General features: G+C 70.0%; 99 protein-coding genes and 5 pseudogenes (1 of these 104 running past the window's edge). 43 read left to right on the top strand and 61 right to left on the bottom strand.

Annotation, left to right across the window (positions count from 1 at the left end):
- Together cobT and BM362_RS36670 are read right to left on the bottom strand one after the other, a co-directional pair.
- Positions 1-55: the beginning of a nicotinate-nucleotide--dimethylbenzimidazole phosphoribosyltransferase gene (cobT, locus tag BM362_RS36675; protein ID WP_067582701.1), read on the bottom strand. 959 nt of this gene lie to the left of the window's left edge; only the first 55 of its 1014 coding nucleotides appear in the window; it begins with the start codon at positions 53-55; its stop codon lies off the left edge, out of view.
- 10 nt (positions 56-65) lie between these two features.
- A complete protein-coding gene (locus tag BM362_RS36670; RefSeq protein ID WP_067582703.1) occupies positions 66-671 on the bottom strand; it encodes a bifunctional adenosylcobinamide kinase/adenosylcobinamide-phosphate guanylyltransferase in 606 nt (201 codons plus the stop codon).
- Between the two features lie 36 nt (positions 672-707).
- Between BM362_RS36670 and BM362_RS36665 the strand changes: the two genes are divergently transcribed.
- Together BM362_RS36665 and BM362_RS36660 are read left to right on the top strand one after the other, a co-directional pair.
- Positions 708-1712, top strand: a complete 1005-nt coding sequence (locus BM362_RS36665; protein WP_067582706.1) for a cobalamin biosynthesis protein — start codon at positions 708-710, stop codon at positions 1710-1712.
- Positions 1709-3187: a cobyric acid synthase gene (locus BM362_RS36660; protein WP_093576257.1), complete on the top strand. Its 1479-nt coding sequence runs from the start codon at positions 1709-1711 to the stop codon at positions 3185-3187. The genes BM362_RS36665 and BM362_RS36660 overlap by 4 nt, the downstream gene beginning before the upstream one ends.
- 171 nt (positions 3188-3358) lie before the next feature.
- On the opposite strand, the gene BM362_RS36655 is transcribed toward BM362_RS36660, so the two are convergent.
- Both BM362_RS36655 and BM362_RS36650 read right to left on the bottom strand, forming a co-directional pair.
- On the bottom strand, positions 3359-3991 hold the full coding sequence (locus BM362_RS36655) for a response regulator (protein ID WP_425285756.1): 633 nt from the start codon (positions 3989-3991) through the stop codon (positions 3359-3361).
- Between the two features lie 2 nt (positions 3992-3993).
- Entirely contained in the window at positions 3994-5088 is a 1095-nt protein-coding gene (locus BM362_RS36650; RefSeq protein WP_093576256.1) for a sensor histidine kinase, read from the bottom strand.
- Between the two features lie 153 nt (positions 5089-5241).
- On the opposite strand from BM362_RS36650, the gene BM362_RS36645 reads away from it, so the two are divergent.
- The gene (locus tag BM362_RS36645; protein ID WP_067583016.1) at positions 5242-5706 is read left to right on the top strand and encodes a phage tail protein; all 465 of its coding nucleotides are present in this window, start codon (positions 5242-5244) and stop codon (positions 5704-5706) included.
- Here BM362_RS36645 and BM362_RS36640 read toward each other — a convergent pair.
- Entirely contained in the window at positions 5690-6928 is a 1239-nt protein-coding gene (locus tag BM362_RS36640; RefSeq protein WP_067582715.1) for a hypothetical protein, read from the bottom strand. The two genes, BM362_RS36645 and BM362_RS36640, sit on opposite strands and share 17 nt — an antisense overlap.
- Before the next feature lie 135 nt (positions 6929-7063).
- Positions 7064-7939, bottom strand: coding sequence for a LysR family transcriptional regulator (locus BM362_RS36635; RefSeq protein WP_093576255.1), 876 nt, complete (start codon positions 7937-7939; stop codon positions 7064-7066).
- Positions 7940-8037: 98 nt separating this feature from the next.
- On the opposite strand from BM362_RS36635, the gene BM362_RS36630 reads away from it, so the two are divergent.
- Together BM362_RS36630 and BM362_RS36625 are read left to right on the top strand one after the other, a co-directional pair.
- Positions 8038-9342, top strand: a complete 1305-nt coding sequence (locus tag BM362_RS36630; RefSeq protein WP_093576254.1) for an MFS transporter — start codon at positions 8038-8040, stop codon at positions 9340-9342.
- 5 nt (positions 9343-9347) lie between these two features.
- Positions 9348-10994, top strand: a complete 1647-nt coding sequence (locus tag BM362_RS36625; protein WP_167545569.1) for an amidohydrolase — start codon at positions 9348-9350, stop codon at positions 10992-10994.
- 126 nt (positions 10995-11120) lie between these two features.
- Here the strand turns inward: BM362_RS36625 and BM362_RS36620 are convergent, their stop codons facing one another.
- Together BM362_RS36620 and gltB are read right to left on the bottom strand one after the other, a co-directional pair.
- Positions 11121-12572: a glutamate synthase subunit beta gene (locus BM362_RS36620; protein WP_093576253.1), complete on the bottom strand. Its 1452-nt coding sequence runs from the start codon at positions 12570-12572 to the stop codon at positions 11121-11123.
- A 65-nt stretch (positions 12573-12637) separates the two neighbouring features.
- A complete protein-coding gene (gene gltB / locus BM362_RS36615) occupies positions 12638-17170 on the bottom strand; it encodes a glutamate synthase large subunit (protein WP_093576252.1) in 4533 nt (1510 codons plus the stop codon).
- A gap of 551 nt (positions 17171-17721) precedes the next feature.
- Between gltB and BM362_RS36610 the strand changes: the two genes are divergently transcribed.
- The gene (locus BM362_RS36610) at positions 17722-18348 is read left to right on the top strand and encodes a YigZ family protein (RefSeq protein WP_067582734.1); all 627 of its coding nucleotides are present in this window, start codon (positions 17722-17724) and stop codon (positions 18346-18348) included.
- Between the two features lie 27 nt (positions 18349-18375).
- On the opposite strand, the gene BM362_RS36605 is transcribed toward BM362_RS36610, so the two are convergent.
- The 5 genes from BM362_RS36605 to BM362_RS36585 all read right to left on the bottom strand — a co-directional run bounded on the left by BM362_RS36605 (position 18376) and on the right by BM362_RS36585 (position 24109).
- On the bottom strand, positions 18376-18630 hold the full coding sequence (locus BM362_RS36605; protein WP_067582737.1) for a hypothetical protein: 255 nt from the start codon (positions 18628-18630) through the stop codon (positions 18376-18378).
- 620 nt (positions 18631-19250) lie between these two features.
- A complete protein-coding gene (locus BM362_RS36600) occupies positions 19251-19817 on the bottom strand; it encodes a TetR family transcriptional regulator (RefSeq protein ID WP_067582740.1) in 567 nt (188 codons plus the stop codon).
- A 100-nt stretch (positions 19818-19917) separates the two neighbouring features.
- Positions 19918-21126, bottom strand: coding sequence for a cytochrome P450 (locus BM362_RS36595; RefSeq protein WP_093576251.1), 1209 nt, complete (start codon positions 21124-21126; stop codon positions 19918-19920).
- A gap of 127 nt (positions 21127-21253) precedes the next feature.
- The gene (locus BM362_RS36590) at positions 21254-22672 is read right to left on the bottom strand and encodes an MFS transporter (RefSeq protein WP_067582745.1); all 1419 of its coding nucleotides are present in this window, start codon (positions 22670-22672) and stop codon (positions 21254-21256) included.
- A complete protein-coding gene (locus tag BM362_RS36585; protein WP_208865439.1) occupies positions 22673-24109 on the bottom strand; it encodes an FAD-dependent monooxygenase in 1437 nt (478 codons plus the stop codon).
- 91 nt (positions 24110-24200) lie between these two features.
- Between BM362_RS36585 and BM362_RS36580 the strand changes: the two genes are divergently transcribed.
- Together BM362_RS36580 and BM362_RS36575 are read left to right on the top strand one after the other, a co-directional pair.
- Positions 24201-24713 (top strand): MarR family winged helix-turn-helix transcriptional regulator, encoded by a 513-nt coding sequence (locus BM362_RS36580; protein ID WP_198545365.1) that lies wholly within the window; start codon positions 24201-24203, stop codon positions 24711-24713.
- On the top strand, positions 24710-25105 hold the full coding sequence (locus BM362_RS36575) for a hypothetical protein (protein WP_067582754.1): 396 nt from the start codon (positions 24710-24712) through the stop codon (positions 25103-25105). Before BM362_RS36580 ends, BM362_RS36575 begins: the two co-directional genes overlap by 4 nt.
- On the opposite strand, the gene BM362_RS36570 is transcribed toward BM362_RS36575, so the two are convergent.
- The 4 genes and pseudogenes from BM362_RS36570 to BM362_RS36560 all read right to left on the bottom strand — a co-directional run bounded on the left by BM362_RS36570 (position 25102) and on the right by BM362_RS36560 (position 26547).
- Complete coding sequence (locus BM362_RS36570; protein ID WP_208865454.1) at positions 25102-25434, bottom strand: hypothetical protein; 333 nt, start codon at positions 25432-25434, stop codon at positions 25102-25104. The two genes, BM362_RS36575 and BM362_RS36570, sit on opposite strands and share 4 nt — an antisense overlap.
- 38 nt (positions 25435-25472) lie before the next feature.
- A pseudogene (locus BM362_RS49560) lies at positions 25473-25697 on the bottom strand (hypothetical protein); the annotation flags it as partial.
- Positions 25688-25741: pseudogene (locus BM362_RS50400) on the bottom strand (hypothetical protein); the annotation flags it as partial. The pseudogenes BM362_RS50400 and BM362_RS49560, both read right to left, overlap by 10 nt.
- 89 nt (positions 25742-25830) lie before the next feature.
- Positions 25831-26547, bottom strand: coding sequence for a class I SAM-dependent methyltransferase (locus tag BM362_RS36560; protein ID WP_244287402.1), 717 nt, complete (start codon positions 26545-26547; stop codon positions 25831-25833).
- Positions 26548-26670: 123 nt separating this feature from the next.
- On the opposite strand from BM362_RS36560, the gene BM362_RS36555 reads away from it, so the two are divergent.
- Together BM362_RS36555 and BM362_RS36550 are read left to right on the top strand one after the other, a co-directional pair.
- The gene (locus BM362_RS36555) at positions 26671-27861 is read left to right on the top strand and encodes a cytochrome P450 (RefSeq protein ID WP_067582760.1); all 1191 of its coding nucleotides are present in this window, start codon (positions 26671-26673) and stop codon (positions 27859-27861) included.
- A gap of 2 nt (positions 27862-27863) precedes the next feature.
- Positions 27864-28079: a ferredoxin gene (locus BM362_RS36550; protein ID WP_198545366.1), complete on the top strand. Its 216-nt coding sequence runs from the start codon at positions 27864-27866 to the stop codon at positions 28077-28079.
- Between the two features lie 49 nt (positions 28080-28128).
- On the opposite strand, the gene mtnA is transcribed toward BM362_RS36550, so the two are convergent.
- The 7 genes from mtnA to BM362_RS36510 form a co-directional block, all read right to left on the bottom strand.
- The gene (gene mtnA / locus BM362_RS36545) at positions 28129-29094 is read right to left on the bottom strand and encodes an S-methyl-5-thioribose-1-phosphate isomerase (RefSeq protein ID WP_067582765.1); all 966 of its coding nucleotides are present in this window, start codon (positions 29092-29094) and stop codon (positions 28129-28131) included.
- Positions 29095-29470: 376 nt separating this feature from the next.
- Complete coding sequence (locus BM362_RS36535) at positions 29471-30451, bottom strand: CobW family GTP-binding protein (protein WP_093576247.1); 981 nt, start codon at positions 30449-30451, stop codon at positions 29471-29473.
- Positions 30452-30464: 13 nt separating this feature from the next.
- The gene (locus tag BM362_RS36530) at positions 30465-31820 is read right to left on the bottom strand and encodes a UbiD family decarboxylase (protein WP_208865438.1); all 1356 of its coding nucleotides are present in this window, start codon (positions 31818-31820) and stop codon (positions 30465-30467) included.
- The gene (locus tag BM362_RS36525; RefSeq protein ID WP_093576245.1) at positions 31817-32422 is read right to left on the bottom strand and encodes a UbiX family flavin prenyltransferase; all 606 of its coding nucleotides are present in this window, start codon (positions 32420-32422) and stop codon (positions 31817-31819) included. Before BM362_RS36525 ends, BM362_RS36530 begins: the two co-directional genes overlap by 4 nt.
- Positions 32423-32431: 9 nt before the next feature.
- Positions 32432-33793 carry a nucleobase:cation symporter-2 family protein gene (locus BM362_RS36520; RefSeq protein ID WP_067582777.1) on the bottom strand — a complete coding sequence of 454 codons (1362 nt, stop codon included), beginning with the start codon at positions 33791-33793 and terminating at the stop codon, positions 32432-32434.
- A gap of 211 nt (positions 33794-34004) precedes the next feature.
- Positions 34005-35366: a nucleobase:cation symporter-2 family protein gene (locus BM362_RS36515; RefSeq protein WP_198545368.1), complete on the bottom strand. Its 1362-nt coding sequence runs from the start codon at positions 35364-35366 to the stop codon at positions 34005-34007.
- Positions 35367-35401: 35 nt separating this feature from the next.
- Positions 35402-36808 carry an amidohydrolase family protein gene (locus tag BM362_RS36510; protein WP_093576242.1) on the bottom strand — a complete coding sequence of 469 codons (1407 nt, stop codon included), beginning with the start codon at positions 36806-36808 and terminating at the stop codon, positions 35402-35404.
- A gap of 340 nt (positions 36809-37148) precedes the next feature.
- Between BM362_RS36510 and BM362_RS36505 the strand changes: the two genes are divergently transcribed.
- Entirely contained in the window at positions 37149-38132 is a 984-nt protein-coding gene (locus tag BM362_RS36505; protein WP_067582783.1) for an amidohydrolase family protein, read from the top strand.
- Between the two features lie 25 nt (positions 38133-38157).
- Here the strand turns inward: BM362_RS36505 and BM362_RS36500 are convergent, their stop codons facing one another.
- A complete protein-coding gene (locus tag BM362_RS36500) occupies positions 38158-39153 on the bottom strand; it encodes a LacI family DNA-binding transcriptional regulator (RefSeq protein ID WP_093576241.1) in 996 nt (331 codons plus the stop codon).
- A 91-nt stretch (positions 39154-39244) separates the two neighbouring features.
- Here BM362_RS36500 and pucD point away from each other — a divergent pair, with 91 nt between their 5' ends.
- From pucD to BM362_RS36485, 3 genes are all read left to right on the top strand, one after another.
- Positions 39245-41560 carry a xanthine dehydrogenase subunit D gene (gene pucD, locus BM362_RS36495; protein ID WP_483073387.1) on the top strand — a complete coding sequence of 772 codons (2316 nt, stop codon included), beginning with the start codon at positions 39245-39247 and terminating at the stop codon, positions 41558-41560.
- Between the two features lie 250 nt (positions 41561-41810).
- Complete coding sequence (locus tag BM362_RS36490) at positions 41811-42689, top strand: FAD binding domain-containing protein (RefSeq protein ID WP_093576239.1); 879 nt, start codon at positions 41811-41813, stop codon at positions 42687-42689.
- Positions 42680-43162 (top strand): (2Fe-2S)-binding protein, encoded by a 483-nt coding sequence (locus BM362_RS36485; RefSeq protein WP_067582795.1) that lies wholly within the window; start codon positions 42680-42682, stop codon positions 43160-43162. Before BM362_RS36490 ends, BM362_RS36485 begins: the two co-directional genes overlap by 10 nt.
- Before the next feature lie 695 nt (positions 43163-43857).
- Here BM362_RS36485 and BM362_RS36480 read toward each other — a convergent pair.
- On the bottom strand, positions 43858-44637 hold the full coding sequence (locus tag BM362_RS36480) for a PIG-L family deacetylase (RefSeq protein ID WP_093576238.1): 780 nt from the start codon (positions 44635-44637) through the stop codon (positions 43858-43860).
- Between the two features lie 269 nt (positions 44638-44906).
- On the opposite strand from BM362_RS36480, the pseudogene BM362_RS36475 reads away from it, so the two are divergent.
- Positions 44907-46188 (top strand): annotated as a pseudogene (locus BM362_RS36475) (TrpB-like pyridoxal phosphate-dependent enzyme); the annotation flags it as partial.
- A 45-nt stretch (positions 46189-46233) separates the two neighbouring features.
- Here BM362_RS36475 and BM362_RS46585 read toward each other — a convergent pair.
- From BM362_RS46585 to BM362_RS36460, 4 genes are all read right to left on the bottom strand, one after another.
- The gene (locus BM362_RS46585) at positions 46234-46500 is read right to left on the bottom strand and encodes a YciI family protein (RefSeq protein ID WP_232791692.1); all 267 of its coding nucleotides are present in this window, start codon (positions 46498-46500) and stop codon (positions 46234-46236) included.
- Positions 46501-46631: 131 nt separating this feature from the next.
- On the bottom strand, positions 46632-48218 hold the full coding sequence (locus tag BM362_RS36470) for a hypothetical protein (protein WP_093576237.1): 1587 nt from the start codon (positions 48216-48218) through the stop codon (positions 46632-46634).
- Positions 48194-48964 carry an ABC transporter ATP-binding protein gene (locus BM362_RS36465; protein ID WP_067582806.1) on the bottom strand — a complete coding sequence of 257 codons (771 nt, stop codon included), beginning with the start codon at positions 48962-48964 and terminating at the stop codon, positions 48194-48196. The genes BM362_RS36470 and BM362_RS36465 overlap by 25 nt, the downstream gene beginning before the upstream one ends.
- A 42-nt stretch (positions 48965-49006) precedes the next feature.
- Positions 49007-49564 (bottom strand): ester cyclase, encoded by a 558-nt coding sequence (locus tag BM362_RS36460; protein ID WP_067582809.1) that lies wholly within the window; start codon positions 49562-49564, stop codon positions 49007-49009.
- Between the two features lie 79 nt (positions 49565-49643).
- Here BM362_RS36460 and BM362_RS36455 point away from each other — a divergent pair, with 79 nt between their 5' ends.
- Positions 49644-50321 (top strand): TetR/AcrR family transcriptional regulator C-terminal domain-containing protein, encoded by a 678-nt coding sequence (locus BM362_RS36455; protein ID WP_067582812.1) that lies wholly within the window; start codon positions 49644-49646, stop codon positions 50319-50321.
- Here the strand turns inward: BM362_RS36455 and BM362_RS36450 are convergent.
- Positions 50305-52080 carry a VanW family protein gene (locus BM362_RS36450; protein ID WP_093576236.1) on the bottom strand — a complete coding sequence of 592 codons (1776 nt, stop codon included), beginning with the start codon at positions 52078-52080 and terminating at the stop codon, positions 50305-50307. The two genes, BM362_RS36455 and BM362_RS36450, sit on opposite strands and share 17 nt — an antisense overlap.
- Before the next feature lie 148 nt (positions 52081-52228).
- Positions 52229-53947 (bottom strand): L-arabinonate dehydratase, encoded by a 1719-nt coding sequence (gene araD, locus BM362_RS36445; protein WP_093576235.1) that lies wholly within the window; start codon positions 53945-53947, stop codon positions 52229-52231.
- Between the two features lie 117 nt (positions 53948-54064).
- Between araD and BM362_RS36440 the strand changes: the two genes are divergently transcribed.
- From BM362_RS36440 to BM362_RS36430, 3 genes are read left to right on the top strand one after another with little or no spacing between them, the layout of a single operon-like run.
- Positions 54065-54718 carry a GntR family transcriptional regulator gene (locus BM362_RS36440; protein ID WP_093576234.1) on the top strand — a complete coding sequence of 218 codons (654 nt, stop codon included), beginning with the start codon at positions 54065-54067 and terminating at the stop codon, positions 54716-54718.
- A gap of 4 nt (positions 54719-54722) precedes the next feature.
- Positions 54723-55226, top strand: coding sequence for a metallophosphoesterase family protein (locus BM362_RS36435; RefSeq protein WP_067582821.1), 504 nt, complete (start codon positions 54723-54725; stop codon positions 55224-55226).
- Between the two features lie 18 nt (positions 55227-55244).
- A complete protein-coding gene (locus BM362_RS36430; protein WP_067582825.1) occupies positions 55245-56228 on the top strand; it encodes a PHP domain-containing protein in 984 nt (327 codons plus the stop codon).
- Here BM362_RS36430 and BM362_RS36425 read toward each other — a convergent pair.
- Positions 56194-56757: a L,D-transpeptidase family protein gene (locus BM362_RS36425; protein ID WP_093576333.1), complete on the bottom strand. Its 564-nt coding sequence runs from the start codon at positions 56755-56757 to the stop codon at positions 56194-56196. The two genes, BM362_RS36430 and BM362_RS36425, sit on opposite strands and share 35 nt — an antisense overlap.
- Positions 56758-57110: 353 nt before the next feature.
- On the opposite strand from BM362_RS36425, the gene BM362_RS36420 reads away from it, so the two are divergent.
- The 3 genes from BM362_RS36420 (at position 57111) to hrpA (ending at position 62615) form a co-directional block, all read left to right on the top strand.
- A complete protein-coding gene (locus BM362_RS36420; protein WP_093576233.1) occupies positions 57111-57428 on the top strand; it encodes a hypothetical protein in 318 nt (105 codons plus the stop codon).
- 41 nt (positions 57429-57469) lie between these two features.
- Positions 57470-58663 carry a cation:proton antiporter gene (locus BM362_RS36415; RefSeq protein ID WP_067582831.1) on the top strand — a complete coding sequence of 398 codons (1194 nt, stop codon included), beginning with the start codon at positions 57470-57472 and terminating at the stop codon, positions 58661-58663.
- 76 nt (positions 58664-58739) lie between these two features.
- Positions 58740-62615 (top strand): ATP-dependent RNA helicase HrpA, encoded by a 3876-nt coding sequence (gene hrpA, locus BM362_RS36410; RefSeq protein WP_093576232.1) that lies wholly within the window; start codon positions 58740-58742, stop codon positions 62613-62615.
- Positions 62616-62618: 3 nt separating this feature from the next.
- Here hrpA and BM362_RS36405 read toward each other — a convergent pair whose 3' ends face one another.
- The gene (locus BM362_RS36405) at positions 62619-63017 is read right to left on the bottom strand and encodes a hypothetical protein (RefSeq protein WP_093576231.1); all 399 of its coding nucleotides are present in this window, start codon (positions 63015-63017) and stop codon (positions 62619-62621) included.
- 152 nt (positions 63018-63169) lie between these two features.
- On the bottom strand, positions 63170-64864 hold the full coding sequence (locus BM362_RS36400; protein ID WP_067583025.1) for a bifunctional 3'-5' exonuclease/DNA polymerase: 1695 nt from the start codon (positions 64862-64864) through the stop codon (positions 63170-63172).
- A gap of 253 nt (positions 64865-65117) precedes the next feature.
- On the opposite strand from BM362_RS36400, the gene BM362_RS36395 reads away from it, so the two are divergent.
- On the top strand, positions 65118-66752 hold the full coding sequence (locus BM362_RS36395) for an acyl-CoA synthetase (protein ID WP_093576230.1): 1635 nt from the start codon (positions 65118-65120) through the stop codon (positions 66750-66752).
- A 6-nt stretch (positions 66753-66758) separates the two neighbouring features.
- Here the strand turns inward: BM362_RS36395 and BM362_RS36390 are convergent, their stop codons facing one another.
- On the bottom strand, positions 66759-67448 hold the full coding sequence (locus tag BM362_RS36390) for an ATP-binding cassette domain-containing protein (RefSeq protein WP_244287401.1): 690 nt from the start codon (positions 67446-67448) through the stop codon (positions 66759-66761).
- Positions 67445-68383, bottom strand: a complete 939-nt coding sequence (locus BM362_RS36385) for a hypothetical protein (protein ID WP_067582844.1) — start codon at positions 68381-68383, stop codon at positions 67445-67447. The genes BM362_RS36390 and BM362_RS36385 overlap by 4 nt, the downstream gene beginning before the upstream one ends.
- A gap of 429 nt (positions 68384-68812) precedes the next feature.
- Between BM362_RS36385 and BM362_RS36380 the strand changes: the two genes are divergently transcribed.
- The 3 genes from BM362_RS36380 to BM362_RS36370 are packed head-to-tail and all read left to right on the top strand — an operon-like array spanning position 68813 to position 71168.
- Complete coding sequence (locus BM362_RS36380; RefSeq protein ID WP_093576229.1) at positions 68813-69568, top strand: SDR family oxidoreductase; 756 nt, start codon at positions 68813-68815, stop codon at positions 69566-69568.
- Between the two features lie 13 nt (positions 69569-69581).
- Positions 69582-70238, top strand: a complete 657-nt coding sequence (locus BM362_RS36375) for a histidine phosphatase family protein (protein WP_067582850.1) — start codon at positions 69582-69584, stop codon at positions 70236-70238.
- Positions 70239-70247: 9 nt separating this feature from the next.
- Positions 70248-71168, top strand: a complete 921-nt coding sequence (locus tag BM362_RS36370) for an SMP-30/gluconolactonase/LRE family protein (protein ID WP_093576228.1) — start codon at positions 70248-70250, stop codon at positions 71166-71168.
- A 33-nt stretch (positions 71169-71201) separates the two neighbouring features.
- On the opposite strand, the gene BM362_RS47870 is transcribed toward BM362_RS36370, so the two are convergent.
- The 3 genes from BM362_RS47870 to BM362_RS36360 form a co-directional block, all read right to left on the bottom strand.
- Positions 71202-71372 (bottom strand): hypothetical protein, encoded by a 171-nt coding sequence (locus BM362_RS47870; protein WP_157904946.1) that lies wholly within the window; start codon positions 71370-71372, stop codon positions 71202-71204.
- A gap of 119 nt (positions 71373-71491) precedes the next feature.
- Positions 71492-72319, bottom strand: coding sequence for an enoyl-CoA hydratase family protein (locus BM362_RS36365; protein WP_067582853.1), 828 nt, complete (start codon positions 72317-72319; stop codon positions 71492-71494).
- Positions 72316-73020 (bottom strand): SDR family NAD(P)-dependent oxidoreductase, encoded by a 705-nt coding sequence (locus BM362_RS36360; RefSeq protein WP_093576227.1) that lies wholly within the window; start codon positions 73018-73020, stop codon positions 72316-72318. Before BM362_RS36360 ends, BM362_RS36365 begins: the two co-directional genes overlap by 4 nt.
- An 88-nt stretch (positions 73021-73108) precedes the next feature.
- Here BM362_RS36360 and BM362_RS36355 point away from each other — a divergent pair, with 88 nt between their 5' ends.
- From BM362_RS36355 to BM362_RS36340, 4 genes and pseudogenes are all read left to right on the top strand, one after another.
- Positions 73109-73882, top strand: a complete 774-nt coding sequence (locus BM362_RS36355; protein WP_067582858.1) for a PaaX family transcriptional regulator — start codon at positions 73109-73111, stop codon at positions 73880-73882.
- Between the two features lie 8 nt (positions 73883-73890).
- Entirely contained in the window at positions 73891-74682 is a 792-nt protein-coding gene (locus BM362_RS36350) for a tryptophan 2,3-dioxygenase (RefSeq protein ID WP_067582861.1), read from the top strand.
- Complete coding sequence (locus BM362_RS36345) at positions 74679-75878, top strand: kynureninase (protein ID WP_093576331.1); 1200 nt, start codon at positions 74679-74681, stop codon at positions 75876-75878. Before BM362_RS36350 ends, BM362_RS36345 begins: the two co-directional genes overlap by 4 nt.
- Positions 75879-76025: 147 nt before the next feature.
- Positions 76026-77100: pseudogene (locus BM362_RS36340) on the top strand (Glu/Leu/Phe/Val family dehydrogenase).
- 128 nt (positions 77101-77228) lie between these two features.
- On the opposite strand, the gene BM362_RS36335 reads toward BM362_RS36340, so the two are convergent.
- The 3 genes from BM362_RS36335 to BM362_RS36325 all read right to left on the bottom strand — a co-directional run bounded on the left by BM362_RS36335 (position 77229) and on the right by BM362_RS36325 (position 78861).
- Positions 77229-77414 carry a DUF5302 domain-containing protein gene (locus tag BM362_RS36335; RefSeq protein ID WP_093576226.1) on the bottom strand — a complete coding sequence of 62 codons (186 nt, stop codon included), beginning with the start codon at positions 77412-77414 and terminating at the stop codon, positions 77229-77231.
- A gap of 71 nt (positions 77415-77485) precedes the next feature.
- The gene (locus tag BM362_RS36330) at positions 77486-77902 is read right to left on the bottom strand and encodes a hypothetical protein (RefSeq protein WP_093576225.1); all 417 of its coding nucleotides are present in this window, start codon (positions 77900-77902) and stop codon (positions 77486-77488) included.
- Between the two features lie 92 nt (positions 77903-77994).
- A complete protein-coding gene (locus BM362_RS36325) occupies positions 77995-78861 on the bottom strand; it encodes an alpha/beta fold hydrolase (RefSeq protein ID WP_093576224.1) in 867 nt (288 codons plus the stop codon).
- 69 nt (positions 78862-78930) lie between these two features.
- Here BM362_RS36325 and BM362_RS36320 point away from each other — a divergent pair, with 69 nt between their 5' ends.
- Positions 78931-79641, top strand: a complete 711-nt coding sequence (locus tag BM362_RS36320; RefSeq protein ID WP_067582873.1) for a TetR/AcrR family transcriptional regulator — start codon at positions 78931-78933, stop codon at positions 79639-79641.
- A gap of 204 nt (positions 79642-79845) precedes the next feature.
- Here BM362_RS36320 and BM362_RS36315 read toward each other — a convergent pair whose 3' ends face one another.
- From BM362_RS36315 to BM362_RS36290, 6 genes are all read right to left on the bottom strand, one after another.
- Positions 79846-80475 carry a TetR/AcrR family transcriptional regulator gene (locus BM362_RS36315; RefSeq protein WP_067582875.1) on the bottom strand — a complete coding sequence of 210 codons (630 nt, stop codon included), beginning with the start codon at positions 80473-80475 and terminating at the stop codon, positions 79846-79848.
- Positions 80476-80582: 107 nt separating this feature from the next.
- Positions 80583-82277, bottom strand: a complete 1695-nt coding sequence (locus BM362_RS36310) for a flavin monoamine oxidase family protein (RefSeq protein ID WP_093576223.1) — start codon at positions 82275-82277, stop codon at positions 80583-80585.
- Entirely contained in the window at positions 82274-83050 is a 777-nt protein-coding gene (locus BM362_RS36305) for a carbon-nitrogen hydrolase family protein (protein ID WP_093576222.1), read from the bottom strand. The genes BM362_RS36310 and BM362_RS36305 overlap by 4 nt, the downstream gene beginning before the upstream one ends.
- A complete protein-coding gene (locus BM362_RS36300; protein WP_244287400.1) occupies positions 83047-84477 on the bottom strand; it encodes an amino acid permease in 1431 nt (476 codons plus the stop codon). The genes BM362_RS36305 and BM362_RS36300 overlap by 4 nt, the downstream gene beginning before the upstream one ends.
- Positions 84478-85375: 898 nt before the next feature.
- The gene (locus BM362_RS36295) at positions 85376-86641 is read right to left on the bottom strand and encodes a sensor histidine kinase (protein WP_093576221.1); all 1266 of its coding nucleotides are present in this window, start codon (positions 86639-86641) and stop codon (positions 85376-85378) included.
- Positions 86642-86646: 5 nt separating this feature from the next.
- Positions 86647-87330, bottom strand: a complete 684-nt coding sequence (locus BM362_RS36290) for a response regulator transcription factor (RefSeq protein ID WP_093576220.1) — start codon at positions 87328-87330, stop codon at positions 86647-86649.
- A gap of 91 nt (positions 87331-87421) precedes the next feature.
- Between BM362_RS36290 and pip the strand changes: the two are divergent.
- From pip to lpdA, 4 genes and pseudogenes are all read left to right on the top strand, one after another.
- A pseudogene (pip, locus tag BM362_RS36285) lies at positions 87422-88360 on the top strand (prolyl aminopeptidase); the annotation flags it as partial.
- A 75-nt stretch (positions 88361-88435) separates the two neighbouring features.
- Positions 88436-88840 carry a nitroreductase family deazaflavin-dependent oxidoreductase gene (locus BM362_RS50820; RefSeq protein WP_425285755.1) on the top strand — a complete coding sequence of 135 codons (405 nt, stop codon included), beginning with the start codon at positions 88436-88438 and terminating at the stop codon, positions 88838-88840.
- Positions 88841-88895: 55 nt separating this feature from the next.
- Positions 88896-89675: a lysophospholipid acyltransferase family protein gene (locus tag BM362_RS36280; RefSeq protein WP_093576219.1), complete on the top strand. Its 780-nt coding sequence runs from the start codon at positions 88896-88898 to the stop codon at positions 89673-89675.
- 227 nt (positions 89676-89902) lie between these two features.
- Positions 89903-91288, top strand: a complete 1386-nt coding sequence (lpdA, locus tag BM362_RS36275) for a dihydrolipoyl dehydrogenase (protein ID WP_067582894.1) — start codon at positions 89903-89905, stop codon at positions 91286-91288.
- Here lpdA and BM362_RS36270 read toward each other — a convergent pair.
- Both BM362_RS36270 and BM362_RS36265 read right to left on the bottom strand, forming a co-directional pair.
- The gene (locus BM362_RS36270; RefSeq protein WP_093576329.1) at positions 91278-91778 is read right to left on the bottom strand and encodes a GNAT family N-acetyltransferase; all 501 of its coding nucleotides are present in this window, start codon (positions 91776-91778) and stop codon (positions 91278-91280) included. The genes lpdA and BM362_RS36270 overlap by 11 nt on opposite strands.
- A 37-nt stretch (positions 91779-91815) precedes the next feature.
- The gene (locus BM362_RS36265) at positions 91816-93009 is read right to left on the bottom strand and encodes an MFS transporter (RefSeq protein ID WP_244287399.1); all 1194 of its coding nucleotides are present in this window, start codon (positions 93007-93009) and stop codon (positions 91816-91818) included.
- A gap of 163 nt (positions 93010-93172) precedes the next feature.
- Here BM362_RS36265 and BM362_RS36260 point away from each other — a divergent pair, with 163 nt between their 5' ends.
- Complete coding sequence (locus BM362_RS36260; protein ID WP_067582900.1) at positions 93173-95074, top strand: S8 family peptidase; 1902 nt, start codon at positions 93173-93175, stop codon at positions 95072-95074.
- A gap of 45 nt (positions 95075-95119) precedes the next feature.
- On the opposite strand, the gene BM362_RS36255 is transcribed toward BM362_RS36260, so the two are convergent.
- Entirely contained in the window at positions 95120-95752 is a 633-nt protein-coding gene (locus tag BM362_RS36255) for a class I SAM-dependent methyltransferase (RefSeq protein ID WP_067582903.1), read from the bottom strand.
- Positions 95753-95811: 59 nt separating this feature from the next.
- Between BM362_RS36255 and BM362_RS36250 the strand changes: the two genes are divergently transcribed.
- A complete protein-coding gene (locus tag BM362_RS36250) occupies positions 95812-96564 on the top strand; it encodes an SDR family oxidoreductase (protein ID WP_093576217.1) in 753 nt (250 codons plus the stop codon).
- On the opposite strand, the gene BM362_RS36245 is transcribed toward BM362_RS36250, so the two are convergent.
- Positions 96548-97579 carry an SDR family oxidoreductase gene (locus tag BM362_RS36245; RefSeq protein ID WP_093576216.1) on the bottom strand — a complete coding sequence of 344 codons (1032 nt, stop codon included), beginning with the start codon at positions 97577-97579 and terminating at the stop codon, positions 96548-96550. The genes BM362_RS36250 and BM362_RS36245 overlap by 17 nt on opposite strands.
- Positions 97580-97650: 71 nt before the next feature.
- On the opposite strand from BM362_RS36245, the gene BM362_RS36240 reads away from it, so the two are divergent.
- Positions 97651-98529, top strand: a complete 879-nt coding sequence (locus BM362_RS36240; protein ID WP_093576215.1) for a LysR family transcriptional regulator — start codon at positions 97651-97653, stop codon at positions 98527-98529.
- On the opposite strand, the gene BM362_RS36235 is transcribed toward BM362_RS36240, so the two are convergent.
- Positions 98526-99992, bottom strand: coding sequence for a peptide ABC transporter substrate-binding protein (locus BM362_RS36235; protein WP_093576214.1), 1467 nt, complete (start codon positions 99990-99992; stop codon positions 98526-98528). The two genes, BM362_RS36240 and BM362_RS36235, sit on opposite strands and share 4 nt — an antisense overlap.
- A 100-nt stretch (positions 99993-100092) precedes the next feature.
- On the opposite strand from BM362_RS36235, the gene BM362_RS36230 reads away from it, so the two are divergent.
- A complete protein-coding gene (locus tag BM362_RS36230; RefSeq protein ID WP_067582916.1) occupies positions 100093-101424 on the top strand; it encodes an LVIVD repeat-containing protein in 1332 nt (443 codons plus the stop codon).
- Here BM362_RS36230 and BM362_RS36225 read toward each other — a convergent pair.
- Positions 101414-102397 (bottom strand): TetR/AcrR family transcriptional regulator C-terminal domain-containing protein, encoded by a 984-nt coding sequence (locus tag BM362_RS36225; RefSeq protein ID WP_244287398.1) that lies wholly within the window; start codon positions 102395-102397, stop codon positions 101414-101416. The genes BM362_RS36230 and BM362_RS36225 overlap by 11 nt on opposite strands.
- Before the next feature lie 117 nt (positions 102398-102514).
- On the opposite strand from BM362_RS36225, the gene BM362_RS36220 reads away from it, so the two are divergent.
- The 3 genes from BM362_RS36220 (at position 102515) to BM362_RS36210 (ending at position 105626) form a co-directional block, all read left to right on the top strand.
- On the top strand, positions 102515-103576 hold the full coding sequence (locus tag BM362_RS36220) for an FAD-dependent oxidoreductase (RefSeq protein WP_067582918.1): 1062 nt from the start codon (positions 102515-102517) through the stop codon (positions 103574-103576).
- A gap of 98 nt (positions 103577-103674) precedes the next feature.
- Positions 103675-104637, top strand: coding sequence for an alpha/beta hydrolase fold domain-containing protein (locus BM362_RS36215; protein WP_093576213.1), 963 nt, complete (start codon positions 103675-103677; stop codon positions 104635-104637).
- A 23-nt stretch (positions 104638-104660) separates the two neighbouring features.
- A complete protein-coding gene (locus BM362_RS36210) occupies positions 104661-105626 on the top strand; it encodes a helix-turn-helix domain-containing protein (RefSeq protein WP_067582924.1) in 966 nt (321 codons plus the stop codon).
- Here the strand turns inward: BM362_RS36210 and BM362_RS36205 are convergent, their stop codons facing one another.
- Positions 105627-108224 carry a bifunctional FO biosynthesis protein CofGH gene (locus BM362_RS36205; protein WP_167545566.1) on the bottom strand — a complete coding sequence of 866 codons (2598 nt, stop codon included), beginning with the start codon at positions 108222-108224 and terminating at the stop codon, positions 105627-105629. It lies immediately after the preceding gene.
- Between the two features lie 135 nt (positions 108225-108359).
- Between BM362_RS36205 and BM362_RS36200 the strand changes: the two genes are divergently transcribed.
- Complete coding sequence (locus tag BM362_RS36200) at positions 108360-109958, top strand: IS1634 family transposase (protein WP_208865437.1); 1599 nt, start codon at positions 108360-108362, stop codon at positions 109956-109958.
- Between the two features lie 264 nt (positions 109959-110222).
- On the opposite strand, the gene BM362_RS36195 is transcribed toward BM362_RS36200, so the two are convergent.
- The 5 genes from BM362_RS36195 to BM362_RS36175 all read right to left on the bottom strand — a co-directional run bounded on the left by BM362_RS36195 (position 110223) and on the right by BM362_RS36175 (position 114640).
- Positions 110223-110975, bottom strand: a complete 753-nt coding sequence (locus BM362_RS36195) for an SDR family oxidoreductase (protein WP_067582934.1) — start codon at positions 110973-110975, stop codon at positions 110223-110225.
- Between the two features lie 8 nt (positions 110976-110983).
- Entirely contained in the window at positions 110984-111799 is an 816-nt protein-coding gene (locus tag BM362_RS36190; RefSeq protein ID WP_067582937.1) for an alpha/beta fold hydrolase, read from the bottom strand.
- Positions 111800-111866: 67 nt separating this feature from the next.
- The gene (locus BM362_RS36185) at positions 111867-112985 is read right to left on the bottom strand and encodes an epoxide hydrolase family protein (RefSeq protein WP_093576210.1); all 1119 of its coding nucleotides are present in this window, start codon (positions 112983-112985) and stop codon (positions 111867-111869) included.
- Positions 112978-114195, bottom strand: a complete 1218-nt coding sequence (locus tag BM362_RS36180) for an RNA polymerase sigma factor (RefSeq protein WP_093576209.1) — start codon at positions 114193-114195, stop codon at positions 112978-112980. Before BM362_RS36180 ends, BM362_RS36185 begins: the two co-directional genes overlap by 8 nt.
- A gap of 52 nt (positions 114196-114247) precedes the next feature.
- Positions 114248-114640: a YciI family protein gene (locus tag BM362_RS36175; protein ID WP_093576208.1), complete on the bottom strand. Its 393-nt coding sequence runs from the start codon at positions 114638-114640 to the stop codon at positions 114248-114250.
- Positions 114641-115343: the final 703 nt, after the last annotated feature.

The following is a 115343-nucleotide window of genomic DNA, read 5'->3' as shown; positions in this document are numbered from 1 at the left end:
CCAAGGCGGCGGCGCGGGCGGCGGCGTCCGGGACGGGGATGGCGTAACTCGGCACGGCTGGCTCCTCACGGAAGGTCGAGCGCCCGCCCGGCGACGATGAGCGAAACCCGGTCGCTGTCGGCGGACACCCGGTTGTTGAGTGCGCCCAGCACATCACGGAACAGCCGCCCGGACACCGTTGCGGGCACCACACCGCTGCCGACTTCGTTGCTGACCGCGACGATCGGCACTCGGGCCTGGCTCCACGCGGCGAGGAAATCCTCCAGCCGGTCGTCCAGTCTGCGCTCCCAGCCGGTTTTGCCCGACCACGCGCCGACCTCGTCGAGGACCCGCGACAGCCAGGTCCCGAGACAGTCGATCAGCAGCGGGCTCGTCGCGTTGCGCAGCACGGTCGCCAGGTCGGTGGTCTCGACCGTCGTCCAGTGGTGCGGGCGGCGGGCCCGGTGCGCCTCGACGCGGGCGGCCCATTCCGGGTCGTCGGCCGAGGGGGGCAGCCCGGGAGCGACGTACACGAGGTGGGGGTGGTGCGCGACGAGCCGCTCCGCGTGCCTCGACTTGCCCGAGCGAACCCCGCCGAGAACGAGCACCTTGCCGTCGTCGCGTCCGTACCGGCGGAGGGCCTGCGCCAGGGTTTCGAGAGACCCGGCGAGCCGGTGCGTCAGCTTGGTCATACCCGGCATTCTCTCCCTAGCGCTACGGTTCGCCACGTGCCACTCCGACAAGCCGTCACCGCGGCCGGGCTGATCGCCGGATACGCCGCCGACGCCTGGTTCGGCGATCCGCGCCGGGGACATCCGGTCGCGGCCTTCGGCACCGCCGCTGGCCAGCTGGAACGCTGGTGGTGGGCCGATTCCAAGCCGCGCGGGGCGGCGTACGCGGCGGTCTGCGCGGGGTCGGCGGCCGGGCTCGGAATCCTCGCTGAGAGAGCGGCCCGGAACCGGCCAGGTGTCCAGTTTGTCCTGACTGCCGCGGCGACGTGGGCCGTCCTGGGCGGTCGCGGGCTCGCCGCGGAGGGGCGCGAAATGGCGCGATTACTCGAATCGGGTGAATTGCCCGCCGCCCGGAAGCGGCTCAGCCACCTCTGCGCACGCGACGCCACCGGCCTCGACGCGGCCGAGCTGACCCGCGCGGCCACCGAATCGATCGCCGAGAACACCTCCGACGCGGTCGTCGCGCCGCTCCTGTGGGGCGCGGTCGCGGGCGTGCCGGGGCTGCTCGGATACCGCGCGGTGAACACCCTCGACGCGATGGTCGGCTACCGCTCGGCACGGCACCGCGACTTCGGCTGGTTCGCCGCGCGCACCGACGACTGGGCCAATCTGGTGCCGGCGCGCGTCGGCGCGGTGCTGACGACGGTGACCGCGCCGCTCGCCGGCGGACACGCCCGGTCGGCCTGGCGGGCTTGGCGACGCGACGGGAGTGCGCATCCGAGCCCGAACGCGGGACAGGTCGAGGCTGCTTTCGCCGGGGCGCTGGACATCCGGCTCGGCGGCACGAATACGTATCACGGCGAGGCCGAGCGGCGGAGCACGCTGGGTGACGGACGTCCGCCGGGGGCGAGCGATCTGCGCCGGGCGGTGCGGTTGTCGCGGCTGGTCGGGGCGGCGGCGCTGGCGGTCGCGGCGGGGATCGCGGTGGCCCGGTCCGGCGGGCCGCGGAGCGCGGGGCGGCCCGCCGGACCGGCCGCCGCGGGCATTACGGTGGCGGGATGAGCGGGCTGCTGATCGCCGGGACCACCTCCGACGCCGGGAAAAGCCTGGTCACCGCCGGAATCTGCCGCTGGTTCGCGCGGCGCGGAGTGCGGGTCGCCCCGTTCAAGGCGCAGAACATGTCGAACAACTCGATGGTCTGCGCGGACGGTGCGGAGATCGGCCGCGCGCAGTGGCTGCAGGCGCGGGCCGCGCGGGTGGAGCCGGAAGCGGCGATGAATCCGGTGCTGCTCAAGCCGGGCAGCGACCGGCGCAGTCACGTCGTCGCGCTCGGCAAGCCGTACGGCACCCTCGAAGCCGGGGAGTACGCCACCGGACGGGCTGGGCTCGCCGAGATCGCCTTCAGCGCGTTTGCCGAACTGCGGCAACGGTGCGACCTGGTCGTCTGCGAGGGCGCGGGCAGTCCGGCGGAGATCAACCTGCGTTCCGGCGACTACGTCAACATGGGTCTGGCCCGGCGGTTTTCGCTGCCGGTGCTGGTCGTCGGCGACATCGACCGCGGCGGGGTGCTGGCGGCGATGTTCGGCACGCTCGCGTTGCTGTCGGCCGAGGACCAGGCGCTGGTCGCGGGCTGGCTGGTGAACAAATTCCGCGGCGACGCCGGGTTGCTGCGGCCTGGTCTGAACAGTCTGGAGAAGGTCACCGGACGGCCGGTGCTCGGCGTGCTGCCGTGGCTGGACCGCGTGTGGATCGACTCCGAGGACGCCCTCGCCGCGGCCGGATGGCGGCACGAGGCCGCTCAACGCGGGTTGCGCGTCGCGGTCGTGCGGTTCCCGCGGGTGTCCAACGCCACCGACGTGGACGCACTCGCGGCGGAGCCCGGTGTGACGGTGAGCCTGACTGCCGATCCGGATACCGTCGCCGCGGCGGATCTGGTCGTGCTGCCGGGTTCGAGGGCCACTGTGGACGATCTGAAGTGGTTGCGCGGCAGGGGTTTGGCGGACGCGGTGACGGCGCGGGCCGCGGCCGGGCGTCCGGTGCTGGGGATTTGCGGCGGGTACCAGATGCTCGCGGAGTCCATTGAGGACGATGTCGAATCCGGGGCTGGTCTGGTAGAAGGACTTGGGCTCTTGCCGACGCGCGTGACGTTCTCGGCGGAGAAGGTGCTCGGCCGTCCGGCCGGCGAATGGCGCGGGCATCGCGTGGACGCGTACGAGATCCACCACGGCAGCGCAGGCCCGGCGGACGCGGAGTCGTTTTTGGACGGTTACCGCGTCGGTCCGGTCTGGGGCACGACGTGGCACGGCGCCATGGAAAACGACGGGTTCCGGCGTGCTTGGCTTGCCGAAGCGGCGGCGCAGGCGGGCATCGAATGGCAGGCGGCCGAGGGTGCGCCGGGGTTCGCGGACCTGCGCGAGGACATGCTGGACCGGCTGGCCGACGCGATCCAGTCCGAAGTGGACACCGGGATGCTGATGGCGCTCGCGGAGGCGGGTGCGCCGGGAGGATTGCCGTTCGTGCCGCCGGGCGCGCCCTGACCGGTCAGTGCACGACCCGGCCGGTGGCGGGAAAGCCGGTGCACACCGCGTGCTGCCCGGGCGAGCAGCTCGGGCCGGCCGGTTTCGGCGGCGGCATGGGGTTCCCTCCGGAAGTGGCCCTCGATCCGGCGTCGAGCACAGAACCCGGGGCACCCGGCGCGGGACGACGATTCAGGCGAGCCCGGCGTCGTGCACCAGAATCGCGACCTGTGTGCGGTTCGCGGCCTCGGTCTTGGCCATGATCCGTCCCAAGTGGACCTTCACGGTCGCCTCGCTGAGGCCGAGCCCGCGGGCGATCTCGGCGTTGCTCGAACCCTGTGCGACGGCCACCGCGACCTCGCGTTCGCGCGGCGTCAGCGGTTCGAGCCGGGCGCGGGCGGGCGTCGGCGTGGCGGCGGTGGCGAAGTGCGTCAGCAGCCGCCGGGTGATGGACGGCGACAGCATCGCCTCGCCGCTGCCCACCACGTGCATCGCTGTGACCAGCTCGCGCGGCGGGGTGTCTTTCAGCAGGAAACCCGTGGCACCGCGGCGAAGCGCCTCGTGCACGTACTCGTCCAGGTCGAACGTCGTCAGCACGACGACTGCGGGCGCGTCCGGTTCGGCGGTCACCAGCCGGGTCACCTCCAGGCCGTCGACCTCGGGCATCTGCACGTCGGTGAGCACCAGGTCGGGACGGTGCTCGCGGACGAGCGCGAGCGCTTCGCGGCCGTCGCCCGCTTCCGCGACCACCTCGATCCCCGGATCGGACTCCAGGATCATCCGGATGCCGCTGCGCACGAGCACCTCGTCGTCGATCAGCAGGATTTTCAGCACGATTCCTCCGCTCGCAACGGGAACGCGGCCCGCACCCGGTAACTGCCCGCGCCGCCCGGACCGGCGCGGAGCGTTCCGCCGGTCAGCGTGACGCGCTCGCGCATGCCGATCACGCCGTAGCCCGCGCCGGGCAGCCCGGACGAATCGGCGAGCGGGTTGGCCACCTCGACCACCAGGTCGTCGTCGGAAGCGGACAGGCGCACCTCGATTGCCGTCCCCGGCGCGTGTTTCGCCGCGTTCGTGAGCGCTTCCTGCACGATCCGGTACGCCGCGCGCCCGATCGGATCGGGCACGTCCGGCATCGGTTCCGGCAGGCTGGCGCGCACCCGCGCACCGGCGGCGGCGAGGTCGTCGGCGAGCTGGCGGACCCCGCCCAGCGTCGGATCCGGCAGCGAACGCGGCTCCGGGCCGTCGTCGCGGAGCACCTTCAGGATGCCGCGCAATTCGTCGAGCGCGGCGGAACCCGATTCGCGGATCACCTCGGCGAGCTGCGCGGTCTCGTCGTCCTTGGCCCGCACGGAAAGCGCGCCCGCCTGCAGCGCGACGATGCTGACCCGGTGCGCGACCACGTCGTGCATCTCGCGCGCGATCCGCCGCCGCTCGGCCGTCACGGCCCGCTCGCCGAGCAGGTCGCGCTCGCGTTCGGCCTGCTCCGCGCGCTCGCGCAGGGCCGCGAGCAAGGCCGCGCGCTGGTGCATCCAGAGCCCGGCCAGCACCGGGACGACGACCTCCATGACCAGGGCGAGCCCGAACGTCTTCCAGTCCGGCAGGCGCGACGGCCGGGAGAACGACACCACCAGCCCGGTTTCCGCGAGCACGGCGACCGCGGTCGGCCAGCGGAGCCCGCGCAGCGAAGCGACCGTGTAAAGAGTGACGGAGGTGCCCCACAGCGGCGGCGTGGCCAGCGCGACGCCGACCGAGACCAGCATCGCGGGCAGCGGGAACCGGCGGCGCAGCAACACCGCCAGGAACATCACCGCGACGGCGGCCGGCCAGAACCACGGGTGGTCCGCGTCCGGCAGGTCGCCGGCCAGCGTCAGGCCGAGCACGGCGAGCGCCACGGCCAGGTCGATCAGGTGGGTGCGCACCCCGTCACCGTAAGCCCTGCGCGAAATTCCCCCACTGGGCGTCTTCGAGGGAAATCGGGGTTCGGCGGACGGTGCCGCGCTCCGGTTGCCGAAGGGCTTTCCCCGGGTATTCTGCCGAGCGTCGCGATCAAACCCAGCCCGGGAGTGCGGAACATGTCCTATGCCGTCGATTTCGCCGCCGTGTCGACAGCCGGCCTGGAGTCCTCCCCGGTCGCGGACGCGCTCGCCGGACTGCGGGCGAACGAGGCGCGCTACTTCAAGAACAAGTACGGCCACGTGTTCACCGTCGAGCCCGCGGCCGAGGTCCCGGAGATCGTCGGCTGGGTGCACCGGATTCTCCGGGAAGAACGCGATCTCGTCATTTCCTCGCGGCCGCTTGAGGCGACCGAGTTCGAGGTCGAGGGCATCCGGATCGCCTACGTGTTCTACGAGAGCGGCCTGTCGGTCAACGTCATGTACACCCTTGCGGAGGGCGGCAAGCGGGCCGTCGGGTTCAAGCTTTCCGACGGGATGGACGTCCCGGGGGAACTCGACGGGAAGTTCAAGTTCGCGCGCCAGAAGTCGAAGCTCGCCGGGACGATCCGCGGGTCCTACTTCGTCATCAAGAACGCGTACTGAACCGCAGCGCCGCGCTGCGCAGGCACAGCAGCAGCGGCAGGGAACTGTCGTCGCGCAGCCGGGACGGCAGTGCGTTCGCTTCGGCCACCGGTACGCCGTCGGTCAGTTCCTGGCCTAGCGCGGCCAGATCGATCTCCAGGAAGGTGACTCCGGAGCTGTAAAGCCGTTCCGCGCCCTTCGTGCGGCGGCTGGTCAGTTCGGTGCTGTCGACCGACAGCCGGGTCACGCCGAAGAACTCCGGTTTCGCGCCGCGTTCGAGCCAGCGGGCGAAGCCGGTCAGCCGCGTCCCGGAAATCTCGTCGGGCCGGACGGCCGCCTCTTCGCACAGTTCGCGTTCCATTCCGGCGCACACCGCGGTGTGCAGGGTCCGGCGGGTTCCTCCCTGCGGGGTAAGAAGATCCCGCGGTTCCAGGCTGCCGCTTCCGGACGGCGCGAGCAGCAGCCCGCTGGCCGAGTTGCGGGCCGACTGGCGGACCACGACGAGCAGGCCGTCCGAGGTGAACGCGATCGTGGAGACGCCGACGAGATCGGCGAGCGTGCTCGCGGCGAGGGTTCTCAGCGCACCGGAGGAGTCGGTCAGCTCCTCGTTGCGCAGGTCGTACTCGTGGCCGTCGGCGGAGTTCGTGATGCGCAGGGACGCCAGTTCGTTGCTGCACATCGCGTCGAAGAACCGGGCGCGATGCAGGACGATCGGCGCCGGACGCGCTCCGGCGACCGGCAGCGGTTCGCCGCGCATGCCGACGATCGGGCCGTTGAACAGCAACCGGCCGCGAGCCCGCAACGGCAGCACGTGCGGCGCGGTGGCCTTCAGCTTCGCGGGCAGCCGGTAGGGATCCTCGGCGACGGTGACGCTGAAGGCGGTTTCGGTGAGCGACGCGTCGATGGCGTCGCTGACCAATGCGGTGCCACGGGAGGGAACCGCCAGGTACTGCGCGTCGGGATAGGCATGCGGCGGCGGGGTGTCGGCGATCGGGAACGGCGCGACGATCGCGGTGAACTCGTAGCCGGCCCACCGTTTCCGCAGCAAGCGGATGTCGCGTACGAGGGTCAGCAGGCCGAGCAGGAGCGCGATAACCGACACGGCGACGCCGAACGCGCTCGGCAGGATCGTGACCGCGCCGAGCACGACCCCGAGCGCGGACACGGCGACCGGCCATTCCCCGGCTCCGACGAAGAAGAGATAGTCGGCCGTGGCCCGGGCCCGGCGGGTCAGTTTTCCCATCGCCGCACTGTTTAGCACGGATCGGGGCGCCGGGTCACCGAGTCGGGTGAAGAAGTGGAGCGCACGGGGGTGCGGTGCTGGTGGCGGCGGTCGCCCGCGTCGCCGCCGCGCCAGCCGGGCAGACCCCGTTGCCCCTCAGGTGCCCGACGCGCCACGAAACTCCCGTAACCCTTCGATCAACGCCAGAATCGACGGCCGGGCGTAGTGATCCCGCCGCCACCCGGCGTACAGCGGCACTGTCAGCCTCCCGCCGGGGGTTTCGATCGGGACGGAGCGCAGGCCGAACCGGACCAGGTCGGTCACCAGGCACACCTCGCCGCGGCCGGCGGCGCGGGCTTGGGCGATGCTCGGGGAGCCGGTCTCGTTCAGTTCGGACGGGACGAGCCCGGCGCGGTGGAACGCCTCGTCCACGACCAGGCGCGCGGCGTTGCTGCGGTTCATCACCAGCAACGGCTCGGTGGCCAGCTCGGGCAGCGGGATCGACTCCGCGGCGTACCAGCGGTGGCCGGGCCGGACCTGCGCGCTGACCAGGACCCGGCCCAGCGCGGCGGTTTCCAGCTGCGCGGGCGGCGGGGACGTCGAGATGCCGAGGTCGGCGCTGCTGTGCAGGAGCCGGTCGAAAACCTGGTCCGGCGGGACCGGGAAGGCGTCCCGCAGCACCGGTCCGGCTTTGCCGGTGGCCATGAACGGCGCCAGCAGACTGTCCACTGTGCTCGGCGGCGCGACGAGCGTCAGCGGGGTGTCCTCGGTGCGGCCGATCGCGGCCATCACCGCGCCCGCCTCCTCCGCCCGGCGCACCAGGTCCTGGGCGATCGGCACGAACCGGGTGCCTGCCGCGCTGAGGGTCAGCGAGCCCGGCGATCGCGAGAACAACGCCACTCCGAGTTCGGTTTCCAGCGCGCGAAGCTGCCGCGACAGCGACGGTTGCGCGACCCGCACCGCGCGCGCCGCGGCGGTGACCGAGCCTTCCCGCGCGACGGCGAGGAAATAACGCACTACGCGCAGTTCCACTTATGCCTCCGAGGTATCGGAATGGGTCCGGACAGGTATTGGACAGCATAGGTCCCGGGACGAAGACTCTGAGGAACACCGCCGCCAGGGAGTTGCCCGTGAACCACCAGACCGCCATCGGCCGCCGGGCCGCGCTCGCCTCCTTCGCCGGGACGGCGATCGAGTGGTACGACTTCTACCTGTACGGGACCGCGTCCGCGCTGGTCTTCGGGAAGCTGTTCTTTCCCGGGCTGAACCCGGCGACCGGCGTGCTCGCCGCGTTCGGCACGTTCTGGGTCGGCTTTCTCGCCCGGCCGCTGGGCGGGATCGTGTTCGGGCACCTCGGCGACCGGGTCGGGCGCAAGAACACGCTGGTCGGCACGCTGCTGCTGATGGGTTTCGCGACCTTCGCGGTCGGGCTGCTGCCGACGTACGCCAAGATCGGCATCGCCGCGCCGTTGCTGCTCGTCGCACTGCGCGCGGTGCAAGGCGTCGCGGTCGGCGGGGAATGGGGCGGCGCGGTCGTGCTCGCCGCCGAGAACGCGCCCGCCGGACGCGGGTCGTACTTCGCCATGTTCGCCCAGCAAGGCTCGCCCGCCGGGTCGATTCTGTCCACAGTGGTCTTTCTCGCCGTGAGCGCGTTGCCGGACGAGCAGTTCCTGACCTGGGGCTGGCGAGTGCCGTTCCTGCTGTCCGGGGTGCTGGTCGCGCTGGGCTTGCTGATCCGGCTGAAGGTCGAGGAACCGGCGGAGTTCGTGCGGGCCAAGGCGAAAGCTGCCGTCGCGAAGGTGCCGTTGGCCGAGGTCTTGCGGACGGCATGGCGAACCGTGCTGCTCGGCATCGGCGCGAGCATCATGGGCATCGCGGCCGCGTACTTCAGCAACACGTTCGTCCTCGCCTGGTCCACGAACGAACTCGGCATCGGCCGCCAGACCATGCTGTACGTGCTGCTTGGCGCGTCCGTGGTGCAGTTCTGCTGGCAGCCGGTCGCGGCGCGGCTCGCCGAACGCGTCGGCGAAACCCGGTTCATGGCGGTCTCGCTGGGCTGCAACATCGTGGTGACCGTGCCGATGTACCTGCTGATCGCGTCCGGCAACCCGGGGCTGGCCTTCGCCGGCATCGCGGTCGCGACCGTATGCGGCTCCGGCTACTACGCGGTGCTCGCCGGATTCCTCACCCGCGGCTTCCCGATTCACCTGCGCTACACCGGAATTTCGCTGTCCTACCAGCTGTGCAGCACCATCTTCGGCGGCACCACGCCGTTCATCGCGCAGGCGCTGCTCAACGCGACGCACGGCGCGATCTGGCCGGTCGTCATCTACCACGTCGTGCTGCTCACGCTCACGCTGACCTGCGTCCTGGCGCTCGCCCGCCGAACCGCGGCCGTCGCCGACTCCGAGAAAACCCTGACCCGACAAGGATGAGCCCAGTGCGTCTCGATGCGTTGTTCCACAATGGACGATTTACCACGCTGGACCGGGACCGTCCGCAAGCGACCGCGCTGGGCGTGCTCGGCGGCCGGATCGCCGGATTCGACGACGAGGTCCGCGGTCTCGCCGCGGACGTGGTGGTCGACCTCGGCGGCGCGCCGGTCGTCCCCGGCCTCAACGACGCGCATCACCACTTGAGCATGCGCGGCAAGCTGATCCGGGAACTGGACGTCTCCGCCGAGGCCGCGCCGACCCTCGACGCGCTTTACCGCGCGGTGGCGGAACGAGCCGCGACCTTGCCCGCCGGCGCCTGGGTCACCGGCGCGGGCTACGACCAGAACAAGATCGGCGCGCACCCCACCGCCGAAGCCTTGCACCGCGCCGCCGGAGGGCGGCCGGTCTGGCTCGCGCACACGTCGCGGCACATGGCCGTAGCGAGCACCGAAGCCTTCGCCCTGGCCGGATATCCGGACCGGCTGGGCGTACCGGATGTCCCGGGCGGCACCGTGGTGCGCGACGACGACGGCCGCGCCACCGGATTGCTGCAGGAACGCGCGACCGTCCTCGTCGATCGCCTGCTGCGCCCCGAGCCGACTGAAGAGGTCATCGCCAACATCGCCGCGGGCGCGCACGCCGCCCTCGCTGACGGCCTGACCAGCGTCACCGAACCCGGCATCGGCACCGTCGAGGGCATCGGCCATGGCCGCGCCGACCTCGATTCCTTCCAGCGCACCAGGGAACGCGGCCAGCTGGGCGTGCGGATGACAGTGATGCCCTACATCACCGCACTGCGCGACTGCGGCCCGTTTGAACCGGGCGGTGAATGGTTCGGGCTCGACCTCGGCGTGCGCACCGGCGTCGGCGACGACCGGCTGCGCATCGGCCCGGTCAAAATCCTCTCCGACGGTTCGCTGATCGGCCGGTCCGCCGCGATGTGCTGCGAGTACGAGGACACCCCCGGCAACCAGGGGCTGATGCTGTTCGAACCGGACGAACTGCGCCGCTACATCCTCGAAGCCCACCGGTGCCACTGGCAGATCGCTACGCACGCGATCGGCGACGCGGCCCTCGGAGCCGTGCTCGACGCGTACGAGGAAGCTCAGCAGAAGTACCCGCGCGAGGACGTCCGGCACCGCATCGAACACTGCGCGGTCGCCGATGACGCCGCTGTCGCTCGGATCGCTCGGCTTGGGGTGATTCCCGTGCCCCAGGGCCGTTTCCTGTCCGAGATCGGCGATGGGCTCCTCGCCGCGCTTGGCCCGGAACGCAGTCGCCTGGCGTATCGGATGCGGAGCTTCCTCGACGCCGGGGTGGTGCTGCCGGGCAGTACGGACGCTCCGGTGGTCGCGGCGTCGCCGTTGCTGAGCATCCACGACATGGTCAACCGCCGGACCGCGTCGGGGCAGCCGATCGCGCCGGAGGAAGCGGTGACTGCGTTGGAGGCGTTGCGCGCGTACACGGTCGGTTCGGCGTACGCGGTGCATGAGGAGGCCGTCAAGGGCACGCTGAGCCGGGGGAAGCTCGCCGACTTCACGGTGTTGAGCGACGATCTGCTGGCGGTCGACTCGGCGAAGATCGGTGAGATCGGCGTCGGCGCGACTGTGGTGGGCGGCGAGGTCGTCTACAACGACGGGGCCGCGAAATAAGAAAGGCGGGTGCGACGTCGTTGTCGCACCCGCCCGGCAGCCGGGGCCAGCGCGGCGGCAGTGCCGCGCTGATCCCGAAACTGAACGGAGCAGGCGCGGCGACGTTGACGCGCCCGCTCCGAGTCCTCAGGAGATCGGCCGGTCCGTCGGCGCGATCGGGGCCGGGAGCACGCCCCGGCCGGTCAGGAGGGCGTCCACGCCTGCCGCGCACGAGCGGCCCTCCGCGATCGCCCACACGATCAGCGACTGCCCGCGGCCCATGTCGCCCGCCACGAACACATTGTCCACAGTGGTCTGGAAGTTCTTGTCCCGCACGACGTTGCCGCGCTGGTCCAGCTCCACGCCCAGTTCGGTCAGCAGGCCCTCGCGCTGCGGGCCGAGGAAACCCATCGCCAGCAGCACCAGCTGCGCGGGCAGCTCGGTTTCGGTGCCCTCGACCGGCACGAACTTGCCGCCCTCGTTGCGCACCTCGACCAGCTTCAGCGCACGCACCCGTCCGTCCTCGTCGGACAGGAACTCCTGGGTGTTGACCGAGTACAGCCGCTCGCCGCCCTCCTCGTGGGCGGAGGTGACCCGGTAGATCATCGGATACGTCGGCCACGGGTGCGCGTCCGAACGCGACTCCGGCGGCTTCGGCATGATCTCCAGCTGGGTCACCGACTTCGCGCCCTGCCGGTGCGCCGTGCCGACGCAGTCCGCGCCGGTGTCGCCGCCGCCGATGACCACGACGTCGAGGCCCTTGGCCGAGTACGGCGACTCCTCAAGCTCTCCCGCCGCGACCCGGTTGGCCGGCGGCAGGAACTCCATCGCCTGGTAGACGCCCTCGGCCGAACGGCCCTCGATCGGCAGGTCGCGCCACGCCGTCGCGCCGCCCGCCAGCACCACCGCGTCGTGGCCGGACTTCAGCTGCTCGACGGTGACGTCCACGCCGACGTTCACCGACGTCCGGAATTCCGTGCCCTCGGCCCGCATCTGGTCGAGGCGGCGGTCGAGGCGGAACTTCTCCATCTTGAACTCGGGAATGCCGTACCGCAGCAGCCCGCCGATCTTGTCCGCGCGCTCGTAGACCACGACAGTGTGGCCCGCGCGGGTCAGCTGCTGCGCCGCGGCCAGCCCGGACGGACCGGACCCGACGACGGCGACCTTCTTGCCCGTCTTCGCGACCGGAACCTGCGGCGTGACCCAGCCTTCCTCGAAGGCCCGGTCGATGATCGAGATCTCGACCCGCTTGATCGACACCGGGTCGTCGTTGATGCCGAGCACGCACGCGGTTTCGCACGGCGCCGGGCACAGCGTGCCGGTGAACTCCGGGAAGTTGTTCGTGGCGTGCAGCCGGTCCGCGGCCTGCTGCCAGTCTTCACGCCACACCAGCGTGTTCCACTCCGGGATCAGGTTCCCGAGCGGACAGCCCTGGTGACAGAACGGGATTCCGCAGTCCATGCAGCGCCCGGCCTGCTTTTCCAGCTTGGTCGTCGCGAAGTCCTCGTAGACCTCTCGCCAGTCCATCAGCCGCAGGTCCACCGGACGCCGCTTGGGTTCCTCGCGCGTGGTGGTCAGAAAGCCCTTGGGGTCAGCCATGTGCGGCCTCCGTGTTCTGCGGGATACCCGCACCCAGTCGGCACTCATAACTGGCTTCGCGATTGTCAGCCATGAGCTGCCTCCATGATCGCCTCGTTCACGTCCCGGCCATCGCGCTCCGCGGCCACCTGGGCGGCGAGGACGCGCTTGTAGTCCTTCGGCATGACCTTGCCGAACCGGTCGACCGCACTGTCCCAGTCCGCCAGCAAGGCCCGCGCGACGGCGGATTCGGTTTCGTTGTAATGCTTTTCGATGGTTTCGCGGAGGAAGTCCACGTCCGCGGTGTCCAGCGGGTCGATGTCGACCATCTCCGGGTTGACCCGGTGCGCCGGCAGATCCAGCACGTACGCGAGACCGCCGGACATGCCCGCCGCGAAGTTGCGGCCGATCTTGCCCAGCACGACCATCCGGCCGCCGGTCATGTACTCGCCGCCGTGGTCGCCCACGCCCTCGACGACCGCCAGCGCGCCCGAGTTGCGCACGCAGAACCGTTCGCCCACCTGGCCGCGGAGGAAGATCTCGCCGCTCGTGGCCCCGTAGGCGATCACGTTGCCCGCGATGATGTGGTCCTCGGCCACGATCGGCGATTCCTTCGGCGGCCGCACGATGATCCGCCCGCCGGACAGGCCCTTGCCGACGTAGTCGTTGCCGTCGCCGTAGAGCCGCAGCGTGATGCCCTTCGGCACGAAGGCGCCGAACGACTGGCCCGCGGTGCCGGTGAAGGTGACGTCGATGGTGTCGTCGGGAAGCCCTTCGCCGCCCCACTTCTTGGTCAGCTCCGAGCCGAGCATGGTGCCGACGGTCCGGTTCACGTTGCGCACCGGCAGTTCCAGCCGCACCTTGTCGCCCGCCGCCAGCGCGCCCTCGGCGAGCTGGATCAGCGTGTTGTCCAGTGCCTTGTCCAGCCCGTGGTCCTGCTTGACGCTCTGGTGGCGCACCGCGCGCGGCGGCAGTTCGGGCACGTGGAAGATCGGCGACAGGTCGAGCCCGGCGGCCTTCCAGTGCTCGACTGCCTTGCGCTTGTCGAGCAGCTCGGCGTGGCCGATGGCCTCCTCGACGGACCGGAAACCCAGCTCCGCCAGGTACTCCCGGACCTCCTGGGCGATGAACTCGAAGAAGTTCACCACGTACTCCGCCTTGCCGCTGAACTTCTCGCGCAGCTTCGGGTTCTGCGTCGCGACGCCGACCGGACAGGTGTCGAGGTGGCACACGCGCATCATGACGCAGCCCGACACCACCAGCGGCGCGGTCGCGAACCCGAACTCCTCGGCGCCGAGCAGCATCGCGATCACGACGTCGCGGCCGGTCTTGAGCTGGCCGTCGGTCTGCACCACGATCCGGTCGCGCAGCCGGTTGGCCAGCAGCGTCTGCTGCGTTTCGGCCAGGCCCAGCTCCCACGGTCCGCCCGCGTGCTTGATCGAGGACAGCGGCGAGGCGCCGGTCCCGCCGTCGTGGCCGGAGATCAGCACGACGTCCGCGTGCGCCTTGGACACGCCCGCCGCGACCGTGCCGACGCCGACCTCGGACACGAGCTTCACGTGGATGCGCGCGTCCGGGTTGGCGTTCTTGAGGTCGTGGATCAGCTGCGCCAGGTCCTCGATGGAATAGATGTCGTGGTGCGGCGGCGGGGAGATCAGCCCGACGCCCGGCGTGGAATGCCGCGTCTTCGCGATCCACGGGTACACCTTGCCGCCGGGCAGCTGCCCGCCCTCGCCGGGCTTCGCGCCCTGCGCCATCTTGATCTGGATGTCGTCGGAGTTCACCAGGTATTCGCTGGTGACGCCGAACCGGCCGCTGGCGACCTGCTTGACCGCGCTGCGCCGCTCCGGGTCGTACAGCCGCTCCGGGTCCTCGCCGCCCTCCCCGGTGTTCGACTTTCCGCCGAGGCGGTTCATCGCGATCGCCAGCGTCTGGTGCATTTCCATCGAGATCGAGCCGTACGAGATGGCCCCGGTGGCGAACCGCTTCACGATCTCCGAAACCGGCTCGACCTCCTCGATCGGCACCGGCGTGCGGTCGCCGAACTTGAAGTCGAACAGCCCGCGCAGCGTCAGCAGCTTCTCGGCCTGGTCGTTGACTGCCTTCGTGTACTCCTTGAAGACGTCGTACTTCCCGGCGCGCGTGGAGTGCTGCAGCTTGAACACCGTCTGCGGGTTGAACAGGTGCGGTTCGCCTTCGCGCCGCCACTGGTAGTCCGCGCCGGTTTCCAGCTCGCGGTGGCTCGCCCGGACGCCGTCGACCGGGAAGGCCCGCACGTGCCGCTGCGAAACCTCCTCGGCGAGCGTGTCGAAGCCGACGCCGCCGAGCCGCGAAGTGGTTCCGGTGAAACAGGTGTCGATCACCTCGGCGCCGAGGCCGACCGCCTCGAAGATCTGCGCGCCGGTGTACGAGGCCACAGTGGACACGCCCATCTTGGACATGGTCTTGCGGACACCCTTGCCGAGCGCCTTGATGAGGTTCGTGGTGGCCTGCTTGGGAGTCACGCCCGGGATGAGGCCGCCGTGCGCCATCTCCTCGACCGTCGCCATCGCCAGGTACGGGTTCACCGCGGCCACGCCGTAGCCGACCAGCAGCGCGATGTGGTGCACCTCGCGCGCGTCGCCCGCCTCGACGATGAGGCCGACCTGCGTGCGCGTCTTCTCCCGCACCAGGTGGTGGTGCACCGCGCCGGTGAGCAGCAGCGACGGGATCGGCGCGTGGTCGGCGTCGACCCCGCGGTCGGACAGCACGATCAGCCGCGCGCCGTCCTCGATCGCCTCGGACACCTCGGAGCGGATCTCGTCGAGCCGCTGCACCAGCGCCTCGCCGCCGCCGTGCACCTTGTACCGGCCCATGACGGTGACCGCCTGGAACTCCGGCAGGTCGCCGTCGTCGTTGACGTGCACCAGTTTCGCGAGCTGGTCGTTGTCCAGCACCGGGAACGGCAGCACGATCCGGCGGCAGGAGGAAGCGTCCGCGGCCAGCAGGTTCGGCTCCGCGCCGATCTGCGTGCCCAGCGCGGTCACCAGCTCCTCGCGGATCGCGTCCAGCGGCGGGTTGGTCACCTGGGCGAAGAGCTGGATGAAGTAGTCGAACAACGGACGCGAACGCGACGAAAGGGACGCGAGCGGCGAATCGTTGCCCATCGAGCCGATCGGCTCCGCGCCGGTGCGGGCCATCGGCTCCAGGATGGTTTCCAGCTCTTCCTCGGTGTAGCCGAACGCCTGCTGCCGGCGCACGAGCGCGGCGTGCAGCGGGACCTCGCGGTCGCGCTCGGGCAGTTCCTCCAGGCGGAGCAGGCCGGCGTCGACCCATTCGTCGTACGGGTGCTCGGAAGCCAGCTGGCCCTTGATCTCCTCGTCCTCGACGATCCGGCCCGCGACGGTGTCCACGAGGAACATCCGGCCCGGCTCCAGCCGTCCCTTGCGGACGATCTTGGCCTGGTCCAGCTCCAGCACGCCGACCTCGCTGGCGAGCACCACGAGCCCGTCGTCGGTGACCCAGTAGCGGCCGGGGCGCAGGCCGTTGCGGTCCAGCACCGCGCCGATCTGCGCGCCGTCGGTGAACGCCACCAGCGCCGGTCCGTCCCACGGCTCCATCAGCGTGGAGTGGAATTCGTAGAAGGCGCGGCGCGCGGGGTCCATTTCCTGATGGTTCTCCCACGCCTCCGGGATCATCATCAGCACCGAATGCGGCAGCGACCGGCCGCCGAGATGGAGCAGTTCCAGCACCTCGTCGAAGGACGCCGAGTCGCTCGCGCCGCGCGTGATGACCGGGTAGATCCGCTTGAGGTCGCCCGGGACCAGGTCGGTCTCCAGCAGCGCCTCGCGGGCGTCCATCCAGTTGCGGTTGCCCTTGAGCGTGTTGATCTCGCCGTTGTGCGCCACGTAGCGGTACGGGTGCGCGAGCGGCCACGACGGGAAAGTGTTGGTGGAGAAGCGCGAGTGCACCAGGCCGATGGCGCTCGTCACGCGCTCGTCGGCGAGGTCGAGGAAGAACTTCTCGACCTGCGGCTCGGTCAGCATTCCCTTGTAGACGATCGTCCGCGAGGACAGCGACGGGAAGTACACGTCATCCTCGACCAGCTCGTGCTCGGCGCGCTTGCGCACGCAGAAAGCGGCGCGCTCAAGGGCGAGGCCGTCGAGGTTGTTCTTCCGCCCGGCCAGGAACAGCTGGGTGAAGTGCGGCATGGTCTGCGCGGCGGTCGGGCCGCAGTGCGCGGTGTCGACCGGCAGCTCGCGCCAGCCCACCACGCGCATGTCCTCCTCGGCGGCGATCCGCTCGATGGTGGTCATGGCGCGGCCGCGGCGCTTTTCGTCCTGCGGCAGGAACGCGGTGCCGACGGCGTAGCTGCCAGCCGGTGGCAGCTCGAACCCGGCGACCTCGCGGTAGAACGCGTCGGGCACCTGGATGAGCAGGCCCGCGCCGTCCCCGGTGTCCGGTTCCGCCCCGCGTGCCCCGCGATGTTCCAGATTTTTCAGCGCGACAAGGGCTTTCGCCACGATCTGATGGTCTCGGCGACCGGTCAGGTCCGCGACGAACGCCACCCCGCAGGCATCGTGCTCGTAAGCGGGGTCGTAGAGGCCGTCAGTGGCCGGGGTGCTCGAACGGTGGGTCACGGCTGGCCGCCTCCCAAGGGCGTTGGCACGGTTTCTTTCACTCCGAATGGGGTTCATCACTGAACCGGTTAACGAAGTGGTCCGAAACCGCGATGGTCAGTCGAGAAGGGAAACCATCCGGTGTCTTCGCTCTCGCGGGGCGCGGCACTGCGTCGCGATGCGCGGCCGGTCGACGACCGGGCCGGGTGCCGGATGGTTTGTCACCGCACGGCGATGGGCGGCGGAAAAAGTTCTGCACGTCGCTGTACAGGCACACGCGCCGGGGTCGGTCAGCCTGTGTGGTGGGGGCCAGCCGGGGCGCGTGGTGGTGACTCCCGGGTTCGCCGGGTCTTATGACGATAGTGTGAATTCGCTGTGATCGACATACGTCATCGCGCTCTCGTGGGAAAGGCCACGCATACGTTGACGCTCTCCGGGGTACTCCCATATGTCGGGCCGTCTCTCCCGCCACTCGGTCAGCGAAGCCGCTGACCTGCGTAAACCTGCCTGCATGCCCGGTGTCAACCCCGCGTTCGCTGCTGGTTGACTGGGGGGCGTGAGGGGGACCGCCGATGACTGATCGTTATCTGTCCGTGGCAGTGGCCGGGCTGCACGAGATCGAAATAAGGCGTTCACGGTTCCTGTGCGCGCTCGCTCCGGTCGACGGCGAAGCGGCCGCGCGGGAGGTCATTTCGGCCCGCCGGCGCGCGGAGCCCGCGGCGCGGCACCACTGTCACGCGTTCGTCCTCGGCCCGGACGGCCGTACCCAGCGTTCGAGCGACGACGGCGAGCCCGCCGGGACGGCCGGGGTGCCGATGCTGGAGGTGTTGCGCCGCCGCGAAGTCACCGGCACGGTCGCGGTGGTGTCGCGGCATTTCGGCGGGGTGCTGCTCGGTGCGGGCGGGTTGATCCGCGCGTACGGGCAAGCGGTGTCGGACGCGCTCGACGCGATAGGCCTGGTCGAGTACCGGCGATTGCGGCTGTTCGAGGTAACGATGGACTACACCCGGGCGGGCCGCTTCGAAAACGATCTCCGCGCCTCGCCGTACGTGCTGCACGAGACGCGATTCGAGGCGGCGGCGCACTTCGAGGTCGGGCTGGCTCCCGGCGAGGAAGACCGATTCAGCAGCTGGCTGGCCGACCTCACCGGCGGCGAGGCGGTGGCGGCCGAGCTGGGGGAGGAGTGGGTGCGCCGATAGCCCGCACCCCGGCTCAGGCTCGGAAGATCAAGCCGCGACGGGCTTTCCGCCCAACGCCCGCACCCCGGCCTCGGTGAGCACCGCGCGCACTCGCGCGCCGTACGCTCCGCACTCGGCGGGTTCGATCAGGCCCTTGCGGACGAGATCGCGGACCGTCCCTTGGTCGCAGCAGCTCAGCCCGTCGACGAACAGATCCGGTTCGCAGCTGCAGCTGATTTCCGCGTGCCCTTCGGCGACAGCACGCAGGGTTGCCCGCTCCCGATGGTTCAACTCGGCAGTCACGGCGGTTCCTCCTTCTGTCCCGGCCCCTGGTGTACCCCGGGAACGGTTCCAGTGTCCGTCGCGAGTGGCGGATTGTCGCGTATTTCACTCCTTTTTACGGGGGTATGTCGCGGGTATTCTCGGGGGTGCCCCTCATGCGCCCCGCCATGCGTTCGCGAGGGATACGAAAGTAGGTTCCTGCGGAGCGGGTACCCGTGCGGAAGCGGGGGCGCGAGGCAACGGCGGGAGGGCAACCGCGAGCGAGCGGAAGACTCCGCGGAAATGCCGATTCGCCGCTCGAAACGAACGAGCCGACCGCGGCGAACTCGTATTCCGGCGCGCCGCGCGCTTCGCAGGTGACCGTCAGATAGTCGCGCACAGAGTGCACTGTGGACAGGGGGTCCGCCAACCGGCCGGCGGAAACGGTCAGATGGGCATCAAGCGGGCATCCAGCTGAGGTTGACGTCCTTTATGGACAGTCCGCGGCCGCCAGGCTTGGGACTGGTCTTCGATTCCCCAAAGCGCCCCTCGCGGACTTCGGTGCCAACGCCAGGAACTCAAGCTGCGTCAAGACCGACGGCATTCCGCGACAGCCGGGAGGGGTCCCTTCACGGACTTCTCCGGTCAGCGCGGGCGGCGAGCTACTTGCTGCGTTCGAGCAGGGTGCGCACAGCCGGGCCGATGAGCCGCTCGATCTCGTCGGCGGGCGCGGTGGCGAGCGGGTCCTTGCGGGTGATCGAGCGGACCAGCCCGATGCCGAGCAGCCAGGCCATCGCGAGGTCGGCGCGGAGTTCGGCGTCCGGCGCGTCGGTGAGCCCGGACAGCGCGCGGGTGTACTCGGCGTCGAGTTGCGCGCGCAGCGCCTCGTCGGCGCGGTCGGTGCCCGAGGACCGCAGGTAGGTCTCGATCGAGCGGGACGCCGGGTCGTCGCGTTCGAGGAGGCTCCGCAGCGCCGCGGAGAACAGCCGTTCCGGCGGGGTCGTCTCGACCTGGGCCAGGCCGCCGCGTGCCATCACGTGCTCGAACAACGCGTCTTTGCTGCCGAAGTACCGGAACAGCAGCGCCTGGTTGACACCCGCGCGGTTCGCGATGTCGCGCACCGTCGTGCGGTCGAAGCCGCGGTCGGCGAACAGTTCGGCCGCGGCGTCCAGCAGCGCGGCCTTGGTCGCCGTCGCGTCGCGTTTGCGCGAAGGCTGGTCCGCGTCCATCGGTTCCCCCTGGTGTGCGCTGGTGTGCGCTGGTGTGCGCTGGTGTGCGCTGGTGTGCGCGACGAGGTTAACCCGAGGGGTCGCGGATCGGCCGGACGAACTACGCGGACCAGGCGACCGGCAGCTCCTCGGGGCCGTAGACGAGCGTGTTGTGCTTGTACGCCAAAGATTCCTTCGGCACTGCCAGGCACAGGCCGGGCACGCGGCGGAACAACGCGGTGAACGCTTCCTGCATTTCGACCCGTGCGAGCTGCTGGCCGACGCACTGGTGCGCGCCGAACCCGAAGGCGACGTGCGTGCGCGGCGATTCGCGGGTGAAGTCCAGCTGGCCGGCCTGCGGATAACGATCCTCGTCGCGGTTGGCCGAGTTCAGCGCGGCGATCAGCCAGTCACCCGCGGCGATCGTCTGGTCGCCGACCTTGACCTCCTCGGTGGCGTACCGCAGCACACCGAACTGCACGACCGACAGGTACCGGAGCAGCTCCTCGACCGCGCGCGGCGGATCGGCGAGGGCTTGCGCGCGCTGGTCCGGGTGTTCCAGCAGCAAGAGCGCGCTGAGCGCGATCATGTTAGCGGTGGTTTCGTGCCCGGCCACCAGCAGGCTGAGGCCGAGCATGACCAGCTCGTCCAGGTCGAGCGGCTCGCCGGACGCCTCGGCACGGACGATGAGCTTGCTGAACAGGTCGTCCCGCGGGTCCCGTTGTTTGCCGCCGAACAGGGCGCCCAGGTAACCGGCCAGTTCGCGGAACGCCTGATCCGTGGTGCCCGCGTCCTGGCCGGTGCTGACCAGCAGGCTGCTCTGGCGCTGGAACAGCTCGCGGTCGGCGTACGGGACGCCGAGCAGCTCGCAGATCGCCAGCGACGGGATCGGCAGCGCGAAGTCCTGGACCAGGTCGGCACGGCCGGGTTTGGCGAGCATGGCGTCGAGGTGCCGTTCGACCTGCTCGCGGACGTACTCGCGCAGCCGCTCCACCCGCCGCACGGTGAACTCGGCGACGACCATCTTGCGCAGCCGGGAATGCTCCGCGCCGTCGAGCTGGATGATCGACCCCGGGCCGACCTCGTCGTAGGGGTCCAGATCGGCTTTGACGTGCGCGGAGGAGGCTCCGCGCGAACTGAACGCCGGATCGGCGAGCACGGCGCGGACGTCGTCGTAACGGGTGACCAGCCAGGTGTCGAACCCGGCCGGGCAGCGGACCCGCGACACCGGCGAGGTCTCCCGCAGCGCGGCGTACTCGGCGGGCGGATCGAACGGGCAGCCGGCCGGGCGGGTGGTCGGAAGGGCCGGGGTCTCGGGCGGGGTGGACATGCGGATGGCGCCTTTCCTCCGACGGTGCGGGCATCTTCCACTCTGGAGACGCCCGCACCGTCATGGGGCCGTTGATCGGGACAGGCGACGGAAGGACCACGGCTCTGCCCGATTCACCCCGCCCCGGTTAGACCGGTTCGGTGAGCGGCTCGTCGGCGAAACGGCGGGCTACCCGTTCGGCTCCCGCTCGCGCCCGAGCCGTGGTGGCGAGGATGGCGAGCGCGATGATCACCGTGGTCCCGCCCGCGACGGCCCACCAGGCGGTGGCGTATCCGGTGAGCGGGGTGGCTGCGGCGGCGAGAATGCTGCCCGCGACCGCGACGCCGAGTGTCTGCCCGACCTGCCGGGAGGTGGACGCGACCGCGGCGGCGACTCCGGCCTGGGAGCGGGGCATGCCGCTGACCGCGGCGTTGGTGACAGGCGGATTCAGCAGCCCGAAGCCCAGGCCGAACACCCCGTACGCGATCGCGAGCATCCACAGCGGCGTGGCACCGGAGGCGGTGGTGAGCAAGACGGCGACGACCGTCATCGAGATCCCCGCGGCCAGCAGCGGAATCCGCGCGCCGCGCGTGGCGACGAGACGGCCGGACAGCGGTGCGGCGATCGTCACGGCCACGGCGGCCGGCAGCAGCATCAGACCGGATTGCAACGCCGACAGCCCGCGCTCGTCCTGGAGGTACAGGGGCGACAAGAACAGGAACGTGCCGAACGCGGCGAGCCCGCATACCGCGCTGATCGTGGCCGACGAGAACGGCGCACTCCGGAAGAAGCGCAGCTCCACCAGCGGTTCCCGGCGGCGGAGTTCCCAGCGGATCAGCGCGAGCAAGGCAAGCCCGCCGAGCCCGGCCAGTCCGAGGATCGCCGGCGAACCCCAGCCCAGCCGCTGGCCTTCGATCGCCGCGGTCACCGCCGACCCGAGCAGCACCACGACCAGCACCTGTCCCACCGGATCCGGGCGACGGGGGTGCGGCGCCCGCGATTCCGGCACGTAGCGCGCGGTCAGCGCGAGCGCCGCGACGACCACCGGCACGTTGACCCAGAAAATCGCCCGCCAGCCGATGCTCTCGGTCAGCACGCCGCCGAGCACCGGGCCGACGCCCAGCGAGATCCCGACGATCGACCCCCACACCCCGATCGCCCGCGCCCGCTCGCCGGGGTCGGCGAAGACGTTCGTGATGATCGACATCGCGACCGGGTTCAGCATCGCGCCGCCGAGCGCCTGCACGATCCGCGCGGCGACCAGCCAGCCGATCGACGGGGCCACACTGCACAGCAGCGAGCCGAGTCCGAAAAGGACCAGTCCGGCCAGGAAGGTTCGCTTGCGCCCCAGGCGGTCTCCGGTGGCCCCGCCGAGCATGAGGAAACAGGCGATCACGAGCGTGTAGGAGTCGATCGTCCATTGCAGGCCGTTGATCGACGCGTCGAGATCGGTGCGGATGACCGGGAGCGCGACGTTGACGATCGTGTTGTCCATCGCGACCACGAGGATGCTGGAGCAGAGGATCGCGAGAATGCCGAAACGGCCGCGTGCGGTGCCGGCTCCCATTCAGTGCTCCGTCCAGCCGGTGGTGATCTCTTCGCCCGCGGTCCAGACTTCGGCGGCGTATCCGTCCGGGCGGACGAGGACGGCGGCCAAGCCGTGCCAGTCTCGGGTCGAGCGCACGACATGCTCGCCGGCTGCGGCGGTGGCGCCGAAAGCCACGAGAGTGAACCGGTCCGGCCGCAGCGCACGATGGAGGGTGCGACCGTCGGCGAGCGGGAGGTTGGGTACTCGACGGCCGGCGAGGCTGCCGTCTTCGGCGTAGGAAACGTCCAGCCCGGACAGCCAGCCGCGCAGCTCGTCCGCGGTGTCGCCGTTGCGCCCGATGAGGTCGGACATCAAGTCCCGCAACGCTTTTCCGCCCGGCGTGAAGGTGCCCATGAGCGCGGCCTGGGCGAGGGTGTTCGCCGCGAGCCGGGCCGCGATGGGGCGGCGTTCGGCGTCGTAGGACTGCGGGCCGTCGACGATCCGCCGCGGCGCGCGTCCCCGCACCTCCGCGGCGAGCTTCCACGCGAGGTTCGCCGCGTCCTGCACGCCGACGTTGAGCCCCTGGCCGCCTGCCGGAAGGTGGACGTGCGCGGCGTCTCCGGCGAGGAACACCCGGCCGGTACGGTACTGCTCGACATGGCGCGTGGTGTCGCCGGTCCGAGACGACCACAGCACCTCGGTGATGCCGAAATCGTCGTCAGTGAGCCGTTTGAGCGTCGCACGCAGTTCGGCCTCGTCGGGGATCTGGGCCTGGCGGCGCGCGGCTTCCTCCGGCGTGAGGCCGACGTCGCCGGGTTCGTGGCCGAAGATGCGGTGAATGCCGCCGGGCAGCGGCAGAACGCTGTACGAGCCGCGTTCGTGATCCCAGTTGTGCGGCTGGGCCGGCGGGCGTTCCAGCTTGACGTCGGCGAGGAATCCCATGGTGGATGCGGGAGTTCCGGGGAAGCCGAGGCCGAGTGCGTGCCGGGTCGCGCTGTGTGCGCCGTCCGCGCCGACGACGTAACCGGCCCGCCGGGTGTCACCGGTTTCCGAGACGATGGTGACGCCTTGCCCGTCCTGCGTCAGGTCGGCGAGTTTCCACCCGGGCTCGACCACGACGCCCTGCCCGGCGAGATGCTCGGCGAGCAGCCGCTCGGTTTCCGGCTGCGGCAGCAGGAGCACGAACGGGAACGAGGTGTCGAGCCCGCTGTAGTCCAACCGGTTCGGCAGGGTCGCGAAATGCGCGGCAGGCACCGGATTCCCGGCAGCGACCAGGCGTGCGGCCAGCGACCCCCGCTCGTGCGGGATCGAGTCGAAAACCTCGAGGGTGCGCGGGTGGATCGTCGTCGCCCTCGACTGCGCCGCGCGGTCCGGATCCGCCTCGAAGACCCGGACCGCGACCCCGGCTTGACACAGGAACGCGGCCGCCGTCATGCCCACCGGTCCGGCGCCGATCACCGCGACCTCGATGTCCATATTTCCCCCTTTGTCGATGTTCCGCTGGCGAACTCTCTTGATGTCAAGGTATTCTCTCACTGTCTTGATGTCGAGAGAAAGGGCTGCGCCGGTGAACACTGCGCCCCGGGACGCGGTCGACGACCTGGTGGACGCCGTCCGGCGCGGCGGCGGCGGCGAGGACGTGCTCGGCGCGAAGTCGCTGTCCTACCGGCTGCGGCGGGTCGCGCACCAGCTGGAACTGGCCATGCGCCGCGAACTGTCCGCGCACGGGATCGAGCTGTGGGAGCTGGAGATGCTCGCCGCGCTCAAGCGCGCGCCCGGGCACCGGCTGACGCCGGGGCAGGTGATGACGGCGGTCGAGCTGACCTCGGGTTCGGTCACGCACCGGATCACCCGGCTGGAGGCGCGCGGCTGGGTCCGCCGCGACAAGGACCCGGACGACCGGCGTTCGGTGCTCGTCTCCCTCACCGCGGAAGGCAAGCGGCAGGCGCTCGCGTCGTTCGAGCTCAAGACGGAGATCGAACGCGAAATCGCGAAGGCTCTCGACCCGGAAACCATCGACGTGGTGAACGACGCGCTGCGGCGGGTCTCGCACCACCTCAAAGGAAAGGACGAGCAATGAAGCGGGAAACCCTTGGTGCGGCGGCCATCGTCGCGGGCCTGGCCGCCGCCGCGCCCTCGGTGTGGCAGACGGTCACGCACATCACCGATCCGAGCTACCGCGCACCGGAGGTCCGCCACGGCGAAGGTCACGTGCAGTACCACATGGCCCGCGAAGCCCTGATCACCGCGGGCGCTTTCGGTGCGGTGGGCGCCGGTTTGGCGGCCGGACGGGATCGCTCGCCCGCGCTGTGGCGGGCAATGGCTTGTGCCGCAGGCGGTTTCGTGGCGGCGATGTGGTCTGGTGGCCCGACGACGGGGGTGTGGGCGCCGAATCGGAAGGCGCTGGCGATTCACGTCGCGTCGACAAGTGCGTTGTCGGCGGGGGTCGCGTTGCTGCGGCCGAGGCATTAGAGGAACACTCGGGCGTTCTCCAGCCACGCCTTCGCGTCCTCGCCGATCGCGGCCAGCCCGGTTTCGGCCAAGCCGCGGTGCTGGGTGAGGCGAAGGCAGAAATCCCTTGCGCTGCCCCGGATCCGCTGTGCGGCGTCGTCCGGGCCCCCACCCCAGACGACCCACTCGGGGCTGGTCAGTTCGACCCGGATCGGCGCGGTCGGCAGCGGCAGCCGGGCGGCGTGGAACGACAGCCCGCGCCCGGCCACGCCCAGCGCGGCGATGTGCTTGAACCGGTCGGACGGCGCTCGACGCGCACGGTGTCGAAGATGTCCTGCCCGTGCGCCCACGTTTCCATCAGCCGAAGCGCCACCGCGAGCGAGCGGTACCACGGAAACGCCTGGTCCAGCGGGACCTCGCCGAGCACCGCCGCCGCTTCGGCACGGCCGGCGCGCCAATGGTCCAGCAACTCCGCACGCGGTCGCGCGGCTCCCTCGGCCGCGCGTCGGCGTCTTCGTCCAGCACCGCGGCGAACTTCTCCGGCTGGCGGCCAGCGAGGACGACGTTCGCGTCGGCTGCCGCAAGATGCGCGATCTGATGGGCGATCGTCCATCCCCCCGCCGGGGTCGGTCTCGACCAGTCGGGTTCGGCGGACACCACCGCGTCGAGGTCGTCGCCTTCCGCGAGCAAATCCGGCAGGGCGGCTTCGCGGCAACCCGGTCGCGGCCGGTTCGTTCGGGAAGCGGCTATGGGCTGAGCGGGCAGGCGGTTTCGGCCGAAACGAGCAAGAAGTTCGGCATGCGCAGGTAACTTTCGATCCCGTCCGCCACCGCGGGATCCAGCCCCGGCTCGACGACCTCCCGCAGCCGGCATCCGGGTGCGGCCACTTCGGTGAGGTAGGCGGAAATCGGCCGGTGGAAGCCGGACGCGTCCCGCCCGGCGATCTCGTATTCCGCCAGATGCTCCTTCTGGCGGTACTCGCCGTACTTCCGCCAGATGCCGGACAACTCCTCGAACGCCGGGTGCGTGATGGCGAACACGAACAGCCCGCCCGGGCGCACCGCCTCGACGCAGGCGCGCATCGCGGGCTTCCACCCGGGAATCGCCGTCAGCACCATGCTGTACACGACAGCGTCGAACGGTTCGAGTTCCGGCAACCGGGCGAGCTCCGCCCGCACGTAGGAAACATCCGTGGATTTCTCCCGCGCGAACGAAATCAGGCTCTCCGCCGGTTCGACCCCGGTGACCTCGGCCCCGCGCCCGGCGAGCATCCGGCTGAAGTATCCGTTGCCGCAGCCCGCGTCCAGCACCCGCCGGCCGCGCACGTCGCCGAGCAGCCGCAGGAGGACCGGGTTGAGCAGATGCTGGTTGGCGAAGTCCCCGCGCTCGGCGGTCGCTTCCATCGATGCCCGGGCGCTCCCGGAGTTCCACTGCTGGACGGCGGCATCGTTCGTCCACGTCACCGGATCGAGCCTAGGGCGGCTGTCTCGGGATTTTCCGGAAGCTCCTGGCGGATTGACGCGCGGCCGACCTCAGGTGTAGGCATGTAAGCACCTGCTTACAAAGGGATCCGGGGAGTCGTTGGCATGACCACCACGCACACCGAACCGCTCGCCTACCCGTTCAACGAGGAGGCGGGCCTCGCGCTCAACGAGGCCTACACCGCCGCCCGCGAGAACGCCGGGATGATCCGCGTCCAGATGCCGCACGGCGAGGCCGCCTGGCTCGCCACCCGCTACGCCGACGCGCGTCTCGTGCTCGGGGACCGGCGGTTTTCCCGCGCGCTGGCGCAGGAAAGCGACGAACCGCGGATGTCGGAGTACCGGCGTCCGGGCGGCATCCTCTCGATGGACCCGCCGGATCACACCCGGCTGCGCACCCTCGTCGCGAAGGCCTTCACCGCGCGGCGGGTCGAAGAACTGCGCCCGCGGGTCGCGCGGCTGGCTGACGACCTGATCAAGGAACTGCGGGAGCACGGGCAACCGGCTGACCTGGTCGATCTGTACGCACTGCCGATCCCGGTCGCGGTGATCTGCGAGCTGCTCGGCGTGCCGGTGGCGGACCGGCCGCAGTTCCGCGAGTGGAGCGACGCGGCATTGTCGACGACGCGGCTCACGCCGGAGGAGTCGGAGCGCAGCCGCGAGGAGCTGCGGGCGTACATGGCTGGGTTGATTGCCGAGCACCGTGCGCAGCCGCAGGACGATCTGATGACCGCGCTCATCGAGGCCCGGGACGTGCGGGACCGGCTCACGGAGCTGGAGCTGGTGGACCTGTGCGTCGGGATTCTGGTCGCCGGCCACGAAACGACTGCCAGCCAGATTCCCAACTTCGTGTATGCGCTGCTGGACCAGCACGAGCACTGGGACCGGTTGTGCGCGGACCCGTCGCTCATCCCGGCTGCGGTGGAGGAACTGCTTCGCTTCGTGCCGCTCGGCGCCGGTGCTGGGTTCGCCCGGTACGCGACCGAGGACGTCGAGGTCGGCGATGTCCTGGTGCGCCAGGGGGAACCGGTGCTGGTGGCGATCGGTGCGGCCAACCGCGACCGGCTGCGGTTCGCCACCGCGGACCAGCTCGTTCTGGACCGCGGGGACAACCACCATCTCGGATTCGGGCACGGGGTGCACCACTGTCTGGGTGCTCCGCTCGCACGGCTGGAACTGCAGGAGGCGTTGCGGGCGTTGACCCGGGAGTTGCCGGGACTGCGGCTCGCCGGGGATATTGAGTGGAAGACGCAGATGCTGGTTCGCGGGCCGCGGTCGATGCCGATAGGGTGGTGACGATGACCTGGAAGATCGAGGTCGACGGGGGGACGTGCATCGGCAGCGGGATGTGCGCGGCGTTGCTGCCGGAGACGTTCGTGCTGGACGGCGCGACCGCGCGGGCTGTCGCTGAGACGGTGGAACCGGACGAAACCGTGCTGGACGCGGCGGATTCCTGCCCCGCGATGGCGATCACCGTGCGGGACGGGGCCGAGGTCGTCGGCCCACGCCCGTAGCTCTCGCGGGCGGTTCGCGAGGGCCCCCACGGCTTCTCCGGCGTCAGGCTCACGAACGGAACACGCCGTCCTCGGTGACCACCGCGGTGATGAGCGCTGCCGGCGTGACGTCGAAGGCCGGGTTGAACACCGCCGCCCCCTTCGGCGCGACCCGCGCCCCGCCGAACTCCGTCAGCTCGGACGGCGCACGTTCCTCGATGTCGATGTCCGTCCCGGCGGCGATGCTTTTGTCCACTGTGGACGTCGGTGCGACCACCACGAACGGAACACCGTGGTGCGCGGCCGAAATGGCCAACCCGTAGGTGCCGATTTTGTTGGCCACGTCGCCGTTCGCCGCGATCCGGTCCGCGCCGGCCAGCACACAGTCGACCAGTCCGCGCGCCATCGCCGCGGCCGCCGCGCCGTCCGGCTGCACGCGGTAGGGCACTCCGGCCTGCTCGAGTTCCCAAGCGGTCAGCCGGGACCCCTGCAGCAATGGCCGTGTCTCGTCCACCAGCACCGATTCCACCAGTCCGCGTGCGTGCAGGTGCCAGACGACCCCGAGCGCGGTGCCCCACGCGACGGTCGCCAAGTGCCCGGCGTTGCAGTGGCTGAGCAGCCGCAACGGCCTGCGCGGGCACGCACCCAGCACGACCTCCGCCGCGTTCGCCGACGCCGCGCGGTTGCGCTGCTCGTCCTCGTCGAGCATCGCTTGTGCCTCCGCGAGCACCGCGTCGGCGCCGTCGGGCAACCGGTCCAGTGCCCGGGAAACGCCCCAAGCCAGGTTGACCGCCGTCGGCCGGGCGTGCGCGATCCGGTCCGCCTCCGCCCGCACATCCCCGCCCTGACGGGCCGCCAGCGCGACCCCCAAAGCGCCCGCCGCTCCCAACGCCGGTGCTCCGCGGACGGCCAGTCGCTGGATCGCGTCGACCAGCTCGGTCACCGTGCGCAGCGTGAGCGTGCGGTACTCGCCCGGAAGCGCGACCTGGTCCACGATCACGATCGCCCCGTCGGCCCAGTCGATGGTCCTGCGCATACGTCCTCCCGTCGTGGAAATCCCGTGGCGGAACGCCGCTGCGGCGAGCGACGATCCGCCTCGTGACCATTCAACGGCAGAACCCGCCCTCCCCGCATCCACCCCACGCGAGCACCGCGTGCACCTCGCCGGCCAGTGTCCGCTGACCTTCGACGGCAAGGTGGTCCCCAGCGCAGGTGGACCAGGTCGTCGCCAACATCGGGGTCGCGCTCGCTCAGGCAGGCGCGACCCCGGAGGACGTTGTGCGCACGGTGATCTGCGTGGCCGCCTCCGGCGAGCCGGCCCTCGCGGCGGCGTTCACCACCGGGTGCACGCTGGTCAGCGTGACCTGCCTGGGCTTTCCGGGCCAGCTCGTCGACCGCGGCACTCGCCTGAATCACTGCCCGGCCGCGGCCAAACTGCAATGGGACACGGTGCCGGTCAGCTCCGTGCGGTCGAGGTTCCGGCCGATGAGGACGAGCTTGCTGACCGGGGGCGTGGCGCCCCATTCACCGGCATCGGTCAGTTCGTAGATCCGATGCACGCCCTGCAGCACCGTCTTGCGGTCGAAGGCGAGGATTCCCTTGAACCGGTACAGGTCGTCGCCGCGTTCGGCCAGCAAAGCGGTGAGCCACTGCTCGAACGCGGTGCGGTCCAGGGGATAGTCGAGTTCGATGGACACCGATTCCAGCGTCGGGTCGTGGTGGTGCGATTCGTCTTCGAGCCAGTCCGGGTCGGCCGCGACGGTGCGGTTCAGGTCGAAGGCGTTGATGCCGAGGATGTCGTCCAGGTCAACGCTGCCGTAGGTGGAGGTGAGGATGTCCGCGGTCGCGTTGACCGAGCGAAGCCGCGTGCGCAGTTCCTCGATTTCCGGCGCGGTGACCAGGTCGATCTTGTTGAGCACGATCCGGTCGGCGAACGCGATCTGGTTGCTCACCTGGCCGCCGACCCCGTCGTGTTCGCCCTCCTGGAGATGGCTGCCGACGTGCCGCGCGTCGACCAGCGTCACGATCGCGTCCAGCGCGAAGGCCGAAGACACCTCGTCGTCCACGAAGAACGTCTGCGCGACCGGGTTCGGATCGGCCATGCCGCTGGTCTCGATGAGAATCCGGTCGAACTGTTCGCGGCGGCGCAGCAGCGACTGCAGGATTTCGATCAGATCGGTGCGCGCGGTGCAGCACAGGCAGCAGCCATTGCTCATTTCGATGATCTTCTCGTCGCCGCCGAGCACGAGCGCGTTGTCGATCGGGATCTCGCCGAACTCGTTCTCGATCACCGCGATCCGGTGCCCGTGGTTCGCGGTGAGGATGTGGTTGACGAGCGTGGTCTTGCCGGAGCCGAGAAAGCCGGTCAGTACGGTCACCGGGATTGTGGCCATGATGATTCCCTCCTTAAACGTTCCCGCCGAGAATCCGGCGAGCGTGCTGGCGTGCTTCCGCGGAGACGACAATGCGGTTGCCGTCGAAGTGCGGGCCGCGGGTCGCGTCCAGGCCCATCCGGGACGTCGTGCCGTCGGAGCCCGAGGACGGGTCGAGCGGCGAGCCGGGCAGACCGTCCACAGTGAACAAGTCCTGGTGCGGCTGGAAATGCGTGGCGAGTGCCCAGAGGACGGCGCTGTCACTGGTGACGTCGACGTCTTCGTCCACCGCGATCACGGTCTTCACATACGGGTCCCAGCCGAGCAGGCCGAGCATTACCTGCCGGGCTTGACCCGGTCGTCGCTGGCGTAGCGCGACGTAGCAATGGAAGTGCGTGCCGGACGTCGGATAGTGCACGGCGGTGACGTCCGGGAAGCGCGCTCTGAGTTTCTCCGCCATCTCCGATTCTCGTGGCACCCGCGCGAGGTTCAGATGCTCGTCAGTATTGCCGCCGACGACGTCGATGAGCATGGCGTCGGAGCGGCGCAGGACGGTCTGGACGCGGAGCAGGTTGTTGGTCGAGCGATTCGAGGAATAGCCGGAGAACTCGCCGAACGGGCCTTCGTCCGCGTGCTCGGAGGCGTCGATCGTGCCTTCCAGCACGAAGTCCGACCAAGCCGGGACGCCGATGCCGTGCCGCGGGGTACGCACGAGTTCCAGCGGTTCGCCGAACAGCCCGCCGGCCACCGCGCGCTCGTCCACGTCGTAGCCGACTCGCGCGGACGCGGCCAGCATGAACAACGGATGTCCGCCGAGCACCATCGCGACCGGCATCGGCTCGCCGCGTTCGGCGTACTTTTGCAGCATCCGCCACAGATCCCCGCGAGAATGGAGACTGGTCGCCAGTTCGGTGCGGGAATGCGGCATCGCCCGGTGATAGCTCAGGTTGCCGACGCCGGTGTCCGGATCCTCCGCGACGATGATTCCGCTGGTGACGTAGCGGGAGCGGTCGCTGGCGAAGTGCCGGAGCATCGGGATGGCCGCCACGTCGACATCCGTTGTCACGTCGTCCAGCACCGGCCCGCTGTCGACCGCTCGCGGCGGCACCGCCCGGAGTGCTCGCTGCTGGTAGGCACTGTGCAAACCGGACGGTCCGGTTTCGAGCATGCGCGCGATGCGTTGCCGCGAAGCGAACATGTTGCTGACCACCGGCACGTCAAGTCCGGTCACCTTCCGGCACAGCACCATCTCGTGCCGTCCGGCCGCGGCGAGTTCGTAAATCACCCCGGTGACGCCCTCGTCGGCCGGGACGGGATCGTCGAGGACGAGCACGTCTTCGGGAAAATCGCGGCGATACTGGGCGAGGAAAGCGTGCGGATCCTGGTTCACCGCGAAACTCCTTGCGAGACGGGCGGCCCCTGCCAGCGCGCGAACAGTTCGTTCTCGATGCCGAACTGGTCGAGCACCTTGCCGCTCAGGTGGGCGAGGATGTCCTCAATGGACTCGGGCTGGTGGTAGAAGGCGGGTACCGGCGGCAGCACGGTCGCGCCCGCCTCGGTCACCGCCACCAGATTGCGCAGGTGCACGAGGCTCAACGGGGTCTCCCTGGCCACCAGCACGAGCGGACGGCGTTCTTTCAGCGTGACGTCGGCGGCGCGCACGAGCAGCTCGTCGCTGTAGCCGTGGGCGATCCCGGCGACGGTTTTCATCGAGCACGGCACGACGACCATGCCCATGGTGCGAAAGGAACCGGACGCGATCGACGCGGCGATGTCCCCGCGCGCATGGCGGACGTCGGCCAGTTCGGCGACCTCGGCGGGCGGCATGCCGGTTTCCAGTTCGATGGTGCGGTGCGCGGCTCGCGACATGACCAGATGCGTTTCCACCGTGCCGAGCTCGCGCAGCGCGGTCAGCAGGTGGACAGCCAGGTGCGGTCCGCTGGCCCCGGTGATGCCGACGATCAGCCGGGGCCGCTGCGGTTCGGTGCCCATGACGCCCTTTCAGGACTGGGAAAGCTTTGCGGCGGGTTCTCGGTGCACGAGCGGTTCTTCCGGCCGTCGTTTCCGGACAGCGAAGAAAAGCAGATTCAGCAGGACCGCCAGTACGGTTCCGGTAGCCACGCCGCTCTTGAGGAAAACTTGAGCGGCAAAGGGAAACTGCTGGTAGAAGTCCGGGGCGCCAGCCGGGATCAGGCCGACGCCGAGCGACAGCATGACGATCACCAGATTGCCGGTCTGGTTGAAGTCCACTCGGGACAGCAGCTGAATGCCGGACACGGTCAGCGCCGCGAACGTGGCGACCGCGGCCGCGCCGATCACTGGTTGCGGGATCGCCGCGATCACCCGGCCGACCGGTTGCACCACCCCGAAAACGATGAGAATCACCCCGCCGACCGCGACCGGATACCGGCTGCGCACCTTCGTCAGCGCGACGAGTCCGATGTTCTGGCCGAAGGTGGTGTAGGCGAAACCGTTGAACACGCCGCTGAGTGCGGTGAGCAGTCCGTCCACCCGGAGCAGATTGGCGATGTCGCGCGGTCCGACCTTCTTGCCGACCACCTGCCCGACGGCGAGGCCCTGTCCGGACGCCTCGACCATCAGCACGAAAACGATCACCAGGAACAGCAGAATTGACGGAATGTCGAAATGCAACGCTCCGTAGTGCAGTGGTTTCAGCAATCCGAAAACGGGGCCGTTGGCGACTCCGGCGAGAGAGCCCAGCCCGGTCAGCCAGCCGACGATCGCCCCGACGGTCAGCGCGATCAGCATCGCGAGCTGGCCGAGCAGACCGCGAAACACCCGGTAGAACACCGCGATCAGCGCGAGCGTGAACCCGGCGAGCGCGAGATTCGCTGGCGCACCGTAGTTGTGCGCGGACGGATCGGAACCGGCGATGAGCTTCAGCCCGACCGGAATCAGGGTCAGCCCGATCAAGGTGATGACGGTTCCGGTGACGACTTCCGGGAACAGCTTGAGCAGTTTGCTGAACAACGGCGCGATCAGCACCCAGACCACGCCGACCACGAGCAGCGAGCCATACACTGTGGACAGCCCCTGCGTGCTGCCGATCAGCACCATCGGGACGATTCCGTTGGACGCGGCACCGACCACGAGCGGCATCCGGATGCCGAATTTCCAGACGCCGAACGCCTGCAGCATGGTGCCGATCCCGGCGAGCACCAGGTCGACGCTGACCAGGTCGGCGATCTGCGACTGCGGCAGCCCGAGTCCGGCGCCGACCACGATCGGCACCACGACGACACCGGCGTACATCACGAGCACGTGCTGCAAACCCAGCAGCACCAGCGGGCCGAATCGGGGACGTTCGTCCACCGGGGACGGGGGAGACGGGTGACTGGCCATGATTCCCTCACCTCGTTGGGCCGGCGGGGCCGGGCAAACGGCCGGGCCGGGCGGATCGCGGGGCGTCGCCGGAGCCGGACGGGCTGCCGGCGGCGATGACCCCCGGCCGCGCGCGAATCCTGCCGCCGCACCTACGGGGTTAGGGGATGTCCGAAGATTTTTCCTTCCCTGCAAGGAGTTTCGACTATGGTGCATCGGAAGCCGCCGAGGGTCAATACCCGGGCGCGGCTTCCGGCCCGGTGCGCGGAGCCCGCTCGCGGCGGTTGAGCACGAGGTTCAGCAGGAACGCCGCGATGCCGCCGGCGGCGATGCCGCTCGTCAGCACGGTCTGCACGACAACCGGCAGATGCTGGTAGAACTCCGGCGCGCCGACCGGCAGCAGCCCGAAGCCGAACGAGATGGCGACGATCAGGATATTGCGGCCGTTGCTCAGATCCGCCTGGCTCATGATGCGCAGGCCGACCGCTCCGACAGTGCCGAACATGACCACGCCGACGCCGCCGAGCACCGGCCCGGGCAGCGACGCGACGGCCGCGCCGAGTTTCGGCACCAGGCTCATGAGCACCAGCACCGCGCCCGCGGTGGCCACCACGAACCGGCTCATCACACGGGTGATGCTGACCAGCCCGACGTTCTCGCCGAAGGTGACGACGGTGAACGAGCCGAAAACGCCCGCGAACGCGGTGCCGATCCCGTCCGCGCGCAGCGCCCGGGAAATCTCGCGCGGTCCGACGGCGCGGCCGGCGATCTGCCCGATGGCGAGCGTGTCGCCGGTCGATTCCACCATGTTCACCAGCTGCACGATGATCATCGGCAGCAACGCGGACAACGCGAACGTCGGCAGGCCGAACTCGAAGGGCTTGACGAGGCCGACCCAGTCCGCCTGCCCGACCGAGCTGAAGTCGGCCATGCCGAGCGGAATCGCCACGAGAGTGCCGGCGGCCAGCGCGATCAGGATCGCGAAACGGCGCACTGCGGGCGGGGCGAACCGTTCCAAACAGACCGTCGCCGCGATGGTGCCCAGCCCGAGAATCAGCCGTCCGGCCGAACCGTGGTCGGACGCACTGGGGTTGGACCCGGCGATCAGCGTCGCGGTGGAGGGCAGCAGCGAAAATCCGATGATCGCGATGATCGTCCCGGTCACGATCGGCGGGAAGAACCGGATCAGCTTGCTGAACCACGGCGCGACCAGCCAGGTCAGCAGTCCGGCGACGATCGTCGCGCCGAAGACCGCGGGCAGCCCGGCCTCCTTGCCGACGATGATGGCCGGGGTGATGCCGGTGAAGGTCGAGCCCATCACGATCGGCAGCCGGACGCCGACGTTGCCGATCCCGAGCGTCTGCAATAGCGTCGCGATGCCGCTGACCAGCACGTTCGCCGTGACAAGCGTGGCGATCTGCGCGGTGGACAGGCCGACGCCGAGCCCGATCAGCAGCGGGACGGTGACCATTCCGGAATAGGCGACCAGCAGGTGCTGGATGCCGAGCGGGAGCATCTGCCGGAACCGGGGGACGGTGTCGACCGCGTCGCGGGTGGTGGCTTCGGCTCGGGTGGTGCGCGGACGGAATCGCATGGTTTCCTCCACAGCGGGGAAAGGGGGAGCGCGGATCACCGCGCCCAGGGAGTGAGCAGTCCGCCCATGCCGCTGCGTTCCAGCAGCCGGGCCGCGTGCCGTTCCGCTTCGTCGGCGGCGGCCGCTTCGTCGACGCGGACGCACTGTCCGGCGCGGTAGACGATCTCCCCGCCCACGATCGTCAGCTCCACATCGGACCCGCGGGCGGAGTAGACGAGCGCGGCGACCGCCCGGTGCACCGGGCGCACGTGCGGACGGTCGAGCGCGGTCACGATGACGTCGGCGAGTTTGCCCTCGCTCAGCACGCCCGCGTCGATTCCGGCGTAACGGGCCCCATCGCGGGTGGCCATTTCCAGCGCGTCCTCGGCCCGCAGCGCCGTCGGGTCCAAAGTGGCCGTTCGCTGGCCGAAGACGCTGAGTTTCATGGCCTCGAAAAGATCTTGCCGATGGCCGCAGCTGGGACCGTCGGTGCCCAGCGCGACCGGGACGTGCTGCTTGCGCATGCTCGCGATCCGCGCGGTACCGGACGCGAGGTAGCCGTTGGACGCCGGGTTGTGCGAAACTCCCGCGCCGGTTGCCGCGACCTGCTCGATTTCGGCTTCGTCGAGCCAAATCGCGTGCGCGAGCGTGGCCCGTTCGTCGAGCAGGCCTTCTTTCGCGAGCCATTCGACCGGCCGCACCCCGTGGGTTTCGAGGTAGCTGACCGGATCGGTTTCGCTCTCGCAGCAATGGGTGTGCCAGCGAGTGCCGAATTCCCGGGCCAGTTCGACCGTCCGGCGGACGAGTTTTTGCTCCACGTAACAGAGGTTGAGCGCGGCGGGCCACACCGCGACCTTGGCGGCCGGCGGCCGGTGCTCCATCGCCTCGCGGGTGATCGCGAATTCGTCCTCGCTGGAATAGCGGAACAGCTCGATCGGCTGTCCTCGGCGATCGGCGATTTCGGTGCGTTCGCCCAGCATGCCGCGCGCGACCGCACCGCGCAGCCCGGCCTCCTCGATGACGTCGGCGACGGCGAGCGTCGTTTCAAGATCGCTTGGCGCGTAATGGTTGTCGATCACCGTCGTGATGCCGGCCCGCAACGCTTCGACCGCGCCGAGCCGTGCCCCGGCCACTGCTTCGGGCCCGGTGATCGCGATCGAATACGGCCACATGAACTCGCACAGCCACGGCACGATCGACATGCCTTCGCCGAGCCCGCGAGCGAGCGCCTGGTAGAGGTGGTTGTGCCCGTCGACCAGACCGGGCAGCACGGCTTTCCCGCGACAGTCGATGACCTCGGCGGCGTGCCAGCGCTCGGTGCCAGGTCCTTCGCCGACCCCGGCGATCCGGCCGCCGATGATCGCGACGTGGCCGTTGTCGTGGACAGTGCGCTGGTCGTCGACGGTCACCACGGTGCCGCCGGTCAGCAGGAGATCGCAGGGTTCCGGTTCCGCAGCCGACATCGGGCCGCCCTTCCCCGGGCGGGGTCGGACCCGGCCCGGCGGTCGTCTCCAGCGCGCGGCTGGAGGCACTTGGCCGAACGGTTGGCCCGAAACGGGAGGTCACCGGCGCCCGGCAGCACCGCCGGGTCGTTCAATGCAAAGCCCTCGCGGCACCGGTGTCAAGAGCATCGTCTGGAAAAGTCTTGCCGCGCAACGCATCCGGCGATCATGTGTTGACACCGGGCGGCGAAGATGTTGCACTCGGTTGCGCCGGAGCGCGGATCGCGCTTCCGGGTCCCGTAGGTGCGGTGAAGCGCGGCCGGGGAGTCCTTTACTCAAGTCTTGCGTAAGGAGACATCCGGTGATTATCGATACCCATGTCCATCCGACGAATCTCGTCGACGAAGCCTGGCGGCACACCGGAACCCCGTTCACCGGCGAGCGCACGCTGGAAATGATGGACGGTCCATTCTGGATCAACGGCAAGCCGCGGCGCGTGGACGTCAGCTGCATCATGCCGCCGCCGGGCAACACGACCTGGCGCGAGGGCAACAAAACCGGCCGTGAAGGCATCCGCGAATACCAGGCGTACGTGACCTCGCTGGTGCAGCGGTATCCGGACCGGTTCGTCGGCAACTTCATGTACAACCCGCGGTTCGGGCCGGAAAACGGCGCGGCGGAGCTGGCCTTCCACGTGAAGGAATACGGCTACAAGATGCTGAAGCTGCACGCCAACATGCACTCCTACCGCCCGGACCGGGCGCTGGACTGGCTGCGGCCGGTGCTGCGGGTGTGCGACGAACTCGGCGTGATCGTGCTGATCCACACCGGGGACGGGCCGTACTCGATCCCGACCCAGTTCTACCCGATCATCCGCGAGTTCCCGAACGTCACGTTCATTCTCGGCCATTTCGGCATCCAGACCGGCGGCGTCTACTGTTTCGAGGCGTTCTGGATGATCCAGGACTCGCCGAACGTGATCGGCGAATCGGGCTGGCTGCTGCAGTCGCGGATCGTCGAATTCGCCAAGGAGATGAAGAAGAGCGACCTGGTCTTCGGCACCGATTCGCCGCCGAACGAGCCCGGCATGTGGGCGCGGGAGCTGGAAGTGCTGTGCCACCAGCCGCCGCAGGGCCTGAACCTGTCCGAGGACGACCTGGAGGGCTACCTCGGCAACAACATGGCCAAGCTGCTCGGCCTCGCGCCGACGCCGCCGCCGAAGGACAAGGCGGAAGCCGAGGCGTACTTGCGCGGCGACCTTCCGCAGGCTTCCGCGGCGAATACGCACGCGTCGCATTATCTCGGCTATACGCCTTCAGCGTGGGCAGAGGCCGCTAACTCCTGATTCCGTCGGCGCGTCAGTTGCGAGTTCAGTCGCACCCGCAGCTGGCGCGCGCGGTCAGGCGGACGTCGAGGATGCGGTCTTCCGGCTGGGTGTTGTCGCGGAGCTGGTCCAGAGTGGACACCGCGGCGTCGGCGAAATCGTCGAAGGAATGTCCGGCAGTGGACAGCGCGGGCCAGCTGTGCGCGGCGGCGTCGGTGCCGCCGAAGCCGATCACCGCAAGGTCTTTCGGCACGCTCAAGCCGAGTTCCGCCGCGACCGTCAGCGTGTCGAGCGCCAGCCCGTCCGCCGTCGCCATGATCGCGCGCGGCCGCTCCGGCGACTGCAACCAACGCCGGATGTCGGCCCGTGCGGCATGCCGATCGAGACCGGTGCGGACGACGTTGCCCGCGCTCCGCTTCGCCGCCCGCATCGCCTCGGTCCAGCCTCGGGCCCGCTCGGCCACCGGCCCGGACCGCGCGGTTCCGGTGAGGCAGCCGATCTCCCGGTAGCCGTGCCCGAGCAGGTGTTCGGTGGTCAACCGTCCGCCCGTTTTGTTGTCCAGCACCACCGACGGCGCGGCAGTGCCGGCCGGGGCGTGGTGATGCAGGTAGACGACCGGAACGTCCAAAGCGGAGTGGGTGGCCGCCGCTCCGGCGACCTCGGCGCGGACCAGCAGCAGACCGTCCACGCGCATGTTCGCCAGCGATTCGGCGTACCGCAGCTCCTGATCCCGGGAGAACGCCGAATTCCCGAGCAGCACCAGGGATCCGCGAGCGAACGCGGCCCGCTCGACCGCATGGGTGAGCTGGGTGAAGTAGCCCTCGCTGCTGTCCGGCACGACCAGCCCGAGCACGTTGCTGCGGGTGGAGCGTAACGCCCGCGCGACGAGATTCGGCCGGTAGCCGAGCTCGGCGATCGCTTGTTCGACCCGCGCTCGCGTGGCGGGCGCGACCGGACGCGGGCCGTTGTTGAGCACGTAACTGACCACGGCCGGCGAGGTGCCCGCCAGCCGTGCGACATCGTCCCGGGTGACCCGCTGCATGCGCCGGACGATACCCGAAGAGCCGTTGACAGTCCCGATCTACACGTGTTGAATCCGTGCGGTCGGCAACGCAGGAAAGCTGGTGGTCACTGTGGACTCGCTGGTACGCGCCGCGGAAACCGGGAAAGCCGCCGGGGTGGGCGAAAGCGCCCTCCGTCCGGACGGCACCGCCAAGGTGACCGGCAGGTTCGCCTATTCGTCGGATTTGTGGATCGAGGGCATGGTCTGGGCGACCACGCTGCGCAGCCCGTACGCGGCAGCGCGGATCCGGTCCGTCGACACGAGCAAGGCCCTCGCCCAGCCAGGCGTGCACGCCGTGCTCACCCACGAGGACGTGCCCGGTGCGAAAACGTATGGCATGAAATCCGCCGATCAGCCGGTCCTCGCCGTCGACGAGGTCCGCTACCACGGCGAACCGGTGGCGCTGGTCGCCGCCGACGACCCGGAAACCGCCCGTCAGGCGGCGAAACTGATCATCGTCGACTACGAACCGCTTGACCCGGTCACCGATCCGACGACGGTCCTGGACAAGGGCGTCCGCCCGATTCATCCGGACGGCAACCTGGTGCGGCACGTGAAAATCCGGCACGGCGATCCGGCACGAGCCCGCGCCGAAGCGGATGTCGTCGTCACCGGCGAGTACGAAGTCGGCATGCAGGACCAGGCTTTCCTGGGCCCGGAATCCGGCCTGGCGATTCCTTCCGAGGACGGTGGCGTCGAACTCTACGTTTCCTCGCAATGGCTGCACAAAGACCTCGAACAACTGGCCCCGTGTCTGGGCTTGCCAACAGAAAAAGTGCGACTGACCCTGGCAGGTGTCGGCGGCGCTTTCGGCGGCCGAGAGGACCTCTCGGTCCACGTGCACGCCTGCATGCTCGCCCTGCGGCTCGGCCGTCCGGTCAAGATGTCCTACAACCGCTACGAATCCTTCTTCGGCCACGTACACCGCCATCCGGCCAAGATGCGTTACGAACACGGTGCCACCAAGGACGGCCGTCTGGTCTATGTCAAAGCCCGCCTGATTTTGGACGGTGGCGCATACACCTCGACTTCGCCGGTAGTCATCGCCAACGCCTGCTATTTCGTCACCGGCGCGTACGAAGTCCCGAATGCCGAAATCGACGGCCTGGCGGTCTTCACGAACAACCCGCCCTGCGGCGCAATGCGCGGTTTCGGCGCAGTCCAATCGGCATACGGCTGCGAGTCCAATATGGACAAACTGGCGCGCGAACTAGGCATGGACCCGATGGAATTGCGCCTCCGCAACTCCATGACCACGGGTACCGTCCTGCCCACCGGCCAAGCCGTCGACGGCCCAGCCCCGGTCGCGGAACTGCTGCAAGCCCTTCGCGACCGTCCGCTGCCGCCGGCCGGTGCTGCGGATTTGCTTTCCCTGCCCGGCGGAGCCGCCAACACGACGCACGGCGAGGGGGTGCGTCGCGGAGTCGGCTACGCGGTCGGGGTGAAAGCGATCGGCTACTCCGGAGGCGTCGACGACATTTCGACGGCCCGAGTCGCCTTGACCGTGGTGAACGGTGCCCCGGTGGTCTCGGTGCACACCGCGGCCGCGGAATGCGGACAAGGCGTCACCACGGTGCAGTCACAGGTAGCGAGCACGGAACTGGGCGTTTCCCGGGTAGTCGTCCTCCCCGCCGACACCCACATCGGCGACGCTGGTTCCGCGTCCGCTTCCCGCATGACGTGGATGTCGACCGGCGCCGTGCAAGGCGCCTGCCGCCACATCGCCCGGGAACTCCTGCGCCGCGCCGCTGACGCCTGCAGCCTGCCAGCTTCAGCCCTGTCGCTCGGCAATGACCACGTCCTGGACAGCGGCGGAGATCCGGTGTGCCCTATCGCCGACCTCGTAGGTTCGGACACCGTCTCGCACACCTTCGAATACCACCACCGCCCCACCCAAGGCATCGACCCGGAAACCGGTCAGGGCAACGCGCACATCGCTTTCGCCTTCGCCGCCCACCGAGCCGTGGTGGACGTGGATGTCGAACTGGGTTTGGTGAAGGTAGTCGAGCTGGCGACCGCGCAGGACGTCGGCAAGGCGATGAACCCGCTGGCCGTCGAAGGCCAAATCGAAGGCGGCAGCGTACAGGGACTTGGGTTGGCTTTGATGGAGGAAATCCTGGTCGATCGCGAGGGCCGGGTGCGCAACCCGTCCTTCACGGACTACCTGATCCCGACCGTGCTGGACGTCCCGCCGATGCCGATCAGCCTGTTCGAATTCCCGCACCCGGACTCGCCGTACGGCCTGAACGGCGTGGGCGAGCCGCCGACCCTGTCGTCGACCCCCGCGATCCTGAACGCCCTCCGCTCCGCGACCGGCCTGCCCTTGCCGAACGCCCCCATCCGCCCGGACGACATCGCGCTAGCCGAGGGCCGTGCCGCTTCGTGAGCGCGGTGGCCCCTCGCGTGCTGGCCGACCACCTCGTGCGCAGCGGTCCGGCGGGGCCTTTTCTCCGCTCCGCTTTGGCCTGGCCTCTCTCCCCGCTCCGCTTTGGCCTGGCCTCTCTCCCCGCTCCGCTTTGGCCTGGCCTCTCTCCCCGCTCCGCTTTGGCCTGGCCTCCCCCCCCGCTCCTCGCCAGGCCCACGATCCCGCCCCTCTTTTCCGTCCCTGACCGGCAGCCGCCTCCTGGAGGTGCCCCGTGGATTTCCTGACCCCCGCGACCTGGGCCGAAGCCCTGGCCGCCAAGTCCGACCGCCCGGACGCCGTCCCCCTTGCCGGCGGCACCGACGTCCTGGTCGAACTCAACTTCGACCACCGCCGCCCGACCGCGCTGCTGGACCTCACCCGGATCGAGGACCTGGCCGGGTGGACCGAGAAAGACGGCCGGATCCGCCTGGGCGCGGGCGTGTCGTACACGCGAATCATCACCGAGCTAGGCACTCGCCTCCCCGGCCTGGCGATGGCGAGCCGCACCGTCGGCTCCCCGCAGATCCGCAACCGGGGCACCGTCGGCGGAAACCTGGGCGCGGCCTCTCCCGCCGGCGACACCCACCCGATGCTCCTGGCCTGCGACGCAACGATCGAGATCGCGTCCGTCCGCGGCACCCGGCTGATCCCGGCGACAGAGTTCTACCAAGGCGTCAAGCGCAACGCACTGGCCCCCGACGAGCTGATCGCCGCTGTCCACCTCCCGGTGGCGACCGGCCCACAGCAGTTCGCGAAAGTCGGCACCCGCAACGCGATGGTCATCGCAGTGTGCTCATTCGCCCTGGACCTGGCCCCGGAAACCGGCTGGATAGGCGCCGCCGTCGGTTCCGCCGCCCCGACCCCGCGGCGAGCGACCGCCGCAGAAGACTTCCTCCGCGACGCCCTGTCTGATGCGTGGACCTCCCGCACTCCGCTGCCGGACACGGTTGTCCGCCGCTTCGGCGAACTGGCCGCGAGCGCCGCGTCCCCGATCGACGACGTCCGGGGCAGCGCCGACTACCGCATCCACGCGATTGCCGTACTGGCCCGCCGGACGTTGAGCTGGGCCTGGGAAGACTATCGGAAAGGCGGGCAGCCGAAATGCGCCTGAACCTCACTGTCAATGACGAGCCGCGCACCGTCGACGAGGTGTGGGAGGGACAGAGCCTGCTCTTCGTGCTGCGCGACCAACTGGGTTTGCCGGGCTCGAAAAACGCCTGCGAACAAGGCGAATGCGGTTCCTGCACAGTGTATTTGGACGGTACCCCAGTGTGTTCGTGCCTGGTCGCGGCAGGCCAAGCCGAGGGCAGGAACGTCCGCACCGTAGAAGGCCTCGCGGACGGCGACCAGCTGGACGCGGTACAGCAAGCCTTCGTCGACGCCGGTGCTGTGCAGTGCGGCTTCTGCACGCCGGGGTTGATCGTCGCCGCGCACGAACTGGTGCACCGGGCGGGTGCCCCTTCGGATCCGGAGATCCGCGAGGCGTTGGCGGGGAACCTGTGTCGCTGCACGGGATACGAGAAGATCCTGGACGCAGTCCGCCTGGCCTCGGCCCGAGTAGGGGAGACTGCGGGGCCCGCATGATGCTTGCGGGCAGCTCACGCCCGCGAGTCTGCGGCGAACGGTGGAACACGTCCGCGACTCAAGCCTCCGCGACATCGGTGCATGTGGTCTTGTGTGGGAGGGCGTAGTTCGGGGTGCTCGTGGATCGCTGTCGAGGTTGGGTGGGTCGCTTCTGTCGAGTCGACTTGAGCTGGGGTCCGCGGCGTCGGTGCATGTGGTCTTGTGCGGGGAGGGCGCAGTTCGAGGGTGCTCGTGGATCGCCGCCCACGCTAGGCGGTCGCTTCCGCCCAGCCAGCGGACGGCTCGCCGCATACCGGGTACCGGCTACGATGGCCGGCTCCGGACCTCCGATCCGTGCCGGAATGCCACCGCCCGACATCTCGCCCGAGCCCGCCTCAGTTCCGCGGTCCATGAAAATGGCTCGGTTCGAGAGCACACCCGTGCCGATGTCTGGCTCGCGACGGCAACCTGCACTCGCGGGCTTGGCCCCGGGCTTGTCCCGGGCCTGCGGCTCGCGATGGCAATCCGGGCGCGCGGGCTTGGCCCGGGCCTTGTCCCGGGTGTGCGGCTCGTGACGGCAACCCGCGTCCGATGGTTCGCCGAGCTGGTCGCGGGGTCGCCGTCCGGGCGGCAGCTCACGCCCGGCGGTTGCTCGAACGGATCCCGGACCCAGCAACCCGCCCGGAGCCCCTCGCCCTACGGCTGGCCAGTCCCGGTCACCGGCCGTTCATCAGATCCGTCTCCGTCACCCCCGGCCCCTGTCCTTCCCGGATGAACCATTCCGTCCCGAATGCCTCGCCGAACTTGTCGTCCGGCAGCGCCAGGAAGAACGACTCCTCGCTGATCTGGCTCCGATGCGCCCGCATCGCCGCCCGCTTCACCTTCAGGTACGCCGTGACGTCCACTTCGGCCGTCAGCTCGGCTTCCGGTTTCCCGATGATCATGTCCTCGTCCGGGCCGCCTTCCTCGCCCGCCGCGCGCGCGGCTTCGGCGGCTCGGCGCATCTGGTCGCGGTTCGCCGAGCCCTGGTAGACCCGCGGCGTGCCCGCGAGTTCGGCCGCGCGCATGCCGACTCGGTGCACCTGGATGTGGTCCGGGTGGCCGTAGACGCCGAAATCGTCGTACACCGTGAGCACGTCGGCCGACTCCGCGCGCAAGATCGCCGCCAGCCGCTCCGCTGCTTCCTCGACCGGCGCGCTCCAGAACGTGTCCGGGCCGTCGTTGGAAGGGTCGCCCATCATCCCGGAGTCCTGGTATCCCAGGAACTCCACTCGCGAGACGCCCAGCACCTCGGCCGCTGCCCGCGTCTCCTGCACCCGGCGGTCCGCGAGCTGCTCGCCGTCGCCGAGCAGGCCCTCGGGGATCTCGCCCTTTTCTCCGCGCGTGGCCACCACGAGCACCACCCGGTGCCCCTCGTCGGCCGCTTTGCGCATCACGCCGCCGGTCATGATCGCCTCGTCGTCCGGGTGGGCGTGGAACGTCACCAATGTCGCCATGCCAGCGAACCTACCGGCACCCACCGACAAAAACCGGCGCCCACCCGAAACGGCTTCCGGGGAATCAGCCACACCCTCCATTGTGGACAGGCCGGCTACCCGGGCGGACCTGCCGCTTTATCGGTGCGAGGGGTCCCCTCGCGCGCTCCGGCGGTTGGCTTCTCCCGCCGCCCGGCTTACGCTGGGATCCGCCGGTCCGAGAAGGCGTCATGGCAGAACGCACGAAATGCCTCCTGGACGAGGCCGATCTCCCGGCGTAGTGGTACAACGTGGTGCCGGACCTGCCCGAGCCGCCGCCCTCCGCCGCTGCACCCGGGAACCCGCGAGCCCGCGGACCTGGCTCCGCTGTTCCCGCAGGCGCTCATCGAGCAGGAAGTCACCACCGAGCGCTACCTCGACATTCCCGAGGAAGTCCGGGACGTCTACCGGCTCTGGCGTCCGTCCCCGCTCTACCGCGCCCGCAGGCTGGAGAAGGCGCTCGGAACCCGGCCCGGATCTTCTACCAGTACGAGGGCGTCAGCCCGGTCGGCTCGCACAAGCTGAACACCGCTGCGCCGCAGGCGTTCTGCAACGCGGCCGAGGGCGTCACCCGGCTCACCACCGAGACCGGGGCCGGGCAGTGGGGAAGCGCGCCGACGTTCGCGTGCGCCACGTTCGGGTTGTCCTGCGAGGTCTGGCGGGTGCGCGCGTCGTACGACCAGAAGCCGTACCGCAAGCTGATGATGGAGACCTTCGGCGCGCAGGTGTACCCGAGTCCATCGGACCGTACCACCGCGGGCCGGGCAATCCTGGCGGAGAACCCGCGGTCGACGGGCAGCCTCGGGATCGCGATCAGCGAAGCCGTCGAACAGGCCGCGGTGGATCCGGGTGCGTGGTACGCGCTGGGCAGCGTGCTCAACCACGTGCTGCTGCACCAGACGGTGATCGGCGAGGAACCGCTTCGGCAGTTCGAACTGGCCGGCGACACCCCGGACGTGCTCGTCGGCTGCACCGGCGGCGGCTCCGACTTCGGCGGGCTCGCTTTCCCGTTCCTGCGGGAAAAACTGGCCGGGCCGGATGAACCCGGTGATCCGCGCGGTCGAACCGGCCGCCTGCCCCTCCCTCACCCGCGGCCGCTACGCCTACGACTTCGGCGACACCGCCGGCCTCACGCCCCTGCTGAATATGCACACGCTCGGCCACGGCTTCATCCCGGACCCGATCCACGCCGGCGGCCTGCGCTACCACGGCATGTCGCCGCTGATCTCGCACATCTACGAGCTGGGTCTCGTCGAGGCGCTCGCGATCGGCCAGCAGGAATGCTTCGCCGCGGGTGTGCAGTTCGCCCGCACGGAAGGCATCATTCCCGTGCCCGAGCCGACGCACGCGTTGGCCGCGTGCATCCAAGAAGCGTTGCGCTGCAAGGAGTCCGGCGAAGAGAAGGTGATCCTGACAGCGCTCTGCGGACACGCGCACCTCGACCTGCCCGCGTATGGCGCGTATCTGGCGGGCGACATGGTCGACAACGAACTTCCGGACACGGCACTGGAGGAATCGTTGGCGGCGCTGCCCCGAAGGAGAGCGGCCGACGGGCCGCGGGAAGCGGCCGTGCTCGGCTCAGCAGACCGCGTCCAGCGGCACGCAACGTCCTCGGGGCCGTTGGCGAACGGGCGTACTCGATGGGGCGGTCCACCACTGGATCACCCCAAAGCCGTCCAGCTGCTCCTTCGTTTCGGCGAACGGGCCGTCGGTCATCGTGCTGGTGCCGTTGGCGGGGCGGACGACGGTGATGGCGTGCGCGGGGCGCAAGCCGCCGACGAATACCCAGGCACCGGCGGCTTCCTGTCGTCGGTGCCCTTGGTGGTGCGGCGGCCAGCCCGGCACCGGCCTCCAGCGTGGTTTCGTCTCCCTGGACGGCCAGCAGCTACTGCTTCCTGGCGAACTCCTCAAACAGCGGGACCGCTCGTGGCCACGAACGCGTGCGACACCATCCGACACCTCGGCAAGAAAATCCGTCACCGTTCCTTGGAGACGGTCGCCAGCAGCTCCGGGCCCCGCGTCACCAGCCGTTGCTGGGCGAGCGAACCCCACCACCACGCCAGCGCGACGCCGGTCGCGATCCCGGCGGGGATGCCGAGCCACTGCAGCACCGGCAGGTCCGCCAGCTTCCCGGCCACGCACAGCGCCACCACCGGCATCGCACCGAGCACGATGAGCAGCGTGGTCGCCAGCATCAGGGCGGCTCGGGCGCACCCGGGGCGTCCGCCGGACGACCACGGGCTGCCGCTGCGGCGTTGATCCGGCAGGGGGAAGGCCAGGAAGACCGATTGCAGCATCAGGACCCCGGCGCCGGCGCCCAGTGTGGCCGGGACCAGGCCGAGGACCCATGGGTACGCGCCTGGTACGCCGGTGACGCCGGGCAGGACCAGGGCCAGCACCACGGCCACGGGTGCGACGATCAGGGCCCACGCCAGCTGGCGGCCGCGGATGTCGGCGCGTTCGGCTCCGGGGACGACCAGCGTGTGCCACAGGGCGCTGCCGTCCATTCCGTACAGGTTGCCGGACTGCATCGAGGCGAAAAGCACTACTGCGACACCGAAATACGGCAGCATCACCGACCGGCCACCGCCGCCGGACAGGGCTGGCACGACGGTGATGACGAAGCCGATCAGCAGCGTCGACAGCAGGGCGACGCGTCGGCGGGCGTCTCGCCACCAGGTGTGCAGCTCCTTGCGGGCCACGGCGCCGACCGGAGTCGCGGGCAGCAGGCTGCGTCGCGTGCGGGTGCTCTTCGCGCGGGTGCGGGAGGCACCGCGGAACGACGGGGTGGTGACCTGGCGGGCCAGCAGAGCGCCCCAGAGCACGACCAGAACCGCCACGACGGCGAGCAACGCGGCGAAGAGACCGCCGACAGTGCCCCATTCGCCGGCTCCGGCCGCGTGCACCGCGAGAGTGCCCCAGCCCGAGGGAAGGGCGTGCATGACGCTGACGAAGCCGGGCATCCGGCCGCTGACGATGGCCGGGCCGACGCTGTTCATCACGTAGTTCACCGCGACGCCGGACAATCCGGTGAGCGCCACCAGGATGATGCCCAGTTCCTTGCCCTTGCGCGAGGTCAGCAGCGCACCGAGCGCGGCCATCACCACGCGGTACAGCAGCACTACGAACGCCAGCTGCAGCACGGTGAACACGAGACCGACGAGCGCGGCGCCGGCTCCGAACCGCAGCCCGTAGAACACCAAGCCGAGGAACGCCAGCAGGCTCACCAACGCGGTGATGCCCACGAAGCTCGCCGCGAGCAGGCCGACCGCCAGCTTGCGGCGGCCGATCGGCAGCAGCGCGAAGTGTTCCGGCCGCAGGGTGTCGTCGCCGCCGCCGGTCGCGATCGGCGCGAGCACCCAGCCCGCCATCCACACCGCGTAGACCGAGGTGAGCAGGTCTACGGTGATCCGCGCTTCCGGAGCCGGGAACACCGCGACGCCGATCGTGAACGCGGCCGCCAGCAGCCCGAAGACGCCGCCGACGATTATTCCGGCGATCTGCCGCCCGCGCAGCGAATTGCGCAGGACCCGCATCTTCAGTCGGACGAGGACGCCAACCACGCCAGCCCCTCCGCTCCACCGGTCCGCCCGCCGACAATGTGCACGAACGCGTCTTCCAGCGTGCCTTCGCCCCGCACGTCAGCCACCGCGCCCGCGGCGACGACGCGTCCGCGCGTGATCACCGCGACGTGGCTGCACAGCTGTTCCACCAACGCCATCACGTGGCTCGACAGCACGACCGCGCCGCCGGATGCGACGAACCGCTGCAGGATCGTGCGGATCGTCGACGCCGAAACCGGGTCCACTGCCTCGAACGGCTCGTCCAGCACGAGCAGCCGGGGACCGTGCAGCAACGCGGTCGCGAGGCCGATCTTCTTGCGCATGCCCGCGGAATAGTCGATGACGAGGGTGCGCTCGGCGTCGGTCAGCTCCAGCACGCCGAGCAGTTCCTGGGCGCGTTCGGCGACCGTGTCCGGCGCGAGCCCGCGCAGCAGGCCCATGTACGTCAGCAGTTCGCGTCCGGTGAGCCGCTCCGGAATGGACAAACCGTCCGGGAGGACGCCGATCAGGCTTTTCGCCCGTTCCGGTTCCCGCCAGACGTCCACGCCGAACACGCGCGCTTCGCCGGCGTCGGGCCGAAGCAGGCCGACCGCCATCGACAGCGACGTCGTTTTCCCGGCTCCGTTGGGGCCGACGAGGCCGAAGAACGACCCCCGCGGCACTTCCAGCCGCACATCGTCTACCGCCAGCGTGGTCCCGAACCGTTTGGTGAGTCCGTAAAGCCCCATGGCCGCGTCGTCGGACACCGGTTCCCCCTTCCCGTGGTGTGCGCCTGACTGTACGCGGGGTCACCGACAAAACGCGGGCGGAGTGGTGTCGGAAAGCCGCGGGTCCGGGGTCCCGGACATCGCCAGCAGCCCGCGCACCGTGCGAACCAGTTTGGGCCAGGACGCGGGTTTCCGGACGTCGTACGCGCGCAGCAGCTGGCGGAGCATGGTGAGCGTGTCGAAGTAGATGCGTTCGCACACCAGTTGTTCGTCAGCGTCGAAGAGGAAGTACGCGGTCATCCGGACCCGGAACCGCTGCCCGGTCGGCGGAATTTTCCCGAGCGGCCCGCGATGCGTGCCCAGAAGCCAGAACTCGACGATGACCGCATCGGCGCTGTGCCGCAGCGCGATGATTTCGTGGTCTTGATCGGGAAAAGCGCGGCGCGTTTCGTCGTAGTAGCCGCGCACCGCGGAATCGCCGTCGTGCACGGTCATCGTCGGCACGATTTCGTAGTGCGGGTGCGGGAACGTCGCCAGCACCTCGTCCCAGTCCTGGCGCACCTCGTCCTGGAAGTGGTCGAGGACGAGCTTGTGCCGGGCGCGCAGCACTTCGGGCGCGGGGATGGCCAACGGGTCCACGGGTTCCTCCAAGCCGGGAGAGCGAAGCCGCAATTTAATCCACGCTGTGGGTTTAACGCAAGTGCGCCATGATGGAGCCGTGAACACGACGACGCGCCGGGGACGCCCGCGCAAGGGAGACGCCAGGCTGTCGCGGGAGGCGATCCTGACGGCCGCGCTGGAAGCAGTCGACGCCGACGGAGCGGCAGCGGTGAGCATGCGGACTGTCGCGCAGCGTCTTGGCGTGGACGCGAAGAGCCTCTACCACCACATCGACGGCAAAGAAGCTTTGCTCGACGCCATCGCGGGTCACGTCCTGGGCGGGATCGACCTCCCCGCGCTGACCGGACAGCCCGAGGAAGACCTCGGCGCGATCGCCCAGTCGTTCCGGAAAGCAACCCGTGCGCACCCGCAGGCCGCCGCGCTGGTCCTAACCAGGCAGTTGCCGTCGATCGCCGCGCTCGCTCCGGTCGAGGCGGTGCTTTCAGTGCTGCGCAAGGCAGGTGCGTCGCCCGAAGAGGCGGTGCACCTGCTGCGCTCGCTCCTGGCCGTCGTCGTCGGCTCGCTCCTGCGCGAGGCGGGCGCGGGGCCGGCGTTCGGTGTCACTGACGAAGCCGGAATCGCCCGCCGCCGCGCCGAATTGGAGCAGACCGGGCTTCCCGCCGTGGTCGGATCCGCGCCGCAGCTGGCGCGATGCGATCACGAAGCGGAGTTCGCCTTCGCCGTCGACCTCGCGGTAGCCGCCACGATGCAGCGACTCGCTACTCCCCGCAGGTGATCTTCGGCTGCGGGTTGTAGCGGACCGACCGCGTGTGCCGCGAAACCTCCCGGCCCGACGAGGCGTCGCGCAGGATCCGGGTGTCGCTCGCGGTGAAACCGGGCGCGCCGCTGGACGCGTGGCAGTTCTCCGCCGGACCCGGTTTCGTCGTCGGCGGCGTCGGATTCGTGCGCTCGCCGGGGACCGACTCGACGGTGTACCGCTTGGTGCCCCACAGCTTCACGGTGATCGACGACGACGTCCAGACGGTCTGGATCGCCACGCCGGTGTCCGAGTCGTTGGTGAACTTCAGGTCGATCACGCTGGCGCCGTTGGGGTTCTGGAACACCGTTGCCTCGCGCGCGGCCGGGTAGCGGCTGATGTAGTAGCTGTGTTCCTTGTGCCCGGCGTCCTTCATCCCGGAGAAGTACGCCGCGTTGTACAGCGTGGTGGCGAACTGCGAAATGCCGCCGCCGACCTCGCGGGCGGGCGCGCCGTTCTCGATCACGCCCGCCTCGACGTAGCCCTGCGGACGTCCGCGCGGACCGGTGAATCCGTTGAGGCTGAACGTTTCTCCCGGCTTCACGATCGCGCCGTTCACCTTCTCGGCGACCACCCGGATGTTCGTGCCGGAGTCGGCGGCGAACCCGCCGGTGCTGAATTCGCCGATGACTTCCTTGACGCCCAGCTTGTCCGCCTGCTCGGTGGTCACCTTCGCGGGCGTCTTCTTGTAGATCGCCTTCAGTTCGCGGCTGTCGGCCTGCTTCAGCGTGGTGGGCAGCGGCTTGAGGCTCTGCTCCCAGTCGACCGTGTTGCCGTCCGCGGACGGCTCGACGACCGGTTTTCCGCCGGAGAACGCGATGGCCGCGTCCTTGCCCTCCTGCTCGGTGGACTTCAGCTGCGGCGCGAGCGCGTCGGTGACCTTCTTCGGGTCGATCCGCGGGGCGAGGCCGCCGCCGTCGGCGGGCACGAACGTGAGCGCACCGGCGATCTGCTCCGGCGTCAGCGTCGCGTCCGCGCCTTCGCCCTTGACGATGATCGGCGCGGACACCGCGGGCTTGGCGAACTCGGCGAGCGCACGCTGAACGCCCTCGGCAGTGGTGCGCACCGGCGCCGGCGCGACCGGGAGCGTCAGTTCGCTGCCCGAAGCCCAGCCGCTCAGCACCTTCGCCCGCGCCGCCGCGACGTCCAGCTTCTGCCCGGACTGCGGCGGGACCGCGACTGGCGTGGTGCCGTCGAACCGGATCGTGCCCTCGGCCGGTGCCCGGTCGACGCGGCCGCGCAGGTCCTCGAGCGCCGGGTCGAGCTTCGCGGCCTCGACGTGCGACACGACGCCCAGTTCGCGCGTGCTGAAGAACGACGTGAGCCGGGTGAAGGGGTTGACCGGCTGGTCGCCCGCCTGGTCGAGGGTGCCGCTCCAGTCGAGGCCCAGCCCGGCCTCGGTCGGCGACAGCTTGGTGCGCGCGTTGCCCGCGGTGACGGTGAGCGGCTGGGTGAGCCGGGGCTCGATCTTCCCGCGCAGTTCGCGTTCGGCGACCGGCCGCTCCAGCCCGCCGACGTCCACGCCGGCCACGACGACGCCGCGCGGCACCCGGCCCTGGCTGGTCAGCAGGTCGATGAGGTACGCGACGACCAGGACGCCGAGCACGCCGCCGCTGATCCAGCCCGCTTTGCGCAGGCCGCGCCTTCGCGGCGGCGACGGAGGTTCCTCCGGTGGTACGACCGGCAGGACCTCGGTCTGGTCGCTGTCGGTTTCCGGCCAGCGCGGTTCGTACTGCACCTCACGACCCCTTCGATTCGCTGCGGTCAGGTGCACAGCGTACGGGCCGAGCCGGACATGCCGGACTACTGCCCCCAGCGGAACAAACCGGTCACCCTTCGTCGTGAGTGCTGGCACCGGTTCTCACCGGCGCCAGCACTCACGACGCTCACCCTGCGTCCGGTTCCGGATTGGAGCCGGCGCGGGCGAGGAAGTCGAAGTCGCAGCCCTCGTCGGCCTGCGTGATGTGCTCCGCGTACAGCGCACCGTAACCCCGCTCGAACCGCGGCGCAGGGGCGGCCCACGAAGCGAGACGACGCTCCAGCTCGGCGTCGTCCACCTGCAACTGCAACGTCCGGGCGGGCACGTCCAGGGTGATCAGGTCGCCGTCGCGGACCAGCGCGAGCGGCCCGCCGACGTGCGATTCCGGTGCCACGTGCAGCACGCACGCGCCGTAACTGGTGCCGCTCATCCGGGCGTCGGAGATCCGCACCATGTCCCGCACGCCTTGTTCCAGCAGATGTGCCGGGATCGGCAGCATGCCGTACTCGGGCATCCCGGGACCGCCGAGCGGACCGGATCCTCGCAGCACCAATACGGAATCAGCGGTGATGCCCAGCGCCGGGTCGTCGATGCGCTCCTTCAAGTCCTTGTAGTTGTCGAAAACCACTGCCGGACCTGTGTGGGTGAGCAGAGCGGGATCGGCGGCGATGTGCTTGATCACCGCGCCGCCGGGAGCGAGGTTGCCGCGCAGCACGGCCACGCCGCCCTCGCTGGCGACCGGGTTGCCGCGCGGGCGGATCACGTCGTCGTCGTGCACGCGGGCGTCGGCGAGAGAATCGGCGAGCCGACGTCCGGTGACGGTGATCCGGTCGAGGTGCAGCAGGTCGGTCAAGCGGGACAGCAGCCCGGGCAGACCGCCCGCGTAATAGAAGTCCTCCATCAGACCGTCGCCGCCCGGCCGGATGTTCGCCAGCACCGGCACCCGGCGCGCGATCGCGTCGAAATCCCGCAGCGACAGCGAAATCCCGCTGCGCCCGGCCATCGCGATCAGGTGGATCACCGCGTTGGTCGACCCGCCGAGCGCCAGCACGGTCGTGATCGCGTCGGCGTACGCGCGCTCGTCGAGGATCTTCGCGATCGTGAGGTCTTCCCACACCATGCCCACGATTCGCGCACCGCTCGCCGCGGCCATCCGGTGGTGCGCGGAATCGACCGCCGGGATCGAGGCCGCGCCGGGCAGGGTCAGCCCCAGCACTTCGGCGGCGGACGTCATGGTCGACGCGGTGCCCATCGTCATGCAGTGTCCGGGGGAGCGGGCGAGGCCGTGTTCCAGTTCGGCCAGTTCGCGGTCGCCGATCGTGCCCGCGCGCCGTTCGTCCCAGTATTTCCACATGTCGGTGCCGCTGCCGAGTACCTCGCCGCGCCAGTTTCCGCGCAGCATCGGGCCCGCGGGCACGAAAATCGAGGGCAGCCCGGCGCTCGCCGCACCCATCAGCAGTGCCGGGGTGGTCTTGTCGCAGCCGCCCATCAGCACCGCGCCGTCGACCGGATACGAGCGCAGCAGTTCCTCGGTCTCCATCGCCAGCAGATTCCGGTACAGCATCGGCGTCGGCTTCTGATACGTCTCCGACAGCGTCGCCACCGGGAACTCCAGCGGGAATCCGCCCGCCTGCCACACGCCGCGTTTGACCTGCTCCGCGCGTTCGCGCAGATGCTGGTGGCACGGGTTGATGTCGCTCCAGGTGTTGAGGATGCCGATCACCGGCTTGCCGAGGTGCTCCTCCGGTGCGTAGCCCAGCTGCCGGGCGCGGGTGCGGTGGCTGAAGTTGCGCAGGTCGTCGCCGCCGAACCAGCGGTGGCTGCGCAGGTCCTCGGGTGCCTTCATGCTGCGCGTCCTCTCGGTCGACGGATGGCATCTGATATATGATCGTACGTGTCGACGCTCGGAGACGCCCGCCTGGTTGAATGTGCGGGGACGAGCGCGAAAGCCAGGAGGGTCGGCATGCCGTCCACGTTCAGCCTCCCCGCCTCCCGCACCGAGGTGGTGCTGGAGGAGATCCGGCGCGGCATTCTCGCCCGCGAGCTGGTGCCCGGCCAGCAGCTGGTGGAGGCGGAGCTGGCCGCGCGGCTCGGGGTGTCGAAGACACCGGTGCGCGAGGCGCTCAAGGTGCTGTCCAACACCGGGCTGGTCACGTTCAGCCCGTACAAGGGAGCGTCGGTGTGCGTGGTCGACGCGGAGCTGGCGCGATCGGTCTACGACGTGCGGATGGTGCTGGAACCGGAAGCGCTGCGCCGCGCCGTGCGAGCGGCGGACCGCGCGTCGTTCGACGAGGCCGCGCGAATCCTCAAGGAAGCGTCGGCCGCGGATGCCGGCCAGACCACGTTGAGCCTGCTGAACCGGCGGTTCCACCGCGCGTTGTACGCGGGCTGCGGCAACCCGCTGATGGTGTCGATGCTGGACGACTTGCGCGACCGCGCCGCGCTGATCACCGTGGTCGGCTGGGACGCGAATCCCAGCTGGCGCAAGGAATGGAACGAGCACAAGGCGGTGCTCGCCGCCGCGAGGAAGGGCGACGGGGACGGCGCGGCCGAGCTGCTGCGCGCGCACATCGCGGCGTTCCTCGACCACGTGCTTGAGGCGATCGGGGAGGAGTGACGGCGTGCGGTTGCTGCTTGTCGCGGACACCCACCTGCCGAAGCGGGCGAAGGAGCTGCCTGCGCAGGTCTGGGACGAAGTCGCGAAGGCCGACGTCGTGGTGCACGCGGGCGACTGGGTCGACGTCGAGACTCTCGACGCGCTTGAAGCCCGCAGCGCCCGGCTGATCGGCGTTTACGGCAACAACGACGGCCCCGAGCTGCGGAAACGCCTGCCGGAGGTGGCCAGGGAGACGCTGGAGGGCGTCCGGCTGGCGGTCGTCCACGAAACCGGCGACGCGAAAGGTCGTGCGGCCCGCTGCGACGCGTTGTATCCGGACGTCGACGTGCTGATCTTCGGGCACAGCCACATTCCGTGGGACACGGTGACGCCTGGCGGGCTGCGGCTGCTCAACCCCGGTTCGCCCACTGACCGGCGGCGGCAGCCGTTCTGCACCTACCAGACCGCCGAGATCCGCGACGGGCGTCTCGACAGCGTCGAGCTGCACGAGCTGCCTCGGCGCGGCTGAGCGGGTAAAACAGGAGTCATGGACCCGGCCCGCGCGCTGCGCGACATCGCCTTCCAGCTTGAGCGCGCCGGTGAACCGACTTACCGGGTGCGCGCGTTCCGTCAGGCGGCCGCGGTGGTCGATCGGCTCTCCGAAGACGAGCTGTCGTCGCGCGTCGGTGCGAAGACGCTTCAGGCGTTGAAGGGGATCGGCAAAGCCACTGCTGGGGTCATCGAGGACGCGTGGCACGACCGTACGCCCGCGTACGCGGCGAAGCTGCCCGAAAGCAAGCTGCCATCCGGCGGTGCGCTGCGTACCGCGCTTCGCGGCGACTGTCACACGCACTCCGACTGGTCCGACGGCGGCAGTCCAATCGCCGAGATGGCTGAGACGGCACGCGAGCTGGGGCACGAGTGGATCGTGCTCACCGACCATTCGCCGCGGCTGACCGTCGCGCGCGGCCTGTCTCCAGAGCGGCTGCGGGCGCAGATGGACGAGGTCGCGCGGGTGAACGAGCAGCTGGCGCCGTTTCGCCTGCTGCACGGCATCGAGGTCGACATCCTCGACGACGGCGCGCTCGACCAGACCGGAAAGCTGCTGGACCGGCTCGACTTCGTGGTGGCGAGCGTGCACTCGAAACTGCGGATGCCCGCGCGGGAGATGACGCCGCGGATGCTGGCCGCCGTCGAGAATCCGCACGTCCGCGTGCTGGGCCACTGCACCGGACGGCTGGTCGGCGGACGCAGCAGGCCGGAGTCGCAGTTCAACTCGGAAAAGGTGTTCACCGCTTGCCGCGAGAACGGCGTGGCGGTGGAGATCAACTCGCGGCCGGACCGGCTCGACCCGCCGATGCGGTTGCTGCGCCAGGCGGTCGAGCTGGGCTGTGAGTTCGCGATCGACAGCGACGCGCACGCGCCCGGCCAGCTGGACTGGCAGGCTTACGGCTGTGCGCGCGCGGAAAAGGCGGGCATCGGGCCGGACCGGGTCATCAACACGCGGACGGCCGATCAGTTATCGCGATGACGGGATTCCGTGCGGGATCGAGCCAGCGAAGGACGGCGACGAGGTCCTCGGGGGCCAGAGCGACACAGCCCGCGGTCGGTCCGCCGGTGGCCACGTGCAGGAAGAACGCCGAACCGGCACCGGGCACGACCGGCGAGCGGTTGTAGTCGATCACCACGGCGTGCGCGTACGCCGGACCCGCCGCGCCGAGGTTCTCTCCGGCGGTTTCGTCGAACGGGCCTGCGACGCCTCGGTAATGCGTGTTGTAGAGCGGGGAGTGCGCATCGGACACCCACCAGTCCGAAGTGGTCACTTGCCGGTAGGGGAGCCGGGTGCCGGGGTTCGGGGCGATGCCGAAGGCTTCGGTAAGCGGCCAGGTTCCGGCCGGGGTACGGGAAAGTCCTTCGCGTGCAACGCCGATTCCTTGCGCGCCGACTTCGGCTGGGTACGGGCCGAGTGCCCGTGCCCGGCCGAAGTCGGCGTGGTCCCACGCGGACGCGGTGTGTGTGGTGACGGTGAGGAGCTGCTGGGGGGCATCGAGAGGTGGCATGGGGCGGAGGGCCGGAAGCTCGGTGGAGGCAGCCGTGAGACCGGCGACCAGAGTGGGCCGCATCGTCTTGCGCATGAGGGGAGTCCCTTTCCTCGGTGCGTAGGCAAGGCGGCCGGACCGGTTCCGGGTCCTGCTGTGGCGTAGCGCGACGATAACCGAGCGTGAAGCGGCGAGACAAGGGATGTGCCGAGGTTTCCCGGACATGGACCTTGATGGTCCACTATGGACAACAAAGATTGCCTGGAGAAGGCCGAAAAGCGGACCGGATCACGGGATCCGGCAGCAAACGGTCCACTATGGACTCAAAGTGGAGTGCCCGGCACACGTTAAAGACATGGTAAACTCGCCCCGAGATGACGATTGCCGCCGCCGCTTCCGCGCCGCGGCACCGGTCCATCCTCGTCGTGGCACTCGCCGCGCTGCTCCTGCTCGGGGTGGCCGTCCCCGGCCCGGGGCCGGCCGGCCCGCGTCCGCACGACCCCGAACCCGCCCTGGTCCAGGAACAGGGCCCGCATCTCGTCGCCGCGCATCCGCTGCCGCTCGCCGACGCCCCCGGCGAGATCCGCCTCGCCCGGCCCGGCTGGTGCACTGTCCCGTTTTCCGCCGCGCCGCCGGTCGAACTGGACCGCGCGCCCGCGCCCGCCGCGGCGCGGGCTCCTCCTGATCGCTGAGTACTCGTTCGCCACCTGTACCCGGCTCTTAAGAGGATTTCATGAGCAACGGTCATGCTTTGCTGGCCGTCGGCGGCGCGTTTCTCGCCGCCGGCGCCCTCGCCCGCGTCGGCGCCCGGATCGGGCTGCCCACGATTCCCCTGTTCATGCTGGCCGGTTTCGTCTTCGGCCCGCACACCCCCGGACTGTCCCTTGTGGACGATCCGGCCGAGTTCGGCGTGCTCGCCGGGCTGGGCCTCGTGTTCCTGCTTTTCTATCTCGGCTTGGAGTTCTCGCTCGACGACCTCGCTCGCGGCGGCGCCAGACTCGCCTGGGCGGGGCTGGCCTACCTCGTGCTGAACATCGGCGGCGGGCTCGCGTTCGGCTTCGCGCTCGGCTGGGGCACGCGCGAGGCGCTGGTGATCGCCGGCGCGATCGGCATCTCCTCCTCGGCCATCGTCACCAAACTGCTGCTGGAAACCCGGCGGATGAACAACCGGGAATCCCGCCTCATCATGGGCATCATCGTGCTGGAAGACCTCTTCCTCGCGTTGTACCTGGCGTTGCTGCAGCCGGTGCTCAGCGGCGCGGACGGCTTCGGCGCGGCGCTAGCCGACTTCGGCAAGGCGTTCGGCTTCCTGCTCGTACTCGCCGCACTGGCGCGCTGGGGCGGACGGCTGGTGTCGCGGCTCTTCGGTTCGGCGGACGACGAACTGCTCACCGTCTGCTTCGTCGGCGTGGCCGTGCTCGGTGCCGCGGCGGCCGAGGAGGTGGGCGTGTCCGACGCGATCGGCGCGTTCATGGTCGGCATGATGCTCGGCAATTCCAAGGTCGCGCCGCGGGTGCACAAGCTGGTGCTGCCGCTGCGGGACGCGTTCGGCGCGTTGTTCTTCTTCATCTTCGGGCTGTCGATCGACCCGGGCGCGGTCGGCACGGTCGTCCTCCCGGTGCTCGCCGCAGTCGCGCTGACGCTGGTGCTGAACCTCGGCGCTGGCGCGTTCGCCGCCCGGTTGCACGGCTTCGACCGGCAGGAAGGCGTGAACATCGGGCTGACCGTGCTCACCCGGGGCGAGTTCTCGCTGGTCCTGGCGGCGATGGCGACCACTGCCGGGCTCGACTCGCGGGTGGCCCCGTTCGTTGCCGGATACGTGCTGCTGCTGGCCGTGATCGGACCGCTCGCCGTGCTCCGTTCGGACCGGCTGACCTGGCTGCTTCCGGCCAAGCTCGTGCGGCCGCGCCCGGTGCCGGTGCCGTGAGCCGGGGACACCGGGCTGTCGCTCGCGGCATATTCGGAAGCCACGGCGGTCACGCACGGCTATCCTTGGTCCAAGTATGTCCACTCCAGCCCCCTTCGCAGAGCTGCGCGCCCAGCTGCCCGAATTGATGCTGCGCGACGAGCACCGGCTCCGCCGTCGTCTCGACGGCGCGCGCCGGTCTCGCGACAAGCAGCAGACAGCCGAGCGCATCGCCGCCGACGTGGAAACGGCGCTGCTGCGCGTGCAGCAGCGCCGCGAAAGCGTGCCGAAGATCGAGTACCCCGCCGAGTTGCCGGTCAGCAGGCTCAAGGATGAGATCGGCGACGCGATCCGTGATCACCAGGTGGTGATCGTCGCGGGGGAGACCGGGTCGGGCAAGACCACCCAGCTGCCGAAGATCTGCCTGGAGCTGGGCCGCGGCGTGCGCGGGCAGATCGGGCACACCCAGCCGCGCCGGCTGGCCGCGCGCACGGTCGCCGACCGGATCGCCAGCGAGCTGAAGACCGAACTGGGCGACACGGTCGGCTACAAGGTCCGGTTCACCGACCAGTCCGGCCAGGACACCCTGGTCAAGCTGATGACCGACGGCATTCTGCTGGCCGAGATCCAGACTGACCGGATGCTGCGCCAGTACGACACGCTGATCATCGACGAGGCGCACGAGCGCAGTCTCAACATCGACTTCATCCTCGGCTACCTCAAGCAGCTGCTGCCGCGCCGTCCCGACCTGAAGGTGATCATCACCTCGGCGACCATCGACCCGGAGCGGTTCTCGCGGCATTTCGCCGACGCGCCGATCGTCGAGGTCTCCGGCCGGACTTACCCGGTCGAGGTGCGCTACCGCCCGCTGGCGGACCCGGACGAGCCCGAGGGCGACCCGGACCGCGACCAGACGCAGGCGATCGCCGAGGCGGTGCGGGAGCTGTCCGGCGAGGGCCCCGGCGACATCCTCGTGTTCCTCTCCGGCGAACGCGAAATCCGCGACACCGCGGACGTGCTGAACCGGCTGGAGCTGCCGAACACCGAGGTGCTGCCGCTGTACGCGCGGCTGTCCGCGGCTGATCAGCACCGCGTGTTCCAGCGGCACACCGGACGGCGGGTCGTGCTGGCCACGAACGTCGCCGAGACGTCGCTGACCGTGCCCGGGATCAAGTACGTGATCGACCCGGGCACCGCGCGCATCTCGCGCTACAGCCATCGCACGAAGGTGCAGCGGCTGCCGATCGAGGCGGTTTCGCAGGCGTCGGCGAACCAGCGCAAGGGCCGGTGCGGGCGTACCTCGGACGGCATCTGCATCCGGCTGTACTCCGAGGAAGACTTCGAATCGCGGCCGGAGTTCACCGATCCGGAGATCCTGCGGACGAACCTGGCGTCGGTCATCCTGCAGATGACTTCGCTCGGCCTCGGCGACATGAACGCGTTCCCGTTCGTCGAGCCGCCGGACCGCCGCCAGGTCACTGACGGCGTGCAGCTGCTCCAGGAACTCGGCGCGTTCGAGACCGGCGATTCCTCGAAGCTCACCGAAGTCGGCCGGAAGCTCGCGCTGCTGCCGGTGGACCCGCGGATGGGCCGGATGGTGCTGGAGGCCGCGCAGAACGGCTGCGTGCGCGAGGTGATGATCATCGCCGCCGCACTGTCCATTCAGGACCCGCGCGAACGGCCCGCGGAGAAACAGCAGGCCGCCGACGCGCAGCACGCCCGGTTCGCCGATCCGACGTCGGACTTCCTCTCCTATCTCAAGCTGTGGGAGTACGTCAGCGAACAGCAGAAGACGCTGACCGGCAACCAGTTCCGCCGGATGTGCCGCACCGAGTACCTGAACTACCTGCGGATCCGCGAGTGGCAGGACATCTTCGGCCAGCTGCGCCAGCTCGCCAAACCGCTCGGCATCACGCTCGCCACCACGCCCGCCGAACCGCAGCACGTGCACACGGCGCTGATTTCCGGGCTGCTGTCGCACATCGGGCTCAAGGACCCGGCGAAGGGCGACTACCTCGGCGCGCGCGGGGCCCGGTTCTCGGTGTTCCCCGGTTCGGCGCTGTTCAAGAAGCAGCCGCGCTGGGTGATGTCGGCGGAGCTGGTGGAGACGTCGCGGCTGTGGGGCCGGGTCAACGCGCGGATCGAGCCGGAGTGGGTCGAACCGCTCGCGCAGCACGTCGTGAAGCGCTCGTATTCGGAGCCGCACTGGGAGCGCAAACAGGGCGCGGTGATGGCGACCGAGAAGGTGACGCTGTACGGCGTGCCGCTGGTCGCCGACCGGCGGGTGAACTACGGCCGGATCGACCCGGAGATCTCGCGCGCGATGTTCATCCGGCACGCGCTGGTCGAGGGCGACTGGCACACGAACCACCGGTTCTTCGCCGAGAACCGCGCGCTGCTGGACGAGGTCGAGGACCTGGAGAACCGCGCCCGCCGGCGCGACATCCTGGTGGACGACCAGACGCTGTACGAGTTCTACGACGCGCGCGTGCCCGAGGACATCGTGTCCGTGCGGCACTTCGACAGCTGGTGGAAGAAGACGCGGCGAACCGAGCCGGACCTGCTGTCGTTCGAGAAGTCCATGCTCATCAACGAGATCGCGGGCGCGGTCCGTGAATCGGACTACCCGGACTCGTGGACGCAGGGCACGCACGTTTTCAAGCTGACCTACCAGTTCGAACCCGGCGCGGACGCGGACGGCGTGACCGTGCACATCCCGCTGCCGGTGCTGAACCAGGTGACGCCGGACGGTTTCGACTGGCAGGTGCCCGGACTGCGCGGCGAACTGGCGACGCAGCTGATCAAGTCGCTGCCGAAAGCGTTGCGGCGCAACTTCGTCCCGGCTCCGGACACGGCTGCCGACGCGTTGACGCGAATGTCCCCTTCGGACGGTCCGCTGCCCGACATCCTCGGCGACGAGCTGCACGCCATGCGCGGCATCGACATCCCGCATTCGGCGTGGGACCTCTCGGCGGTGCCGGACCACCTCCGGATCACCTTCCGCGTGGTGGACGAGCGCGGCAAGCGGGTGGCCGAGGGCAAGGACCTCGACGAGCTGAAGCGCCGTCTCGCGCCGCGGGTGCGGGAGACGATTTCCAAGGCTGCCAACAGCATTGAGAAGGCCGGGCTGGTGCAGCCGTCGTTCGGCGAGCTGCCGAAGGTGTTCGCGTCGACCCGGCGCGGCCACGATGTGAAGGCGTATCCGGCGCTGGTCGACGAGGGCGCGTCGGTGGCCGTTCGGCTGCTCGACACGCCTGCCGAACAGCACCACGCGATGTGGTCCGGCACGAGGCGGATGCTGCGGCTGAACTTGAACTCGCCGATGAAGTTCATTACGCGGTCGCTGTCGAACTCCTCGAAGCTCGTGCTGAACCGCAACCCGCACGGCAGTGTCGCGGGCTTGCTGGAGGATTGCGTCGACTGCGCGGTCGACGCGCTGATGGCCGCAGCGGGAGGCCCGGTCTGGGACGAGGCGGGTTTCGCCGCCCTGCTGGAGAAGGTGCGGGCGGGGTTGAACCCGAAGGTGCTGGAGGTGCTGACGGAGGTCGAGCGGATCCTGCGGGCGGCCATCGACGTCGAAACGCGCCTGGCTGACACCCGCGGCCCGGCCGAGTCGCTGGCGGACATCCGCCGTCAGCTGGACGGTTTGGTGCACAAGGGCTTCGTGACGGAGACCGGAGCCGATCGGTTGCCGAACGTGGTCCGGTACTTGCGCGGCATCGAGCGCCGGCTGGAGAAGCTGCCGCTGGAGCAGACGCGGGACCTGCAGCGGATGGCTGACGTCGCGTGGATCACGAAGGAGTACGAGGACGCGGTGGCCACGTTGCCGCCGGGGACTTCGTCGCCCGCGCTGGCAGAGGTGCGGTGGATGATCGAGGAGCTCCGGGTGAGCTTCTTCGCGCAGACACTGGGGACGGCGCGTCCGGTGTCGTTGAAGAGGATCACTAAGGCGTTGGACGAGGCGCTCGCCTGAGGATCATTTCACCAGGAGCGTGACGGTGGCGGCGCTGGCTGAAACCGTGCCCGCGACGGCGGACAGCGAAGCCGCCACTCCGTTCACGTTGCCGAGCATTCTCCGGAGCGCTTTCGCCGGTGCTTGCTGCTTGAACGCCATCGTGAGCTTCTGCCATTTGTGCTGCCGGATATGGCACCCGAGGAGGATTCCGTTGGCGTTGTTGCGGCAGAACTCGTTTGCCCGGGTAGGCGCGCAACACCAGGTCGGTGCCTGAAAGAGGCCGTACAGCACTACGAAAGCCGACAGGATCGCGATGGCGCCCGGCCCGATCGCCGGGACCGCCCACAGAGCGATGACCGCGATGAAAGCCAGAAAGCTCCAGAGGCTGCCGATTTTCTTCTTCCTTTTTCTCCCCGCCATGGAGCACGAAGGTACTGATCATCGGCTCCTGATGGATAGCGCCTTTGCGGTGGAATGCGCCGCGGTGCGCACCACCGACGGCAACACCGCGCTCCGCCAAACGGATTTACCGGCGTCACCCAGGTGGTTGAGGGGAAAGCTGAGTCAGCTGATCACTTCGCCTCCGCATAATTGTCCACCGATTTCGCGGCCATGGGAAATCGCACCGGACACGCCTCCCCGAAGACCAGCCGGGCCGCCTCCTGGATCGCCGACTCCACGATGGCCGCGACCTCGTCCGCCAGCTCCGCGGGCGCGTGCACGATCACCTCGTCGTGCAGGAAGAACACCAGATGCGCCGGTTCGGGCAGCCGGCCGCGCAAAGTGGCCAGCAGGACCGCCGTCAGGTCGGCCGCGCTCGCCTGCACCACGAAGTTCCGTGTGAACCGTCCCCAGCTGCGCGATGCCCGCCGCGCGCGAGTTTCCGTCGCCTCGTCCTCGGTGAGTCCGCCGGTCAAGGCACGCCAAGCGGCAGACGGAGCCGGAGAAGTACGGCCCAGCCGCGACCGGACCCGTTCGCCCCGTTCGCCCGCCGCGGCGGCGTGTTCCACATAGGACACTGCGTCCGGGAAACGCTGGCGCAGCAACGCAAGCAGCGGACCGGCCTCGCCGGAGGTGCCGCCGTACATCGCGGACAGCATGGCGATCTTCGCGCGGGAACGGTCGTCTCGCGTGTCTCCGGGGCGGAGCGGTACGTAGCGGGTGCCGGAGAACAGCGCTTCGGCCAGCCGGGCGTACAGATCGGTGGCCGCGGCGACTTCGGCCAGCCGGCGGTCGCCGGACAGGGCGGTGAGGACGCGCGGCTCCAGTTGCGCCCCGTCGGCGACGACGAGTTTCCAGCCTGGATCCGCGGACGCGCACGAGCGCAGCGCGCGCGGGATCTGCAGCGCCCCGCCGCCCCTGGTGGCCCAGCGGCCGGACACCACGCCGCCGACCACGTAGTGCGGCCGGAAACGTCCCTCGGAGACCCATTCGTCCAGCCACGCCCAGCCGTTGGCCGAGTGCAGCCGCGACAGTTCCTTGTACTCCAGCAGCGGCGCGACCGCGGGATGGTCGATGTCCTGCAGCAGGTACTTCCGCGCCGCCGGGACTTCGATGCCCTCCCTGGCCAGTGCGCGGACGACGCTGGCCGAAGAGTCGGGATTGACGGGCCGTCCGCCGAGTGCCGCGGAGATTTTCGCGGCGAGCTCGACGAGAGCTTTCGGGCGTTGACCAGCGGGTACGCGCGGTCCCAGGCGTTCTTCCAGCAACTGCAGGTGCCGGTCGGCGCGCCAGGGCAGCCCGGCGGCGGAGATTTCCGCGGCGGCCAGCGCGCTGGCCGATTCGGCCGCGAGCAGCAGCCGCATCCGCGCGGGGGCCTCGGTGGCGGCGATGCGTTTCTCTTGGGCGGCCAGCACCCGCCGGGCCGCGGCGACGACGGTGACTCCCGGCGGCAGGCCAGGGCCGCGCGGGGAGAACAGGGTCGGCTGCGCGTCTTCGCCGAAGGCCGGGCCGTCGTCGGGCGGTTCTTCCCCGTTCGCCCGCGCCCACGCTGCCCGCAAACTGCGCGATTCGCCCTCCCTGCCCTCGTAGGCGAGCAGCAGTCCTTCGGCGAGCGAGAGGTCGTAGCACCGGCCCAGCCGCACGCCGGCCTCGATCAGCGTGGGATAGCTCTCCTCGGCCGAGGGCAGCACCCAGCGCGGGCTTTCGGCCGCCTCGAGCCGGCGCACCTCGTCGGCCCAGTCGGCGCGCGAAAGCCCGCGGAGGGTCCCCGAGGGGCCCTCGATCGTGTAGCCGGAGTCCTCCTCCCGGCCGGTGATCACCTGCACCGTCACATTGTGCGGACCGGCACCGACAATTTCCGCGCACCGGGTGCCGGGACGGTCCGTGAAGGGCTCCTTGACGGACTCGGATTCCCTCAAGGGGTCCGTCACGGACGGTCCGTGACCGGTGCCGGAGATTTCCTCCCCGGCCGGGCACTGGTGCGCGGACGGGCCTTGCTTTACTGTCGAGTAACTCCCATACCGGCGGTACGGAGGCCGTCGGCGTGGGCGCTCCCGCCGCAGCAATGGAGGTGCCCGGATGAGTGTGGCCGAGCTGGCCGGCCAGGTGGCAGGCAAGCTGACCGAGACCGTGCGCAGCGTCGAGGTGATGCGCCGCGCCGGGCTGGTGCCGTTTCCCCGGCTCGACGAGGGCCTGCGGTCCCTCGTCGCGATCCGCAAGTACGGCCCGTTCGCCGGCGCGAACCACATCGCGGCCCGGCGCGACGCGACGGCCGTCGGGATCGTCGACGACCTCGGCCCGCTCACCTTCAAGCAGCTCGACGACCAGTCCAACGCGCTGGCCCGCGCCTGGTCGCAGCGCGGACTCGGGCCCGGTTCGGTGATCGCCGCGCTGTGCCGCGACCACCGCGGGCTCGTGCTCACGATGGCCGCCTCGGGCAAGCTCGGCGCGCGGCTGTTGCTGATGAACACCGGGTTCGCCACACCGCAGTTCGCCGACGTCGCCAAGCGCGAGGGCGTCACCGCGCTCGTCTACGACCAGGAGTTCACCGGCCTGCTCGACGCGATCGACGACAGCGCCGGCAAAGTCGACCGCTATCTGGCCTGGGTGGACGAACCGGGCGGGCACGAGATCCCGGTGCTCGCCGAGGTCATCGCCAGCACCGACGACCGCCCGCTGCCCGCGCCCGTCAAGCCCGGCGGCTTCGTGCTGCTCACCAGCGGCACCACCGGCACCCCCAAGGGCGCGCCGCGCCCGCACACGTCCCCGCTGGCGTCGGCGCAGTTCCTGGACCGCATCCCGCTGCGCGCCGGCGAGGCGACTTACCTGGGCGCGCCGCTGTTCCACGGCACCGGGCTGTCGCAGTTCATCCTCAGCTTCGCGCTCGGCTGCACGGTGGTGATGCGCCGGAAGTTCGACCCGGAGGCCACGCTGAAAGGCGTCGCCGCGCACCGCTGCACCGCGCTCGTGCTGGTGCCGACGATGCTGCAGCGGATCGTCGACCTGCCGAAGGAAGTCCGCGACCGTTACGACACCTCGTGCCTGCGGATCGTCTTCGTCGCCGGGGCCGCCCTTTCGCCGGATCTCGGCAACCGGGCGAACGAGGAATTCGGCGACGTGGTGCACAACCTGTACGGCTCCACGGAAGTCGCAGTGGCGACGGTCGCGACGCCGGAGGACTGGAAACGCGCGCCGGGCACGGTCGGCCGTGCGCCGGTCGGCTGTCGCGTCGCGCTGTACGACGAACGCGGCGCCAAGATCACCGAGCCGCACGTGACCGGGCGAGTGTTCGTCGGCAGCGGGCTCAGCTTCGGCGGCTACACCGACGGCCGCAACAAGGAGATCATCGACGGCCTGCTCTCCAGCGGCGACGTCGGCCACTTCGACGAGGACGGCCTGCTGTTCATCGACGGCCGCGACGACGAAATGATCGTCTCCGGCGGCGAGAACGTGTTCCCGATCGAGGTGGAGAACCTCTTGGTGGAGCGTGATGACGTCCTTGAGGCGGCGGTGGTCGGAGTCGAGGACCAGGACTTCGGCGCGCGGCTCAAGGCGTTCGTGGTGCGGACCGAGGGCTCGACGCTCGACGAGGACGGCGTGCGCGAGTACGTGAAGGCGAATCTGGCGCGCTACAAGGTGCCGCGGGATGTGGAGTTCCTGGACGAGTTGCCGCGCAACGCGACCGGGAAGGTGTTGCGGACCAAGCTGGGCTGAGCGCGGTCAGGGGAAGAAGCCCCGCACGTAGGGATCTGCGAGGGCGTGGATTTCGGCGGGGGACCCGGCGGCGATGGTACGGCCGTCGCGCAGGAACACCATCGCGTCGGCGACCCCGGTCTCCGTCAGCAGGGCGCCGTCGTGGGTAATGGCCAGCACGCCGGCACCGGTGCCGGCGTAAGCGCGCAGGCTGGCCCACACCTCGTAGGCGGTGCCTCGGTCGAGGGAGGCGCTGGGTTCGTCCACCACGAGCAAGTCCGGTTCGGACAGCAAGGCCGCCGCGAGCGCGGCCCGCTGGATCTGCCCGCCGGAATGCTGATGCGGCAAGAGATCCAGCGTCTCCACGGGATAGATCGCTGCCTTGCAGGCGTCCTCGACGCTGCGGCCTCGAAAGAGCTGCTGACGCTCGTCCAGCTGCGCGCCGACGGTTCGCTCCGCGGCGAACGCCGTGGCCCCGGCCTGCGGCACCAGGCCGACGGTGCCGTGAACGCGCACCTCCCCGGTGCTGCGCGCAACCGAAGGAAGCGAGCCCGTCAACGCCGCCGCGACCATGGATTTGCCGCACCCGGATTCGCCGAGCAACGCGGTGACCCGCCCCGCTGGCACCGCGAGGCACACCGAGTCCAGCACCGTCTCGCGCCACCGCTGCGTGTCGACCAGAACGGTCAGCTCCCGCGCCTCGGCTGCCAGGCTCACGGACCCCAGCCGATGCCGAAGATCCCCGGCCCGAAGTCCAGTGCGATCGCGTGCACGCCGTTGCCGCTGTCGAGCCGGAGCCGGCGCCGTGCGGGTGCTTCGTCGGTGGCGTTCGCGTACTGCCAGCACCGGGCGGGCACCGCGATCGGGTCGAAGCGGATCTCCAGCAGGTACTCGCGGACCGGGCGGCGGAATTCCCGATAGTGCGTGGCCCGGCATTGCGGATACGGCGGCCCCGAGTTGCGCAGGGTGTATTCGATGAGGTGCGTCTCGCCGCGTTCCAGCGCGCGGTCGAAGAGCAGTTCGGCCACCAGGATGCCGTGGTCGTCGTCCACTTCGGCGCGGCCGACGCGGCAGTTGCGCACTGGCCGCAAGTCGGGCACCGCCGTCGCGTCACCCTGTGCGTACACCAGCAGCCAGCGGTCCTGACCGTCCGCACCGGACTGGAACACCGCGCGCGAGGTGACCGCGAGCTGGCCGCCGTCGGCCGCGATGTCACAGCGGTCGTGCAGGCCGATCAGCTTCAGCTGGTGCTGCTGGTCCAGCGCGTCGGGCGCGCCGACGCGTTCCAGCAGCGGCTGCAGGATCTCGCGGGTGAAGGTGACCGGTTCCTCGCCCGCCCGGTCGCGTCTGCTCGCGCCGCGCGGACGGGGCGGCGGCAGCAAACCGAGCAGCGCGCCGTCGGGGACGCCGAGGATTTCCTCCAGCACCCGCACCGCCGAGAGCGATCCGGCTCGTTCCGGCTGGCGTTTGCCCGATTGCCAGTAGCTGAGTGCGGTGACGCTGACCGTCGCGCCTCGCGCGCGCAGCCGTGCCTGGATCCGGTCCAGGGAAAGCCCGCTCGCTCCGATCGCGGCGCGCAGCGCGCTCGCGAACGCGGTCCGGGCACCTCCGTCGGTGTCCGGACCGGCGTGGTCCGCATGCCGCTGCGTCATGTCCCGCCGCCCGCCCCCGCTGGTAACCGACCGTGCCGAGCCCGACACAGGCACGGTAGCAGCCGCCCGGCCAGGTTGTACCGCCGTGCCATTCGGACGAACGGGCTAGTACTGGCAACTGGGAACCATTGCCGTGACCTGCGCGGTCGCGCTTCCATGGCCAGGATGGAACGCGCCGCCCCCGGCGCGTCCGGAGCCTCGGCCCCGGCAGCGCGGACCGCGCCCCGCGCCCGGCCGGCGGCCGCGCCCGGAACCGGTGGCCCGGCATGCCCCCAGAGGCCGGGCCACCGGTCATCCGCGCCGGATCCGCATGGCTGCCGCCGCACCGGGCGGCACCGGGACAAGTGCGAAACTCCTTCGGCTTCATCTCGGGTCTTCGACGGGGTCACACGGGCCGCAGGTGCGGTTACCAGCGGGTAGGCTCCGGGCATGGTCTTGCGGCAGAACATCCTGATCACCGGAGCCAGCTCCGGTCTCGGCGAGGGAATGGCCCGGCAGTTCGCCGCTCGCGGCCGCAATCTCGCGCTGTGCGCCCGGCGCACCGACCGGCTCGACGACCTGGCCGCGCAGCTGCGTGCCGCGTACCCGGGGATCACCGTCGGCACGCGCGCGCTCGACGTCACCGACCACGACCGCGTCTTCCAGGTGTTCGGGGAATTCCGGGCGGAACTCGGCAGGCTCGACCGCGTGATCGTCAACGCCGGGCTCGGCAAGGGGCAGCCGGTCGGCGCGGGCCGGTTCGACGCCAACCGGCAGACCCTTGAGACCAATCTCGTCGGCGCGGTGGCCCAGATCGAGGCGGCGGCGGGCATCTTCCGCGAGCAGCGCGACGGGCATCTCGCGGTGATCTCGTCGTTCATGGCGCTGCGCGGTTTTCCCCGGAACCTCACCGCGTACTCCGCGTCGAAGGCCGGGATCTCCGCGTTCGCCGACGGTGCGCGGCTTGAGCTGAGCAGCCACGGCATCACGGTCACCGACGTGCGGCCCGGCTACATCAGCTCCGAGATGACCGCTCGCTCGACCAAACGCAATCCGCTGATGGTGTCGGCCGAAGCCGGTGCGCACGCGCTGGTCAAGGCGATCGAAGCGGAACCGAAGCGCGCGTACGTGCCTTCGTGGCCCTGGGTGCCGCTGAGTCTCGCGGTACGCTTGGCTCCTGGCCGGTTGCTGCGGATGTTTTCCTGACGGGACGGCATAAATGGGTGCGATTTACCTGATCCGGCACGGCCAGGCGTCGTTCGGGGCGGCGGATTACGACGCGTTGTCGCCGCTGGGGTTCGAACAGTCCACAGTGCTCGGCGCGGAGCTGAAACGGCGCGGCGTCGAGTTCGCGCAGGTGCGCTCGGGAACGCTGGCCCGTCAGCGGGACACGGCGGCGACGGCGTTGAAGGCCCTCGGCTGCGACGTGCCGGTGGTCGAGGACGAACGCTGGAACGAATACGACCATGTCGACATCGCCGCGCACCACGCGGGCGGTGCGCCGCAACAGGATTCGCGCGAGTACCAGCGGTTGCTGGACGCCGCGCTGACCGAGTGGGTCGACTCCGGCGACAGCGGCCCGTGCACGGAAAGCTGGCCTGCTTTCCTCGGCCGCTGCACGGCGGCGCTGGCCGAGCTGGCCGGTTCGCTGGGCAAGGGCGAGAACGGGCTCGTGTTCACCTCCGGCGGTGTGCTGGGCGCGGTCGCCGGATCGTTGCTGGGCACGCCAGGACCTGGGCTGCTGAAGCTGAACCGCGTCACCGTGAACACCGGCATCACGAAACTGACTTCCGGCCGCGGCGGCGTGAACCTGTTGTCCTTCAACGAGCATCCGCATCTCGAAGGCGAGAACGCGCGGCTGCTCAGCTACCGGTAGGAGGCCGGCGTGCGGTTCGGTGAGGTCACGATCGTGCCGGTGAACGGGCACGGTCCGGAAGACGTGGTCGTGGACGCCGAGGGCCGGGTCTACACCGGCGTCGACGACGGCCGGATCCTGCGCGTTTCGCCGGACGGACGGCGGATCGACCAGATCGGCGACACCGGCGGCCGCCCGCTCGGGCTGGAGCTGTACGGCGACGACGAGCTGCTGATCTGCGACGCCCGCTCCGGCCTGCTGACCATGCCGCTGGCCGGCGGCGAGACCACGACCCTCGCGACGTCGGGTGCCGGGCTGGACTTCGTGTTCTGCAACAACGCCGCGGTCGCCGCCGACGGAACGGTCTACTTCACGGATTCCTCGCGCCGCTTCGGCATCGACAACTGGCGCGACGACCTCATCGAACAGACCGCGGGCGGACGGCTGCTGCGCCGCACGCCGGACGGCCGCATCGACCTGCTCGCCGACGGTCTCCAGTTCGCGAACGGCGTCGCGCTGCCGCCGGACGAGTCCTTCGCGGCGGTCGCCGAAACCGGCGCGTGCCGGGTCAGCCGGATCTGGCTGACCGGCCCGCGCGCGGGCGACCGCGACATCCTGATCGACGACCTGCCGGGCTTCCCGGACAACATCGCGACCGGTTCGGACGGGCTGATCTGGATCACCGAGGCCAGCCCGCGCATCCGCGCCCTCGACGTCGTGCGCCGCCTGCCCGCGGCGCTCCGGACGGCGGTGCGCGCGCTGCCGGATTCCCTGCAGCCCGCCCCGAAACGCCGGGTGGGCGCGGTCGCGGTCACCCCGGAGGGCGCGGTGGCGCGGGAACTGCGCGGCGAGATCCCGGGATTCCACCTGCTGGTGGGCATCCGCGAGTATCACGGCCGGTTGTGGTTCGGGTCCCTGGAAGAGAACGCGATCGCCTACACGGATCTTTGACCAGTTTCTTGACTCTCACACCGTGTCAGGCAGTCAACTCGAAGGCGTCATGTTCAGCATCGGCGACTTCGCCCGGCTGACGCCGACCCCGCCACTGGTTACCGCTCCTGCACCGCGGCCCAGCTGGCGCGCCTCGACCGCGTCATCGCTCGGCTTCTCCAGCAGGTCCAGGAGATCCTCGACGAGAAGGTCACCACTGAGCAACTGGGTGCCATGCTGGGGCTGCGGTGGCCCGCCGGATCCATGCCAACGGCTGCCAGCCGACCGGCTATCCCCGCGAGGTCAACCTGGAATGCCCGGAAAACCGTGACGACTGGGCCCGCTCAGCGACCGGTCCACTGTGGACTGCGTCCCGCGGCCCATGCGGCGTAGAACTCCTTGTGGTCCTTGGCAGTCATCAGCAACGCCTGGGTGATGGCTTCCAGTTCGATCGAGCTGCCCAGGTCGCTGTCGAGCTCGCGGGTCAGCAGCACCTTCGTGGTGGAGTACGCCAGCGCCGGACCGTCCGCGAGCCTTCGCGCCAGTGCAGCGGCCTCGTCGGCCAGTTCGGCGTCCGGCACGACGCGGTTCGCCAGTCCGATCGCTTCGGCGCGCGCGGCAGGAAGCTTGTCGCCCAGCATCAGCAGTTCCGTCGCACGGCCGAGGCCGACCAGGCGCGGCAGCAGATACGCCGAACCCATGTCCGCGCCCGCCAAGCCGACCTTCGTGAACAGGAACGCGAACTTCGCCGATTCGGCCAGCAGCCGGAAATCGCTCGCCAGCGCGAGGACCGAGCCGGCGCCGGCCGCGACGCCGTTGATCGCCGCGATGATCGGGATCGGCGTCTCGCGCATCGCTTTCACCACCGCGCCGGTCATCCGGGTGAATTCGAGCAGTTCCGCGGTGTCCATTTTCTGCAGTTCGCCGATGATTTCCTCGACGTCGCCGCCCGAGCAGAACCCGCGGCCCTTTCCGGTCAGCACGAGCACCCGCACGTCGCCTCGGTGCGGCAATTCGGCGACGAGGTCGCGCAGATCGGCGTAGACGTCGAAGGTGAGCGCATTGAGTTTTTCCGGCCGGTCGAAGGTCACCGTCGCGACCCCGTCGTCCACCGTGAACTCGAAGTGCTCCCACGATCGCGTAAGCGGGACACTGGCGCGGAACGGGCTCATTTCTGGATTCCTCCACCGTCGAGTACGAGGGTCTGTCCGTTGATCGCGGCCGCCTCCGGGGCGGCGAAGAACTCCACGGCGTACGCGATTTCGCCGGGTTCGAGCAGCCGTCCGATCGGGGAGGCGGCAGCGAGCGCGGCCTCCGCGCCGGCCTCGTCGCGGCCGGTGCGCTCGCGGATCCGGGCGACCGAGGTCGCGGTCATGCCGGTGCGCACGAACGACGGGCACACCGCGTTCGACGTGACGCCAGTGCCAGCCACTTCCGCCGCCACCGCGCGCATCAACCCGACGGCCGCGTGCTTCGACGCGGTGTAGCCCGAGGTGTAGCGCGCGCCAGCCAGACCCGCGGTCGACGCGACTGTGACGATTCGCCCGAAGTCGCGTTCGCGCATCCCCGGCAGCACCTCGCGCGTGCACAGGAACGCGCCGGTCGCGTTTACCTCGAACTGGCTGCGCCAGTCGCCGAGCCCGGTCTTCGCCAGCGGTGCGCTCGAAGCCACTCCCGCGTTGTTGACCAGCACGTCGACCGGTCCGAGCTGGGCGAAGTACGCGCGGACGGCGGCCTCGTCGGTCACGTCGCAATCGGCGCGGCCGGGCGAGTGCACGGTCGCACCGGTGTCGCGGAACCGCTCGGCGACGGCCGCGCCGATGCCGCGGGTGCCGCCGGTGACCACGACGACTCGGTCGGAAAAACTGCTCACTCCCGAAAGCTACACCGCAGCGGGCTGGGGTGTATAGAGTTGCGTCGTGCCCGACACCGAACCCGCCCGCACACCCCAGGAGCTCGTGATGACGCTGCTGGGCAGCTACGTGCGCCCGCGCGAGAGCAGGCGCGTGTGGTCCGGCGGGCTCGTCGCGCTGCTGCACGAGCTGGGGTTCTCCGACGGCGCGGCCCGGATCGCGTTGACCCGGCTGGTGCGCCGCGGCCTGCTGTCCCGCCATCGCGAGGGCAGGCTGGTGCACTACTCGCTGACGTCGCGCACGGTCGCCCTGCTCGACGACGGCGACCGGCGGATCTTCGGTCTCGGCCGCCGGGACGAACCGGCCGGGACCTGGACCGTGCTGTGGCAGAACATCCCGGAAACCCGGCGCAAATCCCGCGAACGGCTGGTGCGGCGGCTGCGCTTCCTCGGATTCGGCCCGGTCCAGGACGGCACCTGGCTCGCCCCGCACGACCGCGAGGCCGAGGTGCTCGCGCTGCTCACCGAACTCGAAGTCGCCGAACACGCCGGCCTGATGCTCGGCACGCCGTCCGCCGCACTGGACGTGCGCCGGCTCGCCGGACGGGCCTGGGACCTGGACGGACTGTCCGCCCGGTACGCCGCGTTCGTCGCGGAGTTCGGCGACTGCCCGCGCGATCTCAGCGACCCGGAAGCATTCGCCGTGCGCACCCGCCTGGTGCACACCTATCGCGAATTCCCGTCGCTGGACCCGGAGCTGCCGGCCGGGCTGATCCCCGCGCCGGAGACCCGGGCCGCGGCGGTCAAGCTGTTCCACGACCTGTACTCGGCGCTCGCGCCACCCGCTCAGCGCCACTTCGACCGAACCCTGTCCACGAGATGAGGAACCCGATGACCGGAACCGACGACACCCAGGCCGCGCTCAGCTACACGTCCTACCTGGCCCTCGACGAGGTGCTCGCGGCCCAGCGCCCGCGCTCGGACGAACACGACGAACTGCTGTTCATCGTCATCCACCAGGTCTACGAGCTGTGGTTCAAGCAGATCCTGCACGAGGCCGCGTTCCTGCAAGAGAACCTGGAGGCGGGCAACACCGCGCATTCGATCCGCACACTGCGCCGCATCCTGACCGTGCTGAAGGTCGTGGTCGCGCAGATCGACGTGCTGGAGACGATGACGCCCAGCCAGTTCACCAGCTTCCGCGCCCGCCTCGACGCGTCGAGCGGTTTCCAGTCCGGCCAGTTCCGCGAGCTGGAGGCGGTGCTCGGCCGCCGCGACGAGCGCGTTTTCGCGCACTACCCGGACGGCGGCGAGCAGCGCACCCGGATCGCCGACGCGATGCGCCGTCCGTCGGTGTTCGACTCGTTCCTGACGTACCTGTCCGGACAGGGCTACCCGGTCGCCACCGACCGCGACGTGACCCGTCCGCTGGAGCCGTCGCCGGAACTGCAGGAAGTGCTGCTGAAGGTCTACCAGGACGACGGCGGCCCGTCGGTGCTCGCCGAGGCGCTGGTCGACCTCGACGAGGGCCTCCAGGAATGGCGCTACCGGCACGTGAAGATGGTCGAACGCACGATCGGCGACAAGACCGGCACCGGCGGTTCGTCCGGCGCGACCTACCTGCGCACCACGCTGTTCACCCCGATGTTCCCGGATCTGTGGGCCGTCCGGAGCCGGTTGTGATCACAGTGGAATCCTTGCGCGCCAAAGAAAACGCGCTCGCTCCGCACTATTCGCGGTTCCGCGTCGCCGACCGGCTGCTGCTGTCCGCGCATTCGCACCAGGCCTGGCCGGACGTCGCCGAAGAGGGGCTGCGCGAAGCGTTCGCCGACGCCGCGGAGGAGGTGGACGAAAAGTGGGGCCGGGCGTTCGCGAAGGCCGGCGAGCTGCGGAACGGGTTCCGGCAGTGGCTGTCGGATCCGCACGGCGACTACGCGCTCGGCCAGAACACGCACGAACTCGTGCTGCGGTTCCTGTCCGCGCTCGAACTGCGGCAACGGCCGCGATTGGTGACCACGGACGGAGAATTCCACACTCTGCGCCGCCAGCTCGCCCGGTTGGCCGAGGAGGGCGTCGAGGTCGTCCGCGTGCCCGCCGCGCCCGTCGCGACGCTGGCCGAGCGGCTCGCCGAGCAGGTCGACGACCGCACTGCCGCGGTGCTCGCGTCGGCGGTGCTGTTCGAGACCTCCTGGATCGTGCCGGGCCTCGCACATCTCGCCGAAACCTGCCGGAGCCGCTCGGCCGAGCTGGTCGTGGACGCCTACCACGCGGTCGGCGCGATCCCGTTCCCGTTGCACGACCTCGGCCTCACCAACGCGTGGGTGCTCGGCGGCGGCTACAAGTACCTGCAGCTCGGCGAGGGCAACTGCTTCCTGCGCCTGCCCGCGCACGCACAGGAGCTGCGCCCGGTGATCACCGGCTGGTACGCGGAATTCGGCGCCCTCGCCGACGAACGCCGGCCGGGCGAAGTCGCATACGCACCCGGCGGCGACCGGTTCGCCGGAGCCACCTACGACCCGTCGAGTCACTACCGCGGCGTGCGAGTGCAGCAATTCTTCGCCGAGCAAGGACTCACCGCCGAGTTCCTGCGCGAGGTTTCGCAGCACCAGGTCGGCCTGCTGGCCGGCTGCTTCGACAGTCTCGGCCTTCCGGACGACGTCGTCACCCGCGATCGCGAGACCCCGCTCGGCGGCATCGGCGGCTTCCTCTCGCTGCGCAGCCCGGTCGCCGGGCGACTGTGCGAACGCCTGGCCGCGCGCGGCGTGCGGACTGACAGCCGGGGCCAATACCTCCGGTTCGGACCCGCGCCGTACCTGTCGGATGAACAGCTTGAGACCGCGATTTCCACCCTTCGGGAAGCTGTCGCGGATCTGGGGTGAAGCTCCCGGGACGCGGGTGGTGGCCCGGAGAACGGCGAAGTAGGTTGACGGTGTGCACTGCGGGACGGGCAACCCCCGTTCCCCGGTGCGCACCGTTCACACATTCGCGCGGCCACGAGCCGCGTGGGAGACAAAGGAGTCACCACCGTGACCGAAGGCGTGTTCGGCCGGCACAGCGGCCATGAGCAAGTCGTGTTCTGCCAGGACGAGGCCAGCGGGCTGAAAGCCATCATCGGCATCTACTCCACCGCTCTGGGCCCGGCCCTCGGCGGCACCCGGTTCTACCCCTACGCCACTGAGGACGCCGCACTCGACGACGTTCTCGCGCTCTCCAAGGGAATGGCGTACAAGAACGCACTCGCCGGCCTCGACCTCGGCGGCGGCAAAGCCGTCATCATCGGCGACCCGAACACGCTGAAGTCCGAAGCGCTTCTCCGCGCGTACGGCCGCTTCGTGGAATCGCTCGGCGGCCGCTACCTCACCGCCTGCGACATGGGCACGTACGTGCGCGACATGGACGTGGTCGCCCGCGAGACCCGGCACGTCACCGGACGTTCCCCCGAGGACGGTGGCGCAGGCGACTCCTCGGTGCTCACTGCTTTCGGCGTGTACCAGGGAATGCGCGCGTCCGCGGACCAGGTGTGGGGCGTGCCCGAACTGACCGGCCGCCGCGTCGGCGTCGCCGGGGTCGGCAAGGTCGGCCACATCCTCGTCGGCCATCTCGTGGCGGCCGGCGCGCACGTGGTGATCACCGATGTCGCGCCCAGCGCGGTGGAACGCACCCGCGCGGCGCACCCCGAGGTCGAGGTGGTGTCCGATGTGGACACCATGATCGGCACCGAACTGGACGTCTTCGCCCCCTGCGCGATGGGCGGCGTGCTCACCGACGAGACAGTAGCCGCTCTGCGCACGCGGATCGTGTGCGGCGCGGCGAACAACCAGCTCGCCCACCCCGGCGTCGACAAGCTCTTGGACGACCGCGGCATCCTGTTCGCCCCCGATTATCTGGTGAACGCGGGCGGCGTGATCCAGGTGGACGACGAACGCCACGGCTTCGACTTCGCCCGCGCCCAGCGCAAGACGGCGGCCATCTTCGACACCACGAAGGCGGTGTACGACTTGGCGAAGGCCGACGGCGTACCCCCCCGCCGCCGCTGCCGACCGCCTGGCCGAACGCCGGATGGCCGACGTCGGCCGCCTCCGCTCCATCCTCACGGTGTAGCTCCGCCGAGGTCGGTGAGGGGAACCCTGACAGAACCGGATTCCCTGAGGGTTCCCCTCACGACCGCCCCGGTGACCGCAGCCAGCGCACTCAAGCTTCGGGGTGCCCCACGCCCCTGGACGCGGCGATCAGCCGCTCTTCCGCCGGAACGTCCGCTTGTTCGCCGCGGGCCCGTGCGCGTGCTGACTCTGCTGCCCGCCGTTCTCGTGCGCGGCCCCGTCCCGCGCCTTGGCCTGCTTCCGCTCCAGCGCCTCGCGGAACTTCCGCTTGACGTCGCCCTCCCCGTCGCTGGGTGCCGGTTGCGCTTCACTCATGGCTGACCTCCGAAGGTGACGACGTGATACCCCGCCAGCCTGGCGCCCTTCACGCACCTTGGCGAGCCATTTCAGAGTGACGCCACCCGGCGGTGGCCCGATTCGACCGCCCGTCGCGGCACCGGCACGACAGCCTCCGCGATCACCGGACGATCCCGTCGAACCGCGCGCCATCCGGCACCGGCAACGAGCCCGAACCCCGCCGCACCAGCCAAGATCACCGCGACCCAGCCGGTCGCCGCGGTGAAAACCAGAGTCCCGGCCCGGCCGTAGCCGAAACCGGAAAGCACCGACCAGCCCACCGCCGTCACCCCGCCCGCCGCGAGGGGAGTGGTGATCACTGCCACTGCACCGACCGCGAGCGCTACGGCCACCACGGCATAGCCGGGATGCGCGGAAGCGAGCTTCGCCGCGATCACAGCCGCCACCACCGCCACACAGCCGAGCGGGAAACCGAATCCGCCAGCCAGCCGTTCTTCAGTACCCATGCCCCATGGCAGCCCGCGCGGGCGCGCGAAGCAGGACCCGCGGACGGGTTCCGTACGCCCCGGCCTCCGTTATTGACGGCTTCTTGACCTCGTCAGGCGCGGGCAGCCGCGCGGACGATCGCGGCCACGATCTCCGGCCACAACGGCTCCGGCAGGTCGTGCCCCATGCCCGCGACGATGACCAGCTCCGCGTCCGGGATCGCCGCCGCAGTGGCTTTCCCGCCGCTGACGTCGATCATCACGTCGGAGTCGCCGTGCAGGACGACGGCCGGCACCCGGACGTCGTGCAGTCGTTCAGTACGATCGCCCGACGCGACGACGGCGGCGGCCTGCCGCTGCATCCCGACAGGGTGCCTGGCTCGGTCGTAGCTCCGGGTCGCCCTGCGCCGCAGGTATTCCTCGGTGGCGGGATAGCCCGGCGACCCGGTCACGCGGTAGTTCGCGACGCTCTGTTCGATCTGCTCCTCGCGCGTTTCCGGGGCCGGCTTGGTGAGCGTCGCCAGCGCGGCGGGCGAGACCTGGCCGACCGACTGGTCGCCGGTCGTCGACATGATCGACGTCAGGCTCAGCAGCCGGTCCGGGTGGTCGATCGCGAGCTGCTGCGCGACCATTCCGCCCATCGAAGCGCCGACGACGTGCGCCTTCGCGAAACCGAGCGCGTCGAACAGCCCGACGATGTCGTCCGCGAGGTCCGAGAGCAGGTACGGCGCCGGGGCCGTGCCCGCCACGATCCCGGCGAGGTCCGGCGCGCCCAGTTCGTCGAACCAGGTGGACAGGCCCGCGTCGCGGTTGTCGAAGCGCACGACGTGGAAGCCGCGGCTCGCGAGCAGCTCGCAGAAGCCCTCTTCCCAGGTGATCATCTGGGCGCCGAGTCCCATCACCAGCACGATCGGCGGCGCGGCCGGATCGCCGAACGTGTCGTACTCGAGTTCGAGGCCGTTGGCCTGTGCGCGTGGCATGCCCCGATCATGCCGCAGCGTGGAACCGCGTGTGGCCGAGCCGGCCGGCCGCCGGTTACGGTGCACGCCATGCCGACTTCGCGTGCCGGACAGCGCGCCCGGTCCCGTTCCGCCGCCGGGCTGCCCGCGGTCACCGCGAAGAAGGTGATCGACGCGGCGGTGAAACTCACCGTCGAACGCGGTCTGGAGAACTGGACGCTGCGGCAGCTGGCCGCCGCGATCGGGGCGTACCCGGCGGTCGTCTACTACCACGTCGGGGACCGCGACGCGGTCGTCTGCGCGGTGCTCGACCGCGTCGTCGGACAGCTGCGACTGCCCGACGAAAAGCTGGAATGGCAGGAGTGGTTCGTCGAACTGCTGACCGGCCTGCGCGAGGTGCTGCGCAAGCACCCGGGCACGGCGCGCCGGATGGCGTCGTTCGGCCCGTCGGTGGCCGCGGCAACGCCTACGCTGGACCGCGGCGTGCGGATGCTGCTGGACGCGGGATTCGGCGACGAGAGCGCGCTTGCCTACACGATGCTCACCACCACCGCGTGCCAGTACGTCGCACTGGAGGACGACCGGGACTGCGGCCTCGGGCTGCGCCTGGACAACACCGAGGAGTACGCCTCCTACCACGACCGCGCGGACCTGCCCGGCATGGCCGCGCACGGCCGCGCGATGCGGGAGCTGCTCGCCGACCCGGCAGCCGCGGCCGGTCACCATCCGCGGCTGTTCGACTTGGCGATCCGCAGCTGCCTGGACGGGCTCACGTGCCGATTGGCCCGATCGCGCGGCTGAAATTCGCGAAATTGCCCGGCCGGGGCGTCCGCGCTGGGCCGTCCGCGTGGTCGTAGTGAAAAGTCGGGCGGTCGCCGCGCCGACCGACACCGATTCGATGCCTCCCCGGCGTAGCCTGGACAGCTACCGGGGGCCTTGCCTCCGGAAGGGGCCCCCGGCACTTTCCTCCCCCCTCGTGGTGCCGGGGGTTCTCCTTCCGGTACGTCAGTGCTGGGGCGGATGCTGGATCGCGGGGAAGACCTGGCCGACCACGGTCACGAGCGACATGGTCAGCAGCGTGTGCACCTGGTGCCGGTCCAGCGAGCGGTGCACGAGCCATTCGCGGCCCGCCGCCTTCACCATGCCGGCGAACGCGCGCACCGCGGCGTTCAGTTCCTCGCCGTGCGCGCTGTCGCGGGACAGCCCGACCGCTTCCAGGACGCGGTCGGCCGACGCGCGGTCGGCCTCGGCGACGATCCGGTCCACCTCCGGATCGCGGCCGATGCCCTCCGGCGCGATCGCGGCGAGCCACAGCTTCTCCTGCCCGCGCACCATGTCGAGCAGCCAGTCGATGGCGGCGTCCGCGCGTACTTCCAGCGGGCCATCCGGCAAAATCTGCACCGCAATCCGTGGCACGGTAAGCGCGCGCCGAACGATTTCGAGGTACAACTCCCTTTTTGTTCCGAAATAATGATTGATCAGTCCGCGGGCCACGCCTGCCTCGGCCGCGATGTCCGAAGTGGACACTTCCGAATACGGTCGTTCGCCGAACAGCCGCGCCGCACAGGCGTAGATCTGCTCTTTGCGTTCGTCCGGTTCGAGTCGCCGCCACTTCGGCGCCGGATCGGTGCTCATGGCATCAGTTTGGCATGATCGGTTCAGCACGGCGGATCAACCGCGCGGAATGTCGCGGCGGAAACACGTTCGGCTGCTACCGCGCGGTATGGGTTGACGTCTTTTGGTCAGTCCGGAAGCGCGATCGGCGCGAGGTCCGCGAAACGGTCGCCAGGACCGGGATTCGCCGGATCGCTCGCGCCGCCGAAGTGCCGCTGCACGCCCCACACCGCGTTGAGCGCGGTCTGCACCGCGCCCTCGGCCCAGCCCGCGGTCCACGAAATGTCGTCGCCCGCGAGGAACAAACCGCGGTAGCGCTCGGGCAGTGAATCCTGCACGAAGTGGGTGAAAAGCCGGTGCTGGTACCGGTAATGCCCGGGCAGGTTCGCCTTGAACGCGCCCATGAAATGCGGTTCGGCCTCCCACGACACCGTCACCGGGTCGCCCACGATGTGCCGCCGCACGTCGAGCACGGGGTAGATCTCGCGCAGGGACTGCAGCATCACCTCGACGCGGTCGGACACCGAAAGCGGAAGCCACTTCAGCGAATCGTCGGCCCACGTGTAGGACAGGCAGATCACCGCGGGCCGGTCCGGGTCGTCGCCGAGCAGGTAGGTGCCGCGCGGCATCCGGTCGGTCAGCGTCATGCTCATCGTGTCGCGGCCGGTGGCCGGGTCGGCATCGAGCCAGAACGGGCGGTCGACCGGCACGAACACCTTGGAGGAGGCCATGTAGTGGGTGCGCTCGATGGCCGTCCAGTGGTCGATCGGGAAGAGCGCCTCGTCGCATTCGATCTTCGACAGCAGCATCCAGCTCTGCGCGGTGAACACCGCGGCGCCGAACGTGCGGATATGGCCGGAGGCGTCGGTGACGGTGATGTTGTTCGGCGCGGTGCGGTGCAGCCGCGTGACCCCCGGCCGCGGCACGCCGTTTTCGTGCAGGGAAGCCAGATTCGTGCCGGACGGCCAGTGCGCGAGCTTCTCCGGGACGTGCTCCCACAGCCGTTTCGGAAGCTGCCCGCTGCCGCCGACGATGCTGCGGTGCTCGTCGTCCGCGCCGGTATAGACCACCCGGAGGATTTCGAGAATCGAGTTCGGGAAGTCGGTGTCCCAGCCGCCAGTGCCGAATCCGACCTGACCGAAGATCTCTCGATGCTGAAACGAGGAAAACGCCGGGGAATCGCACAGGAATCCGTAGAAGGTCTGGTTGTCGAGCCGGGGCACCAGCTCGTTCCAGATCTTTTTGACCGTCGCGACGTCGCGATTGCGGATCGCGGTCTGCATCTCGGCGAACGAAGCGTGCTCATCGAGCGTGCGCTGCCACGCCTGCGCCACTTCGCCGTACACGCCGGGCAGATCTTCGGGCGTACGCGCGTAATGGCTGCGACCCTTGAGATCGACGACCGTACTCGGCGTGGCGGGCGAAAGCGGGTTCGGGAACGGAGTGGTTTCCAGCCCGGCCTTGGCGATGTAGTGGAACAGCGACGTCGACGACGGCGGGAACCGCATCGCGCCCATCTCGGCGACCACGTCGTCGGGCAGTCCGGGGAAGCGGTGCGTGCGCAGCCGCCCGCCGATGCGGTCGATCTCGTACACGACCGGCCGCAGCCCGAGCTTCATCAGCTCGTAGGCGGCCACGATGCCGGAGAGTCCGCCGCCGATCACCGCGACCTCGGTGCCGTGCGCCTGCTCCGGCACGCTGCCGAGTCCGGCCGGATGCGCGAGGTAGTCGTCGTAGGCGAACGGGAAATCGGGGCCGAACATGGTGATCGGCTGGCCGGCGGGTTCCTCGGCGTGGATCGCGGCGGGAACTGCGGAGGTCATGCCCGGGGTCCTTCGGTGAGAGAGCGGTACAGCGACGGCCGTCGGTCGGCCAGGTAGGGGGTTTCGGCTCGCGCCTGGGCGAGCACAGCGGGGTCGAGTTCGGCGAACAGCAGCTCTTCGTCCGGCCCGGCCTTCGCGACGACTTCGTCCGGCGACGCGACTGTCGAGCGTCCGCAGTAGGTCAGCTCGCCTTCGGTGTCGCAGCGGTTCGCGTACACGACGTACAGCTGGTTTTCGTGGGCACGAACCGGAACGAGCAGGTCGGCGATGCGCTCGTACGGCCGCATCAACGCTGTGGGCACGAGCAGCAGGTCCGTGCCCGCGAGCGCGTGCGCACGGACCAATTCGGGGAACTCGACGTCGTAACAGATCAGCAGACCGGTGCGGAGACCCTTGAAGTCGGCTTGCACCACCGGATCGTCGCCGGGCGAGAACTGGTCGCGGTCGAGGTCGCCGAACAGATGCGTCTTGCGATAGTTCGCGAGCCGTTCCCCTTGCGCGGACAGCAATTGAGCCGAGTTGTACACGGCTTCGCCGTCGCGCTCGGGATAGCCGTAGACCACCGCGAGCTTGTGCTTGGCGGCCAGCGCGCCTATCTCGGCCGCCCGTGGCCCATCCGCCGGTTCAGCCAGCTCCGCGACGGCTTTCGCGCCGATGTGGTAACCGGTCGTGCCCATCTCGGCGGTCACGATCAGCTCGGCACCGCGCTCCGCGGCGGCGGCCATCGCTTCGGGCAGCCGGTCGAACGGACCTTGGTGAACGGCGACGATCATCGGACGACCTCCGCGAGCCGCGAACGACGGACGCTGTAGCCGAAGTAGATGACGAGCCCGACCAGCATCCACGCGCCGAACACGACCCAGGTCGCCCCGTCGAGGCTGAACATCATGTACGCGCAGCAGGCCAGCCCGAGGATCGGCGTGACCGGCGCGAACGGCACCCGGAAGGTGCGCTGCGCCTCGGGGCGGCGTTTGCGCAGGAGCAGCACGGCGACGTTGACCAGCCCGAACGCGAACAGCGTCCCGATGCTGGTGGCGTCGGCGAGCTTGCCGAGCGGGATGAACGCGGAGAGCAGCGCGACGAACCCGGACACCGTGAAGGTGTTGGTGCGCGGCACGCCGGTTTTCGCGTGGACGGTGGACAGCGACTTCGGCACGAGCCCGTCGCGGGACATGGCGAAGAGGATCCGCGTCTGTCCGTAAAGGACGGTCAGCACAACGCTGGAGGTCGCCACGATCGCGCCGATCGCGAGCAGGATCGCCCAGAGCGGGTTGTTCGAGATCGTGGCGAGCACGTGCGACAGCGCGGCTTGCTTGTCGCCGAACTGCTGCCAGGGCAGCGCACCGATCGCCGCGAACGCGACGAGGCAGTAGAGAACGGTCACGATGCCGAGCGACAGCAGAATCGCGCGCGGCAGGTCGCGCTGCGGGTCGCGCGCCTCCTCGCCGGCGGTGGACGCGGCGTCGAACCCGATGTAGGAGAAGAACAACTTCGCTCCGCCCGCGCTGACTCCGGCCATCCCGAGCGGCAGGAACGGGGTGAAGTTCTGCGCCCGGACCGCGGTGAACGCGATGGCGCAGAACAGGATCAGCGTGCCGATCTTCACCACGACCATGATCGCGTTGGCCCGCGCGCTTTCCTTCGCGCCGGCCAGCAACAGCACCATCGCCAGCAGCACCACGACAATGGCCGGAATGTTGACCAGCCCGCCGTCGCCCGGAGGTCCGCTGAGCGCTTCTGGCAACGTGACGCCGAACGCCAGGTGCAGCAGTTCGTTGACGTACTGCCCCCACCCGACCGCGACTGACGCGACGGAGACGCCGTACTCCAGCACCAAGCACCAGCCGCACACCCAGGCGACCAGCTCGCCGAGCGTCGCGTACGCGTAGGAGTACGAGGAGCCGGAGAGCGGGATCATGCCCGCCAGTTCGGCGTAAGAAAGCGCCGAGAACAACGCGGTGATCCCGGCCAGCACGAACGAAACCACGACAGCTGGCCCGGCCACCGGGACCGCCTCGCCGAGCACCACGAAGATCCCGCTGCCCAGGGTGGCCCCGATGCTGAGCATGGTCAGCTGGCTGAGCCCGAGCGACCGCTTGAGCGGACCGTGGTCCGCCTCGGCCACCAGATCGGTGACCGGTTTGCGGCGCAGCACGGCCGTGCCGAGCCTCCCGCGCGCGGAACTGGAGGTGGTGCTCACCGGGCGGCTCCTAGCGATTGATGGTGACGCCGGTTGCGCTCAGGCCGACTTCGAGCCACGGTATCGATCGAAAACTGCCCCGAAAACCGAGATGTGTTGTGGATTGCTGGCGGTGACGCGTGATTCATTGTGCTCTCGGGGTTGGTTTCTGCGGGGTTGCCGCCTGCGGCGGGTGGGCCTGCGGGCCGTTTCTGACTCTAAGTGATCGGGGTGGGGGACTCGTGCTGGCGGGTTTGCTCGCGCAGGTCAGGGCGAGGTAGGTGGGCGGTGAGCACCCGGCCTGGCCGGACGCCGGGCAGGCCGGGTGCCCGTCGCGGCGGCTGCGAGCTGGGCGGGTGTTGGGCGGGGCTGGATGAATGGCGGGGTGGTGCCTGTTGCGGCGGTTGCGGGCTGGGTGGGCGGAGGAGCCGGGGTGTTGGGCGGGGCCGGAGGAATGGTGGGGTGGTGCCTGTTGCGGCGGTTGCGGGCTGGGTGGGCGGAGGAGCCGGGGTGCTGGGCGGGGCCGGAGGAATGGCGGGGTGGTGCCCGTCGCGGCGGTTGCGGGCGGGGCGGATGGAGGAGCCGGGGTGTTGGGCGGGGCCGGAGGAAAGGTGGAGTCGTGCCCGTCGCGGCGGCTGCGGGCGGGGGCGGGCGGAGGAGCCGAGGGTGCCGGGCGAGACGCTTGCGGGTGACCGGGATTGGCCGCGGAGGCGGGCCGGGGAGGAATCGCGGTCAGGTGCGGTGGCTGTGGCGCGGGAGGTTGCCGGGCGGTGAGCCAGGAGAGCGGCGCAGTGTCCCCTCGTCCGCGGCGGGGGGATCTTGGCGGCGCGGAGGGCAGCTGTGCCGGTCGCCTGCCGGGCAGGTCGGCGGTGCGCGGGCACACCCGAGGGGGGTGTGTGCCCGCGCACCCGAGGGGGGTTCAGGAGGCAGGTGCTTCCGGAAGCAGCAACGTGAACGTCGGCGGATCGGGCCGCGACAGGCGCAGCCGGCCGCCCTCGGCTTCGGCCAGGCTTCTTGCCAGGCGGAGGCCGATGCCGTGGCCGTCGGGGGTGTGGTCGGAGAACGGGTCGCGTTCGCCAAGGTCCGGGCCTTCGTCGACGACGTCCACGGCCAGTGCGCCGCCGGCGTCGCGAGCTCGGACGGTGATGGTGCCTTCGCCGTGGTTCACCGCGTTGTCCAGCAGGACAGCCAGCACTTGCCGGACCGCGGGGGCCGACGCGCGTACTGGCGGCGGGTCGGTGATCTCCAGGCGCAGTTCGCGGTGGCCGGGCAGCGTGACGTCGGTCAATTCCGCCAGGAGGGCGGCCAGGTCCAGTTCGTCGCGAGAGGCGCGGCGTTCCCGGGAGAGCGCGAGCAGGTCTTCGACGGTCCGTTCCAGCCGGTCGGCGGCGGTGATTCCGGCGCGCACAGCCGCGTAGGGGTCGCGGCCGGGGGTTTCCAAGGCGGATTCCAGGTGCAGGCGCAGTCCGGCCAGCGGGGTGCGGAGCTGGTGCGAGGCCTCGGCGGAAAAGGCGCGTTCCCGTTCCAAGGTTTCGCCGATGCGGGTCGCGGTGACGTCCAGGGCAGCGCCGACGCGGTCGATTTCCGGGATCGCCGAGCGCCGGGACCGGGCGGAGAAGTCGCCTTCGCCGAGCCGGGTCGCGGTGCCGGCCAGGTCTTCCAGCGGACGGGTCAGCCGGGCGGCGATCCGGCGTGCCACCAGCCAGCTCGCGAGCACCGCGCCGATCGCGCACCCGCCCATCGCCAGCCAGGTGATGCCGACGTGGCGGGTCAGCGCGGACCGGGGGAGGGCCGCGCGCACGATGCCGGTGAGGCGGGCGCCGGTCAGCACCGGGACGGCCAGCACGTCCTCGTCGCCGACTTTGTGGTTCAGCATGTCGCTGCGGGTCACGGCGACTCCGCGCACCACGTCGTCCGCGGTGGGCGGACCTTCTCCGGCGAGAAGGCGGCCCGCCGGGTCGTAGACGCCGACCTCGGCTCCATTGTCGTTGTCCGGGACCTCGAACGGCTGGCCGTCCGCGAGCGCGTCGGAGACCACGACGGCAGCACCGTCGGCGGCCCGCTCCAGCTCGGACGTGGTGTGCGTGCGGAAGTACCACAGCGTTCCGACAGCGAGCGGCAGCCCGAACAGGCTCGTGGCCAGGACTGCCGCGAGGACGGTGAGTGTCACGATCCGGCGGCGCACCCCGTTCAGTCCCCCTCTAGCCGGTATCCGTGCCCGCGCAGGGTGGCGATCCTCGGCGCCTCGTGCGGCGGCTCGGCGGCCGAGGCCAGCTTGCGGCGCAGCGCGGCGATGTGCACGTCGAGCGTTTTGGTGGAGCCGTGCCAGTGCGAATCCCACACGTCGCACATCAGCGTGTCCCGGCTCACCGCCTGCCCCGGCTGGACGGCCAGCCGCGCGAGCAGGTCGAACTCCCGGGCCCGCAGCGCGACCTCCCGGCCGCCGAGGCTGACCCGCCTGCTCGCGATGTCGACCTCCAGCGCGCCGATCCGGACGACCGGCGTCGACGGCGCGGCGGGCGCGCCCCGGCGGAGGTGCGCGCGCACCCTGGCGAGCAGTTCGGCCAGCCGGATGGGCTTGGTGAGGTAGTCGTCGGCCCCGGTCTCCAGCCCGACCACGACGTCCATCTCGTCCGCCCGCGCGGTGAGGATCACCAGCACCGCGCCCGGCAGGGCCGAACGCAGCCGCCGGCACACCTCGACGCCGTCGACGTCCGGGAGGCCAAGGTCCAGCAGCACGAGATCGGCCGCGGTCTCGCGCAGCGCGCTCCGGCCGTCCCGGCACCATCGCACTGTGTGGCCGTGCCCGCGCAGCGCGGCGTCGAGGACGCTGCCGATCGCCGCGTCGTCCTCCACCACCAGTACCTTCGCCACGCGGGAAGCCTAACCGGAGCCGCCCGGCCCCGTCCGCGCGTCCACAGTGGACCCCCAGCGGGACCCGGCCGAGGTCGGGCATAGTGGCTGCATGCTCGGTCTGTACCCGGAACTCGATCCGTACGACCACGGGATGCTGCCGGTCGGCGACGGCAACACGCTGTATTGGGAGGAATGCGGCAATCCCGAGGGCAAACCGGTCGCGTTCCTGCACGGCGGTCCCGGGGGCGGCGCGTCCGCGCGGCACCGGCGGCTGTTCGACCCGGCGCGCTACCGGATCGTGCTCTTCGACCAGCGCGGCTGCGGCCGGAGCACGCCGCACTGCAGCGAACCGGACGTCGACCTGTCGGTGAACACGACCTGGCATCTGGTGTCCGACATGGAGCAGCTGCGCGAGGATCGCGGCATCGACCGCTGGCAGCTGTTCGGCGGCTCGTGGGGCAGCGTGCTCGCGCTCGCCTACGCCGAGACCCATCCGGAGCGGGTGACCGAGCTGATCCTGCGCGGCGTCGCGACGCTCCGGCTCAAGGAAGTGCAGTGGCTCTTCGGCGGGGGCGCGGCGTGCATGTTCCCGGAGGCGTGGTCGCGTTTCCTCGCGCCGGTGCCGTACGCGCGCCGCGGCGGCGACCTGCTGGAGGTGTACCACGAACTGCTGAATCACCCGGACCCGAAGGTGCACGGGCCCGCCGCGCTCGCCTGGAGCCGGTGGGAGGGCGAGACGGTGAAGTTCACCCCGCAGGAAGAGGTGGTGGCCGCGTTCGCCGAGCCGGAGTTCGCGCTCGCGATCGCGCGGATCGAGAACCACTACTTCCGGCACGGCGGCTGGCTCGCCCCGGACCAGCTGATCCGCGGCGCCGGGAAGCTGTCGGGCATCCCGTGCGTTCTGGTGCAGGGCAGGTACGACGCGGTCACTCCCGCCACCACCGCCTGGGAACTCGCGCAGGTGCTGCCGGGCGCCGAGCTGAAGATGATCGGCGACGCCGGGCACGCCTTCGACGAACCGGGCACGCTGCACGAGCTGATCAGCGCGACCGACCGGTTCGCGGCAGGGTGGGAGGACAGGTCCGGGCTGTCGAGCGCGGAAGTCGAACGAAAGGAAATCCGCATGCTGTTCGGTGACGAGCACGTTCGCCGTTACGAGGAGACCGACGGGCAGGTCGGGCACGACTGGCAGGAGGGCGTGCCGACGCTGGTGCTCACCACGAAGGGCCGCAAGACCGGGCAGGACCGCAAGTTCGCCCTGATCTACCAGGAGGACAACGGCAACCCGGTGATCGTCGCCTCGAAGGGCGGCGCGCCGAACCACCCCGGCTGGTACCTGAACTTGCAGGAGAACCCCGAGGTCGGCGTGCAGGTGTGGGCGGACAAGTTCACCGCGCGCGCCCGGACCGCGACCGGCGAGGAACGCGCCCGGCTGTGGGACAAGCTCGCCGCGGTGTGGCCCGCCTACAACGACTATCAGAAGAAGACCGACCGCGAGATCCCCGTGGTGGTGCTCGAACGGGTGTGATTCCCGCCGCGTCCTGAGGTCGCGCGGCGCCCAACCGGAGCGTCTTCCGCTACGAATGACGCTCATGGCGCTGCGCACCCGGACCCGGGACCACTGGACCCCGCTCGAAGGGGAGCTGCTCGGCTTCCGCGGCATGCAGAGGTACGGCAGGCGCTTCGCCCGCTCCGGCCGGGGCGCCTGGTACCACTTCGCGATCGAGGTCGTGTGGCAGCTGCTCGCCCTCACGAGCAGGTTCCGCGTGCGCGGCGCGCGGAACATCCCGGAATCGGGCGGGGTCGTGGTGGCTTCCAACCACCTGTCGAATGCCGACCCGACGACGCTCACCGCCTTCTGCCTCGGCTCCGGCCGGGTGCCGCGGTACCTGGCGAAGGCGAGCCTGTGGAACGCGCCGGTGATCAAGTCGGTGATGCGTTCGGGCAAGCACATCCCGGTCCACCGCGGCGCGCCGACCGCCGCGGGCGCGTACCGCGACGCCGTCGCCGCGGTGCGGGCAGGCGAATGTGTCGCGATCTTCCCGGAGGCCGGGCTCTCCGCGAACCCGGACGGCTGGCCGGGGAAGGGCAAGACCGGCGCGGCGCGCATCGCGCTGGAGACCGGCGTGCCGGTGGTTCCGGTCGCGAATTGGGGCACGCACGAACTGCTGCCCGCCGGCTCGTGGTTCCCGCGCTTCCTGCCGCGGCCGAAGATCGAGTTCGTCGCCGGCGAGCCGGTGGACCTCGGCGACCTGCGCGAGCGCGAGCTGACCAGGGACGTGCTGGAGGAGGCGACGGAGCGGATCATGGCCGCGGTGACGGAGCTGCTGGCCGGGATCCGGGGCGAGCGTCCGCCGGTCTGACCGGCGGACTCCGCGGTACCGGCGGGCGCAGCCGGCACTGTGGACGATCCGGCCGCGCCGGAAAAGGTCGTGGCGCGCTTGCCGCGGAGCACGCGCTGTTTCGCCGGGACCAGCCGCCGGAGGATGCGCCGGGGCAGCGGGCGGGCGGCCCCGGACGGGCGGCGGCCGGGCCGAAAGCGGGCGCCGTCACGCCGCCCCGCGCGGGCGCGGGAGGTAGTTTCAACGGTATGAGCGCAGACTATGACGTGGTGGTCCTCGGGGCCGGAGTCGGTGGGTACGTCGCGGCGATCCGGGCTTCGCAGCTGGGCCTGAGCGTGGCGGTCGTGGAAGAGAAGTACTGGGGCGGGGTGTGCCTCAACGTCGGCTGCATCCCTTCGAAGGCGCTGCTGCGCAACGCCGAGCTGGCGCACACGGTGAAGGAGGAGGCCAAGACCTACGGCATCTCCTCCGACGGGGAGATCCGGTTCGACTACACCGCGGCGTACGAGCGCAGCCGCAAGGTCGCGGACGGGCGCGTCAAGGGCGTGCACTTCCTGATGAAGAAGAACAAGATCACCGAGTACGACGGGCGCGGCACCTTCGTGGACGCCAACACCCTTGAGGTGAACGGCGAGCGCATCACCTTCACCTACGGCATCATCGCCACCGGTGCGACGGCGCGGCTGCTGCCGGGCACCCAGCGCAGCGAGCGCGTGGTCACCTACGAAAAGCAGATCCTCGAAAGCGAGCTGCCGGGCAGCATCGTGATCGCCGGGGCCGGCGCCATCGGCGTCGAGTTCGCCTACGTGCTGCGCAACTACGGCGTGGACGTGACGATCGTCGAATTCCTCGACCGGATGGTGCCGCTCGAGGACGCCGAGGTGTCGGCCGAGCTGGCCAAGCGCTACCGCAAGCTGGGGATCAAGGTGCTGCTGGGCACCAAGGTCGAGGCGATCGACGATTCGGGAGCCAAGGTGCTGGTGACCGTGTCGAAGAACGGCGAGCAGCAGGTGCTCGAAGCCGACAAGGTGTTGCAGGCCATCGGGTTCCGGCCGAACGTCGAGGGCTACGGCCTGGAGAACACCGGCGTCGAGCTGACCGGGCGCGGCGCGATCGCGATCGACGGCCGCGGCCGGACGAACGTGCCGCATCTGTTCGCGATCGGCGACGTGACGGCGAAGCTGATGCTGGCGCACGCGTCGGAGTCGATGGGCATCGTGGCGGCGGAGACGATCGCCGGCGCGGAGACCATGGAACTGGACTTCGTGATGATCCCGCGCGCGACCTACTGCCAGCCGCAGATCGCGAGCTTCGGCTGGACCGAGGAACAGGCGCGCGAGAAGGGCTTTGACGTCCAGGTGTCGAAGTTCCCGTTCACGGCGAACGGCAAGGCGCACGGCCTCGGCGACGCGGCGGGCTTCGTGAAAGTGCTGAGCGACGCGAAGTACGGCGAACTGCTCGGCGCGCACCTCATCGGCCCGGACGTCACGGAGCTGCTGCCGGAGCTGACGCTGGCGCAGCAGTGGGACCTTACGGTGCACGAGGTTTCGCGCAACGTGCACGCGCACCCGACACTGGGCGAGGCGGTCAAGGAAGCGGTACACGGACTGGCCGGTCATATGATCAACTTCTGATTCTTCGACGGTCGCCCTGGCCCGCGGTGGTTGCGCGGGCCAGGGCACTGTCGGTTTCGGGCAAGGAGAACACCAGCTCCGGCCGGGACCACGAGATCTTCGGCGGTCGAGCCGGGACGATCCCGATCCGCCGGGCGCCCATGCGTTCGGAGAACTTCGCCGCGGGCGGATGCGACACCACGCGCACCTCGGACAGTCCGTTTTCCCTTGCCACCCCAAGGATTTGCCGCACAAGCCGGGTACCTAGCCCGGTTCCCTGCGCTTCGTCGGCGACGAACAGCAAGTCCAGCTCGGCATCGGTGAGCGCGGCGAACCCTGCTGGTCCCGAGGGGCCGCGGGCGACCAGAACCTGGTGCTGGCGAAGGTAATCCGGCGTGACGGCGTATCCCTCCAGGATCGAGGCGTACCGGCCTTGATAGGCCGATGAGGCGTGCATGAGGTCGGTGAGCGCGGCGGCGTCGGCAGCGGCCGCGCGGTCGATCTTGAACATGGCAGCCACGGTAACCGGCACCACCGACAAAAACTGATCATCCGGCCCGGCGGGCGGGCAACGCGACGGCGCTGAGCAGACAGAGCACAGCTCCGACCCCCAGGGAGAAGCGCACGCCGAGCACTCCGGCAGCGATCCCGCCGAGGGTGATGAAAATCGGTTTGGCGGTACGGGTTCCGGTCGACCAGGCGGTGAGCGTCCGCGTCAGCACGGCGTCGTCGATCAGCGACAGCCGGTACGCCGAATAGGTCGGGTTGAAGATGCCCGCCACCAGCAACAGCCCGAAGTCCGCGGCGATCAGCAAGACGACCCCGGCCGGCCCGGGAAAGGCGAACGGAGCGGCGAGCAGCCACGGCGTACGCGCGAAACTGTTCCACCGCAAGACTTTCTGCGCGCCGTAACGGGAGCTGAGCGTCGGCGCGAGGCGAGCCCCGAAGAGCCCGCCAAGACAGGGAACACCGAGCACCAGCCCGTATTCCCAAGGCGCGAAGCCGAGTTCCCGCAGCATCAGCACGGTTTGCAGCGGCGTGACCCAAAGAACCGCGCCGCTGAACAACACGGAGTTGAAGAACAACGGCCGCAGCTCAGGACTTCGCAGCAGGAAACGCCATCCGTCGGTGAATCCTCGGCGCCCAGGCCCTGAAGCAACTGCAACCGGTGGCTCCGGTGTCCGCAAACGACGGATTCCGAGCGCGGACAGCAGGAACGAGAAAGCGTCGACGAGCATCGTCGCGGTCGCGCCAAGACCGCTGATCAAAACCCCGCCGAGCGGCGGTCCGGCCGACCAGCAGACCCAGTCGGTGCTTTTGAAGCGGCTCAAGGCGGCAGCCCGCTCGTCCGGTGCGACAAGGGCTTTGAGATGCGCGCCGCTGGCCGCGGAAAAGATGACGGCCGCGGTGGCGACGACGATGTCGACCGCATAGAGCTGCGGCATGGTCAGCACGTGCAGCGCAGCCGCCACTGGCACGCTCGCCAGCGCGGCACAGCGGACCAGGTCTCCGGTGATCATCGCGGGACGCTTCCGGGCGAATTCGACGCGGGGGCCGAGCGGGAAGGCGAGGACCGCGCTGGCGGCAGCCGAGATGGCGGTGATCAGGGAAACCTGCCATGCGGGAGCGTCGAGCACGAGCACCGCGACGAGCCCGAGCGCGCCCGCGCCGACCGTGCTGCCTGCCGTGCTGATCGCGTACGCGGCCCACAGCCGCGCGAAATCCCTCCCCAGGTTCGCCACGAGCGCAGGGTGCCAGCTCCGGTCCGAGGCCGGAAGAGCCCGTTGAAGTCTCACCAGATGGGCCATCCGGGCAGATACCACTTTGGTCGGTGGTCTTAGCCGCGGTCGCTCTTTAGATTCACGTGACCACAGTGGGTGGCCGGGGGCGAGGACAGGAGCTGTCATGAAAAGAACGAGCCGGGTGGCGGGGTATTCGGTACCCCTCGCGGTCGGGGTGGTGCTCGCCGGGAGCGGGGTCGCCGTCGCGCAGCAGTCCGCCGCGGACGTGGCGAACGTGCGCACTGGGACGGGGATCAGTGCGTTGCAGGGGATCAAGAAGACCCTCAGCCCGGCTGAGCAGAAGCAGTCCAGCCAGCTCGTTGTGGAGAAGCGCCTGCGTGCCGACCGCACTCTCGCCGCGCAGCTGCCGGATTACCGCACTGGTTTGCCGGTCACACAGGCCGGAACGGTTGCGGTCGACATCGCCGGCACTGCCGGTGCCGCGATCGCGAAGGCCGTGCGCGCCGCGGGCGGCACCGTTCAGTCCACATCGTCCAATGGCTCGGTTCGCGCCCAGCTGCCGCTCAACGCGGTGGACCGGATCGCGGCGCGCGGCGACGTCCGGCAGGTCCAGCCCGCGACGCAGGCGATGACCTGGAACGAGCCGGACGCGCAGCGCCAGCAGCTGGCCAAGAAGGCCGTCGCCGCCGTGCAGGTGTCCGAAGGGGACAAGACCCACGGCGCCGACACCGCGCGCACGCAATACGGCGTGAACGGCACCGGCGTGAAGGTCTGCGTGCTTTCCGATGGTGTCAATTCGCTGAAGAAGTCGCAGGACGCGGGCGAACTGCCCGCCGTCGACGTGCTGCCCGGCCAGGCAGGCAGCGGCGACGAGGGCACCGCGATGCTGGAGATTGTCCACGACCTCGCCCCGGGCGCGACGCTCGGCTTCGCGACCGCGTTCACCAGCGAGTCCAGCTTCGCGGACAACATCCGCGCGCTGCGCACCACCGGCAAGTGCACGGTGATCGTCGACGACGTGGCGTACTTCGACGAGTCGCCCTTCCAGGACACGCAGGTCGCGCAGGCGGTCAACGACGTGACCGCGGCCGGCGCGCTCTACTTCTCCTCCGCGGGCAACTCCGGCAACCTCACCGATGGCACCAGCGGCTACTACGAGGGCGACTTCCGTTCGTCCGGCACCACGCTGCCGGGGGTCACCGGCACCCCGCACGACTTCGATCCGGGCAGCGGCGTGCAGACGGCCGACCCGCTCTCGCCGGGTTCGCTCGGCAGGCCGGTGACGCTGTTCTGGTCGGACCCGTGGGGGCACTCGACCAGCGACTACGACCTGTTCCTGCTCAACGCTTCCGGCAGCGTCGTCGCGTCCAGTGCCAACCCGCAGAACGGTTCGCAGAACCCGTACGAGAGCCTGACCGTGCCGACGTCCGGCTCCGGTTACCGCGTCGCGGTGGTCAAGTACAACGGCGCGGACCGGTTCTTCGCGCTCAACGTGATCCGCGGCCGGTTCGTCGACTCCGGTTCGCTCAAGGGCTTCAGCACGGCAGGCGTGACCTCGGGCCACTCGGCAGCAGCGGCGGCGTTCTCGGTGGCCGCGGCTCCGGCGGCGACCGCGTTCGGCCGTCCGCTGGAGACCGGTGACCCGGCGAACCCGGCCGGTCCGTACCCGGGTCTGTTCACCTCGGCCAGCAAGTGGGAGCGCTTCACCTCCGACGGCCAGCGGCACCTCTTCTACAACGCCGACGGCACCGAGCTGACCCCGGGCAACGTGTCCTCGACCGGCGGCGCGACCCGTGCGAAGCCGGACCTCACCGCGGCCGACGGGGTGGCCACCTCGGTCACCGGCTTCCAGCCGTTCTACGGCACCTCGGCGGCCGCCCCGCACGCGGCGGCGATCGCGGCGCTGCTGCTGTCCGGCAAACCGTCCGCGACCCCGGCGGAGGTCCGGACGGCGCTGGTGTCGAGCGCGATCGACCTCGGAGCGCCCGGGTTCGACGCGGTGACCGGCAACGGCGTGATCATGGCGGGTCCGGCGCTGGCCGCGCTGGGCGTGCCGAAGAAGTAGCGGTACCGGGAAGGGCGGGTTCCCCGATCGGGGGACCCGCCCTTTTCAGCGTCCGGCGACCAGCAGATGGAACGCCCGCGGCCCGTCGCCGAGCCGGTCGTGGCGGCGCAGTTCGAGCCCCGCGTCCGCGAGCGCTTTCTCGATCTCTTCCGGCGGCCGCAACCGGAAGCCGTGGCTGGTGAACGGCATCTCGCGCATCATCGCGGGATCTCCGATGCCGACGACGAACCGGCCGCCGCCGGTGAGCACCCGCGCGACCTCGGCGAACGCGGGCGCCAGGTCGGGAACGAAGTAGACGGTGTTGACGGTCAGCGCCGCGTCGATCGTTCCGGTGTCCAGCGGAAGCTCGGCCATTCCGGCTTGGTGCAGCACCAGCCGTCCGGCGGCGAGGTTTTTGGGGAACGCCCGCCGCGCCCGGGCCAGCGCCGTTTCGGAGATCTCCGCGCCGTGCACGGTGCCGCCCTCGGTCGAGCGCAGCAGCAGGTCCAGTCCGAGACCGCCGCCGAAACCCAGGTCCAGGGCGGTTTCGCCGCGCCGGATCTCCAGTGCGTCGACCGCTCCGGTGACCGGCCCGCGGTTGACGTTGTTGAGCAGCCGGACAACAGCCTGTCCGGCCCGGCCGCGCGGATGGCCCAGCTGTTTGGCGAAACCGGCGAGCAGAGTGTCACGTGGTCCCATGCACCCAGTGTGCCGCGATATGGCAACGTGCGGGCGAACGGACTTTCGAGGAGGCCGACATGTCGGAGAAGACTGGGCCGGACAAGACTGCTGTGGTCACGGGGGCAGGTTCCGGGCTGGGCCGCCGGATCGCCGGGGCGCTGCTCGGTGCCGGCTACCGGGTCGCGCTCGCCGGACGTCGCGAGGATGCCCTGCGCGAGACGGCCGGTTCCGCCGCGAACGCGCTGGTCGTGCCCACGGACGTCGCCGACCCGGCTTCGGTGGAGGACCTTTTTTCGACCGTGCGCAGCGAGTGGGGCCGGTTGGATCTGCTGGTGAACAACGCCGGAGTGTCGCTCGGCGGCACCGTCGCGGAACTGTCCGTCCAGGACTGGCGGCGCACCGTCGACACGAACCTCACCGGCATGTTCCTGTGCGCGCAGCAGGCCGTGCGGCTGATGCGCGACCAGGATCCCCGTGGCGGCCGGATCATCAACAACGGCTCGATCTCCGCGCACGCGCCCCGCCCGGCGAGCGTCGCCTACACCGCCACCAAACACGCCGTCACCGGTCTCACCCGGTCGATCTCGCTCGACGGCCGTGCCTGGAATGTCGCGTGCGGACAGATCGACATCGGCAACGCGGCCACCGAGATGACCGAGCGGATGGCCGCGGGCATCCCGCAGGCCGACGGACGGCTGCTGGCCGAGCCGACCTTCGACGCGGGCCACGTCGCCGACGCGGTTCTTTACATGGCGGGATTGCCGCTGGAAGCCAACGTCCAGTTCCTCACCATCACCGCCACCACGATGCCGTTCATCGGCCGGGGATGACGTGGTCGCGGCGCAACTCGTCGAACAGCCGGTAGAACATCTGCTCAGTGTCCACGTAGGAGTGGAAACCGGCGCGGCGTGACTTCGACGTGTCCGCGAACATGTCGTAGTCCCACGAGAACACGAAGTCGCCGAAGGCCCACGAAGAGACGTCGGCGTACGAAGCAGCGAGGCCGTGCTTCGCCGCCATCTCGGTCCACAGTGGTTCTTTGTCGGCCATCACTGTCGTCAGCGGCAACTGCAACGGCGAAGCGACTTCGAGGTCGAAGTACGCCGCCAGCTTCGGCCACAGCTCTCGCCAGCGGAAGAGGTCACCGTTGGCGATGTTGAACGCTTCGTTCTGACTGGAGGTCGCCGCCCACACCGTGCCCTCGGCGAGCAACTGCGCGTCGGTCATCTCCAGCAGGCTGTCGTACGCGCCGAGCTTGCCGGGAAAGCGCAGCGGCAGGCCGAGTTCCTTCGAGATCGAGGCGTAGACCGCGATCACGAGCGCGAGGTTCATCGGGTTGCCGAGCGTCGTCCCGCCGACCACCGACGGCCGGATCGCCGACCACGACCAGCCCCCGGCCGCGGCTCGGCGTTGGAGGAACTTCTGCTGGACGGCATTGAATTCCGGCGGCATGTGCTGTCCGGCGTCGGTCTCGCGGGCGGGAGTTTTGAACGGGCCGAGGTGCGCGCCGTAGACCTTGTAGCCCTGCATCAGGCTGACGTGTTCCAGCGGGCCTTCGTCGAGGCCGTTCACCAGGTTCTCCAGCATCGCGGCGTTCGGCGCCACCAGTTCGGCCCACGTCGGCCGGTCCTGGTAGGCCGCGTAGAACAGATGCGTCGCGCCGACGCCGGCCAGCGCCGCCCGGGTGCCCGCCGGGTCGAGCAGGTCGACGGCGAGGCTGCCCGACCCGCCGCGACGAGAGAGCCCGAGCACCTCCCAGCCGTCGAGAGTTCGCAGGTGAGAGATGAGTTTCCGGCCGATGATCCCGTTGGCCCCGGCCACGAGGGCCACGCGTGTGCTGCTCATGTCTTCGATCCTGACCGTGCTCGGTCGATGAGTCCAAGGCTTACTTATCACCGCTTCGATAAACTGGATTTATGGCAAGCCTGCGGCAGCTTGAGTACCTGGTCACGGTGGTCGACACCGGTTCGTTCACCCGGGCCGCCGAGCAGTTGCACGTGACGCAGCCCGCGCTGTCGCATCAGATGCGGGCGCTGGAACACAGCGTCGGCGGGCCGTTGCTGGAGCGGCTGCCGCGTTCAGTCCGGCTCACGCCGATGGGCCGCGCGATGCTGCCGCACGCCCGCGCCGCGCTCGCCGACGCCGAACGTGCCCGGTGCGCCGCGCGGCAGGCTTCTGGCCAGGTCGCTGGAGAGCTGCTGATCGCGACCGTCTACTCAGTGAGTCTCGGCGTGCTTCCACCCGCGCTCCGGGTGTGGCGGCGCGAGCGGCCGGACGTCGACGTGCGGCTTTTCGAATACCGTCACGCCGACGAACTGCGCGACGCGATGCTGGCCGGTGAAGCGGACCTCGCGATCGGTCCGCGTCCGGCCGGGTGGACTGGCCCGGTGCGGACGCTGGGTACTGAGGAGTTTGTGGTGGTGCTCCCGGCCGACGGTGCTACGGAGTCCACTTCGGACGGTACTGTCGACCTGGCCGAGCTTGCCGACTGCGCGTGGGTGCACTACGCGCCTGGCCACGGCTTGGCCGAACTTCTCGATGCTGCTTGCGCAGAAGCGGGATTCCGTCCGCGGCCCGCGGTACGCACGGAGCAGACCGCGGCCGCACCATTGCTCGCGGCCGCCGGATTGGGGCCCGCGCTGGTTCCCGCGAACGTGCTGCCCGCGGAGTTCATCGGCCGGATTTTGCTTCCGGGCAAGCCGATCCGTCGCGAGCTGGTCGCGTACGGCCGCAGCGAACCGGACCCGTTGACGGCGGTGTTCGGCGAAGTGCTGGCGCGACACGCGCGGGTTTAGTCACGCAGCCGCGTCAGGTCGATTCCGGCGAACGGCGTCGTCACGGTGTCGTGGACCCGGGCGGACCAGACGGCGTGGCCGTGTCCCGTCCACAGTGGAATGGCCGGAAGATCGCGCAAGGCCTCGTTCTCCGCGATCCGGAACAGCTGCGCGGCTTCCTCCGGTGACGCGGTGGTTTCGGCGGAATTGAGGTCGGCGGCGAACCCGGCATCGGTGTAACCAGCGGCGTCCGCGAGCGCGTGGAGAAGGTCGGCCGGGCTCGGCGACACGGCCTTGACCTCCAGCGCGGCCGGTCCGCTCGGCTTGCCGCCGATGGCTTTTCGCTGTGCGGTAACCGGAATTCCCAGGCTCTTCGACAGGCCCCCGGCCAAGGCTTGCGGCCAGGTGCCGTCGAAGCTGTCGTAGTAGACGGCCGCGTCGCCGGTGAATCCCGCTTGCTCCAGCAGGGATTTGGCGGCCGGACCGTCGAATGTGCAGGGACGGCAGTTCCCGGACCGCTCGCCGGGCGCGACCGCGGGCGGCAGCAATCCCTTGGCCGCGTCCGCCTGGTGCGCGAGCGGGCCGGACTCCAGCGCGGCACGGTCGGTGCCGAGCGCGAAGGCGTGTCGCACCGTGGGATCGGCGAATCGTGTTGCCTCGGCGGAAAACACCAGGTAGCCGGCGCGGGGGAGCGCCCACATTGTGTGCCGGTCGGCGAAATCGGCGTGCATCGCCTCGTGCCGCTCGCCCGGGACGGACGTGGCGACGTCGAGTTTGCCGTCCTTGACCTCGTCGTACTGCTCCGCCGGGTTGCCGACGCGCAGCTCGATTTTCTTGGCCCGCCCCGGATCCGCCGCGACCCGGACGAGCTTGCCGCCGGAGCCGGACTGCCAGTCGCCCTCCAGTCGCAGCGGGCCGTTGCCGATCGGATGGCGGGCGAATCCGTTCCAGTCGCGCGATTTCAGCACCGACGCGGGCAGCGGCACGAGCCCGGGCGCGGACAGCCAGGCCGGCACCTGATTCGACGGCCGGTCGAGCACGATCCGCAGCTGCTTCGCGTCGACTGCGGTTATTTCCTTGGCTCGCAGGGACTTCGTGAGCACCGGTGTGCTGGCCCAGTGGTGGCCCGCGATCGCCTTCCAGGTGTCCACATAGGACTTCGCGGTGACCGGAGTGCCGTCGTGGAATTTCCCGGGCCGCAGCCGGACGGTCCAGGTCACCCGGTCCGCGCTGGTGATCGACTCGGCCGCGCGCGGGGTGACTTTTCCGCTGGCCGGATCGTAATCGGCGAGCGGAGTCCACAACGCGCCGGTGACGAGCCGCCCGGACGGATCGGTGACGTCGGCGGGCAGCAGCGTGCCGGGTTCGCCGAGGCCGACCGACAGGACGCCGGGCTGAGCGGGTTCGGCCGAGGACGAACAGCCGGGAAGACCGGCCGCGACGACGGCGGCGAGCGTGAGCGGGACCAGCAGACGCGATCGCATGCTGTCTTACTACCAGGTGGAAAGCAACGAAAGGCGGTTGTGTCCGGTTAGGGACCGCCATAAAGTACTCCCGTCACACTGGGTCTCCAGGAGGTTTCGCGTGCGCCGTTGGTGGATCCGCTCCGGACTGGCGATCGCGACCGCGGCGGCGACCCTCCTCGCCACCGGATTGCCCGCCGCGGCCTGCGAGGACGACAAGCCGGTCACCGAAGCGAAGCACAGCCTCGGCGATCCGGGCGCGATCAAGGGCGTGCGGCCGGTCGGCAACGTGCCCGACGCGCAAGGAGCCATTTCGGCGAACTTCCTCAGCTACGGCACACGCGACGTGATGGTCGTGTCCGGCCAGTTCGGCCTGAAGGTGTACGACCTCACGGCCAATCCGGCCAAGCCGCGCGCGATCGGCGAGCTGAGCCTGCCCGGGCTGTGGGAAACCGAGGACACCGAGGTCGACGCGAACCGCAAGCTCGTGTTCCTTTCCCGGGACCCGCGCGCGTTCAAGGGCAACACGCACACCGGCGAATCCGGCATCTACGTGGTCGACGTGGCGCATCCGGAGAAACCGGAGATCCTCAGCTACGTCAAGGTCCCGGCCGGCCACACCACCAGCTGTGTCGAGGGCTGCCGCTACCTCTGGACCGGCGGCCCGGCGAAGGCCGACGACCAGCCCGCGGACTGGGGCGGCAGGCCGATCTGGGTCACCGACGTGCGCGACCCGCGCGCCCCGAAGGTGCACCCGGACCCGATCGAACTCGCCCGCAATGACGGCAAAACCGATTACGTGCATGACGTTCAGGTGGACAAGAAGGGCGTCGCGTGGGTGTCCGGCGCGGGTGGCGTGCGCGGGTACTGGACGTCCGGCCTCCACCGCGACCCGGTGCAGAACCGCTACCGCTGGGCCACGGCGCTCAACCCGGTGCCGTACGCGGGCGGCGGAGTGTCGGAAACCGCCGCACCGTCGAAGTTCATGCACAACAGCTTCCACCCGGTCGGCCCCCGCGACGACGGCGCCTGGCGCGGGCACGACCTCGTGTACGCCACCGAGGAAAGCTTCCTCCCCGGCTGCGCGGGCGACGGCGTGCTGACGATCTCGGCACTGGACGGCTCGTACCAGGGCGAAGGCTGGCGGTCCACGCCGGAGAAGCCGTTCCGGATGCGCAGCATCGGCACCTGGAGCGTCGCCGGGCAGGAAGGCAGCGACCCGGTGTCCGACGACTGCTCGGCGCACTACTTCGACCTGCGCGGGCACGTGCTGGTGCAGTCGTTTTACGCGCAGGGCACGCGATTCCTGGACGTGAGCGACCCGTCGAACCCGACGCAGATCGCGTACTTCCGTCCGGCGGACGCGGCTTCGTGGGCACCGTACTGGCACGACGGGTACGCGTATGTGGCGGACAACAAGCGGGGGATCGACATTCTGAAGCTCACTCCTTAGCGGCCGGCGAGTTCGCGGAGGCTGGCCCGCCAGTTCCACCGGGCGCAACGCAGCCGTACAGCCCGGAAACCGCCCCGCCGACCGGATACCGGACAGCCAGCCCGTCCAGCAGTGCCTGCAGCCCGATCTCGAACAGATGGTCCAGATCGAGGTCGTATCCCTCGGCAAGATCCCGCACCATCCGCGCCAGCACCGGATACCGTCCCGACCCCGTCAGCGCCGCATACCCCCGCGCCTGTGTCTCCATCCACTGATCCTCGGTGATCCCGGTCGCCCCCATCGCGTGCCGTTCGCGTTCCAGATGGATCGCGGTGCCCTGGATGTGGTTGTAGCACAGCACATTCAAATCGCACAGGTCAGCCGCGTTCAGTCCGAAGACCGACAACGCGGCCAGCGCGCGTTCGTTGTGCGCCGCGAGGTTCGGCAGCGGCCAGGGCCGGGTGAGCGGGACGAGATGGGCAAGCCACGGATGCCGCCGGTGCACTGACCACAGCGTGCGCGCCACCAGCTCCAACCGCGCCCGCCACCCCTCCGGTTCCCGCGCCGGGTAACCGGTTTCGCCGTAGACAGTGTCCGCCATCAGGAAAATCAGTTCGTCCTTTCCGGACAGATAGCGGTACGGCGCCATCGCCGGAACGCCCAGCCGCGCGGCGAGTCCGCGCATCGACAGCGCCGCGACGCCTTCCGTGTCGGCGATCGCGATTGCCGCACGTATCAACCGATCCCGGGTCAACACCGGACGCTTCGACTCAGCCTCCGCCTGCTGACCAGCGACGACATGGCCTGACCGCGGTTCAGCGCGGACCACGCCTTCGCGGCGCAACACGTCGAGCGCCTTGGCCGCGGTGGCATTCGCGACACCATGCGTCGAAGCCAGCTGACGCGTCGAAGGCACCTTCGCGCCCGGCGGCAGCTGCGAGATCTCTTCGCGCAGCGCGGCGGCGACGCGGAGGTACGGCGGTTCGGTCGGCATCGAGGTCCTGTCTGTACTAGGTCAGCGGGTCATCTGTACTAGGTCAGTTTTGGCAGCAGAGTCCAGGTCACGGCAGGTTCATCAGGGTAATGATGCACCGTACCGAGAGGTGAGGACATGCCTGAAGCGCTGGTTTGCGGCGCGGGAGTCGCGGGTTGCGCGTCGGCCTACTGGCTGCGCCGCAGCGGCTATGACGTGACGGTCGTGGAGCGCGCCGAGGGGTTGCGCAGCGGAGGTCAGGCGATCGACGTCCGCGGCGTCGCGCTGGAGGTCATCGACCGGATGGGCATTGGCGAGCAGGTCCGCGCGAAGCGCACGCGGATGCGCGGGATGTCGATGCTGGACGCGTCCGGCAACGAAATGTTCCGTTCCGAGGAGCGCGCGTACAGCAGCGGCCGGCTCGACAGCGAGGACGTCGAGATCCTCCGCGACGACCTGGTCGAGCTGCTGCACGAGGCCGCCGGCGTCGAGTTCCGCTTCGGCGACGAGATCACCGCGCTCGACGCCGAGTCCGGCCGGGTCGAGTTCGCCGAGGCCGAACCCCGCACGTTCGACCTGATCGTGGGCGCGGACGGCGCGCATTCGGCGGTCCGGCGGCTCGCGTTCGGCCCGGAGGACCAGTTCCGCCGCTATCTCGGCCAGTACCTGGCGATTTTCCCGGCGGCCAACACGGTCGGCCTCGAAGACTGGCAGATCTGGTTCCAGGGCGAGGGCGTCGGCGGCGCGGTCTATCCGGTGCCGGGCAACGAGGAGATCCGGGTGACGCTCGGTTTCGGCGAGCCGGAGTACCGCGAGATCCGGGAGGTCGCGGAGCAGAAGAAGCTCGTCGCGGAACGCCTGAGCGAGGTCGGCGGCCCGGTGCCCGACCTGGTCAAAGCCATGGAGGAGTCCGAGACGTTCTTCTTCGACGCCATGCTCCAGATCCGTCTCGACCGCTGGACGACCGGCCGGGTCGCGCTGGTCGGCGACGCCGGGTACTGCGCGTCCGTGCTGTCGGGACAGGGCACGAGCCTCGCCTTGGCCGGCGCGTACGTGCTGGCGGAATCCGTGGCGGGCTACGAGGCCCGGATGCGCCCGTTCGTCGAGCTGAACCAGGCGCTGGCCACGGAAAACGCGGCGGGGCCCGCGTCGGAGGAATCGGTCGAGCGGGCGAAGAACGCGATCAGCCTGGACCGCTGACCCGCCGCCTGGCGGGAGATTCCCGCCGCCCGGCTGGCCCGGTCCGGCTCCCGGGCGGCGAGGATGGGGCCAGCACCCGAGTCCTTGGAGGCCCCGCGATGACTGCGTATCCACCGCTCCCGTTCGACCCCGAGCTGGCCGCGGCGCTTGAGGTGCTGGCAACCGAGCGTCCGCCGATCGAGACGCTCGAATCGATCCCGGCGGTGCGCGCGGCCGCGGCGAAGCGGCAGATCTCGCTGGAGGAGATCACCGCCGACGGAGCCCTCGAAGTGTCCGAAGCGGACGCCGAAGGCCCGCGCGGCCCGATCCCGCTCATCCTCGCGCGGCCCGCCGGGGCGGTCGACGTCCCGGTGCTGTACTGGCTGCACGGCGGCGGCATGATCATCGGCGGCCACCAGGGCGGCGACCTGTACTTCCTCAAGGAGTACGCGACCGAACTGGGCCTCGGCTTCGTCTGCGTCGACTACCGGGTCGCGCCCGAACACCCGCATCCGGCTCCGGTCGAGGACTGCTACGCCGGCCTGGAATGGACGGTCAAGCACGCCGCCGAGCACGGCTTCGACGCCTCGCGCGTCGTGATCGGCGGGGCGAGCGCGGGCGGCGGGCTCGCGGCGGCGACGGCGCTGCTCGCCCGGGACCGCGGCGGACCGGAACTGCTCGGCCAGCTGCTCGTGTACCCGATGCTCGACGACCGCAACGATTCGCCGTCGGCGATCCAGATGGCCGAACTGGGCAGCTGGGACCGCACCGCGAACAACGTCGGCTGGACCGCGCTGCTCGGCGACGCTCGCGGCGGCCCGGACGTGTCGCCGTACGCCGCGCCCGCACGCGCCGAGGACCTGTCCGGGCTCCCGCCCGCATTCCTCGACGTCGGCAGCACCGAGACCTTCCGCGACGAGGTCGTCGCCTACGCGAACCGGCTGTGGCTGTCCGGAGTGCAAGCGGAACTGCACGTCTGGCCCGGCGCTTTCCACGGCTTCGACGGCTCGGCTCCGCAGGCGGCGCTGTCGCAGCAGGCCCGCGCCGAGCGGACGCCGTGGCTGCGGCGGCTGCTCGGCTGAACCGGGCGAGCGATGATGGACCGATGAGGGAGCTGGTCACGCATCTGAGCGCGCTCGATCCCGGCGCGGCCGAGACGGTCAAGGTCATCGCCTACTTCGACCGGCTGGTCGAGGGCCGCGCCGGGCTGGAGCCGATCGTGCGCGGGGCGGCGGTGCTGTCCGGTTGCCCGGCGCGGCTGGCCGACGACGAACGCCGGGTGCGCGTCCGCGTCGAACCGGACGGACGCGTCGTGCCTTCGGCCGAACCGCCCGATCCGGAGTGGCCGTCGGCTCCGGTCCGTCCGGACGGGCCGGTCGCGCTGTGGCTGGAACGGCCCGGCCCGGCGAGCCCGGTGGACGCGATGGTGCTGGAGCGCGCGTCGGCCGCGGCTCGGTCGGTGCTGGACCGCACCCGCGGCCGGGTCGTCGATCCGGCGTCTGTGGAAGTGGTGCTCGACGCGTCGGCGGACGAACGAACCCGGCTTCGCGCCGCGCATCGCCTCGGCCTCGGCTCCGCCGCGCGAGCTGTCGTGACCGACGGGGTCCCGCTGGTGGTTCCTCCGCAGTGGACTCCGTCGGGGCGCGCCCGGGCGGGTCTTGGCACCGTGGTGGACTTGGCCGACCTGCCGTTGTCCGGCGCACAAGCCCGGACGGCTTTCCGGTTCACCGCGGCCGAGGACGATCCTGGACCGTCCGTTGTGGACTACGCCGAACTCGGCGGACTGGCCGTGCTCGCCGATGCGGTCGGACCCCGCACCGAACCGGTCGCGGACGTCGCGAGCCTGGAGCACGCCCGCACGGCGGCCCCGTGGGTAGTGCCCACGCTGGTCGCCGTCGCGGGCGCTCCGAGTCTGCGTGCCGCCGCGAACACGCTGGTAGTGCACCATTCGACCCTGCAGGAGCGCCTGGCCCACGCCGAACACCTGCTCGGCTGGCCAGTGCGCGATCCCGCGGGCCGGTTGCGGTTGCAGCTGGCTATCGCGCTGTGGCGGCTGCACCGCACCGGTTGATCACGGCGTGAGCAGCGGCAGCAACGGCTTCCGCACCGCCGTCGCGACCCCGTCCGACGCCTGCGCCGCGGCGATCCGCTCGTCCGTCGGCGTCCCGTACGATGTGGTCCGCTGCCGCAGCGGACGCCCGAGCGGCTCGACCATCGCGCGCATGTCGCTGATCGTCTTGTACGACCCGTTCGCCGCGCCCGCCATCCGGCTGATCGTCTCCTCCATCAGCGTGCCGCCGATGTCGTTGACGCCGCCCTGCAGCACCGCCCGGCTGCCTTCCTCGCCGAGCTTCACCCAGGAACTCTGGATGTTGTCGAACGTGCCGTGCAGCAGCAGCCGCGACAGCGCGTGCACTGCCCGGTTCTCGCGCAGCGTCGTGCCCGCGCGGGCGAGCCCGGCCAGATAGATCGGCGAGCTCTGGTGGATGAACGGCAGCAGCACGAACTCGCTGAACCCGCGCCGCCCGTTGCGTTCCACGCCTTCGCGCTGCAGTTTGGCCAGCAGTTTCAGGTGCCCGACCCAGTGGCTCGGGTTGTCCACGTGGCCGTACATCATCGTCGCCGTGGTCGGCAGCCCGACGTCGTGCGCGGTGGTGACCACCTCGATCCACGCGTCCGTCGGCAGCTTGCCCTTGGTGAGCACCCACCGGACGTCGTCGTCGAGGATTTCCGCGGCGGTGCCCGGCAGCGAGTCCACCCCGGACTCCTTCGCCCGGATCAGGAAGTCGCGAATGGACAGATTCGTCCGCGATGCTCCGTTCACGACCTCCATCGGGCTGAACGAGTGCAGGTGGATCTCCGGCTGCCGCCGCTTCACCTCGGCCGCGAGGTCGAAGTACGCGGTGCCCGGCAGATCCGGGTGGATCCCGCCCTGCATGCAGATCTCGGTCGCGCCCGCGGCCCATGCCTCGTCCACCCGGTCGCCGACCTGCTCCAGCGACAGCGTGTACGCGTCCGCGTCGGTCTTGCGCTGCGCGAAGGCGCAGAACCGGCAGCCGGTGTAGCAGACGTTGGTGAAGTTGATGTTCCGCGTGACGACGAAGGTGATGTCGTCCCCGACGACCTCGCGCCGCAGGTCGTCGGCCAGTTTCGTAAGCGCGTCCAGCTCCGGCCCGTCGGCGTGCAGCAGGGCGAGCGCGGCGTCGTCGGACAGCCCGGCGGGGTCCTTTTCCGCACTGCGCAAGGCATCCCGCACGTCGGTGTCGAACCGCTGCGGACCGGTCTTGATCTTGCGGCCGATCTCTTTCCAGTCGCCGTAGACCGAATCGAAGTCGCCTCGCCGGTCCTCGGTGCGGCCGGTGGTGTCGATCTCGGTGTGCAGATCGGTGCGGCCGGATTCCTGCCAGCCGCCGTCCGGCTCCTGCCACGGGATCCCGACCGGCATCGCGCCGTCGCGGGCCAGCCCGGTTTCCGCGTCGACCAGCGCCGCCACGTGCCGTGTGACGCGCGGGTCGAGCCACGGCTGGCCGCGCCGCACGTACTCCGGGTAGATGGTCAGCCGCTCGCGCAGCGCGTACCCGGCCTTCTCGGTCTGCCGTGCCAGCAGGTCGATCTGCGGCCACGCGCGTTCCGGGTTCACGTGGTCCGGGGTGAGCGGCGAAACGCCGCCCCAGTCGTCGATGCCCGCGCGGATCATCAGGTCGTACTGGTCGCCGATGAGGTTCGGCGGCGCCTGGATACGCATCCGCGGACCCAGCACCAGCCGGGCCACAGCGATGTTCGCGGCCAGTTCTTCGAGGTCGGCGTCCGGGGTCGCGCGCATCTTCGTGTCCGGCTTGGCCCGGAAGTTCTGCACGATGACTTCCTGGATGCCGCCGTACTCGCGCGCGGTCTTGCGGATCGCGAACAGCGCGTCGGCGCGTTCTTCGTGCGTCTCGCCGATCCCGATCAGCACCCCGGTGGTGAACGGCACCGAGCTGCGGCCCGCGTCCTCCAGCACCCGAAGCCGGACCTCGGGATCCTTGTCCGGCGAACCGTAATGCGGCCCGCCCTTCTCGCTCCACAGCCTGCGCGCGGTGGTCTCCAGCATCATGCCCATCGACGGCGCGACCGGCTTGAGCCGCTGGAAGTCCTGCCAGCTCAGGACGCCCGGGTTGAGGTGCGGCAGCAGGCCGGTCTCTTCGAGCACCCGGATCGCCATCGCGCGGACATAGGAGAGCGTGTCGTCGTAGCCGTGCGCGTCCAGCCATTCGCGTGCGGCCTTCCAGCGGTCCTCCGGCCGGTCGCCGAGGGTGAACAGGGCTTCCTTGCAGCCCATCTCGGCGCCCTTGCGGGCGATGTCGAGGACCTCGTCCGGCGACAGGAACGGCGATTCGAGCCTGCCGGGGACGGTGACGAAGGTGCAGTAGCCGCACCGGTCCCGGCACAGCCGGGTCAGCGGGATGAACACCTTGCGGCTGTAGGTGATGATCCCCGCGCGACCGGCTTCTTCGAGGCCCGCGTCGCGGATGCGGGAGGCGTGGTCGGACAAAGTCCTGAGGTCGTCGCCGCGAGCGTGCAGCAGCACGGCCGCCTCGGCGACGTCGAGCGTCTTCCCGTCTCGCGCCCGGGCGAGCGCACGGCGCATGGCCGACGGGGTGGGCGTGGTCACGCCAGCTTCGGGCTCCATTCCCGCCACGCTAGGACCCGGCCGCCGCGACCAGCCAGCTCTTAGCCCGCCACCCCGCGCGCGAGCGGTCCAGGGTGATCATTCGCGCAGGTTGCGGGCTTGTCGGCGACGGATGACGGCGGTATTACCTAAAGGATGGCGTCAGTGATCGGGAAGCGCATCGGCGGGCGGACGTACTACTACCTCGCCGAGTCCGCGCGCGTCGACGGCAAGCCGCGCGTGGTCGGCCAGCGGTACCTCGGGACGGCCGAGGACATCGCGGCGGCGATGGCAGGCGGCGGTCCGGAAGCGGCTGGCGCGCGGCATCGGTCGTTCGGCGATGTTTCCGCCGTGTGGGGGACGCTGCAGCGGCTCGACCTCGTCCGGCGCGTGGACTCGGTGGCCGGACCGCAGCGTGCCCGGCCGACGCTTGGCCTCCATGTCGCGCTTGCCGTGCTGCACCGGGCGACCGCGCCGGAGACGGAGTTCGAGCAGTGGTGGACCGGCTGTCTCGCGCAGGATCTGGTCCGGCCCCGGCCGCCTCAGGCAGCGATCACGACGGCTGGTCATTGGCGGGCGTTGCAGCGGCTTACTCCGGAGCGGATCGCCCGGGTGGAAACTGTTGTGGCGGAGGCGGTTCTGGACCTTCTGGGCGATGACGGGACGGAGACGCTGGCGGTCGATGTCGCGCAGTTCGCCGCGTTCACCGCTGCGGATTGCACGGCGCCGTCGGCTTGCCAGGACGTGCTGGCCGGGCTGGGGCTGGTTGTCACGCGGGATGGGGCGATTCCGCTGGCGTCCCGGGTTTATCGGAGGGAGAACGCACCGGTCTTCGGCGCGCTGGCGGCCGAACTGGGGCAGCGGCACACGTTGGTCTTCCACTCCGGCCAGGCCGCGCAGCTCGACCTCGGCGCGCGGACCGGGTTTGTCGGCTCGCTTCCGCTGGCCGACCATCCGGAGCTGCTCGCGCGTCCGGCGTCGGTGCGGCGGCGGGTGGATCCGGAGCGGTTTGCCGGGCTGACCGCCTTCGACACTGTGGCGACTGTGGACGGTGCCCGCCGACGCGTCATCCTCCTCCATTCCGCGACGCTGCACGCGGCGCAGTACCGGGCGTTCACCAGTGAACTGAGCACTACGGTGCGGGAGCTTGACGGGTTGGCCGCGGCACTTGCCGCTGGTACTCATCGTGGGGACCGGACTCAGGTGCACGCGGAGATGTCCCGGATCATTCGTGGCCGCCGGGTGGAGCGGGTGCTGAATACGACGCTCACCGGGAGTCGTGCCGGGGAGCTTCGGCTGGAGCGGCGGGTCGATGCGGCTGCGGTCGCTCGGTTGGCGGAGGAGTTCTTCGGGAAACAGCTTTTGGTGACGGATCGGGATTGGCCGGTCGCCGAGGTGGTCACCGCTTATCGGGCTCGGACCTATCTCGACTCGACATTTCGCTGGCTGACCGGGTCCGCGGTGACGGGGCCTTCGCCTCGGTGGGAGTGGAGTGCGCATCGGATCGCGGTGCATGCGTTGGTGTCGGTGCTTGCTGCGACAGTCACGCATGTGATGCGGCGGGAGGCGGACCGGGCTGGGATGAACCTGTCGGTGGCCGAGTTGCTGGATCAGCTGCGGGGGATCGGGGAGACCGTGTTGCGGCATCGGTCCACTGGGGGGCGGCCGCGGACGCGGCGGATTCTGTCTGACCGGACGGCGAGGCAGCAGGCGTTGTTCGAGTTGTTCGGGTTGGAGCGGTTTGCTCCTGGGTGATTCGGCTCGTCGCCCTGGGGGGCGACATCGCCTTTGGGGGTTGCGTGGGGCACCCCGAAGGTTGATTGTGCTGACGGTTCGGGGGTGCTTGTCAAGGCGGGAAAGATGCCCTGACAAGCACCCCCGAACCGCAGGGGGGCTTCGGATCGGGGTGCGGGGGAGGGGCTGGGCGCCTCGATGGTTGGGTGCATCGGCGGCGGTGGGGGCGGGGCGCATCCCGGCGGGCGGGGCGGGCGTGCGGGAGGGTCCCCTCACGCACGTGGGTCAGGGCTCGCGGTCGATGTTCAGTGCGGAGAAGGTCTGCACGACCGGCATCAGTTCGATGACGTTGATGTTCACGTGCGTTGGCTGGGAGCTTGCCCAGAAGACCGACTCGGCGACGTCGTCCGCGGTCAGTGGCGTGGTGCCGGCGTAGACGTTGCTCGCTTTGGCCTGGTCGCCGCCGAAGCGGACGGTGGAGAATTCGGTGCCGCCCACCAAACCCGGTTCGACGTTCGTCACGCGGACGCCGGTGCCGCGCAGGTCGGAGCGCAGGTTGAGGCTGAACTGGTGCACGAAGGCCTTGGTCGCGCCGTAGACGTTCGCGCCGGGGTAGGCGTAGCTGCCTGCGACGGAGCCGATGTTGATCACGTGCCCGGCACCGCGTCCGACCATTCCGGGCAGCACCGCGCGGGTGAGGTGGACGAGACCGGTCACGTTGGTCTCGATCATCTGGTCCCAGTCTTCCAGCTTCGCCTCGTGCGCGGGTTCCAGACCCTTCGCGAGGCCGGCGTTGTTGACCAGGATGTCGATCTTCGCCCACTCCTCGGGCAGCTGCGCGACGACGTCCGCGACCGCTGCGGGGTCGCGGACGTCGAGGACCAGCGGGTACACCGCGTCGCCCAGTTCGTCCGCAAGCGTCTTGAGCCGGTCGCCGCTGCGGGCCGCGGCGACGACCCGCGCGCCCTCCGCGACGAACCGGCGCGTGATCGCGGCACCGAACCCGGCGCTCGCGCCGGTCACCAATACGGTCTTCATGGAGTGCGTCACCGTTCTTCCGCGTGGTCCTGGTCCAGGAAGCGGCCGAACACGTCGTTGAACTCGGCCGCGCGTTCCAGGTTAGGCAGGTGCCCCGCGCCGTCGAGCACCACCAGCTCCGAGCTGCCTACGAGCTGGTGCAGCAGCTGCGCGTCGGCGACCGGAGTGAACTCGTCCTCGCTGCCCACCGCGACCAGCGTCGGCACGCTGACCTGCTTCAGGGAATCGCGGTAGTCCGGCCGCTTCGCCCGGGCTCGCAACGCCGCTGCCGCACCTGTCGCCGGTGCGTTGCGCATCATCTTCTGGACGTGCTCAGTCACCTCGGGGTTCTCGCGGAAAGTGCCCGGCGACACCATTTTCGGCAACAGCTCGTCGGCGTACGCGGTCATGCCTTCCGCGAGAACCCGGTCCGCGGCCTGGTTGCGGGTCACCTTTCCTTCATCGGTCTCGGGCTCGGCGAACGTGTCGGCGAGCAGCAGCGCGGCAATGCGCTCCGGGTAGTCCCGGACGGTCTGCATCACGATCTGCCCGCCCATCGACAGCCCGCCCAGCACGAAGCGGCCGATGCCGAGGTGATCGGCCAGTCCGGCGAGGTCCTCGGCGAAGTCTTCGAGCCCGCGGACCGCCGGACCGGTGCTTTCTCCGTATCCCCGCAGGTCAGGCACCACGACCCGGTGCCCGTTGCGGGAGAGGTACTCGGCCTGCGGACCCCACATGGACCGGTCGAACGGGTGCCCGTGCACGAGAAGCACCGGGAGCTCCGGCCGCGGTCCGAGGTCGTCGTAGGCGAGCCGAGCGCCGGAGGGGAGAAGGACTGTCTGCATGTCCCCGACGCTAATCGGGGCGAGTTTTCAGTGCAATAAGGTGCAATGTAGTCGGAGCAATGTTTTTCTAGCGCAGCTTCGCGAAGAACTGCCGGACGTCGCCCGCCCACAACTCCGGCACCTCCTGCGCCGCGTAATGGCCGCCGCGGTCGTACTCGTTCCACGACACGAGGTTCCGGTGATGCTCGGTGAACACGCGGATCGACGGCAGGTCGCCGGGGAACTGCGCGACCCCGAGCGGCACCGGATTGCGGCCTTCGGCGGGTGTCTCCCGGGCTTCCTCGGCGTAGATCCGGATCGCCGAACCTGCGGTGCCGGTCAGCCAGTGGATCGTGACGTGGGCGAGGATCCCGTCGGCGTCGAGGCCGTGGTCGTGCATCGCCTGCGCGTTCCAGCCGAGCAGGCCGGCCGGGGAGTCGGACAACGCGTGCGCGAGGGTCTGCGGCTGCTGCGCCTGGACGACGCCGTAGGACGCTTCTTCGGCGAGGTAGCGGTGGAACGCGTCCCACGCGGCTTTGTCCTTGTCGGACAGGTCGGCAATCCACTGTGGATCGTCGTCCGGCGGCGGGTCCCAGGTCTGCGTCACGTGCGCGCCGATCACCTGGTCCGGAGCTACGCGCCCGACCTCCGGTGCGATCCCCGAGCCCCAGTCGTTGCCCGCGGTCCCGTAGCGCTCGTACCCGAGCCGGCGCATCAACTCCGCCCACGCCCGCGCGATCCGCCGCGGCCCCCAGCCGGTGTCGGTCGCCGGCCCGGAAAAGCCGAACCCCGGCAACGACGGCAGCACGACGTCGAACGCGATCGACGGATCAAGCCCGTGCGCGCGAGGATTGCTCAACGGCCCGACCGCGGCCAGATACTCCGCCGCCGAGCCCGGCCACCCGTGGCTGAGGATCAACGGGATCGCGTCCGGCTCCGGCGAACGGGCGTGCAGGAAATGCACGTTGCTGCCGTCGATCGTGGTCGTGAACTGCGGATACTCAGCGAACCGCCGCTCAAGAGCCCGCCAGTCGTAGCGGTGCCGCCAGTACTCGGCCAGTTCGCGCACCCGGCCGGTGCGGACGCCGTACCCTTGGTCGCCGCCGACCGGCTCCGGCGCCCACCTTGTGCGGTCAAGCCGTTCCCGCAGATCGATCAGGTCCGCTTCCGGGATCTCAAGCCGGTACGGCCGGATCTCGTCAGTCATGGTGAGCTCCTTCGGAGAGCCGCCGGGCGCAGGCGTTGAGATACCGCACCTGGCGGATGTTGGTGGCGAGTCCGGCCGCGCGCCGGTACGCGCTCCGGGCCGCTTCGCGGTCGCCCGCCTTTTCCAGAAGATGTGCCCGCGCCGCATAAAACCGCCGGTCCCGGTGGTCCAGCGCTTCGAGCAGTTCAAGTCCCACGGCTGGCCCGTCCGCCATCCCGACCGCGACGGCGTGGCTCACCTTCGCGACCGGACTCGCCGAAACCTTCAGCAGCAGCCGGTAAAGCCCGGCGATCTGCCGCCAGTCGGTCTCCTCCGCAGTGGCTGCCTCGTCGTGGACCGCCGCGATCGCCGCCTGCAGCTGATACGGCCCGACCGGCCCGCGCGGCAAGGCCGCCGTCACCAGCTCCACCCCGCGCCGGATCGACCCGGCCTTCCACTGAGTCCGGTCCTGCTCGTGCAACGGGACCAGCTCGCCCTGCTCAGTCGCCCGTGCCGGCGACCGCGCGTCCGTCAGCAACATCAACGCGAGCAGCCCCGCGGCCTCGCTGTCGTCCGGCAGCGACGCGGCCGTCGTCTCGGCCAGCCGGATCGCCTCCGCGACCAGGTCAGCGCGGCGCAAATCCGGTCCTGACGTCGCCGAGTACCCCTCGGTGAAAATCAGGTACAGGACATGCAGGACGGCTTCGAGCCGTTCGCCGCGCGCCTCTTCGGGCGGCATCCGGAACGGCACGCCGCTGTCCTGGACGGTCCGCTTGGCCCGGGAGATCCGGCGGGTCATCGAGTCCTCGGACGTGAGGAACGCCCGCGCGATCTCGGCCGTCGTGAGCCCGCCGACGGCCCGCAAGGTGAGCGCGATCTGCGACGCCACCGACAACGACGGATGGCAGCAGAGCAGAAGCAGGATCAAGGTGTCGTCCCCGGTCCGCTCGCCGACGTCCTCGCGTGCGGCCCGGAACTCTCGCTCCCGTCTTGCCTGGTCAGCGCGGAGCAAGTCGATCAGCTTCCGGCTCGCGACCTGCAGCAGCCAGCCGAAGGGCCGCTCGGGAACTCCGGTTGCCGGCCACTGCTGGGCAGCCTTGAGCAGGGCTTCCTGGACCGCGTCCTCGGCCGGGTCGAACCGCCCGTAGCGTCGGACCAGCGCACCCAGTACCTGCGGCGCGAGAGTGCGCAGGGTGTCGTCGAGCGTGGCCGGGACGGAGGGGTCGGTCATCTCTGCCGCCTTGGTTCTGTCTGAGTCCTGTGGCAGGCGCATCCGGCCTAGGTCAGAGTTCGCTTTCGCTGCCCATCACCGGCCGGACCACGACGCCGGCGTCCGCCAACCGCCCCGGTGCCTTGAGCAGTCCGGCCGCGATGTCAGTCGCCCGGTCGAAACCGGCGCAGTCGACCATCCAGTACCCGGCGATGACCTCCTCGGTCTCGCCGAACGGCCCGTCGGTGACGACCGGAGCCCCGTCCCGCAGCTGGAGGCGGCGGGCCAGCACGGGCGCGGCGAGCCCTTGGGTCTCGACCAGCTCTCCCGAATCGGCCAGCGCTCCGGTGAACCCGGCGAGGAACTCGTCGACCGCCGACACCTCCGGCGCGGCCGCTCCGCCGTCCTTGCCGCTGAGGCGGTCGTAGTCCTGCTGGTTGCCGTACGCCAGGATCAGGTACTTCATCGGGTGCTCCCTCTGTGCTCGGTCCGCTCTTGCGACCGGCGCTCGGCGGCCAGTCGGGGGAAGAACGAAACTGCCCGCCCCGGACCGGACATCGTTTCCGGTGACCTGGGTCACTCGCCAGTCGCGACCGGCTTGGCGCTCATGATGCCTCCGAACCGTCCTGCCCCCGGCGTCATTGCACACGGCCACGTCGACGTCCACCGGCAAGCCGCTCTCCGCCCGAACCGCTCGGCGCTTCACCCGGCAGCCGTCGACGGCGGTAACTCCGGCATTCACCGATAACGCGGGGCCCGTTCTTCCGCATTACGGCATCCGCGAGCCGATAAGCCACCGGATTCGCCGCGCTCCGGCCCGTCGACGCGCGGCACCGCGGCCCGCCAGATCGGCCGCAGCGGGCCTGTTCGGCCGGTTGACCTGCGAAGATCGTATTAAGGGACCCCCCTGTTTAGGGCCGTTTTGAGCCGTGTAATGTTCTCCAAGTCGCCAGGGAAACCGGGTGGCCGCCGGGACACGAACCAAGCTCTCGCCTTTGGGGTGATTGAGTGGGTGTCCCACCAAAAAACTGCTAGGAATGATCGCTTCGGTCAGGCTCGCCCTTGCGGGGGTTCGGGTGTGGTTCGGGGTGTGTTGCTTGAGAACTCAACAGTGTGCTAGTGAACTAAGCCAGTAGAGCTTATATGTGAAACCCCCTCGTCGGGGTTTC

Source organism: Amycolatopsis rubida, from assembly GCF_900115345.1.
In the GTDB taxonomy this organism is placed as follows: Bacteria; Actinomycetota; Actinomycetes; order Mycobacteriales; family Pseudonocardiaceae; genus Amycolatopsis; species Amycolatopsis rubida.
Note: the sequence above shows the minus strand (reverse complement) of the source record. Positions and strands in the feature narration are given on the sequence as shown.

Bases quoted from the DNA above. Each gene is read 5' to 3' on its own strand.
- BM362_RS36670 (WP_067582703.1), bottom strand. From the start codon at position 671: ATGACCAAGCTGACGCACCGGCTCGCCGGGTCTCTCGAAACCCTGGCG.
- BM362_RS36660 (WP_093576257.1), top strand. From the start codon at position 1,709: ATGAGCGGGCTGCTGATCGCCGGGACCACCTCCGACGCCGGGAAAAGC.
- BM362_RS36645 (WP_067583016.1), top strand. From the start codon at position 5,242: ATGTCCTATGCCGTCGATTTCGCCGCCGTGTCGACAGCCGGCCTGGAG.
- BM362_RS36640 (WP_067582715.1), bottom strand. From the start codon at position 6,928: ATGGGAAAACTGACCCGCCGGGCCCGGGCCACGGCCGACTATCTCTTC.
- BM362_RS36620 (WP_093576253.1), bottom strand. From the start codon at position 12,572: ATGGCTGACCCCAAGGGCTTTCTGACCACCACGCGCGAGGAACCCAAG.
- BM362_RS36610 (WP_067582734.1), top strand. From the start codon at position 17,722: ATGACTGATCGTTATCTGTCCGTGGCAGTGGCCGGGCTGCACGAGATC.
- BM362_RS36600 (WP_067582740.1), bottom strand. From the start codon at position 19,817: ATGGACGCGGACCAGCCTTCGCGCAAACGCGACGCGACGGCGACCAAG.
- BM362_RS36595 (WP_093576251.1), bottom strand. From the start codon at position 21,126: ATGTCCACCCCGCCCGAGACCCCGGCCCTTCCGACCACCCGCCCGGCC.
- BM362_RS36590 (WP_067582745.1), bottom strand. From the start codon at position 22,672: ATGGGAGCCGGCACCGCACGCGGCCGTTTCGGCATTCTCGCGATCCTC.
- BM362_RS36585 (WP_208865439.1), bottom strand. From the start codon at position 24,109: ATGGACATCGAGGTCGCGGTGATCGGCGCCGGACCGGTGGGCATGACG.
- BM362_RS36575 (WP_067582754.1), top strand. From the start codon at position 24,710: ATGAAGCGGGAAACCCTTGGTGCGGCGGCCATCGTCGCGGGCCTGGCC.
- BM362_RS36555 (WP_067582760.1), top strand. From the start codon at position 26,671: ATGACCACCACGCACACCGAACCGCTCGCCTACCCGTTCAACGAGGAG.
- BM362_RS36550 (WP_198545366.1), top strand. From the start codon at position 27,864: ATGACCTGGAAGATCGAGGTCGACGGGGGGACGTGCATCGGCAGCGGG.
- mtnA (WP_067582765.1), bottom strand. From the start codon at position 29,094: ATGCGCAGGACCATCGACTGGGCCGACGGGGCGATCGTGATCGTGGAC.
- BM362_RS36535 (WP_093576247.1), bottom strand. From the start codon at position 30,451: ATGGCCACAATCCCGGTGACCGTACTGACCGGCTTTCTCGGCTCCGGC.
- BM362_RS36525 (WP_093576245.1), bottom strand. From the start codon at position 32,422: ATGGGCACCGAACCGCAGCGGCCCCGGCTGATCGTCGGCATCACCGGG.
- BM362_RS36520 (WP_067582777.1), bottom strand. From the start codon at position 33,793: ATGGCCAGTCACCCGTCTCCCCCGTCCCCGGTGGACGAACGTCCCCGA.
- BM362_RS36515 (WP_198545368.1), bottom strand. From the start codon at position 35,366: ATGCGATTCCGTCCGCGCACCACCCGAGCCGAAGCCACCACCCGCGAC.
- BM362_RS36510 (WP_093576242.1), bottom strand. From the start codon at position 36,808: ATGTCGGCTGCGGAACCGGAACCCTGCGATCTCCTGCTGACCGGCGGC.
- BM362_RS36500 (WP_093576241.1), bottom strand. From the start codon at position 39,153: ATGCAGCGGGTCACCCGGGACGATGTCGCACGGCTGGCGGGCACCTCG.
- BM362_RS36485 (WP_067582795.1), top strand. From the start codon at position 42,680: ATGCGCCTGAACCTCACTGTCAATGACGAGCCGCGCACCGTCGACGAG.
- BM362_RS36480 (WP_093576238.1), bottom strand. From the start codon at position 44,637: ATGGCGACATTGGTGACGTTCCACGCCCACCCGGACGACGAGGCGATC.
- araD (WP_093576235.1), bottom strand. From the start codon at position 53,947: ATGAAGGCACCCGAGGACCTGCGCAGCCACCGCTGGTTCGGCGGCGAC.
- BM362_RS36440 (WP_093576234.1), top strand. From the start codon at position 54,065: ATGCCGTCCACGTTCAGCCTCCCCGCCTCCCGCACCGAGGTGGTGCTG.
- BM362_RS36430 (WP_067582825.1), top strand. From the start codon at position 55,245: ATGGACCCGGCCCGCGCGCTGCGCGACATCGCCTTCCAGCTTGAGCGC.
- BM362_RS36425 (WP_093576333.1), bottom strand. From the start codon at position 56,757: ATGCCACCTCTCGATGCCCCCCAGCAGCTCCTCACCGTCACCACACAC.
- BM362_RS36420 (WP_093576233.1), top strand. From the start codon at position 57,111: ATGACGATTGCCGCCGCCGCTTCCGCGCCGCGGCACCGGTCCATCCTC.
- BM362_RS36415 (WP_067582831.1), top strand. From the start codon at position 57,470: ATGAGCAACGGTCATGCTTTGCTGGCCGTCGGCGGCGCGTTTCTCGCC.
- hrpA (WP_093576232.1), top strand. From the start codon at position 58,740: ATGTCCACTCCAGCCCCCTTCGCAGAGCTGCGCGCCCAGCTGCCCGAA.
- BM362_RS36405 (WP_093576231.1), bottom strand. From the start codon at position 63,017: ATGGCGGGGAGAAAAAGGAAGAAGAAAATCGGCAGCCTCTGGAGCTTT.
- BM362_RS36395 (WP_093576230.1), top strand. From the start codon at position 65,118: ATGAGTGTGGCCGAGCTGGCCGGCCAGGTGGCAGGCAAGCTGACCGAG.
- BM362_RS36385 (WP_067582844.1), bottom strand. From the start codon at position 68,383: ATGACGCAGCGGCATGCGGACCACGCCGGTCCGGACACCGACGGAGGT.
- BM362_RS36380 (WP_093576229.1), top strand. From the start codon at position 68,813: ATGGTCTTGCGGCAGAACATCCTGATCACCGGAGCCAGCTCCGGTCTC.
- BM362_RS36375 (WP_067582850.1), top strand. From the start codon at position 69,582: ATGGGTGCGATTTACCTGATCCGGCACGGCCAGGCGTCGTTCGGGGCG.
- BM362_RS36365 (WP_067582853.1), bottom strand. From the start codon at position 72,319: ATGAGCCCGTTCCGCGCCAGTGTCCCGCTTACGCGATCGTGGGAGCAC.
- BM362_RS36355 (WP_067582858.1), top strand. From the start codon at position 73,109: ATGACGCTGCTGGGCAGCTACGTGCGCCCGCGCGAGAGCAGGCGCGTG.
- BM362_RS36350 (WP_067582861.1), top strand. From the start codon at position 73,891: ATGACCGGAACCGACGACACCCAGGCCGCGCTCAGCTACACGTCCTAC.
- BM362_RS36335 (WP_093576226.1), bottom strand. From the start codon at position 77,414: ATGAGTGAAGCGCAACCGGCACCCAGCGACGGGGAGGGCGACGTCAAG.
- BM362_RS36330 (WP_093576225.1), bottom strand. From the start codon at position 77,902: ATGGGTACTGAAGAACGGCTGGCTGGCGGATTCGGTTTCCCGCTCGGC.
- BM362_RS36325 (WP_093576224.1), bottom strand. From the start codon at position 78,861: ATGCCACGCGCACAGGCCAACGGCCTCGAACTCGAGTACGACACGTTC.
- BM362_RS36320 (WP_067582873.1), top strand. From the start codon at position 78,931: ATGCCGACTTCGCGTGCCGGACAGCGCGCCCGGTCCCGTTCCGCCGCC.
- BM362_RS36315 (WP_067582875.1), bottom strand. From the start codon at position 80,475: ATGAGCACCGATCCGGCGCCGAAGTGGCGGCGACTCGAACCGGACGAA.
- BM362_RS36310 (WP_093576223.1), bottom strand. From the start codon at position 82,277: ATGACCTCCGCAGTTCCCGCCGCGATCCACGCCGAGGAACCCGCCGGC.
- BM362_RS36305 (WP_093576222.1), bottom strand. From the start codon at position 83,050: ATGATCGTCGCCGTTCACCAAGGTCCGTTCGACCGGCTGCCCGAAGCG.
- BM362_RS50820 (WP_425285755.1), top strand. From the start codon at position 88,436: ATGCTGTTCGGTGACGAGCACGTTCGCCGTTACGAGGAGACCGACGGG.
- BM362_RS36280 (WP_093576219.1), top strand. From the start codon at position 88,896: ATGACGCTCATGGCGCTGCGCACCCGGACCCGGGACCACTGGACCCCG.
- lpdA (WP_067582894.1), top strand. From the start codon at position 89,903: ATGAGCGCAGACTATGACGTGGTGGTCCTCGGGGCCGGAGTCGGTGGG.
- BM362_RS36270 (WP_093576329.1), bottom strand. From the start codon at position 91,778: ATGTTCAAGATCGACCGCGCGGCCGCTGCCGACGCCGCCGCGCTCACC.
- BM362_RS36260 (WP_067582900.1), top strand. From the start codon at position 93,173: ATGAAAAGAACGAGCCGGGTGGCGGGGTATTCGGTACCCCTCGCGGTC.
- BM362_RS36255 (WP_067582903.1), bottom strand. From the start codon at position 95,752: ATGGGACCACGTGACACTCTGCTCGCCGGTTTCGCCAAACAGCTGGGC.
- BM362_RS36250 (WP_093576217.1), top strand. From the start codon at position 95,812: ATGTCGGAGAAGACTGGGCCGGACAAGACTGCTGTGGTCACGGGGGCA.
- BM362_RS36245 (WP_093576216.1), bottom strand. From the start codon at position 97,579: ATGAGCAGCACACGCGTGGCCCTCGTGGCCGGGGCCAACGGGATCATC.
- BM362_RS36240 (WP_093576215.1), top strand. From the start codon at position 97,651: ATGGCAAGCCTGCGGCAGCTTGAGTACCTGGTCACGGTGGTCGACACC.
- BM362_RS36235 (WP_093576214.1), bottom strand. From the start codon at position 99,992: ATGCGATCGCGTCTGCTGGTCCCGCTCACGCTCGCCGCCGTCGTCGCG.
- BM362_RS36225 (WP_244287398.1), bottom strand. From the start codon at position 102,397: ATGCCGACCGAACCGCCGTACCTCCGCGTCGCCGCCGCGCTGCGCGAA.
- BM362_RS36220 (WP_067582918.1), top strand. From the start codon at position 102,515: ATGCCTGAAGCGCTGGTTTGCGGCGCGGGAGTCGCGGGTTGCGCGTCG.
- BM362_RS36215 (WP_093576213.1), top strand. From the start codon at position 103,675: ATGACTGCGTATCCACCGCTCCCGTTCGACCCCGAGCTGGCCGCGGCG.
- BM362_RS36210 (WP_067582924.1), top strand. From the start codon at position 104,661: ATGAGGGAGCTGGTCACGCATCTGAGCGCGCTCGATCCCGGCGCGGCC.
- BM362_RS36205 (WP_167545566.1), bottom strand. From the start codon at position 108,224: ATGGAGCCCGAAGCTGGCGTGACCACGCCCACCCCGTCGGCCATGCGC.
- BM362_RS36200 (WP_208865437.1), top strand. From the start codon at position 108,360: ATGGCGTCAGTGATCGGGAAGCGCATCGGCGGGCGGACGTACTACTAC.
- BM362_RS36195 (WP_067582934.1), bottom strand. From the start codon at position 110,975: ATGAAGACCGTATTGGTGACCGGCGCGAGCGCCGGGTTCGGTGCCGCG.
- BM362_RS36190 (WP_067582937.1), bottom strand. From the start codon at position 111,799: ATGCAGACAGTCCTTCTCCCCTCCGGCGCTCGGCTCGCCTACGACGAC.
- BM362_RS36185 (WP_093576210.1), bottom strand. From the start codon at position 112,985: ATGACTGACGAGATCCGGCCGTACCGGCTTGAGATCCCGGAAGCGGAC.
- BM362_RS36180 (WP_093576209.1), bottom strand. From the start codon at position 114,195: ATGACCGACCCCTCCGTCCCGGCCACGCTCGACGACACCCTGCGCACT.
- BM362_RS36175 (WP_093576208.1), bottom strand. From the start codon at position 114,640: ATGAAGTACCTGATCCTGGCGTACGGCAACCAGCAGGACTACGACCGC.